Source organism: Rhizobium sp. 32-5/1 (genome assembly GCF_029537235.1).
GTDB lineage: Bacteria > Pseudomonadota > Alphaproteobacteria > Rhizobiales > Rhizobiaceae > Pararhizobium.
On sequence record NZ_CP120638.1, the window covers coordinates 344603 to 458745 of the forward strand.

General features: G+C 59.4%; 101 protein-coding genes and 20 pseudogenes (2 of these 121 running past the window's edge). 40 read left to right on the top strand and 81 right to left on the bottom strand.

All coding sequences use genetic code 11. The annotated features are described in order from the left end of the window. From bamA to P6U16_RS01775, 9 genes and pseudogenes are all read right to left on the bottom strand, one after another. Positions 1 to 813 carry the start of an outer membrane protein assembly factor BamA gene (gene bamA / locus P6U16_RS01730; protein WP_277702383.1) on the bottom strand. The gene continues 1521 nt to the left of window position 1, outside the view, so the window shows 813 of its 2334 coding nt (coding positions 1-813); its start codon is at positions 811 to 813; its stop codon lies off the left edge, out of view. Positions 814 to 1062: 249 nt separating this feature from the next. Continuing rightward, positions 1063 to 2195: pseudogene (rseP, locus tag P6U16_RS01735) on the bottom strand (RIP metalloprotease RseP). 32 nt (positions 2196 to 2227) lie between these two features. Then, positions 2228 to 3060: pseudogene (locus P6U16_RS01740) on the bottom strand (phosphatidate cytidylyltransferase). Next, positions 3060 to 3806, bottom strand: a complete 747-nt coding sequence (locus P6U16_RS01745) for an isoprenyl transferase (RefSeq protein ID WP_277702384.1) — start codon at positions 3804 to 3806, stop codon at positions 3060 to 3062. Before P6U16_RS01745 ends, P6U16_RS01740 begins: the two are co-directional and overlap by 1 nt. Before the next feature lie 34 nt (positions 3807 to 3840). Further along, a complete protein-coding gene (gene frr / locus P6U16_RS01750) occupies positions 3841 to 4401 on the bottom strand; it encodes a ribosome recycling factor (protein WP_277702385.1) in 561 nt (186 codons plus the stop codon). Positions 4402 to 4463: 62 nt separating this feature from the next. Beyond that, positions 4464 to 5185, bottom strand: a pseudogene (gene pyrH / locus P6U16_RS28265) (UMP kinase). 180 nt (positions 5186 to 5365) lie between these two features. After that, positions 5366 to 6292: a translation elongation factor Ts gene (gene tsf, locus P6U16_RS01765; RefSeq protein ID WP_277702386.1), complete on the bottom strand. Its 927-nt coding sequence runs from the start codon at positions 6290 to 6292 to the stop codon at positions 5366 to 5368. A 257-nt stretch (positions 6293 to 6549) separates the two neighbouring features. After that, on the bottom strand, positions 6550 to 7317 hold the full coding sequence (gene rpsB, locus P6U16_RS01770) for a 30S ribosomal protein S2 (protein ID WP_277702387.1): 768 nt from the start codon (positions 7315 to 7317) through the stop codon (positions 6550 to 6552). A 198-nt stretch (positions 7318 to 7515) separates the two neighbouring features. Continuing rightward, on the bottom strand, positions 7516 to 8343 hold the full coding sequence (locus P6U16_RS01775; RefSeq protein WP_277702388.1) for a cell envelope integrity EipB family protein: 828 nt from the start codon (positions 8341 to 8343) through the stop codon (positions 7516 to 7518). A 150-nt stretch (positions 8344 to 8493) separates the two neighbouring features. Here P6U16_RS01775 and P6U16_RS01780 point away from each other — a divergent pair, with 150 nt between their 5' ends. The 4 genes and pseudogenes from P6U16_RS01780 to P6U16_RS01795 all read left to right on the top strand — a co-directional run. Next, positions 8494 to 8961, top strand: a complete 468-nt coding sequence (locus P6U16_RS01780) for a RidA family protein (RefSeq protein ID WP_277702389.1) — start codon at positions 8494 to 8496, stop codon at positions 8959 to 8961. Between the two features lie 16 nt (positions 8962 to 8977). Next, positions 8978 to 9703, top strand: a complete 726-nt coding sequence (locus P6U16_RS01785; RefSeq protein WP_277702390.1) for a glycerophosphodiester phosphodiesterase — start codon at positions 8978 to 8980, stop codon at positions 9701 to 9703. A 28-nt stretch (positions 9704 to 9731) separates the two neighbouring features. Beyond that, positions 9732 to 10906: pseudogene (locus P6U16_RS01790) on the top strand (GNAT family N-acetyltransferase). Between the two features lie 82 nt (positions 10907 to 10988). Beyond that, a pseudogene (locus P6U16_RS01795) lies at positions 10989 to 11378 on the top strand (HIT domain-containing protein); the annotation flags it as partial. A 21-nt stretch (positions 11379 to 11399) separates the two neighbouring features. Here P6U16_RS01795 and P6U16_RS01800 read toward each other — a convergent pair. The 8 genes and pseudogenes from P6U16_RS01800 to P6U16_RS01835 form a co-directional block, all read right to left on the bottom strand. Beyond that, a complete protein-coding gene (locus P6U16_RS01800; RefSeq protein WP_277702392.1) occupies positions 11400 to 11771 on the bottom strand; it encodes an AzlD domain-containing protein in 372 nt (123 codons plus the stop codon). Beyond that, positions 11741 to 12478 (bottom strand): AzlC family ABC transporter permease, encoded by a 738-nt coding sequence (locus P6U16_RS01805; protein ID WP_277702393.1) that lies wholly within the window; start codon positions 12476 to 12478, stop codon positions 11741 to 11743. Before P6U16_RS01805 ends, P6U16_RS01800 begins: the two co-directional genes overlap by 31 nt. Positions 12479 to 12559: 81 nt before the next feature. Next, a pseudogene (gene clpA / locus P6U16_RS01810) lies at positions 12560 to 15099 on the bottom strand (ATP-dependent Clp protease ATP-binding subunit ClpA). Between the two features lie 10 nt (positions 15100 to 15109). Further along, positions 15110 to 15463, bottom strand: coding sequence for an ATP-dependent Clp protease adapter ClpS (gene clpS, locus P6U16_RS01815; RefSeq protein ID WP_277702394.1), 354 nt, complete (start codon positions 15461 to 15463; stop codon positions 15110 to 15112). A 250-nt stretch (positions 15464 to 15713) separates the two neighbouring features. Further along, a complete protein-coding gene (locus tag P6U16_RS01820) occupies positions 15714 to 16067 on the bottom strand; it encodes a phasin family protein (RefSeq protein ID WP_277702395.1) in 354 nt (117 codons plus the stop codon). A gap of 230 nt (positions 16068 to 16297) precedes the next feature. Further along, entirely contained in the window at positions 16298 to 16501 is a 204-nt protein-coding gene (locus P6U16_RS01825; RefSeq protein ID WP_277702396.1) for a DUF3126 family protein, read from the bottom strand. A 94-nt stretch (positions 16502 to 16595) separates the two neighbouring features. Continuing rightward, complete coding sequence (gene cysE, locus P6U16_RS01830; RefSeq protein WP_277702397.1) at positions 16596 to 17426, bottom strand: serine O-acetyltransferase; 831 nt, start codon at positions 17424 to 17426, stop codon at positions 16596 to 16598. Between the two features lie 145 nt (positions 17427 to 17571). After that, positions 17572 to 18356, bottom strand: a pseudogene (locus P6U16_RS01835) (alpha/beta hydrolase). A 178-nt stretch (positions 18357 to 18534) separates the two neighbouring features. Here P6U16_RS01835 and P6U16_RS01840 point away from each other — a divergent pair. Both P6U16_RS01840 and P6U16_RS01845 read left to right on the top strand, forming a co-directional pair. After that, a complete protein-coding gene (locus tag P6U16_RS01840) occupies positions 18535 to 18780 on the top strand; it encodes a zinc-finger domain-containing protein (RefSeq protein WP_277702398.1) in 246 nt (81 codons plus the stop codon). Between the two features lie 30 nt (positions 18781 to 18810). Further along, on the top strand, positions 18811 to 19980 hold the full coding sequence (locus P6U16_RS01845; protein WP_277702399.1) for an FAD-dependent oxidoreductase: 1170 nt from the start codon (positions 18811 to 18813) through the stop codon (positions 19978 to 19980). Positions 19981 to 19986: 6 nt separating this feature from the next. Here P6U16_RS01845 and P6U16_RS01850 read toward each other — a convergent pair whose 3' ends face one another. After that, positions 19987 to 21159 carry a cystathionine beta-lyase gene (locus tag P6U16_RS01850; protein WP_277703974.1) on the bottom strand — a complete coding sequence of 391 codons (1173 nt, stop codon included), beginning with the start codon at positions 21157 to 21159 and terminating at the stop codon, positions 19987 to 19989. Between the two features lie 362 nt (positions 21160 to 21521). Here P6U16_RS01850 and P6U16_RS01855 point away from each other — a divergent pair, with 362 nt between their 5' ends. The 4 genes and pseudogenes from P6U16_RS01855 to P6U16_RS01870 all read left to right on the top strand — a co-directional run bounded on the left by P6U16_RS01855 (position 21522) and on the right by P6U16_RS01870 (position 25796). Continuing rightward, on the top strand, positions 21522 to 22547 hold the full coding sequence (locus tag P6U16_RS01855; RefSeq protein ID WP_277702400.1) for an amino acid ABC transporter substrate-binding protein: 1026 nt from the start codon (positions 21522 to 21524) through the stop codon (positions 22545 to 22547). 151 nt (positions 22548 to 22698) lie between these two features. Next, positions 22699 to 23841 (top strand): amino acid ABC transporter permease, encoded by a 1143-nt coding sequence (locus tag P6U16_RS01860; RefSeq protein ID WP_277703975.1) that lies wholly within the window; start codon positions 22699 to 22701, stop codon positions 23839 to 23841. A gap of 4 nt (positions 23842 to 23845) precedes the next feature. Further along, complete coding sequence (locus P6U16_RS01865) at positions 23846 to 25003, top strand: amino acid ABC transporter permease (protein ID WP_277702401.1); 1158 nt, start codon at positions 23846 to 23848, stop codon at positions 25001 to 25003. A gap of 18 nt (positions 25004 to 25021) precedes the next feature. Further along, positions 25022 to 25796: pseudogene (locus tag P6U16_RS01870) on the top strand (amino acid ABC transporter ATP-binding protein). A gap of 90 nt (positions 25797 to 25886) precedes the next feature. Here P6U16_RS01870 and P6U16_RS01875 read toward each other — a convergent pair. The 7 genes from P6U16_RS01875 to P6U16_RS01905 form a co-directional block, all read right to left on the bottom strand. Further along, positions 25887 to 27446 carry a caspase family protein gene (locus P6U16_RS01875; RefSeq protein WP_277702402.1) on the bottom strand — a complete coding sequence of 520 codons (1560 nt, stop codon included), beginning with the start codon at positions 27444 to 27446 and terminating at the stop codon, positions 25887 to 25889. Continuing rightward, on the bottom strand, positions 27443 to 28378 hold the full coding sequence (locus P6U16_RS01880) for a hypothetical protein (RefSeq protein ID WP_277702404.1): 936 nt from the start codon (positions 28376 to 28378) through the stop codon (positions 27443 to 27445). Before P6U16_RS01880 ends, P6U16_RS01875 begins: the two co-directional genes overlap by 4 nt. 25 nt (positions 28379 to 28403) lie before the next feature. Continuing rightward, positions 28404 to 29066: a caspase family protein gene (locus tag P6U16_RS01885; protein WP_277702405.1), complete on the bottom strand. Its 663-nt coding sequence runs from the start codon at positions 29064 to 29066 to the stop codon at positions 28404 to 28406. Between the two features lie 3 nt (positions 29067 to 29069). Continuing rightward, positions 29070 to 29546: an OmpA family protein gene (locus tag P6U16_RS01890; RefSeq protein WP_277702407.1), complete on the bottom strand. Its 477-nt coding sequence runs from the start codon at positions 29544 to 29546 to the stop codon at positions 29070 to 29072. Positions 29547 to 29557: 11 nt separating this feature from the next. Then, entirely contained in the window at positions 29558 to 29968 is a 411-nt protein-coding gene (locus tag P6U16_RS01895; protein ID WP_277702408.1) for a hypothetical protein, read from the bottom strand. Between the two features lie 77 nt (positions 29969 to 30045). After that, positions 30046 to 33420 (bottom strand): c-type cytochrome, encoded by a 3375-nt coding sequence (locus tag P6U16_RS01900; protein ID WP_277702410.1) that lies wholly within the window; start codon positions 33418 to 33420, stop codon positions 30046 to 30048. Positions 33421 to 33481: 61 nt separating this feature from the next. Continuing rightward, positions 33482 to 34534 (bottom strand): ferredoxin reductase family protein, encoded by a 1053-nt coding sequence (locus tag P6U16_RS01905; protein WP_277702411.1) that lies wholly within the window; start codon positions 34532 to 34534, stop codon positions 33482 to 33484. Here P6U16_RS01905 and P6U16_RS01910 point away from each other — a divergent pair. Beyond that, positions 34529 to 34669 (top strand): hypothetical protein, encoded by a 141-nt coding sequence (locus P6U16_RS01910; protein WP_277702412.1) that lies wholly within the window; start codon positions 34529 to 34531, stop codon positions 34667 to 34669. The genes P6U16_RS01905 and P6U16_RS01910 overlap by 6 nt on opposite strands. 804 nt (positions 34670 to 35473) lie before the next feature. After that, positions 35474 to 36094, top strand: a complete 621-nt coding sequence (locus P6U16_RS01915) for a GntR family transcriptional regulator (protein WP_277702413.1) — start codon at positions 35474 to 35476, stop codon at positions 36092 to 36094. A gap of 80 nt (positions 36095 to 36174) precedes the next feature. On the opposite strand, the gene P6U16_RS01920 is transcribed toward P6U16_RS01915, so the two are convergent. The 5 genes and pseudogenes from P6U16_RS01920 to cysG form a co-directional block, all read right to left on the bottom strand. Beyond that, positions 36175 to 36990, bottom strand: a complete 816-nt coding sequence (locus tag P6U16_RS01920; protein ID WP_277702414.1) for a ferredoxin--NADP reductase — start codon at positions 36988 to 36990, stop codon at positions 36175 to 36177. Positions 36991 to 37131: 141 nt separating this feature from the next. Further along, a complete protein-coding gene (locus P6U16_RS01925; RefSeq protein ID WP_277702415.1) occupies positions 37132 to 37632 on the bottom strand; it encodes a DUF934 domain-containing protein in 501 nt (166 codons plus the stop codon). 10 nt (positions 37633 to 37642) lie between these two features. Further along, on the bottom strand, positions 37643 to 39313 hold the full coding sequence (locus tag P6U16_RS01930) for a nitrite/sulfite reductase (protein WP_277702416.1): 1671 nt from the start codon (positions 39311 to 39313) through the stop codon (positions 37643 to 37645). Positions 39314 to 39327: 14 nt separating this feature from the next. Next, the gene (locus tag P6U16_RS01935) at positions 39328 to 39642 is read right to left on the bottom strand and encodes a DUF2849 domain-containing protein (protein ID WP_277702417.1); all 315 of its coding nucleotides are present in this window, start codon (positions 39640 to 39642) and stop codon (positions 39328 to 39330) included. A 9-nt stretch (positions 39643 to 39651) separates the two neighbouring features. Further along, positions 39652 to 41105 (bottom strand): annotated as a pseudogene (cysG, locus tag P6U16_RS01940) (siroheme synthase CysG). On the opposite strand from cysG, the gene P6U16_RS01945 reads away from it, so the two are divergent. The 3 genes from P6U16_RS01945 (at position 41104) to mazG (ending at position 42775) form a co-directional block, all read left to right on the top strand. Next, positions 41104 to 41232 (top strand): hypothetical protein, encoded by a 129-nt coding sequence (locus P6U16_RS01945; RefSeq protein ID WP_277702418.1) that lies wholly within the window; start codon positions 41104 to 41106, stop codon positions 41230 to 41232. The pseudogene cysG and the gene P6U16_RS01945 overlap by 2 nt on opposite strands. Positions 41233 to 41348: 116 nt before the next feature. Continuing rightward, positions 41349 to 41936, top strand: coding sequence for a nucleoside deaminase (locus P6U16_RS01950; protein ID WP_277702419.1), 588 nt, complete (start codon positions 41349 to 41351; stop codon positions 41934 to 41936). Between the two features lie 5 nt (positions 41937 to 41941). Continuing rightward, complete coding sequence (mazG, locus tag P6U16_RS01955; RefSeq protein ID WP_277702420.1) at positions 41942 to 42775, top strand: nucleoside triphosphate pyrophosphohydrolase; 834 nt, start codon at positions 41942 to 41944, stop codon at positions 42773 to 42775. Between the two features lie 65 nt (positions 42776 to 42840). Here mazG and P6U16_RS01960 read toward each other — a convergent pair whose 3' ends face one another. Together P6U16_RS01960 and hflX are read right to left on the bottom strand one after the other, a co-directional pair. After that, positions 42841 to 43392, bottom strand: a complete 552-nt coding sequence (locus tag P6U16_RS01960; protein ID WP_277702421.1) for a hypothetical protein — start codon at positions 43390 to 43392, stop codon at positions 42841 to 42843. A gap of 530 nt (positions 43393 to 43922) precedes the next feature. Further along, the gene (gene hflX, locus P6U16_RS01965) at positions 43923 to 45221 is read right to left on the bottom strand and encodes a GTPase HflX (RefSeq protein WP_277703976.1); all 1299 of its coding nucleotides are present in this window, start codon (positions 45219 to 45221) and stop codon (positions 43923 to 43925) included. Between hflX and P6U16_RS01970 the strand changes: the two genes are divergently transcribed. After that, complete coding sequence (locus P6U16_RS01970; protein ID WP_277704029.1) at positions 45102 to 45404, top strand: hypothetical protein; 303 nt, start codon at positions 45102 to 45104, stop codon at positions 45402 to 45404. The two genes, hflX and P6U16_RS01970, sit on opposite strands and share 120 nt — an antisense overlap. On the opposite strand, the gene hfq is transcribed toward P6U16_RS01970, so the two are convergent. The 7 genes and pseudogenes from hfq to dusB all read right to left on the bottom strand — a co-directional run bounded on the left by hfq (position 45329) and on the right by dusB (position 54052). Then, positions 45329 to 45571, bottom strand: a complete 243-nt coding sequence (hfq, locus tag P6U16_RS01975; RefSeq protein ID WP_018325164.1) for an RNA chaperone Hfq — start codon at positions 45569 to 45571, stop codon at positions 45329 to 45331. The genes P6U16_RS01970 and hfq overlap by 76 nt on opposite strands. Positions 45572 to 45681: 110 nt before the next feature. Then, the gene (locus P6U16_RS01980; protein WP_277702422.1) at positions 45682 to 46545 is read right to left on the bottom strand and encodes a D-amino-acid transaminase; all 864 of its coding nucleotides are present in this window, start codon (positions 46543 to 46545) and stop codon (positions 45682 to 45684) included. A gap of 24 nt (positions 46546 to 46569) precedes the next feature. Continuing rightward, positions 46570 to 47934 (bottom strand): sigma-54 dependent transcriptional regulator, encoded by a 1365-nt coding sequence (locus P6U16_RS01985; RefSeq protein ID WP_277702423.1) that lies wholly within the window; start codon positions 47932 to 47934, stop codon positions 46570 to 46572. Continuing rightward, complete coding sequence (locus P6U16_RS01990; protein WP_277702424.1) at positions 47924 to 50197, bottom strand: PAS domain-containing sensor histidine kinase; 2274 nt, start codon at positions 50195 to 50197, stop codon at positions 47924 to 47926. The genes P6U16_RS01985 and P6U16_RS01990 overlap by 11 nt, the downstream gene beginning before the upstream one ends. Positions 50198 to 50413: 216 nt before the next feature. Beyond that, a pseudogene (gene ntrC / locus P6U16_RS01995) lies at positions 50414 to 51867 on the bottom strand (nitrogen regulation protein NR(I)). Beyond that, entirely contained in the window at positions 51867 to 52967 is a 1101-nt protein-coding gene (locus P6U16_RS02000; protein ID WP_277703977.1) for a nitrogen regulation protein NR(II), read from the bottom strand. The pseudogene ntrC and the gene P6U16_RS02000 overlap by 1 nt, the downstream one beginning before the upstream one ends. A gap of 59 nt (positions 52968 to 53026) precedes the next feature. Further along, complete coding sequence (gene dusB / locus P6U16_RS02005; RefSeq protein ID WP_277702425.1) at positions 53027 to 54052, bottom strand: tRNA dihydrouridine synthase DusB; 1026 nt, start codon at positions 54050 to 54052, stop codon at positions 53027 to 53029. Positions 54053 to 54236: 184 nt separating this feature from the next. On the opposite strand from dusB, the gene P6U16_RS02010 reads away from it, so the two are divergent. Continuing rightward, positions 54237 to 55448, top strand: a complete 1212-nt coding sequence (locus P6U16_RS02010) for a bifunctional 2-C-methyl-D-erythritol 4-phosphate cytidylyltransferase/2-C-methyl-D-erythritol 2,4-cyclodiphosphate synthase (RefSeq protein ID WP_277702426.1) — start codon at positions 54237 to 54239, stop codon at positions 55446 to 55448. Next, positions 55445 to 55948, top strand: coding sequence for a CinA family protein (locus tag P6U16_RS02015; RefSeq protein ID WP_277702427.1), 504 nt, complete (start codon positions 55445 to 55447; stop codon positions 55946 to 55948). Before P6U16_RS02010 ends, P6U16_RS02015 begins: the two co-directional genes overlap by 4 nt. Here the strand turns inward: P6U16_RS02015 and P6U16_RS02020 are convergent, their stop codons facing one another. The 19 genes and pseudogenes from P6U16_RS02020 to P6U16_RS02110 form a co-directional block, all read right to left on the bottom strand. Beyond that, positions 55949 to 56554: a hypothetical protein gene (locus tag P6U16_RS02020; protein ID WP_277702428.1), complete on the bottom strand. Its 606-nt coding sequence runs from the start codon at positions 56552 to 56554 to the stop codon at positions 55949 to 55951. It abuts the gene before it with no gap. Further along, the gene (locus tag P6U16_RS02025) at positions 56527 to 56781 is read right to left on the bottom strand and encodes a hypothetical protein (RefSeq protein ID WP_277702429.1); all 255 of its coding nucleotides are present in this window, start codon (positions 56779 to 56781) and stop codon (positions 56527 to 56529) included. The genes P6U16_RS02020 and P6U16_RS02025 overlap by 28 nt, the downstream gene beginning before the upstream one ends. A 64-nt stretch (positions 56782 to 56845) precedes the next feature. After that, positions 56846 to 57298 carry a type II toxin-antitoxin system RatA family toxin gene (locus tag P6U16_RS02030; RefSeq protein ID WP_277702430.1) on the bottom strand — a complete coding sequence of 151 codons (453 nt, stop codon included), beginning with the start codon at positions 57296 to 57298 and terminating at the stop codon, positions 56846 to 56848. A gap of 6 nt (positions 57299 to 57304) precedes the next feature. Beyond that, entirely contained in the window at positions 57305 to 57601 is a 297-nt protein-coding gene (locus tag P6U16_RS02035; RefSeq protein WP_277702431.1) for a HigA family addiction module antitoxin, read from the bottom strand. Positions 57602 to 57610: 9 nt separating this feature from the next. Then, positions 57611 to 57892 (bottom strand): type II toxin-antitoxin system RelE/ParE family toxin, encoded by a 282-nt coding sequence (locus P6U16_RS02040; protein ID WP_277702432.1) that lies wholly within the window; start codon positions 57890 to 57892, stop codon positions 57611 to 57613. Positions 57893 to 57928: 36 nt separating this feature from the next. Then, the gene (gene lipA, locus P6U16_RS02045; protein ID WP_277702433.1) at positions 57929 to 58906 is read right to left on the bottom strand and encodes a lipoyl synthase; all 978 of its coding nucleotides are present in this window, start codon (positions 58904 to 58906) and stop codon (positions 57929 to 57931) included. An 83-nt stretch (positions 58907 to 58989) separates the two neighbouring features. Next, positions 58990 to 60434 (bottom strand): annotated as a pseudogene (gene lpdA, locus P6U16_RS02050) (dihydrolipoyl dehydrogenase). Beyond that, complete coding sequence (locus tag P6U16_RS02055; RefSeq protein WP_277702434.1) at positions 60427 to 61035, bottom strand: GNAT family N-acetyltransferase; 609 nt, start codon at positions 61033 to 61035, stop codon at positions 60427 to 60429. Before P6U16_RS02055 ends, lpdA begins: the two are co-directional and overlap by 8 nt. 1 nt (position 61036) lies before the next feature. Then, positions 61037 to 61678 (bottom strand): SGNH/GDSL hydrolase family protein, encoded by a 642-nt coding sequence (locus P6U16_RS02060; protein WP_277702435.1) that lies wholly within the window; start codon positions 61676 to 61678, stop codon positions 61037 to 61039. Positions 61679 to 61682: 4 nt separating this feature from the next. Next, the gene (locus tag P6U16_RS02065; RefSeq protein WP_277702436.1) at positions 61683 to 62198 is read right to left on the bottom strand and encodes a hypothetical protein; all 516 of its coding nucleotides are present in this window, start codon (positions 62196 to 62198) and stop codon (positions 61683 to 61685) included. An 83-nt stretch (positions 62199 to 62281) separates the two neighbouring features. Further along, positions 62282 to 63613, bottom strand: a complete 1332-nt coding sequence (locus P6U16_RS02070) for a pyruvate dehydrogenase complex dihydrolipoamide acetyltransferase (protein WP_277702437.1) — start codon at positions 63611 to 63613, stop codon at positions 62282 to 62284. Positions 63614 to 63628: 15 nt separating this feature from the next. Next, on the bottom strand, positions 63629 to 65050 hold the full coding sequence (locus tag P6U16_RS02075; RefSeq protein ID WP_277702438.1) for a pyruvate dehydrogenase complex E1 component subunit beta: 1422 nt from the start codon (positions 65048 to 65050) through the stop codon (positions 63629 to 63631). A gap of 21 nt (positions 65051 to 65071) precedes the next feature. Next, a complete protein-coding gene (gene pdhA, locus P6U16_RS02080; RefSeq protein WP_277702439.1) occupies positions 65072 to 66118 on the bottom strand; it encodes a pyruvate dehydrogenase (acetyl-transferring) E1 component subunit alpha in 1047 nt (348 codons plus the stop codon). A 148-nt stretch (positions 66119 to 66266) separates the two neighbouring features. Continuing rightward, complete coding sequence (locus P6U16_RS02085) at positions 66267 to 66575, bottom strand: septum formation initiator family protein (protein ID WP_277702440.1); 309 nt, start codon at positions 66573 to 66575, stop codon at positions 66267 to 66269. 260 nt (positions 66576 to 66835) lie between these two features. After that, positions 66836 to 68111 (bottom strand): annotated as a pseudogene (gene eno, locus P6U16_RS02090) (phosphopyruvate hydratase). Positions 68112 to 68233: 122 nt separating this feature from the next. Further along, positions 68234 to 69078, bottom strand: a pseudogene (gene kdsA / locus P6U16_RS02095) (3-deoxy-8-phosphooctulonate synthase). A 2-nt stretch (positions 69079 to 69080) separates the two neighbouring features. Beyond that, positions 69081 to 69969 (bottom strand): annotated as a pseudogene (locus P6U16_RS02100) (VOC family protein). A 141-nt stretch (positions 69970 to 70110) separates the two neighbouring features. Further along, positions 70111 to 70851: an SDR family oxidoreductase gene (locus tag P6U16_RS02105; protein WP_277702441.1), complete on the bottom strand. Its 741-nt coding sequence runs from the start codon at positions 70849 to 70851 to the stop codon at positions 70111 to 70113. A gap of 46 nt (positions 70852 to 70897) precedes the next feature. Continuing rightward, entirely contained in the window at positions 70898 to 71662 is a 765-nt protein-coding gene (locus tag P6U16_RS02110) for an SDR family oxidoreductase (RefSeq protein WP_277702442.1), read from the bottom strand. 138 nt (positions 71663 to 71800) lie between these two features. On the opposite strand from P6U16_RS02110, the gene P6U16_RS02115 reads away from it, so the two are divergent. Further along, positions 71801 to 72712 (top strand): LysR family transcriptional regulator, encoded by a 912-nt coding sequence (locus tag P6U16_RS02115; protein WP_277702443.1) that lies wholly within the window; start codon positions 71801 to 71803, stop codon positions 72710 to 72712. A 26-nt stretch (positions 72713 to 72738) separates the two neighbouring features. On the opposite strand, the gene P6U16_RS02120 is transcribed toward P6U16_RS02115, so the two are convergent. The 4 genes from P6U16_RS02120 to tpiA form a co-directional block, all read right to left on the bottom strand. Then, complete coding sequence (locus P6U16_RS02120) at positions 72739 to 73311, bottom strand: transglycosylase SLT domain-containing protein (protein WP_277702444.1); 573 nt, start codon at positions 73309 to 73311, stop codon at positions 72739 to 72741. 167 nt (positions 73312 to 73478) lie between these two features. Beyond that, positions 73479 to 75116 carry a CTP synthase gene (locus P6U16_RS02125; RefSeq protein WP_277703978.1) on the bottom strand — a complete coding sequence of 546 codons (1638 nt, stop codon included), beginning with the start codon at positions 75114 to 75116 and terminating at the stop codon, positions 73479 to 73481. A 142-nt stretch (positions 75117 to 75258) separates the two neighbouring features. After that, positions 75259 to 75750 (bottom strand): preprotein translocase subunit SecG, encoded by a 492-nt coding sequence (gene secG / locus P6U16_RS02130; RefSeq protein WP_277702445.1) that lies wholly within the window; start codon positions 75748 to 75750, stop codon positions 75259 to 75261. 146 nt (positions 75751 to 75896) lie between these two features. Beyond that, the gene (gene tpiA, locus P6U16_RS02135; protein ID WP_277702446.1) at positions 75897 to 76667 is read right to left on the bottom strand and encodes a triose-phosphate isomerase; all 771 of its coding nucleotides are present in this window, start codon (positions 76665 to 76667) and stop codon (positions 75897 to 75899) included. A 386-nt stretch (positions 76668 to 77053) separates the two neighbouring features. On the opposite strand from tpiA, the gene P6U16_RS02140 reads away from it, so the two are divergent. From P6U16_RS02140 to P6U16_RS02150, 3 genes are all read left to right on the top strand, one after another. Further along, the gene (locus P6U16_RS02140; protein ID WP_277702447.1) at positions 77054 to 77533 is read left to right on the top strand and encodes an OmpA family protein; all 480 of its coding nucleotides are present in this window, start codon (positions 77054 to 77056) and stop codon (positions 77531 to 77533) included. A gap of 163 nt (positions 77534 to 77696) precedes the next feature. Continuing rightward, on the top strand, positions 77697 to 79223 hold the full coding sequence (locus P6U16_RS02145; RefSeq protein WP_277702448.1) for a caspase family protein: 1527 nt from the start codon (positions 77697 to 77699) through the stop codon (positions 79221 to 79223). 14 nt (positions 79224 to 79237) lie between these two features. Continuing rightward, entirely contained in the window at positions 79238 to 79843 is a 606-nt protein-coding gene (locus P6U16_RS02150; protein ID WP_277702449.1) for a hypothetical protein, read from the top strand. A 58-nt stretch (positions 79844 to 79901) separates the two neighbouring features. On the opposite strand, the gene P6U16_RS02155 is transcribed toward P6U16_RS02150, so the two are convergent. The 6 genes and pseudogenes from P6U16_RS02155 to P6U16_RS02180 form a co-directional block, all read right to left on the bottom strand. Then, positions 79902 to 81368 (bottom strand): aspartate aminotransferase family protein, encoded by a 1467-nt coding sequence (locus P6U16_RS02155; protein WP_277702450.1) that lies wholly within the window; start codon positions 81366 to 81368, stop codon positions 79902 to 79904. Positions 81369 to 81385: 17 nt separating this feature from the next. Continuing rightward, positions 81386 to 82395, bottom strand: a pseudogene (locus P6U16_RS02160) (NAD(P)-dependent oxidoreductase). Next, on the bottom strand, positions 82392 to 82829 hold the full coding sequence (locus P6U16_RS02165; protein WP_277702451.1) for an EamA family transporter: 438 nt from the start codon (positions 82827 to 82829) through the stop codon (positions 82392 to 82394). The pseudogene P6U16_RS02160 and the gene P6U16_RS02165 overlap by 4 nt, the downstream one beginning before the upstream one ends. Positions 82830 to 82917: 88 nt before the next feature. After that, positions 82918 to 84245: pseudogene (locus P6U16_RS02170) on the bottom strand (FAD-binding oxidoreductase). Beyond that, positions 84242 to 85255, bottom strand: a complete 1014-nt coding sequence (locus P6U16_RS02175; RefSeq protein ID WP_349017669.1) for a UbiA family prenyltransferase — start codon at positions 85253 to 85255, stop codon at positions 84242 to 84244. Before P6U16_RS02175 ends, P6U16_RS02170 begins: the two are co-directional and overlap by 4 nt. A gap of 545 nt (positions 85256 to 85800) precedes the next feature. Beyond that, positions 85801 to 86709 (bottom strand): alpha/beta hydrolase, encoded by a 909-nt coding sequence (locus P6U16_RS02180; protein ID WP_277702452.1) that lies wholly within the window; start codon positions 86707 to 86709, stop codon positions 85801 to 85803. A 152-nt stretch (positions 86710 to 86861) separates the two neighbouring features. Here P6U16_RS02180 and parE point away from each other — a divergent pair, with 152 nt between their 5' ends. Further along, the gene (gene parE, locus P6U16_RS02185) at positions 86862 to 88940 is read left to right on the top strand and encodes a DNA topoisomerase IV subunit B (protein ID WP_277702453.1); all 2079 of its coding nucleotides are present in this window, start codon (positions 86862 to 86864) and stop codon (positions 88938 to 88940) included. A gap of 271 nt (positions 88941 to 89211) precedes the next feature. Beyond that, a complete protein-coding gene (locus tag P6U16_RS02190; protein ID WP_277702454.1) occupies positions 89212 to 89652 on the top strand; it encodes a hypothetical protein in 441 nt (146 codons plus the stop codon). Between the two features lie 9 nt (positions 89653 to 89661). Here the strand turns inward: P6U16_RS02190 and P6U16_RS02195 are convergent, their stop codons facing one another. Both P6U16_RS02195 and P6U16_RS02200 read right to left on the bottom strand, forming a co-directional pair. Continuing rightward, positions 89662 to 90504 (bottom strand): NAD-dependent epimerase/dehydratase family protein, encoded by an 843-nt coding sequence (locus P6U16_RS02195; RefSeq protein WP_277702455.1) that lies wholly within the window; start codon positions 90502 to 90504, stop codon positions 89662 to 89664. Next, positions 90501 to 90689 carry an NAD-dependent epimerase/dehydratase family protein gene (locus tag P6U16_RS02200; protein ID WP_277702456.1) on the bottom strand — a complete coding sequence of 63 codons (189 nt, stop codon included), beginning with the start codon at positions 90687 to 90689 and terminating at the stop codon, positions 90501 to 90503. The genes P6U16_RS02195 and P6U16_RS02200 overlap by 4 nt, the downstream gene beginning before the upstream one ends. An 81-nt stretch (positions 90690 to 90770) precedes the next feature. On the opposite strand from P6U16_RS02200, the gene P6U16_RS02205 reads away from it, so the two are divergent. Continuing rightward, positions 90771 to 91346: a TetR/AcrR family transcriptional regulator gene (locus P6U16_RS02205; RefSeq protein ID WP_277702457.1), complete on the top strand. Its 576-nt coding sequence runs from the start codon at positions 90771 to 90773 to the stop codon at positions 91344 to 91346. 10 nt (positions 91347 to 91356) lie between these two features. Here the strand turns inward: P6U16_RS02205 and P6U16_RS02210 are convergent, their stop codons facing one another. After that, complete coding sequence (locus P6U16_RS02210; RefSeq protein WP_277702458.1) at positions 91357 to 92496, bottom strand: DUF2336 domain-containing protein; 1140 nt, start codon at positions 92494 to 92496, stop codon at positions 91357 to 91359. A gap of 76 nt (positions 92497 to 92572) precedes the next feature. Between P6U16_RS02210 and P6U16_RS02215 the strand changes: the two genes are divergently transcribed. Then, entirely contained in the window at positions 92573 to 93142 is a 570-nt protein-coding gene (locus P6U16_RS02215; protein ID WP_277702459.1) for a hypothetical protein, read from the top strand. Next, on the top strand, positions 93136 to 93309 hold the full coding sequence (locus tag P6U16_RS02220; protein ID WP_277702460.1) for a hypothetical protein: 174 nt from the start codon (positions 93136 to 93138) through the stop codon (positions 93307 to 93309). The genes P6U16_RS02215 and P6U16_RS02220 overlap by 7 nt, the downstream gene beginning before the upstream one ends. Here the strand turns inward: P6U16_RS02220 and P6U16_RS02225 are convergent. Both P6U16_RS02225 and P6U16_RS02230 read right to left on the bottom strand, forming a co-directional pair. Beyond that, positions 93306 to 93908 (bottom strand): flavin reductase family protein, encoded by a 603-nt coding sequence (locus tag P6U16_RS02225; protein ID WP_277702461.1) that lies wholly within the window; start codon positions 93906 to 93908, stop codon positions 93306 to 93308. The two genes, P6U16_RS02220 and P6U16_RS02225, sit on opposite strands and share 4 nt — an antisense overlap. 12 nt (positions 93909 to 93920) lie before the next feature. Beyond that, a complete protein-coding gene (locus tag P6U16_RS02230) occupies positions 93921 to 94505 on the bottom strand; it encodes a nitroreductase (RefSeq protein ID WP_277703979.1) in 585 nt (194 codons plus the stop codon). Positions 94506 to 94605: 100 nt separating this feature from the next. Between P6U16_RS02230 and P6U16_RS02235 the strand changes: the two are divergent. Further along, positions 94606 to 95608: pseudogene (locus P6U16_RS02235) on the top strand (hypothetical protein). A 135-nt stretch (positions 95609 to 95743) separates the two neighbouring features. Here P6U16_RS02235 and P6U16_RS02240 read toward each other — a convergent pair. Beyond that, complete coding sequence (locus P6U16_RS02240) at positions 95744 to 96400, bottom strand: Crp/Fnr family transcriptional regulator (RefSeq protein WP_277703980.1); 657 nt, start codon at positions 96398 to 96400, stop codon at positions 95744 to 95746. 214 nt (positions 96401 to 96614) lie between these two features. Between P6U16_RS02240 and P6U16_RS02245 the strand changes: the two genes are divergently transcribed. Continuing rightward, complete coding sequence (locus P6U16_RS02245) at positions 96615 to 96851, top strand: hypothetical protein (protein WP_277702462.1); 237 nt, start codon at positions 96615 to 96617, stop codon at positions 96849 to 96851. A gap of 2 nt (positions 96852 to 96853) precedes the next feature. On the opposite strand, the gene P6U16_RS02250 is transcribed toward P6U16_RS02245, so the two are convergent. Then, positions 96854 to 97693 carry a lysophospholipid acyltransferase family protein gene (locus tag P6U16_RS02250; RefSeq protein ID WP_277702463.1) on the bottom strand — a complete coding sequence of 280 codons (840 nt, stop codon included), beginning with the start codon at positions 97691 to 97693 and terminating at the stop codon, positions 96854 to 96856. Between the two features lie 100 nt (positions 97694 to 97793). After that, positions 97794 to 99780 (bottom strand): annotated as a pseudogene (thrS, locus tag P6U16_RS02255) (threonine--tRNA ligase). 406 nt (positions 99781 to 100186) lie between these two features. Between thrS and P6U16_RS02260 the strand changes: the two are divergent. The 4 genes from P6U16_RS02260 to P6U16_RS02275 all read left to right on the top strand — a co-directional run bounded on the left by P6U16_RS02260 (position 100187) and on the right by P6U16_RS02275 (position 103379). After that, on the top strand, positions 100187 to 100588 hold the full coding sequence (locus P6U16_RS02260; RefSeq protein WP_277702464.1) for a hypothetical protein: 402 nt from the start codon (positions 100187 to 100189) through the stop codon (positions 100586 to 100588). A 420-nt stretch (positions 100589 to 101008) separates the two neighbouring features. Then, on the top strand, positions 101009 to 101932 hold the full coding sequence (locus tag P6U16_RS02265) for a hypothetical protein (protein ID WP_277702465.1): 924 nt from the start codon (positions 101009 to 101011) through the stop codon (positions 101930 to 101932). Then, positions 101929 to 102462 carry a hypothetical protein gene (locus P6U16_RS02270; protein WP_277702466.1) on the top strand — a complete coding sequence of 178 codons (534 nt, stop codon included), beginning with the start codon at positions 101929 to 101931 and terminating at the stop codon, positions 102460 to 102462. The genes P6U16_RS02265 and P6U16_RS02270 overlap by 4 nt, the downstream gene beginning before the upstream one ends. Positions 102463 to 102584: 122 nt before the next feature. Beyond that, complete coding sequence (locus tag P6U16_RS02275; RefSeq protein ID WP_277702467.1) at positions 102585 to 103379, top strand: hypothetical protein; 795 nt, start codon at positions 102585 to 102587, stop codon at positions 103377 to 103379. A gap of 945 nt (positions 103380 to 104324) precedes the next feature. Here the strand turns inward: P6U16_RS02275 and P6U16_RS02280 are convergent. Genes P6U16_RS02280 through P6U16_RS02290 form a run of 3 tightly spaced genes read right to left on the bottom strand, consistent with a single transcriptional unit; the run spans position 104325 to position 105750 of the window. Next, on the bottom strand, positions 104325 to 104888 hold the full coding sequence (locus tag P6U16_RS02280) for a DUF1697 domain-containing protein (RefSeq protein ID WP_277702468.1): 564 nt from the start codon (positions 104886 to 104888) through the stop codon (positions 104325 to 104327). Positions 104889 to 104892: 4 nt separating this feature from the next. Continuing rightward, positions 104893 to 105264, bottom strand: a complete 372-nt coding sequence (yidD, locus tag P6U16_RS02285; RefSeq protein WP_277702469.1) for a membrane protein insertion efficiency factor YidD — start codon at positions 105262 to 105264, stop codon at positions 104893 to 104895. Positions 105265 to 105303: 39 nt separating this feature from the next. Beyond that, positions 105304 to 105750 carry an iron-sulfur cluster assembly scaffold protein gene (locus P6U16_RS02290; protein WP_277702470.1) on the bottom strand — a complete coding sequence of 149 codons (447 nt, stop codon included), beginning with the start codon at positions 105748 to 105750 and terminating at the stop codon, positions 105304 to 105306. 272 nt (positions 105751 to 106022) lie between these two features. Here P6U16_RS02290 and folE point away from each other — a divergent pair. From folE to P6U16_RS02305, 3 genes and pseudogenes are all read left to right on the top strand, one after another. Further along, positions 106023 to 106696 (top strand): annotated as a pseudogene (folE, locus tag P6U16_RS02295) (GTP cyclohydrolase I FolE). 27 nt (positions 106697 to 106723) lie between these two features. Continuing rightward, positions 106724 to 107176, top strand: coding sequence for a phosphoribosyl-AMP cyclohydrolase (gene hisI, locus P6U16_RS02300; protein WP_277702471.1), 453 nt, complete (start codon positions 106724 to 106726; stop codon positions 107174 to 107176). 209 nt (positions 107177 to 107385) lie between these two features. Then, positions 107386 to 108353 (top strand): annotated as a pseudogene (locus P6U16_RS02305) (patatin-like phospholipase family protein). A 47-nt stretch (positions 108354 to 108400) separates the two neighbouring features. Here P6U16_RS02305 and P6U16_RS02310 read toward each other — a convergent pair. Both P6U16_RS02310 and P6U16_RS02315 read right to left on the bottom strand, forming a co-directional pair. Further along, on the bottom strand, positions 108401 to 108829 hold the full coding sequence (locus tag P6U16_RS02310; RefSeq protein ID WP_277702472.1) for a CBS domain-containing protein: 429 nt from the start codon (positions 108827 to 108829) through the stop codon (positions 108401 to 108403). Between the two features lie 248 nt (positions 108830 to 109077). Beyond that, positions 109078 to 109839: a rhomboid family intramembrane serine protease gene (locus tag P6U16_RS02315; RefSeq protein ID WP_277702473.1), complete on the bottom strand. Its 762-nt coding sequence runs from the start codon at positions 109837 to 109839 to the stop codon at positions 109078 to 109080. A 503-nt stretch (positions 109840 to 110342) separates the two neighbouring features. Here P6U16_RS02315 and P6U16_RS02320 point away from each other — a divergent pair. The 4 genes from P6U16_RS02320 to P6U16_RS02335 form a co-directional block, all read left to right on the top strand. Further along, the gene (locus P6U16_RS02320) at positions 110343 to 110972 is read left to right on the top strand and encodes a PAS domain-containing protein (RefSeq protein ID WP_277702474.1); all 630 of its coding nucleotides are present in this window, start codon (positions 110343 to 110345) and stop codon (positions 110970 to 110972) included. A gap of 76 nt (positions 110973 to 111048) precedes the next feature. Beyond that, a complete protein-coding gene (locus P6U16_RS02325; protein ID WP_277702475.1) occupies positions 111049 to 111657 on the top strand; it encodes a PilZ domain-containing protein in 609 nt (202 codons plus the stop codon). A gap of 643 nt (positions 111658 to 112300) precedes the next feature. Then, positions 112301 to 112912, top strand: a complete 612-nt coding sequence (locus tag P6U16_RS02330; RefSeq protein WP_277702476.1) for a transglutaminase-like cysteine peptidase — start codon at positions 112301 to 112303, stop codon at positions 112910 to 112912. A gap of 627 nt (positions 112913 to 113539) precedes the next feature. After that, positions 113540 to 114143: the 5' portion of a hypothetical protein gene (locus tag P6U16_RS02335; RefSeq protein WP_277702477.1), read on the top strand. The gene runs 131 nt beyond the window's last position; 604 of the gene's 735 nt are visible here — the first part of the coding sequence; it begins with the start codon at positions 113540 to 113542; its stop codon lies beyond the right edge, outside the window.

Below are 114143 nucleotides of genomic sequence, written 5' to 3' on the forward strand. Positions count from 1 at the left end.
GGTGATCGTTACCGTGTATTCGTTGGTCGATTCATCCAGGACTGCATCCGAAGAAACGACGCGGAAATCGGCATATCCGCGATTATAGTAGAACTGGCGCAGCAACTCTTCATCGGCACGCAGCTTGTCTTCGTTGTAGACATCCTTGCGGCTCAGGAAAGAAAACAGGCCCGACTGCTTGGTCGCAATCACCGCCTGCAACCGACCGTCGCCATAGGCGTTGTTGCCGACAAAATTGATCTGGCTGATCTTCGTCCGCGATCCCTCGTTGATGACGAAGGCGAGATTGACACGACCTTCGGCAATCGGAACCACCTGGGTCGTCACCGTGACATCCTCGCGACCGATCCCGGCATAGGCCTGCCGGATTGCCTGGATGTCGGACTCAACGGTTGCTTCGCTGTAAGGACCCAGCGGCTGCGTGCGAACCACCTCCTGAAGCTTGCTGTCCTTGAGCTTCCGGTTGCCGTTGAAGACAACCTGGTTGACCAACTGGTTCTCGCCGACGGACACAACGAGCGTGCCACCGGAGACATTGATGCTGACGTCGGAGAAATAGCCGGTCGCGTAAAGGCGCTTAACCGAGGAATCGATGTCGGAATTGCTAAAGCTTTTGCCGGGCGTGATTGTAATGTTGGCACGAACCGTTTCTGGGCTGACACGCGTCGCACCGCGAACCTCGACACGACTGATAACGGCAGCCTCTGCGACAGATGCACTAGCAAGCGTTACGATGCCTGTACCCGTTGCGACAATTCCAGCAGACAGCGCAACCGCCGATACCGCGTTCAAAAACTTTGAACCAGCTTTCATAAATCTTACCTTTTTCCCAACGTCTCGTGACGAACCCGTACCGACTCCGGCCACGTTTGCCGTTTTAACTGCTTTTCCCATACAAGCAAGGTCGCTCGTTAATTTCTGTTTACTTCAATTCAAACCGTGTCCTAACGGCCACTACAGAATTGATTTATCGTAAACAATTCCTTTCAACCCAAACCATTGAAAACCAATGAGACTGACGTGTGCCCAAGCAAGTCAACTCCCGGCATCAAGGCCTGCGACCTAGCCGATCAGCATACTGATATCGTTCCAGGTGGCAAACACCATCAGCATCAGAACCATCGCAAATCCGATACGGAAAGCGATGTCCTGGGCTCCCGGCCCTACCGGTTTTCCTCGCACGGCCTCAACCGCATAAAACATCAAGTGCCCGCCATCAAGTACCGGGACCGGCATTAAATTGAGAAGTCCAATGGAAACCGACAACACGGCTGCCAGTTGCAGAACAGCGGCAACGCCGAGCGTGGCCATCTGCCCGGAGGCTTGCGCCACGCGGATCGGTCCGCCCAGCTGATCGGCCTTCATTCGGCCGGTGACGAGATTGGCGAGATAGTTGAACGTTCCGGTGACGATGTGCCAGCTCTCGACAGCACCCTGCCCGACAGCCTCCAGAGGACCATAGGTTTGGAGCCGGAAATTCCCGGTTTCCTGATTGGTCACGATCCCGATAATGCCGAGTTCCATCTTGTTTCCGAACTGGTCGGTAATTTCGGTGCGTTGCGGCACCATCGGCAATTCGAGGAACTCGCCCTTGCGCTCGATGCGGATGGTGATCGGTGTCTCAGGGCGAATGCTGACATAACGGCGCACATCGTCGAATGTCTTCACGGCATTGCCATCGATCGAGAGAAGCAAATCCCCCGCAAGGACACCAGCCTTCTGCGCGGCACTGTCGGTCTTCACTTCGGCGACGATCGGATCGGCGACGGACTTGCCGTAAATTGAAAAAGAACTGCAAAGATCGCGATTGCCAGGATGAAATTTGCAATCGGCCCGGCAGCGACGGTCGCGGCTCTTTTCCAGAGTTTGGCGCCGAGAAACGTGCGGTCGCGCTCTTCCGGGGAAAAATTTTCGAGACGGGTATAGTCCGGAATACTTGCGGCGTCCTCGTCCCCAAAGAATTTGACATAACCGCCAAGGGGAATGGAGCAGAGTTTCCAGCGCGTGCCGTGACGATCGGTAAAGCCGACAATTTCCGGACCGAAGCCGACAGCGAAAACGAGAACGCGAATTCCAGACCATCGACCCACGAGATAGTGACCCATTTCGTGCACGAAAACGAGCAATGTCAGCACCAAAAGGAATGGCACGATATAGCCCAGAACGAATTGCACCGCATCGGCCAGGAAAGTCATTCGAATACCCCGTTCATGTCGTCAGTCGGCCGTTAAAGGCCCAGCAGGATTGCCCCTGTCGATGCTGTCTGCGCACCGGCGAACAGCACCTGCATCAAAGCAAGCAGAAGTGCTGCAAAACAGGCAAAAACAAGGCCGTCAACCCGATCCATGACGCCGCCATGGCCAGGAATGAGTTTGCTTGAGTCCTTGGCGCCGAATCTGCGCTTTACATAGGATTCGAAGAGATCGCCGACCTGGCTTGCAACTGACAACAAGAGGGCGAGCACCGGTAGGCGGAAATCGTCCAGAGAAAACTGGCTCAGCACAAGCGCGACCCCTGCAACAACCCCAAAAAGGCTCCGCCAACGGCGCCAGACCAGGTTTTCCCGGGCGAAATTAGCGGCGCAAGCTTTGGTCCGCCAATGGCGCGGCCAGTGAAATAGGCCAGGATATCGGTTGCCCATACCACGGCGAAGATGAACAGCATCGCGATCAGGCCGACCGAATCGTCACCGCGGATGGAAGACAGCGAAATGCCGGTGAGCCCGGCATAGACAATGCCACCCGGCTGCCAGAAGCCGCCCTTTCGAACCAGAACCCAAAGCACCGATATGATTGTGAAACCCGCCAGAACCGGAATGGTCAGACCGACATCTCCGAAGAGAATGAGGCCCGCCACAACAAGTTGCGAGAGCCATCCAAAGGCGTTTGCTTGAAAATCACTCTCAGCAAGACGCGTCATGGTCGACCACTCATAATAGACGAGCAGGGCGATAGCGACCGACAGGAGCTGGAACACCAGCCCGCCAGCCCATGTCGCAAACAGGACGACGCCGGCCATCACGATGCCAGACAGAATGCGTAGTTTGAGCTCCTTTTGCATCAGGAGCCAACCGCAAGCGTCTGAGGTTGGGAGAGGCCCCCGAAGCGGCGCTCCCTGCGCCCATATTTTTCCAGTGCAGCCAAGAATACCTCCCGGGTAAAATCCGGCCAGAGCTCAGACACGAAAATCAACTCCGCATAGGCAGCCTGCCACAGGAGAAAATTGGACAGCCGTTCTTCGCCGCTCGTGCGAAGTATCAGGTCGGGGTCCGGAATGCCCGCCGTATCCATCCTGCTCGAGATTGTTTCCGAGGTAATCTGCTCGGGAGCAAGTCGTCCCTGTGCCACATCGAGCGCCAAGGACTGCATGGCCCGAGTCATCTCATCTCGGGAGCCGTAATTGAAGGCAATGACCAGTGTTACCCCCGTATTGCCGCGCGTCGTGTCTTCCGCCTCGAGCAGAAGCGGCAGGACATCGCCTCTTAGATTCTTCCTGTCGCCGATCACCCGGACACGAACGTTCTGGGTATGAAGTTCTGCAAGATCACGTCGGATAAAGGCTTTCAGTAAGCCCATCAAATCGGAAACTTCCGCCTCAGGACGCCTCCAGTTCTCTGATGAAAACGCAAAAAGCGTCAGGTAACGAATTCCGATCTCGCCTGCCGTTCGCACGGCCTCGCGCACAGCCTCGACACCCTTTCGATGACCCATGGTTCGCGGCAGCCCCCGCGAATTGGCCCAGCGACCGTTGCCATCCATGATGATGGCAACATGCTCGGGGACGTTTGCTGCAGTGAATTTTGACATCGGTGACCCGAAAAACAGAGATTCGATAGGCGGACTAGACCTGCATGATTTCCTTTTCCTTGTCGGCGAGCAAGCGGTCGATGTCGGAAATCATATCGTCGGTGATTTTCTGAACCTTTTCGGACTGGCTACGGCTGACATCCTGACCGATGACGCCATCCTTTTCAGCCTTCTTCAAGCCGTCCATGCCGTCGCGGCGAACGTTGCGAATGGCGATCTTTGCTTTTTCGCTATAGTCATGCGCCACCTTGACGAGCGACTTGCGGCGCTCCTCGTTGAGTTCTGGCAATGGAATGCGAAGGTTCTGGCCATCGACGATCGGGTTGAGGCCGAGGTTCGATTCACGGATGGCCCGATCCACGGCATTCACCATCGACTTGTCCCAGATGGAAACACCCAGCATGCGCGACTCAGGCACCGTGATGTTGGCGACCTGATTGAGAGGAACGCGCGAACCATAGGCTTCCACCATCACAGGATCGAGCACGTTCGCAGAGGCGCGACCGGTACGCAGGGATGCGATATCGCTCTTGAACGCGTTAATTGCGCCATCCATGCGGCGCTTCAGGTCATTCAGGTCAATACCTTCACTCATGGATCAAACTCCCGTTTTCTCTGTCAACGCGAACGGTCCCGTCAGAACCGTCCGTCAGGCTTTCAATTGTCGGTTACGATGGTGCCGCGACCGCCGCCGGTCAAGATTTCCGCGAATCCACCCTTCTCATGGATGGAGAAGACGATGATCGGAATGCTGTTTTCGCGCGCCAGCGCCACGGCGGCGACGTCCATGACGGCCAGCCCCTTGTTTAGCACTTCGCTATGCGTGAGGCGGTCGAAGCGGGTGGCAGCCGGATCCTTCTTCGGATCGGCGGAGTAGATGCCATCAACCTGCGTGCCTTTGAAGATTGCCTCAGCGCCCATTTCTGCTGCTCGCAAGGCGGCTGCCGAATCGGTCGTGAAAAACGGATTGCCCGTGCCGCCGGCAAAGATAACAACGCGGCCGAGCGACAGATGGTAGAGCGTCGCGCGCTGGGAAAACTCTCGCAGATTTCCGGCATGGCGATGGCGGACAGAACGACCGTGTCGATATTCTGTTTGCGGAGCGAAGTGGCGAGCGCAAGCGCGTTGATCACGGTTGCCAGCATGCCCATATGGTCGCCGGTAACCCGATCGCCGCCCTTGGACGCGACGGCCACGCCGCGAAAGATGTTGCCGCCTCCGACTACCACGCCGACTTCCACGCCCATCGCACGAGCTTCTGCGATATCGGAAGCAATGCGATCGGCGACCGCAACGTCGATCCCAAATCCCTGGCTTCCCATCAGGGCTTCGCCCGAGGCTTTCAGCAGCACGCGTTTGTAGAGAGGTTTGGCCGACATCGTCACTCCTGAAAAGAAGGCTACATGCGCGCGGCATGCGAAAAATGAATACGATTGACAGGGCTCATGCCGGCCGCATGGCAATCCACGGGCGACGGAGACCAATGATGAAGCCGGATACACGAAGGGCACCGCGTTGTCACGCGATGCCCTTTTGTTTTCCCAATCAGGATGAAGAAATCAGCCCTTGGCGACAGCAGCCACTTCAGCGGCGAAATCGCTTTCTTCCTTTTCGACACCTTCGCCGAGGAGAAGACGGGCCATGCCGGTCACTTCGATCGGCGCGCCGACCGTCTTTTCAGCTTCCTTGATCGCCGCTTCGACTGTCAGCTCAGGGTTCATGACGAAAGCCTGCGAGAGAAGAGCGACTTCTTCGAAGAACTTGCGCATGCGACCATCAACCATCTTTTCGATGATGTTGTCCGGCTTGCCGGAAGCGCGCGACTGCTCGATGAAGATGTTGCGCTCGCGCTCGGCGACAGCCGGGTCGACTTCGCTCGAACGGATAGCCAGCGGGTTGGTCGCCGCGACATGCATGGCAACCTGGCGGCCGATTGTGTTCAGGGCATCCTTGTCACCGGTCGACTTCAGGGCGATGAGAACGCCGAGCTTGCCAAGACCGTCAGCAACAGCATTGTGGACATAGGTGGCAACAACGCCGTCTTCAACGGATAGCAGAGCAGCGCGACGCAGAGCCATGTTCTCGCCGATCGTTGCGATCGCATCGGTGATGCTTTCGCCGACAGACTTGCCGGTGGCCGGGTAGTTGGCGGCGCTGATCGTTTCGACAGTACCGTCGGTTTCAATGGCAACCTTGGCGATGCCACGGACGAGATCCTGGAAGGCATCGTTACGGGCGACGAAGTCGGTCTCGGAGTTCAGTTCGATGACAACGGCCTTGGTGCCGCTGGAGGCGATACCGATCAAGCCTTCGGCAGCCGCACGGCCAGACTTCTTGTCGGCCTTGGCAATGCCCTTGGCGCGCAGCCAGTCGATCGCGGCTTCCATGTCGCCGTTGGTTTCGCCGAGTGCCTTCTTGCAATCCATCATGCCTGCGCCGGTCTTTTCGCGCAGTTCCTTCACCATTGCTGCAGTAATAGTACTCATCTTTTTTGCCTCTTCGTTTGTTCGTCTGGTGTGCTGCCAGAAGACCGGCGCACCACCAGGAGGATGTGGCAGGGCATGACCCCTGAATGTGACATCGTGATGAAGTGATCATCACGACGGATGCACTGGAAACCGCCGGATATCGCCGGCAAACCCAGATACCAAAAAGAACAAGGCCGTTCACTTCCTCAGTCGCAAACGGCCTCGTCCTGATTTTATGGTAAGCGCCGGCGGAGCGGGTCCGCCGGCTGGCCTGATCAGGCTTCGGCTGCTTCTTCGAGTGCCGGTTCGACCGGCAGTTCGGCGGAAGCGCCGAGATCGCGACCGGAAGCGCCCTGCTGACGGGCAATGCCGTCAAGCGCTGCACGCGAGATCAGATCGCAATAGAGCGAAATGGCGCGCGAAGCGTCGTCGTTGCCGGGGATCGGGTAATCGATGCGGTCCGGGTCGCAGTTCGAATCGATGATCGCGACGACCGGGATGCCGAGACGCTTTGCTTCGTCGATGGCGATCGATTCCTTGTTGGTGTCGATGATGAACATCAGGTCCGGAACGCCGCCCATGTCGCGGATACCGCCGAGTGCGCGGTTGAGCTTTTCACGCTCGCGCTCCAGGTTCAGGCGTTCCTTCTTGGTGAAGCCCGAAGCTTCCGAGTTCAGGATTTCGTCGAGCTTGCGCAGGCGCTGGATCGAGTTCGAAATCGTCTTCCAGTTGGTCATCATGCCGCCGAGCCAGCGCGCATTGACGTAATACTGGGCCGAACGCTTGGCAGCGTCAGCAATGATTTCGGATGCCTGGCGCTTGGTGCCGACGAACAGAACGCGGCCGCCCTTGGCTACCGTGTCGCTGACCATCTGCAGCGCGCGCGACAGCATCGGAACCGTCTGAGCGAGGTCGATGATGTGAACGTTGGAACGATCGCCGAAGATGTACGGCTTCATTTTCGGGTTCCAGCGATGAGTCTGGTGGCCGAAGTGAACGCCAGCTTCCAGAAGCTGACGCATGCTAAAATCAGGCAATGCCATGCCTTTTTCTCCTTTTCCGGTTGAACCTCCGCAAGGCAAACAGCACTCTCTTCGAAAGTGCCACCGGGTGGAACTGACCGGATTTCTCCCGGACGGCCCCAAACCTTACGTGTGGAATGGGCTGGCCATACAAGCTGTCGGCCGATAAATCAAGTCTGGATGCGGGAAATGTGACGCCTGCCTAAAAGTGGCGCCCGTCTACTTGCATTCCTCGGTCTTGAACATTTCGAGGTCGGCCAGTTTGCCACTCAGGACAAAATCGCCGTAGTCCATGGTCAGATCCCGGGTGATGCCGTTGTCGTATAGCTTGAACTGCATGCGGTAGATCGGCAGGGCGTCGCCGCTCGCCTCATCGTTGAAATAGGCGATGTTGACAGGCCAATAGGACTTGGCCGCCATGGCGCCTGCTTTTCCAACATCCGCGTCATCCGGCTTGGGCTGTTGCGCCTTGCCGACCATGGTGGTGGTGATCAGCGTCTTGTCGCCGGCATCCGATCCGTCGAAGATCCGCGATTCGAACAATGTTTCGCCCTTCTTCGCGCGGTCGATGACTTCCATCATATGTTCTGTCGGAAAAAGGCTTTGGGCAAGATCCACCTGTCGCTTGTCCGGCGCCGTCAGGTCGACTGTCACACCCTTGTCGGCTTCATGCGCGGAGCCGCGAACTTCCTTGTCGAGTTTCTCGTCGGTGAAGGAGCGCGTCAGAAAACGAAAGTTGCCACTCTTGATGTCTTCATAGGTAGTCGTCTGCTGATCGGTCAACTTGACCTCGTCGCCGGTATCGACCTGCGTCACGAAGCGGAAACTAACTGTATAGCCTTCGCAGGCGGATCCGTTGAATTCATAGACCATACGCCCATACATGCCGGCAATGCCGGAGCGATCGGAGGCATCCTTCAGTTCCAGGTCATAGACGGCACGATGCGGCACGAGGATGCTGGCCGAAGCCGCACCGGCGCCGCCGGATGTCATGACAAAGAAACAAGCCCCTGCCACACTGGCTGAGACAAAGTCTGAACGAAACATCCGTTTCCTCCTGTTGGACTCGCCAGCGATGTTATAAGAACGCATTCGGCGAAAGCGAGGCATGCCCCGTGAAGGGTACATTATCACTTCATGGATTTTGCTTTGCATGCAGCATTTGAAAACAAAAGACAACAATCACCGGAGTTATCCATGTCCGTAGAGATCGAAGCACGCATCAGAGACTTAGGGATCACCCTGCCGCAGGCCGCCGCACCGGCTGCCAACTACGTGCCCTACGTGATCAGCGGATCGCATCTTTATATCTCTGGGCAGCTGCCAATGGACAACGGCAAGATCGGCGTGACGGGTCACCTCGGCAAGGATGTGGACGTGGCTTCGGGCCAGCGCGCAGCCGAACTTTGCGCGATCAACATTCTGGCCCAGGCAAAGGCGGCGCTCGGCGGCGACCTCGGTCGTATCGGCCGGATCGTCAAGATCAACGGTTTTGTTGCCTCCGCACCTGATTTCATCGAGCAGCATCTGGTGATCAACGGTGCATCCAACCTTCTGGTGAAGATCCTCGGCGATGCCGGCATCCATGCCCGCGCCGCCGTGGGCATGGCCTCCCTGCCCTTCAACGCCGCCGTCGAGATCGACGCCATCATCGAAATCGCCTGATCAGGATCGCATCCCCATGAAAGACCTGTCCTGGCTGACAGCACAGCCGGTCGCCCATCGCGGCTACCACGACATGAACAAGACCATCTGGGAGAACACGCTCCCGGCCTTTTCCCGCGCCGTCGAAGCCGGTTTCGCCATCGAATGCGACCTGCAATACACCGCCGACAGCGTTCCGGTCGTCTTTCACGACGACGACATGCAGCGGCTGTGCGGCATCAAGGGCGATATTCGCGCCAGGACGGCCGGAGAACTCGGACTAACCGCCATCGGCGGAACGACCGACAAGGTACCGACGCTTGGTGCCCTGCTGCGGCTGGTCAAGGGCCGGGTGCCGATCATTCTCGAACTGAAAGGCCGCAAGGGCGACGACGAGGGCTTTGCCGCCGCCGTCCTCGAAGCACTGGAAGACTATTCCGGTCCCGTCGCGCTGATGAGCTTCGATCACTGGCTGTTGAAGGACCTGAAGGCGCTCGACCCCGCGGTTCCGATCGGACTGACGGCGGAAGGCGCCAAACCCGACACATTTGTCGTTCACGAAGAAGCGATGCAGCTCGGGCTTGATTTCATTTCCTATTTTTACGGGCATCTGCCAAATTCCTTCATCACGAAGCAAAGGTCGATGCGCATGCCTGTTATCACTTGGACGGTCCGTGACGACGCAGGGGTCGAACGCACCTTCGCGGAGGCCGACCAGATGACGTTCGAAGGCTTCGATCCAAGAGAAAAGGTCATCGCGTAAGGCATGGCAGGCGACGTCAGGATCTCGCATCGAAACGTCCTTCAAGGATATTTCCCCGGAGAGCTGGAACACGCTGTCCGGGGCCTCGAAAGGTCAATCCGGGGCCGCTTACAATCCCTTCGTCTCGCATGCCTATCTCTCGTCGCTGGAAGAGTCCGGCTCGGCCACCGCCGTAACCGGATGGCTCGGCCAGCACCTGCTGCTCGAAAATGACGCGGATACGCTTGATGGCGCGCTCATCTGCTACATGAAAAACCACAGCCAGGGCGAATACGTCTTCGATCACGCCTGGGCCGACGCTTTCGAGCGGGCCGGCGGGCGCTATTACCCCAAGCTGCAGTGCTCGGTGCCCTTCACACCGGCCACCGGCCCTCGCCTGCTGCATGCCGCTGGAAGCGACCAAAGCGCGGTGCAGGCAGGTCTCGCTGCCGGCCTCAAGGAACTCGCGCGGCGACATTCGATCTCCTCGGCGCATGTCACCTTCCTGCCGGCTGACGAGGTTTCAGCGCTTGAGGATTCCGGCTTCCTGCATCGCACCGACCAGCAATTCCATTTTGCCAATGCCGGCTACGGTTGCCATGACGACTTCCTGGAGACGCTTGCGTCGCGCAAGCGTAAGGCCTTGAAGAAGGAGCGTCGCGCAGCACTGGAAAATGGCATCAGCATCGACTGGTTGACGGGCAAGGACCTGACGGAAGAGATCTGGGATCAGTTTTTCGCCTTCTATTCCGACACCGGCAGCCGCAAGTGGGGCCGTCCCTATCTGACGCGCAAATTCTACTCGCTGATCGGCGAGCGCATGGCCGACGATATTCTGCTTGTCATGGCCAAGCGAGACGGCCGCTATATCGCCGGCGCCATCAACTTCATCGGTGGCGATGCGCTTTACGGCCGCCACTGGGGGCGATCGAGGATCATCCCTTCCTGCACTTCGAGGTCTGCTATCATCAGGCGATCGATTTCGCGATTGCCAAGGGACTGGCCCGCGTCGAGGCCGGCGCACAAGGCGAACACAAGCTCGCCCGCGGCTACCTGCCGGTCACGACCCATTCGGCCCATTTCATCACGCATCCGGGGCTGTCCCGCGCCGTCGCCGATTATCTCAGGCGTGAGCGCCAGGAGGTCGAGCAGATCGGCGAAATCCTCAGCGACCACAGCCCGTTCCGCAAAGGCGAGCGGCAGGATCCGGATCGCGACGATTGACGGATCTCGATGTATATCAAGATTTCAGGGAGACAGATCGATGACCAGCGCCAGCTATGACACCGGCAATATTTTCGCCAAAATCCTGCGCGGCGAAATTCCCGCGCACAAGGTTTATGAAGACGAGGCAACGCTGGCCTTCATGGATGTCATGCCGCAGGCGGAAGGCCATGTTCTCGTCATCCCGAAGGCCACATCGCGCAACATTCTCGATGCGGAGCCGGCAAACCTTGCCGCTTTGATTGCGGTCGTCCAGAAAGTGGCCGTCGCAGCGCAGGACGCCTTCGACGCCGACGGCATAACGATCATGCAGTTCAACGAGGCGCCGGCCGGACAATCAGTCTTCCACCTGCATTTCCACGTCATTCCGCGCAAGGAAGGCGCCGCGCTGAAGCCGCATTCGGGCAAGATGGAAGATAGCGCAGTGCTTGCAGCCAATGCAGCAAAGATCCGGGCGGCTTTTGCCGGCTGACCAAACCGGTTATCGCCGCGTTCAGAAACCCAGCCAGAGCAGCCCGGTCGCCAGGACGGCAATCGCCGTGGCGATGCCCACGGCGGGCTTCTGGCGTCCGACGAAAAAGGCGATCGTGCCGATGATGACCGCGCCCAAGCGAAGCCAGAGCGGCGACTGCTCAAGCACGCCGGTCGGATAGAGGATGAGCTTGGCGACGACGGCAGCGACCAGTGCCGTCGCCACCGCCCTCACCCAGTTCAGCGCCTCGGAATCCTCCTTCAGCCGGTTGCCGGCCACCACGCCAAGCCATCGCCAGATATCCGTCGCCAGCCAGCCGGCGATTGCGATGAAGAGATAAGCCCACCAGCCGTCGTCCCAGCTCATGCCCGCACCTCCCGGCGCTTGCGCCATGTCCGCTCCAGCGCCCAGGCCAATGTTCCGCCCCCGGCACCGGCAAGGAGAATGTCGAATTCCGGCGCCAGCCAGTAGAACAGCGGCCCGGCGACAAGGCCGATCGCCAGCGCCACATAGATGACCGGATGCCGGGCGGAACTCCAGATAGACGCCAGAAAATAGACCGGCGTCAGGAAGAACAGGCAGCCGGCGACAACAGGCGGAAACTCGGCAACGAAGCGGTAGACAAGCGCCACCAGCGCCATATTGGCCAGAACCAGCGTGATGCCGAAGCCGGCGAAGAAGGTGACACGATGCTGGCGTGGGACGGCTTGAACACGCTCCATGGCAAAAACCCAAGCGGTGATCGCGACAAAATGCGAGAGAACAAGCAGGAGCCAGGTGGGGGTGCGGGTCGTGCGGATTTCCGGGACGAGTGCCGCCACCATCGGCATCAGCCGGATCGAGGAGAGTGTTACGGCAATGAACGCCGTCAACAGGTTTGCTCCGCTCATGATCGAACTGACAAGGATCACCTTGGCCGGCAGCGCCCAGACGGCGCCGATCATGAAAATCACCTGCTCCAGCGGCGCACCGGCCTGAGCGGTGAAGGCGCAGAAGCCGACGAAGGACAGCATCAGGATCATTGCCGGCAGGCTGACGATGCCGCGCATGCCGGCGAGAAACCACGCGCGGCCCGTTCCCTCGTCCCGGCTCTCTTCCATCCGAACTTCCAAATATGCAATCCCCGCAAAAATCAGTGCCGGACGATGACGCCCGGCACTGATCGATCGTTGCGGCTCCGCTTACTTCTTGCGCGGAACCTTGGGCACTGTGCGACCCCTGCGAGGGCTTTCGGGCGTCTCGTCTGCGGGCGGCACTGCCGTTGTTACCTCCGGCTCGGTCACCGCTGCGGCCTTGACCGCCTTTTTCGGCTTTGCCTTGGTCTCAGGCTCGGCGCCGACGGTTTCGACTTCACGGATCTTTGCCGCCTTGGCAGGCTTGCGAACCGGATTGACGACTTCGGCCTTCGGCTTGATCCGAGCGGTTTCCGGAACCGAATCGAGGATCAGGCCCTTGCTGCCATCCGGTTTCGTGCCAACGGTGACCTTGACGACACCGCCCTTCTTGAGCTTGCCGAACAGGATCTCATCGGCCAGCGGCTTCTTGATGCTTTCCTGGATGACACGCGACAGTGGCCGGGCACCCATCTTTTCGTCATAGCCCTTCTCGGCCAGCCAGGCGATCGCTTCTTCCTGCAGGTCGAAGGTGACGTTGCGTTCGGCAAGCTGCGTTTCGAGCTGCATGACGAACTTCTGCACGACTTGATGGATGACCTGCGTCGGCAGCGAGGCAAACGGGATCACCGCATCGAGACGGTTGCGGAATTCAGGCGTGAACAGGCGGTTGAGGGCCTCCACGTCGTCGCCCTCGCGCTTGGCCGAGCCGAAACCGAATGCGGCCTTGGCCATTTCCGATGCGCCCGCATTGGTCGTCATGATCAGGATGACGTTGCGGAAATCGATCTTCTTGCCGTTGTGGTCGGTGAGAGAGCCATGGTCCATGACCTGCAACAGGATGTTGAACAGATCCGGATGCGCTTTCTCGATTTCATCGAGCAGCAGGACGGAATGCGGATGCTGGTCGATACCATCGGTCAGCAAGCCGCCCTGGTCGAAGCCGACATAGCCGGGAGGGGCACCGAGCAGGCGCGAAACCGTGTGCCGCTCCATGTATTCCGACATGTCGAAGCGGATCAGTTCCACGCCGAGTGATGCAGCCAACTGCTTGGCAACTTCCGTCTTGCCGACGCCGGTCGGGCCGGAGAAGACATAGGAGCCGATCGGCTTGTTGGGCTCGCGCAGGCCAGCACGGGCCAGCTTGATCGCCGATGACAGCGCTTCAATGGCGAGATCCTGGCCATAGACCACCGAGCGCAGTTCCTTTTCCAGATTGGCGAGAACAGTCTCGTCGTCCTTGGAAACGGTTTTCGGCGGGATACGGGCCATCGTGGCGATCGTCGCCTCGATTTCCTTCTCGGTGATCAGCTTGCGGCGCTTACCGACAGGCAGCAGCATCTGCGCCGCACCGGTCTCGTCGATCACGTCGATCGCCTTGTCCGGCAGCTTGCGGTCATTGATGTAGCGGGCCGAAAGCTCAACCGCCGACTTGATCGCCTCGTTGGAATATTTCAGCTTGTGATAGTCTTCGAAATACGGCTTCAGCCCCTTCATGATGGCGATTGCATCATCGATGCTCGGCTCCACGACGTCGATCTTCTGGAAGCGACGCACAAGCGCCCGGTCCTTCTCGAAGAACTGACGGTATTCCTTGTAGGTGGTCGAGCCGATGCAGCGGATCGCCCCCGAGGACAAAGCCGGCTTCAAAGGTTGGACGCGTCCATGGCACCGCCGGACGTCGCACCGGCACCAATGACGGTGTGGATCTCGTCGATGAACAGCACGGCGCCCGGATACTCCTCGAGTTCCTTGACCACCTGCTTCAGACGCTCCTCGAAATCGCCGCGATAGCGGGTGCCGGCAAGCAGCGTGCCCATGTCGAGCGAAAAGATCGTCGCATCCTGAAGCGCTTCCGGAACCTTCTTCTCGACGATGCGCTTGGCGAGGCCTTCGGCGATCGCCGTCTTGCCGACGCCCGGATCGCCGACGTAAAGCGGATTGTTCTTCGAGCGACGGCACAGGATCTGGATTGTCCGGTTGACTTCGGAGTGGCGTCCGATCAGCGGATCGATCTTGCCGACCTTGGCCTTCTCATTGAGGTTGACGCAATAGGCCGTCAGGGCGTCCTGCTGCTTCTTGGCGCCCTGTTCGTCCTGGTCACGGGGTGCCTTCTGCTCGGATTCCGGCTCGTCGCCGCCGCGCGGCGGCCGTTGTTCCGAGGCGCCGGGACGCTTGCCTATGCCATGCGAGATGAAGTTGACGGCGTCGTAACGCGTCATCTCCTGCTCCTGCAGGAAATAGGCCGCGTGGCTCTCGCGCTCGGCAAAGATCGCGACCAGCACGTTGGCACCGGTCACCTCTTCGCGCCCGGACGACTGGACGTGAATGACGGCGCGCTGGATGACCCGCTGGAAGCCGGCCGTGGGTTTGGAATCCTCGTCATAGCCCGTGACCAGATTGCCGAGTTCATTGTCGACATAATCGGACACGGTCTTGCGCAAGCTGTCGAGATTGACGTTGCAGGCGCCCATGACGGCTGCTGCATCCGCGTCATCGATCAATGCCAACAGAAGGTGCTCGAGCGTCGCATATTCGTGGTGGCGCTCATTGGCCAAAGTCAGAGCCTGATGCAACGCCTTTTCAAGGCTTGTTGAAAATGTTGGCACGTTCAGTTCCTCATTTCTTTTCCATGACGCATTGCAGCGGGTGCTGATGTTCGCGGGCGAAGTCCATCACCTGCGTCACTTTGGTTTCGGCCACCTCGTAGGTAAAAACGCCGCATTCACCCACGCCGTGATTGTGAACATGGAGCATGATGTGCGTGGCCGCCTCGCGATCCTTCTGGAAGAAACGCTCCAGGATGTGGATCACGAATTCCATCGGCGTGTAGTCGTCGTTCAGAAGCAGGACACGATACAGGCTCGGCTTCTTCGTCTTGGGCTTTGTCCGGGTGATAACGGAGGTGCCACGGTTGGCATTGTCCCCGTCTCCCTCGCTGCTCTTTTGCATCCGGACCGGCATGGCGATCATTCTTCTTCATTCCCTTGAACAGCCGCAAAGCGTGGGAGCGAGTTGCGGCCTGTGCGTGACACTTAATCTAGTGGTTCTTTTTCAGATTTTAAGACTGTTCTTCCGCACTGCAATCACATTTGCATTTGGAGACGCAAGATTGACCACCTTTCCCTAGGGTATCCCCGCTTGATCCATCCTGCAAACAACAAAAAACCGGCTGCAGGTCTCGCAGCCGGTTTAGGTCTAGCAAATCTCGCTGTCGTGCAGCTTACGCCGCAACGGCAGCCTTGGCAGCTGCAGTCGCCTTGGCGACTGGTGCCTCGTACGGCTTGTATGCGCCCTTGGCGAGGTCGGCATACATTTCGCCGATCTTCGTCGCTTCCGAGACGTAGCCTTCATAGGCGGACTTGACGTAACCGGTCTGAAGTTCGAGAGCGGCTTCGACACTCTTCACGCTCGACAGCTTTTCGACATGGGCAATGCTGTCTTCGAAGGACTTCTTGGAATAATCGGCAGCTTCGGTCGCGATTGCCTGAAAAGCCTTCGTCATCGCCGAATAGCTTTTCATCATCGTATCCATGGCTTCTTTGCTTTTCTTGTTCGCGTCTTCGAAATTAAACATCCGGTTGCTCCTTATTGCCGGCGGATCGTGAATACAGCTTAGGTGCATCGCACAATAAAGTCAATATATGCGTGCACCGCAATAAAGCGCAGCGATTGCAACGACTTGATGAAAATCGATGAAATTCTGGCGAAATTCGGCAAATTTTGGAGAAAAAAGTATGATTTTTCATAAAAAATCCGCCCTGACTGCTCAGGACGGATGAAATTTCGAAAAATCCAAGCGGGTGCTTAGAGGTCGATGTCGAGGATCGCCATGGAGAAGCTGTAGGACAGTTCGCCATCTTCCTCGTCGCGAAAGACCACGCCGAGAAACTCGTCCTCAAGATAGACTTCGGCGGATTCATCCTTTTTCGCACGCGCCTTGATGACCATTCCCTGATTGAATGTGCGCTTGAAATAGGCTTCCAGCTTTCTGATTTCTTCGGGCTTCAAGTCTCGTCTCCAGTGCAGTTTGATTTGCGCCGCTTCTCGCATGGAGGCTCAAGCGCTGTAAACCCCTTTGGGCGGAAGATGGATTGGAAGGCGGTCAGATTTCAAAGGTCGTTGCCAGCAACTGATCCATCGATCGCGATGGTTCGGAGCAGCCAGCTTCACCCACCACGCGGGCCGGGACGCCGGCAACCGTGGTTTTGGGCGGCACCGGTTTCAGCACCACGGAACCTGCCGCAACCCGCGAGCAATTGCCGATATGGATATTGCCGAGGATTTTTGCCCCCGCACCAATCAGCACGCCATTGCCGATCTTCGGATGACGGTCGCTGCCCTCCTTGCCGGTTCCGCCCAGCGTTACGCCGTGAAGGATCGAGACATTATCGCCGATCACAGCCGTTTCGCCGACCACAAGCCCGGTGGCGTGATCAAGGAAGATGCCCTTGCCGATCCGCGCTGCGGGATTGATGTCCGTCTGGAAAACCGAGGACGAGCGGCTCTGCAGGTAGAGCGCCAGATCGCGTCGGCCATGCTCCAGCAGCCAATGGGCCAGCCGGTGCGTCTGGATGGCGTGAAATCCCTTGAAATAGAGGATGACTTCCATGAACCGCGTGCAGGCCGGATCGCGATCATAAACCGCCTGGATATCGACGCGCAGGATCGTGCCCCATTCCGGCCAGTCGCTGCGCATTTCGGCAAAAGTCTGCCGCAAAAGGTTGGCCTGTAGGTCTGGATGATCAAGGCGCTCGCAGATGCGGTGGATCACCGCCTCTTCAAGTGAATGCTGGTTGATGATCGTCGAATACAAAAAAGCGGCCAGCAGCGGCTCTTGCTCGGAGGCGGTACGTGCCTCCTGCTGCAGGCTGTCCCATATCGGGTCCATGGCTTTTACGGTCTCGGCATGGCGTAGTTCGGTCGTGGCGACCATCGTCGCTCTCCTTCATAGTCCGTCGTGCATATTCCGTCGCGGGCGTCCGGCACGTCGCCCGAATATAGGGTAAAACACCGGCGACATAAATGGGTATCGGCAATTCACCATCAGTTGGCCCCTCGCCGCCCCTATAGTGGGCCGTTTAGGAGTGCCCGACGGCTGCCAGAAATTCAAGGGCAGCCTTCTTGAACACCCGGTCTCCGACGGCCAACATGTGATCACGGCCGGGGATGTCCAGGGCGGTCGCATGCGGCATCAGTGCGGCAAGTTCCTGCGGCGAACCGGCAATGTCGTCCGTCGTCCCGACGCCGATCAGCGTGGGGACGACGATCCTTGCCAAGTCCTGCGCCGTCAAAAGGTCGCGGGAGGTGGAAATGCAGGCTGCAAGCGCCAAGCGATCACTCTTCGTCTGGTCGGCAAAGGCGCGGAACATCCGTCCGCGCTGATGCGTCACATCCTCAAGCGACGGCGCCTTCAAGGCCTCTGCGATCGGATCCCAGTCGCCGACGCCGGTAACCATGCCAATGCCAAGCCCCCGAAAATCAGCGACCGGACGCGGTCTGGATGGTTGAGTGCCAGAAACGCGGATATGCGCGCACCCATGGAATATCCCATGACATGGGCCTCCTCGATGCCGAGATGGCCGAGCAAGGCTGCGGCATCGCCCGCCATCAAACGCGGATAATAAAGCGCCTGATCATGCGGCTTGCTGCTTGCACCATGGCCGCGATTGTCGAAGGCGATCACTCGGTAGCCGGCGTCGCCTAGTGTTTTCAGCCAGCCGGGAAACACCCAGTTGACGTTGGCGCTCGAAGCAAACCCGTGGATCAGAAGGATCGGATCGCCTGAAGGATCCCCCTCGTCGAAATAGGCAATATCGAGGCCCTGATGGCGGAAATGGGAGAACAGCGGCGGATCGAGCGTCATATCTTTGTCCTGTTGCGCCTGGAACCTAGGATTTTCCGCTGCACGGGAAAAGCCCCATGCGCTTAAAACCAAATCAAAACACACAGGCGCGGCATCTTTACAGCTACACTTTTCGATCAAAGCCCCTATGGTGCGGCCGGATTTGACAGACCTTCAGCAGACTTCAGTGGAGCACGACATGGCCGGGCACGGTATTCCCCATTTCCAGAACGACGGCGGTCACCGGGTGATCGAGATCGGCGTCAAGGAATTCATGTGCACGGGCGCATCGGTGCCCTACGACCACCCGCACATCTATCTCGACATGGGCGACGACAACGAAAAGGTCTGCCCCTACTGCTCGACACTCTATCGCTACAACGGCAAACTGAAGGCCGAACAGACCGTGCCTGACGGCTGCGTGTTTCACGCAAAGGCGGCCTAATACCAAGCCGCGCCGCGGCGAAAGAGCCCCATGCACAAGAGCGAACCGATCGCGATCGTCGGCGCCGGCATCGCCGGACTGACGGCTGCGCTTTGCCTTTCCCAGCGTGGCTTTTCCGTTGATATTATAGAGCAGGCTGGCCAGTTGAGCACGATCGGTGCCGGCCTGCAGCTTTCCTCGAATGCCACGGCCATCCTAACACGGCTGGGTCTCCTACCGGCGCTCGAAGCCGCCTGGACCGAACCCGATTCGATTTGCCTCATCGACGGAAAAACGCTGAAACCGCTGGCCAGAGTTCCGTCTGGCTCCTCCGCAAGAAAACGCTGGAACGCACCTTACGGCGTCCTGCATCGTGCGAGCCTGCAGCGAATTCTGGTTGAATCGGTCCAGCAGCAGCCACTTTGCCAACTGCATCTGGGCCAACGGCTAGACAATACCAGGTCTGAAACAATCGCCGACATCACCGGACACACTGCGGGATTGCTTATCGGAGCCGACGGGGTCTGGTCCTCTGTCCGAACCCGAATGCCGGGCGCGGGTACAGCGCGGTTCTCCGGCAATGTCGCCTTCAGGTTCACCATCGACCGGCGCGATGCGCCGGCGGTTTTCGATCCCTCCCTTGTCATGGCCTTTGTTGGCCCGCGGGCTCATATCGTCGCCTATCCTTTGCGGGAAGCCGATACCGTCAATATTGTCGCAATCGTTCAGGGAAAGGTCGGTGCCATATCCTGGGGCGAAACCGCATCCGCTCACCACCACAGCGAACTGATCTCGGCCTTTGCCGGTTGGCATGCCGATCTGCAGCGCCTGTTCGCTCAAGGCCAGCCGCCAACATTCTGGCCGCTCTACGAGGTGACGGATGGGGCGTGGCAGGATGGAACCGGCACTGTGCTGATTGGCGACGCAGCACACGCCATGATGCCCTTTGCCGCGCAGGGCGCCGCCATGGCTATCGAGGATGCCTGGGAGCTTGCAGCCTTTCTGGACAGCGGGCAGCCGCAAAACGATGCGCTGGCAGCCTTCGTCGCGAACAGAAAGAGCCGCATCAAGAAGGTCCGGGCGCGCGGTGCGTTCAACCGCTTCGCCTATCACGCAACCGGGCCGGTCAGGATAGCGCGCGACTTCGTCCTGTCGAGAAAGCGGCCAGAGGACCTGGCCGCCGATCTGGATTGGCTCTACGGCTATAAAGCCAGCGACTGAGCGCCGTCAGATCGCGGCCGCTGCGGTGAGGCCGGCTTCGATATCCTTGCGCAGATCCGCCACGTCTTCGAGGCCGATCTGCAGCCGCAGCACCGGACCTTCGGTCGGTGCCTTGCAGATCACCCGGTCCGAAAGTCCAACGTGAACCGCAAGGCTTTCATATCCGCCCCAGGAATAGCCGAGACCGAACAGCGATAGAGCATCGAGGAAAGCGTGGGCCTTCGCCTTGAACCGGTCCTGGCTCTCGACCTTGAGCACGATGGAAAAAATACCGCTCGAACCGCAAAAATCGCGCTTCCAGAGATCGTGCCCCGGAAAGCTCGGCAGCGCCGGATGCAGAACCCGGGCCACATCTTCGCGCTCTTCCAGCCAGCGTGCGATGTTCAGCGTGCTTTCCTGGTGGCGCTCCAGCCGGACACCCATGGTGCGCAGGCCGCGCAGGATCTGGTAGGCGTCATCAGGCGCGCCGCAGATACCGAGCGTGATATTCGCCTCCTTCAGCTGCTCCCAGTGTCTGGCATTTGCCGAAACCGTGCCCATCAGGATATCCGAATGGCCGGACGGATATTTCGTCGCGGCATGGATGGAAATATCGACGCCATGGTCGAGCGGCTTGAAATACAGCGGCGTTGCCCAGGTGTTGTCCATGGTCACCACACAGCCATGGCGATGGGCGGCAGCGGAGATCGCTGCGATGTCCTGCATCTCGAAGGTGTTGGAGCCCGGTGCTTCCGTATGCACAAGCTTCGTATTCGGCCGGATCAGCGATTCGATGCCGGCACCGATCATCGGATCGTAGTATTCGACGGTAACGCCGAGGCGTGTCAGCATCGTGTTGCAGAAATGGCGGGTCGGGAAATAGACCGAATCAACGATCAGCGCATGGTCGCCGGCCGACAGGAAGGCGAGGAACGGCACAGTGACCGCAGCCAGCCCTGACGGAACGAGGATGGTTCCCGCCGATCCTTCCAATGCGTCGATCGCTTCGCAAAGCGCGTCCGTGGTCGGCGTTCCGCGCGTGCCATAGGTATATTTCTGCGCCCGCGCTTCCATCGTTCGCGCATCAGGAAACAGCACCGTGGAGGCGTGGACGACGGGCGGGTTGACGAAGCCGTGGTAGTCCGCAGGATTGTTGCCGATATGGCTAAGACGGGTGTTGACGCCGGCTCCGGCGAGGATGGTTTTTTGTCTTTCATGGCAATCCGCTCTTCGATGGTGTCCCGGAGCCTTGTCGGATGACGTGTCGAGCGGGTCAAGACCTATTCAGCAGCAGCCACCGGTCGCCACTCCAAAATTGGCCAATTGTCATTTTTTACGCAAAAAACTGCTCCCCGGAACAAAATTTGCCTAAACAGCGAGCGAAAATAAGGTTTTTGAGGGGAAGGATCAGAAAATCGGCAACGTGTCTTGACCCTGCGGGATTTTGAGCATGTGATAGACGACACTCGCGCCAGGAGGGTGGCGGGGGCCGTATCTTTCGCCTTTGTGAGGCATGCAAGATGCGGGACGGGAACGAAAGACAACAGAAAAAGGTTCTAAAAATGGCAAAGAAGATTCTGGCAGCGCTTGTTGGTGCTGCGGTCATGGGGATTGGCACCCACGGCGCATCGGCGGCGACGCTTGACGACGTCAAGGCGAAGGGTTTCGTTCAGTGCGGCGTCAACACCGGCCTGTCCGGCTTCGCGTCGCCGGACGCATCCGGCAACTGGAGCGGCTTCGACGTCGATTATTGCAAGGCGATCGCAGCCGCAATCTTCGGTGACGCGACCAAGGTCAAGTATTCGCCGACCTCGGCCAAGGAACGCTTCCCGGCCCTGCAGTCGGGCGAAGTCGACGTCCTGGCCCGCAACACGACCTGGACCATCAACCGCGATACAGCGCTTGGCTTCAACTTCCGTGCGGTCAACTACTATGACGGCCAGGGCTTCATGGTCCGCAAAGGCCTCAACGTGAAGTCGGCGCTCGAGCTTTCGGGTGCTGCTGTCTGCGTCCAAACGGGCACGACCACCGAACTCAACCTCGCCGACTACTTCAAGGCCAACAACCTCCAGTACAATCCGGTGGTTTTCGAAAAGCTCGAAGAAGTCAACGCCGCCTATGACGCCGGCCGTTGCGACGTCTACACGACCGACCAGTCGGGTCTGTATTCGCTACGTCTGACGCTGGCCGCTCCGGACGATCACATGATCCTGCCGGAAATCATCTCGAAGGAGCCGCTTGGGCCGGCCGTTCGTCAGGGTGATGACCAGTGGTTCGATATCGTAAGCTGGGTTCACTACGCGCTGATCAATGCCGAAGACTTCGGCATTACCACAGCCAATGTCGAAGAGATGAAGAAGTCTCCGAACCCCGACGTCCAGCGCTTCCTCGGCGTTGAGGCTGACACCAAGATCGGCACCGATCTCGGCCTCGGCAACGAATGGGCGGTCAACGTCATTAAGGCTGTTGGCAATTACGGCGAAATCTTCGATCGCAACATCGGCGCTGGTAGCCCGTTGAAGATCGAACGCGGCCTCAACGCTCTCTGGAGCAAGGGCGGCATCCAGTACGCACCTCCGGTTCGTTGATATCCGTCTAGACAAGAGGGAAAGCGGCACCGTCCGCTTTCCTTCCCAACGATAAAAAGCACCCGAAAACAGGGTGATCAGGGGAAAAGAGGCTATGAATGACCGTTGACGCCATAACTCCGTCCGGCAAAAAAACCAATCGTCCGGTTCGATTATCAACGACCCTAAAGTACGGGGGATTTTCTACCAGGCCATCACATTGATCGCACTGGCTCTGCTGATCTACTGGATCGTGGACAATACCGTCGAGAACCTGAGACGCGCCAACATCGCCTCCGGCTTTGGCTTCCTGAATGGCCGGGCGGGTTTCGACCCCGGCCAGAAGCTCATCCAGTTCACCAGCGATTCGACCTATGGACGGGCACTGCTCGTCGGCTTTACCAACACCATGCTGGTTGCCGTGACCGGCATTTTCACAGCGACGATCCTCGGTTTTATCGTCGGCATCGGCCGGATGTCGAACAACTGGCTGATCTCGCGTCTGTCGCTCGCCTATGTCGAGTTGTTCCGCAACATCCCGCCGCTGCTCGTCATCTTCTTTTGGTATAGCGGCGTTCTCGCTGTGTTGCCGCAGGCACGCGACGCAATCTCCCTGCCCTTCACCATGTATCTCAGCAACCGGGGTCTGGCCTTCCCAAGCCCTGTCTTCGGCGACTGGGCGTTCCTGACATTCGTCGCGTTCATCATCGCCATCGTCGCCTCCGTCGTTCTTGCCCGCTGGTCGAGCAAGCGGCAGATGGCGACGGGACAGACCTTTCCGGTGCTTCGCTCGATTGCTGCTTTGGTCATCGGTCTTCCGCTGCTGGTGTTCCTTGCGACGGGCGCACCCCTGAGCTTCGATTATCCGGTCGCGGGAAAATTCAACCTCACCGGCGGTTCGGTCGTTGGGCCGGAATTCATGTCTCTGTTCCTAGCTCTGTCCTTTTACACCGCCGCGTTCATTGCTGAAATCGTTCGCGCCGGTATTCGCGGCGTCTCCAAGGGTCAGACGGAAGCGGCGCATGCGCTCGGCATCCGCCCAAGCCTGACGACGCGCCTCGTGGTCGTGCCGCAGGCCATGCGGATCATCATTCCACCGCTGACAAGCCAGTATCTCAACCTGACGAAAAACTCGTCGCTGGCCATCGCCGTCGGTTATGCCGACCTCGTGGCGCTCGGCGGAACCATCCTCAACCAGACGGGTCAATCCATCGAGATCGTGACGATCTGGATCATCGTCTACCTGTCACTCAGTCTGCTGACATCCGTCTTCATGAACTGGTTCAACGCCAAGATGGCATTGGTGGAGAGATAAGATCATGAGCCTATCCCAGATAAATTTCGTCAGGCAGGAAATGCTGCCGCAGCAGCCAGCACCGCTCAGTGCGCGAGGTGCCGTCAACTGGATCCGTGCGAACCTCATTGCCACGCCCAAGGATGCGGTGATGACTTTCGTCGCTCTGATCCTTCTGGCCTGGCTGGTTCCACCGGCCCTCGATTGGCTCTTCATCAAAGCGGCCTGGTTCGGCACGGACCGCAGCGTCTGCGCCACCGTGGCCCAGGGCGGCATTCAGCCCGATGGCTGGAGCGGTGCCTGCTGGGCCTTCGTCGGGTCCAAGTTCGAGCAGTTCCTGTTCGGTCGTTATCCGCTGGAAGAACGCTGGCGGCCAATCCTCGTCGGCATCCTGTTCGTCCTGCTTCTGATCCCGATGCTGATGCCGAAATTGCCACACAAGGGCATCAACGCGATCCTCCTGTTCGGCATCCTGCCGGTTGTCTCGTTCATTCTGCTGCCGGGCGGCATGCTTGGGCTGCCTTTCGTCGAAACGGCACTGTGGGGCGGCCTGATGGTCACGCTCATCCTGTCTTTCGTCGGCATTGCCGTCTCGCTGCCCTTCGGCATAGTGCTGGCACTGGGGCGGCGGTCGAAGATGCCCGTGATCAGAATGCTGTGCACGATGTTCATCGAAATCGTCCGCGGCATTCCGCTGATCACCGTGCTCTTCATGGCCAGCGTGATGCTGCCGTTGTTCCTGCCGCAAGGCATGACCTTCGACCGGTTCCTGCGTGCCCTGATCGGCGTCTCGCTGTTTGCGTCCGCCTACATGGCCGAAGTGGTACGCGGCGGATTGCAGGCGATCCCGAAAGGGCAATATGAGGGTGCCGATTCACTCGGACTTAGCTTCTGGCAGAAGATGAACCTGATTGTTCTGCCGCAGGCGCTGAAGCTGGTGATCCCCGGCATCGTCAACACCTTCATCGGTCTTTTCAAGGACACATCGCTGGTGTCGATTATCGGGATGTTCGATCTGCTCGGCATTGTCCGACTGAACTTCTCCGATGCAAACTGGGCCTCAGCCGTAACGCCAATGACCGGCCTCGTCTTCGCGGGCTTCGTCTTCTGGATATTCTGCTTCGGAATGTCACGCTATTCAGGCTTCATGGAACGTATGCTCGACAAGGGCCATAAACGATAAGAATTAAGGGGAAATAACATGGCAAACGAAGCCAATGCAAAGATGACCGTATCCGCGACAGATGTAGCGGTCGAAATCATCGGCATGAACAAGTGGTACGGTGACTTTCACGTTCTGCGCGACATCAACCTGAAGGTCATGCGCGGCGAACAGAATCGTCATCGCCGGGCCGTCCGGTTCCGGAAAATCGACGATGATCCGTTGCATCAACCGTCTGGAAGAACACCAGAAGGGCAATATTTTCGTCGATGGCATCGAACTGACCAACGACCTGAAGAAGATCGATGAGGTGCGCCGTGAAGTCGGCATGGTGTTCCAGCACTTCAACCTCTTCCCGCACCTGACGATTCTCGAAAACTGCACGCTCGCGCCCATCTGGGTTCGCAAGATGCCGAAGAAGCAGGCGGAAGAAGTGGCCATGCACTTCCTCAAGCGCGTCAAGATCCCGGAACAGGCCCACAAATATCCGGGCCAGCTTTCGGGCGGCCAGCAGCAGCGCGTGGCCATTGCCCGCTCGCTCTGCATGAACCCGCGCGTCATGCTGTTCGACGAGCCGACCTCGGCGCTCGATCCGGAAATGATCAAGGAAGTTCTCGACACGATGGTCGGTCTTGCCGAGGAAGGCATGACCATGCTCTGCGTCACCCACGAAATGGGCTTTGCCCGCCAGGTGGCCAACCGCGTGATCTTCATGGACCAGGGCCAGATCGTCGAACAGAACGAGCCGGCTGCGTTCTTCGACAACCCGCAGCACGAGCGCACCAAGCTGTTCCTCAGCCAGATCCTGCACTGATCGAAACTATCGCTCTCAAAAACCAAAGGTCCGCTTCAATCGAGGCGGACCTTTTTTCATGCCATCCAATAGGGCGTGGCCCGGCGGCGTTCAGTCGATCGTGTACTTCATCGTTGCCATCGACCATTTGATGCCGCGGTTTTCGAGATCGCCGGTCCAGGTCTTCTGCAGGCGGGCGACAATATCGCTCAAGGTTTCCCGGGCGTTGAGCTCGACTTTCAGGCCGCGCGAATAGGGCGCTACAGCCTTCAGGTCGATGTCGTCGCTGACCACGATTGCCACCATGATGCTTTCGCCGGAGCCATCCGCCTCGAAGTCGAAGCCGTAATAGTCATCCGGCATGGTCAGGGTCGAACCCGCCTTGAGCGGCGTGATCTTCTGAGCAAATTCGTTCGGGAAGAACTGTGTGGCCACACCTTCCTTGTTGACGTCGAGCAGGATGAGATTGCCGTCATGCTTGCTGGTCACCGAAATCTTGAAGACGTCGCCCTTCTTCATTTTCGGTCCGTGATCAAGCGATATCGTCACATCCCCATTGTCGGCCTTGCCGACGATGTCGCCGACGGCAGAAACCGGGTCGGCATCGACATAGGCAGGTGCTGCGGCCACAACATCGACCTTGACCTCTTCGTACTTGACCTCTTCCTTTTTCTTCTCCGGCGCTGCCTCCACATAGTCGGCTGCGGGCTCGGGCTTGGCGACACTGGCGCCGAGCTTTGCATTCACCGTTTCCAACTGCGGATCGAGATTTTCGCAATTCTTCTGGGACTTGCAGTAGGTGTCCGACTGGGCCTTCACATATTCGAACAATTCGGCATTGCTGACGAGGCCATTGGCGTTGCCATCGGCGACAGGCGGCTTGTAACCGGCGATATAGGCGGATGTGAAGACGCCGTGTCGCTTGTCTTCCGGCAGGCGCACATCATCCCAGGCGACCTGGTAGGGGGCCGCCGCACTCCATGTCGTCACGCCGCTTTCCTTGACGATGGCCGGCTTGTCGACCACGCCCGTGTCGATACGCAGTCCGCGGGTCAGAGCCTTCTGAACCGGTTTGGCGAACGGACGGGGCAGGAAGCGCGCACCGTCGATACCGGCGGCCACATCCACGGAAAGCGAGCGCGAGATCGTGCCGGAATGGCAGGCATCGATCACTAGGGTCACCACCCTGCCCTTCATCTTCTCAAGAAGCGGCTCAATGTCGTCGTCGAGAATGACGTTGCTCCAGTCGGTATCGACGGCTTTGATATTGTATGTTGCCAGCGCTTCGTCCATCCCGTCTTCCTCGTCCTTGCTCAGGTCCTTGACCTGCAGGCCGTGGCCGGAGAAATAGAGATAGATGCGGTCACCGTCCTTGGTGTCCTTGATCAGCCAGTCATTGATCGACGACAGGATTGCATCGCGGGTTGCTTCGGTATCTTTCAGGATACGTATGCTGTCCGGCGCGAAATCGAGATTCTTGGTGAGAAGATCCTGCATTGCCACGACATCGTTCTTTGGCCCGTGCAGGAACATTTCCGGCGGCAGGCTTTCATAGGTGCCGATGCCGATCAGCAGCGCCCTGTCCGCTGCCTGCAGGGGTGATGCGACCGCCGCCAGCAGAAGCGAGGCGGGCAGGATACGTCGCCAAACGATGCCGAGCTTGTCCATCATGGCTTTTCCTGTGTGTAGAGAGGCTGGATCGCGATGCTGCTGTCTGTTGCATCGATCCGGGTCTGAAGAACCTTCAGCAAGGCAGCCGCATCAATTTCAGGATTGGCCAGCACCGCAGCGATCGCATCGACCGGCTCATTGGTTGCGATCACGACGAGATGGTCGGCACCGAACGGCTCGACAACCTCCAGATTCGGCAGCTTGAATTCATCCTCGCTTCCGGCCGACTGCACCTCGATGAGCTGAACTTCACCGGTATTGGCCAGATTGAAGATGATGCGGCTGGTATAGCCCGAGGCCGGGGCTTCGAATGTCAGCCTGTCACCGCTCCGATACAGTTCCTTGACCGGCGTCAGCGAGACGGTTCCAGCCTTCTGGCTGGCCAGTGCCTTCAGGAAGTCGAGCAGGACGAACTTGTCGACCACGCCCTGGACCTTGGTGTCGGTGATGTTCTGGCCGGCGATATCGCCGTTCGGCGTGTAGAAATTGCCGCTCGCCGCATCCCAGCGATAGGGTACGCCCGTGCCGCCGATATTGGTGATCTCGGCGCTCGAGCCGGAAACCGAAAGAGCAAGCTTGTCCGTCCAGCCAAGATCGCGCGCCGATTTCAACGCATTTCCGGGATCGGTATTTGTTTTGGCGCCCATGTCGGCGTCGGTCGCATCATTCACGGGCGCAGCGGCGTTGTCGATGACCACCTCGGCCTGTGTGCCCTGATCGTCGGGGACGGGCTGCACCACGCTGCGTGTTAGGGAAACCACGACCTCGCTTTCGGAGCGCGGCACCTGCGGCGTAAAGTTGGGCACCTGCAATGCCTCGGACTGGTTCTTCACATTGGAAAACACATAGTCTTCCAATTCGAGCCGTGAAATCTTGCCATCGCCGTCGCGGTCGCCGGCGCCTTCAAGCGCGCGCGCGAAACTCCAGCTCAAAGCCCCCTCGGTTCGCCACCGATGATCACTTCCGGCGTGGGCTGGCTTTCCAGGAAGCGGCAAGCACCGTCACGTCGCGGAAATCCCGTTCACGCAGCTTGGCGCCGGAAATGGCCTGCTCGGACGGCGCAGGCAATTTCACCGTCACGGCCGGCGCCAGCCGCGTCTTGCCGGAAAAGGACCGGCTCATGCCACCGGAATGGCAGCTGTCCGACACGAAGAGTACGCGTATGCCCTTGGCTTCCGCTTCGGCAAACCAGGCATTCATTTCGTTATCGACAATGATTTCGTGATCGGTTTCCGCAGCCCGCGCACGGTCGAAACCCGGCAATTGCAGGAATTCATCAAGCCCGTCTTCCTCATCGCCTGCGACCAGTTCCGGCATCTGCGATCCATGTCCGGCATAGGTGAAGATGATCGTATCGTCCTTGACAGCCTTTTCGACAAGCTCCGTCCACGCAGTGCGAATGGCATCCTTGCTGGCGGCTTCGTTGACGAATTTCGCGACATTGGTGATGCCCGCCTTATCAAGGGCGGCCGCGACGTCCTCCGCATCCTTCACCGCGCCGTCAAGATTGCTTTCGAAGGGGTACATATCGACCCCGACCACCAGCGCATAGGTCTCGGCTGCCGCATCCTGCAGGGGCAGCGCGCTCAGCGTGGCAGCCATGAGGATCCGGCGAAACATCAATTATTTCTCCACGTCGATTTCGACGCGACGGTTCAGCTGGTGGAGCGTCGCCTCGTCATAGGCGCTGGCATCATCCGGCTTGAAGGGCTCGTCTTCGCCCAGGCCGACACTCTTCCACTTGCCCTTGTAACCAGCGGAAACAAGATAGTTTCCAAGCGCGTCGGCCCGCTCAAGCGACAGTATACGATTGGCCTCCGGCGATCCAACCGGATCGGTATGACCGATCAGCGTGATCGACGAGGGATTGACCGACTTCAGACATTCGCTCACGTCCTTGGCGGACTGCAGGCCCTCCGGAGTGAATTCCGCGGTCCCGAAGACATAGCGCACCGGTGTCGATTTCTTCTTCAAGGACACGCCGCGATAATTTACCTTGCAGGGGCCGCGCATCGCCAGTTTGATCGGCTTGGCCGCCACAAGCCGCATTTCTCCGGCCAGATGATCAAGCCTGCGGATGTAATCAGCGTCCGGTGCCATCCAGTCTGGTGTCAGCGTTTCGTTTGACGCATCTTCCAGCGCCAGTTGGTAATATTGGGCCGCGGATTCGTAGTTCTTTTTTCGCGATTGATGTCCCCCAGCGCATCGAGCACCTGCCAGGGCGCTGCCACCGTTTTCTGCAGCGTCTCCAGTTCACCATCAAACTCGACAAGCTTCTTGCCTTGGCCAACAGCCCCGACGATGCGGTTGAAAGACGTCAGCGCCGCGACGCGGTCAATGACCGCCATTTCATCGGGTGAGCAACTGTCTGCAACATTCGCAGCCGCAATCGCCTGGGCTCCGGCCTCGTCGCCGGCATTCATCTTGTTGACGACATCGGTCAGCGCCGAGCAGGCGGCCGCTGCCGGAAAAGCGGAAAACGCCGCAAACATGGATGCAAAAACAACCGTTCTCAAAGCCATGGCCTGTCCTCTCCCCTATTCCTCAGTGATCAACGAACAGGGGTCGGCCTTTTCCAGCCGACCCCTGTTCCTGCATGTCACTTGATCTCGAACGTCACCATCTGGACGCCGCTTGCACCATTGTCGTTTTCCGCCTGCTTGGCCAGGTTAATCGCCAATCCACGCGTTGCCGGCTGGTGAGAGGCCTTCACCATTTCACGAGCCTTTTCGGCCGACAGCTTGGCATCCCCCAGCCCGCCAGCGCGGCAATAGGCGATCATCGTTTCGGCCGGCGCCGGCGTATCGAAGGTCAGATTGCCGCTGCCCGGTTGCGGGATCAGGCGTTTTTCACCCGCCTGCAAGGTCGTATTGCCGATCATCGCATCGGGAATGACCTCGACATTGCCGGTCTCTTCCACATAGAGCACCTGAAGTTCACAGGCCTCGTTGGAACTCAACTCGAACGTCAGGTAGTCGCCCACCTTGGCCGTCGTCGAGTTGACGTAGAGTGCCAGCTCAAGCTTCTTGTAGTCCTTCGGCTTCTCCTGGCGGTAGGCCGGTGCAGCCTCGGCGAGGCTGGCCGGTTTCACATAGGCCTCCTCGTTCTTGACTGGCGCGACATAACCTTCTTTGTAGTCGATCTTGTCTGCCGGCTTGGCGTCAGCAGCCGCTTGATAGGCGGGATCAGCCTTGTTTTCAGCCTTGTTCTCGACCTTGCCCGCCTCGCTGCTGCCCTGGATTTCCACCTGCTCCGTCGCCGCGGCCTGATAGACATTGCTGACATCAAGCGGCTCAAGCTGCATCAGCGGGTAGAGCAGCAGCGGATATTGCTGCTCCAGTTCGATGCGCGGGATCGTGCCGCCGGCCTCCAGCGTCGTTACCCAGTCGATACCGAGGCGAAGTGCATCAATATCCGTAACCCGGCGGATCGCCTCGGAAAACTCATCCGGGGTCATGTCGAACTCGGATGCCAGCGCATCGAAATCGAGTTCGTCCTCGTACTTGTCAGCGAAGTAGGTGAAGAGTTCCGTGTTGCCGGGGGCAAGGATGCTCTGTTGCCCGCTATCCGGTGTCGGTTCCGTGACGCCGAGCTTTTCGAGCGCGGCGACAAAACGTTCGCGGTCCTTGTTATAGGCCTCGTCCAGTTCCTCCTGCGGAACATACATGGATAGCAGGACATCCTGCTGATCCTTGCTGAACAGCGTCGACGTCTGGATGTGCTCGCGCAGTTGATCGCGCTTCGAGAGAATGCCGTTTGCATGGCAGTCGAAGCAGGACCGGGCGTTGATGATCTCCACGCCCTTGCCGATCGGCCGTTCGCGGAACGAGACGATGGCGGTTGGCCCGATATCGAGCTGTTTGCCCTCGGCGGTCGACAGGTAGTAGCCCTGCAGCCCGTTCGGCAGCGAGAAGATCATTTCACCACCGTCATGCTCGAACGAGGTCAGATGCTCGTCGAGTGGCTCCAGTTCCTTCGGGCCATGCGGAAAGCGCTTCAAGACCTGCTTGCCGACGTCACCGCCAAAGTCATAGGACTTCCAGTAGTAGCCGCCGAAGGGCATATCATGGCGTTCCAGCATGCGGTTGTGGTCCGACACGCCCGAAGATCCATCGGCAAAGCCCGCGCGGATCACCTTGCGGCGGCGGATATTCTCATCCACATCGATCTTGAAGCGATGCTCCAGATCACGGATCTGCGTCGGCAGTTTCATCAGGTAATTGTAGATGTTCGGTCGTGCGCCAAAGCTCATGAACCAGTCGATGCGCATGATAGGCAGGACCGTATTGGTTTCCTTGCTCAGCGCCCGCAGCGACGCATCGCTGCCCGGATCGACACCGTAGAAATACTGGCTGATCAGGAAGTTGTAGTCCTGGTCAGACCATTCCAGATCGCGTAGATCGACGCGCACCAGCAACCCGTTGGTGTCTTCCACTTCCTCGGGCAGAACCAGTTCTGGACCGTAGGAGAGCGAGTTCAGGAGTTTCTTGAATCCACCGGCGAGAATGTCCATGCGCTTCATGAAGGTATCGTCGTCTTCGCAACCCATCATTCCATTATACTGGTTGCGATAGGAGAAGTAGCGCATATACGGACGGTCGAGCTCGTTGACATTGGAAATGTCTTTGAGTGCCGCTTCGATGAAGTCGTCATAGGACAGCATCGGACGCACACGGTCCGGCTTGCTTGCCGCCGTTTCCGGCAGGTCCTTCTGCGTCAGCGAGTTGATCCAGTCCTCAAGACTCTTGACCTCCTCGGCTGTCGGACGCTTGCCAAGCGGCATGCGCCCGCTGGTAACAGAGGTGAAAAGCCGGGACTTGGACGCATCACCAGGTGTCACGAAGGTTGCGTCGGCAGCAATGGAGGCAAGATCGCCTGCCGGATAGCTGCCTTGCGATCCCTCGCCCGGTCCATGGCAATTGCGGCAATATTTTCCTATGAAGGCATCGGCCGCTCCGGCAAGCGCCGCATTGTCTCCCGAAAGGGCGCTTGCTGGCGTGCTTTCCTTGCAAACAGCCGTGGTCGATTGCTGCACCGGCTCCGGCGCCTTGACCTCCCGGTCCGCCAGATAGGCATACATGGCCGTGCGATCATCTTCGGACAGCGCCGCGAGGCCCTTGGCGATCTCGCGCATGACCGGGTCGTTGAGCGGAGCGCCGGAGAGCTTCTTGCCTTCTTCGATCAGCCCGACGGTGAACACCTCCGGCGATGCCAGAGAGCCCATCTTCGCCTTGGTGATGTCAGGAGCCACTGCACCTGTCAGGCCCTTTTCGCCCTCAAAGGCCCGCTCCATGTCGAGACCGTAAGTCGTGGTGCGCGGCGTGTGGCAATCGCCGCAACCGCCGACATTCTCGACCAGATAGCGGCCGCGCTCCATCTGCGTCTCTTCGCGCGGCTGATAGGCATCGACATTGAAATGGCTACGCTTCCACAGCGTGATCGTCGTCTGCCGGCTGAAGGGGAACGCGATTTCGTGTTCCTTCGACACGGCATCCGCCTGCGGCAGCGTTTCGATGTAGGCCTTGATATCCAGGACGTCTTCCGGCTTCATGCCACCGTAGGACGTATAGGGCATAACCGGATAAAGATTGTTGCCCTCGCCATCAAGGCCGACCATGACAGCATTAAGGAAGCGGGCATTGCCCCAGCCGCCGATACCGTTGGAATGGGGCGAAATGTTCGGCGCGTAGAACTTGCCGATCGCCGTATCCATGGCCATGCCCCCGGAGAGCAGCGTCGTATCCGAGCCGGATCCGTGGCAGGCGCCGCAACCGGCGGCACCGAACAAATACTTGCCGTTATCCACATTCGCCTTGTAGGTCGAATAGGCGTCATCAGCGAAAGCGTCCCTCGCCGAGGCCGTGGACGGACACTGGATCATCGCAACGGCGACCAATGCCAGTATCCACGCCGGCCGCATCAGACGGGACCGCGTATTAAAGAGGCTTTCAGGCAGTTTCCCGAACATGCTCATGGCTTGTTCTCCTTGCTTTCTGAAATGAACAAAACGTCTCTGCGTCTGTCGGAACTGAATATTATCGGAACTGAAACTGTTCGAACTCGACACGCCGCGGCGTCTTGCCCAGCGCTTTCAGTCCTTTTTCAATAGCTGCCCTCAAAGGCGGCGGGCCACAGAACCAGAGGTCTGCCTCGCCGGGGTCGAACGCACTGGCCGCCACTATTTTTTCGGCATCGAGCCGACCATCCTTGGCGGAATCATGCAACACGAAACTGAAATTCTGCAGCTTGCCGGCCTGCGTCTCGAAAGTCTCCAGCCCGATCGCCTCGCTGCGGTCGCGCACGCAATAGACCAGATGAATGTCCTGGCCTTCGTCGCCCTTGAGGCGGCTCGCCATGGCGAGAAACGGCGTGATGCCGATACCGCCCGCCAGCCAGATCTGCTTCTTGCCGCCACGTCGATGATTGAAATGTCCGTAGCCGCCCTCGAGCGTCACCGAATCGCCAACGGCAATGCCCTCGCGCAGTGCCTTTGTATAGTCACCGAGCGCCTTGATCGCGAACCTTACGACGCCGTCGTCATCGATCCCCGCGATCGTGAAAGGGTGCGGTTCCCGCAGGCCTGACTTGTTGACGCGGAAAAAACCGAACTGGCCGGGTTTCGCCTTGAGCGGGCGGCCGGTCGGTCGCGCCGATATGATCGTCGCCCCCTCATGCCGGTTGACGTCGAAGACCTCGTAACTGCGGGTCCGCAGCCACGGCAAGAGCTGGGTATAAATATAGCTGCCGATACCGATCAGCGCAAAGATATTGAGATAGCTGGCCAAAAGAGCCGTGCCGTCATAGGGCCGCTTGATGAACATCTGGTGGAATGCAACCAGGATGAAAAGAACACCGATGAAGCGGTGGGTGATGCGCCAGATGTGATATGGAATTTCGATCTTCGTGCGCGGAATGATCTTGACGAGGCTGAAAATCAGAAGAACGACGAAACCATAAAAAGCGTATTCGCCGAACATGGCGGCGAGCTGATTTAAGCCGCTGGTCAGTGACAACCCCTTGAAGTCCGGCGTAATGAAATAATGCACCAGGATTAGTACAAGAACGGCGATACCGATCTTGCGGTGCACCTGGTATATTCTGTCGAGCCCGCCGAACAGGCGCTCGATGAAGGGGGCCGCGTCGCCAAGAACTGGGCGATCCCCATACCGACAAAAGCCATGGACGATGCGACAAGCGAAAACGTCGTTCCTGCATTGGTGTGACTGACGGCGGGTATGGCAAGCAAGCCCGCAAAACCAATCAATGTCCAGACGATGTATGCACCCGCAGTCAATTTGCGCCCCCACAAATATCACCGAAAGTCGACAGTTCCTCTTGGATCAAGACTGGCAAGGCCCATAAGGTTCGTCAACTGCTATTGTAGCTGTTACGGATTGCTCAGCCGCTTTATTCGCCCCGGCGAAATTTTATGCTTCAGAAAACCCTGGTAAAAATACGAGACAATAATTTTTCAGAATATCAAAGATTCTGCATTGCGACAGCTGCCACAAGATTACATCCAAATAGTTTTCAGCCGCCCTTCAGCGACGACAATGCAGACTAACTGCGTCAGCGCATTGGTCAAGAGCGGAAATATCTGCCAACAGGCATAAACTGTGTGAAATCAAGGATACAAGTTGGTTTCGTCTAATAAAAAGCAATCCCCCGGCTCCTGAGGAACGACGTACTTCCGTTCGTTTTGGGTATTTATAGTCAACGCTTGCAGCGAACAGCAACCCTGCGTAGCACATGCTTTTGCAGGCCCTCCTCAGCAGCGGTTTGCTCTCCGCGACCATCTTCGCTTTTTTGCATGGCCTAATCAAGAAAGCCACGAAGGATCGTGCGATCGACGGTGGTGTTGATCAAAATGCAAGACAACGCGCCATTTCGACCCTCTCGCGCTTGCCTTTAGCGTCAATTTTTGTCGTTAGTGCCCGGGACAGTCAACATGGCCGTGACCAATCATATCTTTAGCGGTTTGATTCTGCTGCTGTAGATATGCGATTTATCACGAAGGACGATCTTTCATGACGAACCCATCTTCCCAGGCGCATCTAGCCTATCTGGCGCTGGAAAGCTTGATCGTTACGCTGAAGCTGGAGCCGGGATCGCTGGTGACGGAAAAACAGCTGATTGATCTGGCCGGCCACGGGCGGACACCGGTGCGAGAAGCGATCCAGAAACTGGCCTGGCAAGGCCTGATCACGGTGCGGGCCCGGGTTGGCCTGCAAATTTCCAAAATCAAGGCCGACGACCATCGCCATGTCATGGAGACGCGCAGCATTTTGGAGCCGCTCGCTGCAGCCCTTGTCGCCGAGCATGCGAGCCCGGATCAACGCGCCGACATGATCGAATGCGCCCAGAAGATGACCGCATGTTCGATCAATGCTGACATGGAGGGCTTCCTCTCGGCGGACAAGGCGTTTGACGAGATCATGGAGGCCGCATGCCCCAACGCCTTCCTGACCGCCGCACTTGCATCTTTGCAGACCCACGCCCGCCGCCTCTGGTTCAGGGCCGCATCGACGGACCATATGGACCGGTCGGTTGACCTGCACGTGAAGGTGATCCGTGCCATTCACCAGGGCAACGCGGACGCAGCCTCCGCGGCCATGGTGCAACTGATGGGTTATCTCGCGGGCCGCTGAACGACGGGCAGAGTGCCGGCAATGCAAAAGGGCGGTCTGCCATCGCAAACCGCCCCTTCCCTATAGCTGTATTCTAACGATCAGCCGACGAAGGCGCGCTCGATGACGAACTCGCCCGGCTTGTTGTTCGCACCTTCTGTCAGGCCGGCTGCCTCGAGAATTTCCTTTGTTTCCTTCAGCATCTCTGTCGAGCCGCAGATCATGGCGCGGTCGATCGCCGGATCGAAGGCTGGCAGGCCAAGATCGGTGAAGAACTTGCCGTCACGCATCAGGTTGGTGATACGGCCTTTGAACGGATAGTCCTCGCGCGTCACCGTTGCGTAATGGCGCAGCTTGTCGCCGACAAGCTCGGCCAGGAATTCATGGTTGCGGATTTCCTCGATCAGGTCGAAGCCGTATTTCAGTTCCGCCACGTCGCGCGTCGTGTGCGTCAGGATGACTTCCTCGAACTTCTCGTAGGTTTCCGGATCGCGGATCAAGCTTGCAAAGGGCGCTATGCCGGTGCCAGTCGAGAACATGTAGAGGCGCTTTCCAGGGGTCAGCGCGTCGAGCACCAGAGTGCCGGTCGGCTTCTTGCGCATCAGCACCTGATCGCCCGGCTTGATACCCTGCAGGTGCGAGGTCAGCGGACCGTCCTGTACCTTGATCGAGAAGAATTCGAGCTCATCGTCCCAGGCCGGGCTTGCGATCGAATAGGCACGGTAGATGGGCTTGCCATCCACCATCAGTCCGATCATCGCGAATTCGCCGGAGCGGAACCGGAATTCGGTCGGACGCGTCATGCGGAAGCTGAACAACCGGTCCGTATAATGCGTCACCTTCGTCACCGTTTCGGCAAAGACGCCGGCGGGGACAGCTGCGGGAACAAATTCTTCGACCTTGGCAGGAGCATTCATCTTGGTCTTAGTCCTGTAATGGTGAGTAGAGCGATCATCTTAGGCGGATAGAGCACTGGAACGGCGAAAGAAAGGAAATCTGTTCCAATTATACGCCTCTTTGCATGAAATGCCTTGCTTCAGACTGTCGCGGGCCAATTTTCAGGAAACCCGACGCCAGCTGTAGGATCTGGCGTCCGTCGAAGGCCGCGCCGTCGGCTGATAGTGGTTGGCGATGCCCGGCAGCCGGCCTTCGGAAAGGCGCCGGATTGCAGTATCATTGGTCACGGCAAAGCTGTCGATGCCGCAACGGAGCATCAGCGGCACCTGGTCGATCAGCACGTCGCCGACAGCCCGGATTTCATTGGCGAAGCCCAGCCGCTGACGCAGCAGCGAGGCGTGACTGAACGCCCGACCATCGTTGAAGGCAGGGAACGCGACCGCAACGATATCGAGGCGAGACAGATAGGGCTCGAGCCGTTTGACGTCGTCGGCCGGCTTGATCAGCACGCCGAGACCGACATCATTGCTGGTCTCCGCCCGTGCGATCAATGCATCGATCTCCAGAAGCGGCTTCTGCTCGCCGCTTGCCGTGACGTCGTCGGTTTCGACGATCCACGGATCGTTCTCTACAAAACCGGTTTCTTTCCAGATCTTCGTCATATCTTTTCCCTTATGCCGCTGCTGCCGTCGAGCCATAGAGCGCATCCTTGAACGGCTGCGGTCCGACACGGCGATAGGCTTCGAGGAAAATTTCCGACGGATCGTTGCGCAGGCCAAGATAGGTCTCAACGATGGTCTCGATCGCGTCAGTCACCTTCTCCGGCTCGAAGCCGCGGCCGATGATTTCACCGATTGAGGTATTCTCGTCACCAGAGCCGCCAAGCGTGATCTGGTAAAGTTCCGCGCCCTTCTTCTCGACACCCAGAAGGCCGATATGGCCGACATGGTGGTGACCGCAGGCATTGATGCAGCCGGAAATCTTGATCTTCAGCTCGCCGATTTCGGCCTGTCGCGCCGGATCGCCGAAGCGGGTGGAGATTTCCTGCGACAGCGGGATCGAGCGTGCATTGGCGAGCGCGCAATAGTCCAGCCCCGGACAGGCGATGATATCCGTGATCAGGCCGGCATTGGCGGTCGCAAGCCCCGAAGACACGAGGCCGCGATAGACGGCTTCGAGATCGGCCAGCGCCACATGCGGCAGGATCAGGTTCTGCTCGTGGCTGACACGGATTTCGTCGAAGGCATATTCTTCGGCGATATCGGCAACAAGATCCATCTGCGCGTCGCTGGCGTCGCCCGGGATGCCGCCGATCGGCTTCAGGGAGATTGTCACCATGCCATAGTCGGGATGGCTGTGCGGCTGAACATTCTGGTCGATCCAGCGGGCGAACCCCTCGTCCGCCTTCTTCCACCGGGCGAGATTGGCCCAACCTTCCGGACGCTCGCTGAGCGCCGGCAGCGCGAAATAGGACGAGATCGCCTGGATATCGGTGTCGGGCAGTTTCAGTTCGGTGTTCTTGAGGTCCGCGAATTCGACATCCACCTGGCGCGCCAGTTCCTCAGCACCGGTTTCGTGCACGAGGATCTTGATGCGCGCCTTGTACTTGTTGTCGCGGCGTCCATGCAGATTGTAAACGCGCATGATCGCTGTGGTGTAGGACAACAAGTCCTCTTCCGGCAGGAAGTCGCGGATCTTCTTGGCGATCATCGGCGTGCGGCCCTGCCCACCACCGACATAGACGGCAAAACCGATCTCGCCCTTGTCGTTCTTTTTCAGATGCAGGCCGATGTCGTGCACCTGAATGGCCGCGCGGTCGCGCTCGGCGCCGGTGACGGCGATCTTGAACTTGCGCGGCAAGAAGGAAAACTCTGGATGCACGGATGACCACTGGCGCAGGATTTCCGCGTAGGGACGCGGGTCGGCGACCTCGTCGGCGGCAGCACCGGCAAAATGATCGGCCGTGACATTGCGGATGCAGTTGCCGGAGGTCTGGATGGCGTGCATCTCGACGGAGGCGAGATCGGCCAGAATGTCAGGCGTATCGGAGAGTTTCGGCCAGTTGTACTGGATGTTCTGGCGCGTGGTGAAGTGGCCATAGCCGCGATCGTACTTGCGCGCGATATGGGCCAGCATGCGCATCTGCTTGGAATTCAGCGTGCCATAGGGAATGGCGACACGCAGCATATAGGCGTGAAGCTGCAGATAGACGCCATTCATCAGCCGGAGCGGCTTGAAGGCATCCTCGGCAAGCTCTCCCGAAAGGCGGCGGGTCACCTGATCGCGGAACTGCTCGACGCGGTCATGGACAAAGGCGTGGTCGAATTCATCGTAACGATACATCGGTCTTCAATTCCTCAGGCAGCATGTACGGGGCCGGTAAGGCCCTTGTATCCGGGGGCATATTCGATCGTCGGGCCTTCGGCACGAACGCGTTCGCGCAGGCGCAGCGGTCGCAGAACGCCATTTACTTCTTCGATGTCGATGACGTTGACGTCAACCACCTTGTTGTCGGCAAAGGCGGTTTTGCCGGTCGCTTCCAGCGCGGCAACCGCCTCGGCATGGCGCGCGACGAAGGCGTCCTGCAGCGATTCCACCCAATTGCCGGCGGCATCCAGCCAGACGGAAATGCCATCGGAAAGGCGGTTGGCTGTCAGCACTTTGTCGACCATGTCAGTCCCTCAATTCGTCTTTTGTGTTTCGCGTCGGACCGCAGCCGGGGCAAGGACCGCCCTGCCCGCCTTTGCCACCAGCGGTTCGGAATGTTCGAAATTGGCGCCTGCGACCGCGTCGCCGATGATCACCATGACCGGTCCGTTCAACTCGTCGCGATGCTCAAGATCGGGCAGATCGCGCAGCGTGCCATGCAGCAGGCGACGATCGGCCCGGCTGGCATTCTCGATCACCGCAACCGTCGTTTCGGCCGGCAATCCGGCCTCCATCAGCCGCCCGGCAACGGACGCGGCCACTGTGCGGCCCATATAGACGGCAATCGTCGCGCCCGATATCGCCAGCCTTGCCCAATCCGGCAAAACATCGCCCGCCAGATCATGGCCGGTGGTGAAGATCAGCGATGAGGCCACACCGCGCAGCGTCAGTGGCAGTTCGAAGTCAGCCGCAGCCGCAAAGGCGGATGTGATGCCGGGAACGATCTCGTAGGTAATCCCGGCCTCGCGCAAAGCGGCCATTTCTTCGCCTGCGCGGCCATAGACCAGCGGATCGCCGGACTTCAACCGTACGACGCGCTTGCCTTCCGAGGCAAGACCCACCAGCAGTTGATTGATCTCTTCCTGTGACTTCGAATGGCAACCCTTGCGCTTGCCGACTGACAGCCGCTCCGCGTCACGGCGGCCCATGTCGACGATTGCCTGGGGTACCAGCGCATCATAGACCAGCACATCGGCCTCCATCATCACGCGCTGGGCGCGCAGCGTCAGAAGGTCTTCGGCGCCAGGCCCTGCTCCAACCAGCCAGACATGGCCGGGAACCTTGTCCATGGCCTTCAGCAGCTTCGTCGCCTCGCGACGGGCGAGCGACACATTGCCGAGCGCGACTTGATCGGCCACCGCGCCGGAGAAGAAGCGGCGCCAGAACACGCGCCGGGCAACGCCACGCGGGACAAGGCGGTCTACAGCATGACGATAGGTCTGCGCGAGCGTTGCCAGAACGCCCAGCGACGGAGACAAGATCTGGTCGACCTGCGCCCTGATCATCTGGGCCAGCACCGGACCCGCCCCTTCCGTTCCGATGGCAACGGCGACCGGCGCGCGATTAACCAGCGCCGGGGTCAGGAAATCGCAGAACTCGGGTTGATCGACTGCGTTGGCCGGGATTTTTGCGCGCGAGCAGCGGCGACAATCAATTGATCCTGCTCAGCATCACCGGTAGCGGCGAAAACGAGCACGGCGCCTTCCACCTGTTCCGGAGAAAAGGCAGCCTTCACGGTCTTGATCTCGTTTAATGTGAGATAGGCTGCAAGGTCGGCTTCCGGCTCATCGGCATAAAGGACGATATCGGCCTGCGTATTGCGCAGCAACCGCACTTTTGCAAAAGCCTCATCGCCATTGCCGAACACCGCCACGCATTTCTGCGCAACGCGGAAGAAGGCCGGAAAGACGGTCAGTTGCTCGGTCATGATCGAGGAGACGGATCCTGTTACAGATAATCCAGAATATCCTCCTTATAGCCAAGAAATTGAAGAAACAGAAATGCCAATGGCTTTGCCGACACGACTTGTTTTGCTCGACATGCCGGGAATTTGAGCAAATCTCTCCCGTTGCGGCGCATCGAAGCCTTTGCTCTCGATGGCGAAACAGGATTGCGCATCACCGGCGTTCCCCGTTAAATGCCCTTGTCTCATCCCTGGAGCGAAATCATCATGACACAATCGGAACTCGCGGAACGTCTGCTGACGGTCATCGAGCACGACATATTGCCGCTCACCGAACGCGGCGTGGCCGCAGGCAACAAGGTGTTCGGCGCTGCCATCCTGCGCAAGTCCGATCTCTCGCTGGTAGTTGCGGAAACGAACAACGAGACCGAAAATCCGCTCTGGCACGGCGAAGTGCACACGTTGAAGCGCTTCTACGAGCAGGCGGAAAAGCCTGATACAAAGGATCTGATTTTCCTGTCGACACACGAGCCCTGCTCCATGTGTCTTTCGGCGATCACCTGGGCGGGGTTCGACAATTTCTACTATTTCTTCAGCCACGAGGATTCGCGCGACGCCTTTGCCATTCCGCACGACCTGAAGATTTTGAAAGAGGTCTTCAAGCTGGAACCCGGCAGCTATGCCAAAAACAACGCCTTCTGGCGGTCCGCAGCTATTTCCGATCTGGTGGCCACGTCAGAGCCGCAGAAGCAAGCCGCCCTGCGCCAGCAGGATGCGCGTATCCGCGCCCGCTATCAGAACCTGTCCGATGCCTATCAGTCCGGCAAGGACGACAACGCCATTCCGCTGAATTGAGCCCCATGCAGCCTTCAAAAGACATCCAGCAATTGCTCGACATCATGGAGGCCCTGCGCCAGCCCGTCACCGGCTGCCCCTGGGACATCGTCCAGACCTTCGAGACCATCAAGCCCTACACGCTGGAAGAGGCTTACGAGGTCGCTGACGCGATCGAACGCAACGACATGGACGATCTCTGCGACGAACTGGGCGACCTCCTGCTGCAGGTCGTCTTTCACGCACGGATAGCACAGGAATCCGGCGATTTTTCCTTCGGCGATGTCGTCGAGGCAATCACCAAAAAGATGATCCGCCGCCATCCGCATGTCTTTGCACGCTCCGAGGCCGACACGCCCGAAGCAGTCAAGCTGCAGTGGAGCGAGATCAAGCAGGTTGAAAAAGCCGAACGCCTTGAACGGCGTGCCCGTCGCGGCCTGCCTGATGACGCAGACAAGGGCCATCTCGGCTCCGTCCAGCGCAGTTTCCCGGCCCTTGTGGAAGCGCTCAAGCTGCAGGAACGCGCCGCCAAGGTCGGCTTCGACTGGTCATCGTCGGAACCGATCCTCGACAAGATCGAGGAAGAAATCGGCGAACTGCGTGAAGCCCTGAAATCCAACGATAGGGCCAAGGTTGCCGATGAACTCGGCGACCTGATCTTCGCCGTCGTCAACATCGGCCGCCATGTCGGCACTGACCCCGAAATGGCGCTGCGCGGCACCAACACCAAATTCCGCCGCCGATTCGGTCATATCGAAACCGAACTGGAGGCATCGGGAGAGAGCCTGCAGGAGGCGACGCTGGAGCGGATGGAAGGATTGTGGCAAGCGGCAAAAGCGATCGAGCGGCGGTTGACGTAATTCATCGCGTAGACTGACGGAACGGCGGCCTTTTCGGTTACGCCGGAGAGTGGGACTGCTCCTGATTATTCATCGTCCAAACCTGTCCATGATGCGGAATTAAAGCTTGATCCGCCTGTCGCACGATCGGGCTGCGGTCCGAACTTACGATGGTAAGCTCTCATCTTATCAAAAAGCTGTCTGCCGGTAGTTCCGACCATGGGCCTTAGGCTTATGGTTTCGCTGCCACCCGCCACCAGATGGAAGACAAGCACTTTGCTCTCTTTCAACTGACCACTCTCATAGAATTTAATTTTTGATACAGAAGCCCAGGACCACGTCTTCGTGACGAAGTCGGAGATCGTGACCCCGCCAGGTTCGACGATAACGATGGGTTTTTCAAAATCCACTCGTGCACGGAGCCTGGAAAATACGAATAGACATCCAGCTGCCATCAAGCACCACGCGACCAGCGCGAAATGATGGTGAACCGACAAAGAGCCCGGCACAATCGCCTCCGCAGCTTTCAGCACCATCGATGGAATAACTACACTCCCGGCAAAAGCAAGCAGCCGGTACGGCAACATGGAACGCTTGAACTCAAGCCTCGAAAAGCTGTCCGGAAGGCCCGCTGTCATTTATGTGCTTATCCTGCGAATTCATTCTCGACCATGATGAGTGCGAACAGATCACATCGGTTTTAAATGATCGTTATCGCCGACCTTGCGCGCGTCATCCTCGGTCTTGAGCCGAGGATCTTCCAGCCCGTCGCCGAGGGGAGAGGCTGATGGATGGTCGGGTCAAGCCCGACCATGACGGAGGAGAGAGTTGCGCATTTGGAAACAAGCTGACGGCGGCAGCCCTACCGGCTTACCAGTCCTGCACAGCCGACCTCAGCGCGCCACACCGCAATATGCCCAAACTACGGATTGCCTGATCCACAAACCTTCGTTCGTTCCACTGGGGCATCGATATAATTGGGCGAATAGTCGTCAGCGCAACGGTCGATTTGATCGCTGGCCTGGATCACTGGAAGGAGCAGGCGTCCGCCTTCATATAAGCACGCCAACGCCAGCAACAGGCCGGTGAATATCACAGCTTTTGTTGCCCGGACTCTCAAACAATGCCTCGTGCATACGTGCCGTCAAATCCAAAGATCCCGGCATAACTACCAGTCCTGCGCAGCCGCCTTCGGACCATTCCCAAGCCGCCGCTCCAGCTCTTCCGACTCACTCGGCGTCATCCGAAGATCGAGGCTGACGGAGCCGTCTTCCATGTCTTCGCGGCCATCCACGACAGTGTGTTCGTAGACCCAGGACAGCAGTTGCAGCTTGTCGGCCGGAAGCACGACGTTGCATTCCATCAGCACGCCGGACAGCCGCTGGCCGATGTCGTCGAGCAGCCGGTCGACGCCCTCGCCGGTCACGGCGGACACCGCGATGGTGTTCGGCGTGTGCTCGGCTTTCTGGAGAATGCCCTCGTGGTCATCCGCATCCAGCCGGTCGATCTTGTTCCAGACTTCGATGATGCGTTCCGAACGTGCCTTCTCGTCTATGCCGAGATCGTCGAGGATGCGCTCGACGTCCTGCGCCTGCACCTGGTTGTCCGGATCGGAGAGATCACGGACGTGCAGGATCAGATCGGCCTCAAGAACCTCTTCCAGCGTCGCGCGGAAGGCGGCAACGAGATGGGTCGGCAGGTCGGAAATGAAGCCGACGGTGTCCGACAGCATGACCATGCGGCCATGCGGCAGCTTCATCCGCCGCAGCGTCGGATCGAGGGTCGCAAACAGCATGTCCTCGGCCAAAACACCAGCGCCGGTGATGCGGTTAAACAGCGTCGATTTGCCGGCATTGGTATAGCCGACCAGCGCCACGATCGGATGCGGCACCTTCTTGCGCTTGGAGCGATGCAGCTGGCGGGTGCGGCGCACCTGCTCAAGCTCCTTCTCCAGCTTGATGATCTTGTCCTGCAGCTGGCGACGGTCGGCCTCGATCTGCGTTTCGCCGGGACCGCCCATGAAGCCTGCACCACCGCGCTGGCGTTCAAGGTGGGTCCAGCTGCGCACCAGCCGGCCCTTCTGATAATTCAGATGCGCCAGATCGACCTGCAGCGTCCCCTCTTTGGTGGAGGCGCGGCGGCCGAAGATTTCCAGAATGAGGCCGGTGCGGTCGATGACCTTGCCGTTCCATTCCTTTTCCAGATTGCGCTGCTGCACCGGTGTCAGCGGATGATCGACGATGACGAGACCGGCATTGTGCTCGTCGAGCAGCTGGCCGATTTCCTCGATCTTGCCGCTGCCAAGCAGCGTACCCGGCTTGGGCTGCGCCACCGGCACGATCATGCCATGCACGATCTCCAGATCGATGGCCCGCGCCAGACCGATGGTCTCCTCCAGCCGGCTCTCATCCGACCGCGTGGTGGTCGCGGCGGCGATTTCAGCATTCTGCCTTCCGGTCTTCTTCAGGACCGGGACGATGACGACGGCGCGAATGTCATCGCGGAGCTTTTCCAGCTCCGGGATGATCGACGACGATTTGGTATCACGTTTGTTGGTAATTGCCTTTTGTCCCGTCAGGAGGCGGATTCTTCGCTCTCGAACATCTGCATCGGCTGGCCGGGCATGATGGTCGAGATGGCGTGCTTGTAAACGAGCTGGGAGTGCCCATCACGCCGCAAAAGGACGCAGAAATTATCAAAGGACGTCACAACACCTGTCAGTTTTACACCATTGATCAGAAAAATCGTCAAAGAAATCTTTTGCTTGCGAACCGTATTGAGAAAGAGATCCTGCAAGTTCTGAGAACGTTCCGCCATCGCGCCGCTTCTTTCTTATTTGCCGGCCCAAACAGCCGGTTGTCCCTATGATTTACTATCCCGAAACGCTGGTTCGAACCTCTCCGCTCAACGCCCCATCGGATTTGGTATCAAATCGCAGTCTTTTCCGCAATGTCGAAAAAAGCTTCACGAATATTCTGTGACACGCTGCCGGGATGGCCGTTTGCAATGGTTTTTCCATCGATGGCGACCACCGGAAAACAGATGCTGGTGGCCGCCGTGATGAACACTTCCCGCGCCGCCATCATCTCGTCGCGCGTAAAGGCCCGCTCCTCGATCACAAGCCCCACATGCTTTGCAACGTCCATCAGCGTCGTGCGGGTGATGCCGCGCAGGATGCCGTGCTCGGCCGGCCGCGTCCGCAGATTGCCGTTTGCATCGACGATCCAGACATTGGTTGCGGCCCCTTCCTTCACCGTCCCGTCGCCATCGATATAGATCGCCTCCTGCGCCCCTTCTTCCTTGGCCTTCTGGCGGGCCATCACGTTTGGAAGCAGGCCGACGCTCTTGATATCGACCCGGTCCCATCGGTTTTCGGCAACCGTGATCGCCTTGATGCCCTGGCTGTTCTTCCGGGCAATCAGGCCGGCATCGGTGCGCTTGGCCGTAACGACAATAGTGGACGGCGTTCCCTCTGCGGGAAACACATGGTCGCGCCGCGCGCTGCCGCGGGTGACCTGCAGATAAAACATGCCGTTTCTGACGCGGTTGCGGCGCAGGACCTGCCGGATCACGACGATGAGCGCCGCACGCGCCATCGGCCAGTTGATCCGCAGTTCGGCGAGCGACCGGTCGAGCCGATCGAGATGGCGCGTGAGATCAACGATCAAGCCATGCCTGATCTCGCAGACCTCGTAGACACCGTCGGCAAACTGGAAGCCGCGATCCTCGATGTGCACGCCCGCCTCTGCATGCTGCACATAGGCGCCGTTGACATAGGCAATTCTCGACATAGGACCCCGAACGGAAAAGAGTGGTTATACGCCCAGCGATTTCAGCTTGCGGTGCAGGGCCGAACGCTCCATGCCGACGAATTCCGCCGTACGCGAAATATTGCCGCCAAACCGGTTGATCTGGGCAATCAGATAATCGCGTTCGAACATTTCGCGCGCCTCGCGCAAAGGCAGCGTCATGATGTGATGATCGCCCTGCGTCGAAATCTTCGGCAGGCTATCGCCGACTTCGGTCGGCAGCATGTCGGCGGAAATCGGCGTGTCAGGACCGTCGCTGCGGGCAAGAATCATCAACCGTTCAATATTGTTGCGCAACTGCCGGATATTGCCGGGCCAACCATGGGCCTGCAGCACGGCCAGCGCGTCCTCGCCGATCTTGCGGGACCGGATACCCGCCTGCTCGCTGATCTGGCGCATGAACATATCGACCAGGAAGGGAATGTCCTCGCGACGCTCGGCAAGCGCCGGAACGCGGACGGGGATGACGGCCAACCGGTGATAGAGATCCTCGCGGAAGGCACCTTCGGCGATCTGGCTTTCGAGGTTATAGGCGGTCGAGGAGATGATCCGCACGTCAACCTTGACGCGCTTGGAGCCGCCGACGCGTTCGAACTGCTGGTCGACCAGGACACGCAGGATCTTGTTCTGGGTCTCCCGCGGCATTTCACCGACTTCGTCGAGATAGAGGATGCCGCTATGCGCCTCTTCGAGCGCACCGGTGCGGCGCGGCTGTCCCGGCGTCGCCTCGGTGCCGAACAGCGCCACCTCCATGCGATCCGGCGTGATCGCCGCCGCGTTCAGCGCCACGAACGGGCCATTGGCGCGCGACGACTTGCGGTGAATCATGCGGGCGACCAGTTCCTTGCCGGAGCCGGACGGCCCCTGGATCATGATCCGGCTGTTGGTCGGCGCGACCTTTTCGATCGTCTGGCGCAGTTGCGAGACCGCGACCGACGTCCCGATCAGTTCAACAGGATCCCCGGACCGCTTCTTCAGTTCGGAGACTTCCTTCTTGAGCTTGGAGTTTTCCAGCGCCCGCTCGGCGATGAGAATCAGGCGGTCGGCCTTGAAGGGCTTTTCGATGAAATCATAGGCACCGCGGCGAATGGCAGAGACCGCCGTCTCGATATTGCCATGGCCGGAAATCATCACCACCGGCAGGTCGGGATGCCGGCTCTTGATCTCGTCCAGCAGCGCCAGCCCGTCCAGCCGGCTGCCCTGCATCCAGATGTCGAGAAACACCAGCCGCGGCAGCCGATCGCCAATCGCCGCCAGCGCACTGTCGCTATCGAACGCGGTGCGGGTTTCGTGTCCTTCGTCAGACAGGATGCCCGAGACGATTTCGCGAATGTCCTCCTCGTCATCCACAACCAGAATATCAGCGGCCATCTGTCCTGTCCTTGTTTTGTCTGTCGTCCGCGCCGGCGGCCTGCCCCGCCGGCGGTAGAATGATGCGGATCATCGCGCCGTGACCGCCGTCGAAATCAGCGGGCGCGTCGTGAAGTTCCAGTTGCCCACCATGATCCTCGATGATCTTCTTGACGATCGCGAGGCCAAGGCCGGTGCCCTTTTCGCGCATCGTCATATAGGGCTCGAGAATGCGATGGCGATTTTCCGTCGGCAGCCCCTTGCCGTTGTCGATGATATCTACGACGAACCGGCCGGTGCTTTCATTAATTTGCGAGCGGACCATGATCTTCTGCTCGGCCCGAACGGCATCCGCCGGCAAAGCTTCGATCGCCTCGACGGCGTTCTTGACGATGTTGCCGAAAGCCTGCCCCAGCATCCGGCTGTCGAACATGCCGTCCAGCGGCTCGTCGCCGAAATCCCGGATGAAGGTGATGTGGGTATTGCCCATCTCCCGCAGGAACACCGCATCCTTGAGGATATGCCGGAGATCGGCCTTTTCCTTCGTCGGCTTCGGCATGCGGGCAAAATCGGAGAATTCATCGACCATACGGCCAATGTCTTCCACCTGGCGCACGATCGTATCGGTGCACTGGTCGAAAACCGCGCGGTCATCCGGGTCGATCTGCTTGCCGTAGCGGCGCTTCAGCCGCTCGGCCGAAAGCTGGATCGGCGTCAGCGGGTTCTTGATTTCATGCGCAATACGCCGCGCCACATCGGCCCAGGCAGTCGAGCGCTGGGCGATGACGAGGTCGGTGATGTCATCGATGGTGATGACGTAGGATTCCTTGGCGTCGCGCGTTTCCTCGCGCGTGACCTGAACGTTCAACGTGCGCTCGGTTCCGCCGCGCATGATGTTGATCTGCTTGCGGTAATCATTGCGGTGGCGGCTTGCCGCCTCGCTCAGCACCTGATCGATTTCAGGGGCCACATCCTGCAGTTTTTCGCCCACCAGATCGAGCATCGACCGCGACAGGAAAACCTCCGAGGAGGCATTGGCGATCGTGATGCGGCGATCGTCCTCGACGCCGATGACGGCCGCAGTCACACCGGAGAGCACGGCCTCGATGAAGCGACGGCGGTCGTCCATCTCGTCCTTCGCCTCAAGGATCTGGTCGCGCTGGGTGCGGATCTCGGCAATCATCTTGTTGAAAGTCCGCGACAGGCTGCCAACGTCGCCATCGACGGCGCGGACCGGAACGATGACGCTGAGATTGCCGGAGGCGACACTGTCTGCCGCGCCGATCAGAAGCCGGATCGGACGGACGATGCGATCGGCCACCGCGATCGCCGTCCAGATCGCCGCCAGAAGCACGATCAGCGCGAAACCGAGATAGAGCACGCCGAAGGCGATCTGAAGCGAAGTTCGCCCGGATTCCAACGTCTTATATTCCGCGGTGTTCTCCTCCATCAGCCGCATCGAGCGCATGACCTTCGCATCGACTGTCCGGACAGTGTAGAGATAGGCGCCGGCAATATTATCGACCGGGATCACCGCACCCACGAGATTGGTTATTCCCGGCGGAATAAGCGTCGGCTGGCCCGAAACGGTGCTTTTCAGAGCGTCCATCGGGATGGCCGGCAGTGGGCGGTCGGTCGGTATATTGGCCTGCAGGATGGCCGTTCCATCGGCGCGAACCAGAAATGCGCCCAGCATTCCACGGCCCAAGGCCTGACGCGTCATCAACTCAACGAAGCCGGTCCGGTCAAGGCTATAGAGTTGCCGGTTACGCTCGAGATCATTCGCCATGGAGACCGTCTGGCCCTGCAGGTAACTGGCATTCTCCAGCACGTAGGCGCGCGCCACGTCGAGCGATGAACTGACGATCGACTGCGTGCGCAGCGAGAACCAGCGATCCAATCCGACATCCAGCGTGATGCTCGCGAAAATCGCCACCAGAATGGCTGGCGTAATTGCAACGATCGAAAACAGCGCGACGATCCGCACGTGCAGCCGCGCAGCGGCCCGTCCACGATTGCGCGCTTTCAGCAATCGGAGGATTTCACGGCCGATCAGGAAAAGCAGACCGAGGACGAACAGCGCATTAACGGAAGCAGAGGCGATGACGATCGGCGTTTCCGGCCGAACGGGTGTAAGCCCGAGCAGAACAACCAGGGAGACGACCGCGCAAACAAGGGCACCCGTTGCGACCATCAGGCCCGGCAAGGCGAACAGCGCACGGCGATCATTACCGATTGCCATGCCTTCTTCTTCCGCCAATGGCAAAGTCTGCCCGTCTGCCATCAGAAATGCATCCCCCATCCGGCGCCCGGCGTTTTTGCGCGAGCGGCGAAGATTTTTGTCTGTTTTTGGTCAAGAGTGATGACCGAACCGGAGCGGGTTAGGACGGCGAAGCTGTCCAGTCACCACGCGGCTGCGCCGGTCCTTCGGAGGTCCCGGAATGCGTATGCTGTCTAAGCAACGCATTGTGGCGAAAATGCAACGGTTATCCCTGCCAAGTCAAGCGCTGCGTGAGCTGCGATAAACGGAGACGCCCAGTTCGCGGATTTTCTTGCGCAGCGTGTTGCGATTGAGGCCCAGCAAGTCAGCGGCCTTGATCTGGTTGCCACGAGTTGCGGTCAGGGCTGCGAGAATCAGCGGATATTCCATTTCCGCCAGGACACGATCGTAAAGCCCTGCTGGCGGCAGCCCTTCGCCGAAGCTCGAGAAATACTGCCGCATATTCTCCTCGACAGCCTGCGAAATCGACATAGAACCGGTACGGGCGGAGGATTTCTCGATCGGGCTGTCCGGGATGTCGGAGCGCAACTCGCTTTCGATGATCTCCCGCGTGATGACATCCTGCGGATAGAGCGCGGTCAATCGACGGACGACATTTTCCAGTTCGCGGACATTGCCTGGCCAGGCATGCGCCTTCATCAGTTCCAGCGCCTCCTGGTCGAAGCGCTTGACATCGAGACCCTCTTTTTCCGCCTGCTGAACAAAATGACGAACGAGATCTGGGATGTCTTCCGCCCGGTCGCGCAGTGGCGGCAGGCGCAGGGGCACGACGTTCAGCCGGTAATAGAGATCTTCGCGAAACATGCCTTGGTTGATCGACTGCTTCAAATCCTTGTTGGTGGCTGCAACGATGCGCACGTCGGAGCGGATCGGTGTGCGCCCCCGACCGTCGTGTATTCCCCCTGCTGCAGCACCCGCAGCAGACGGGTCTGCGCATCCATCGGCATGTCGCCGATTTCGTCCAGGAAAAGCGTGCCGCCTTCAGCCTGCTCGAACCGGCCGGTGGAGCGGTTCTGCGCGCCGGTAAACGCGCCCTTCTCATGGCCGAACAGTTCCGATTCGATCAGGTCGCGCGGGATGGCTGCCATATTGATAGCAACGAAGGGACCGTTGCGGCGCTTGCCGTAGTCATGCAGCGCCTTGGCCACCAGCTCCTTGCCGGTACCCGATTCACCGGTGATCATCAGCGTCAGGTCGGTCTGCATCAGGCGGGCGAGTACCCGGTATATTTCCTGCATGGCGGCGGAGCGACCGACCAGCGGCATGCCATCCTGCGTATCGTCCTCCATCTTCACCGGCTTGCGCTTGGGCTCGGCAAGCGCACGACCGATGATAGCGATCAATTCGGTCAGGTCGAAAGGCTTGGGCAGGTAGTCGTAAGCGCCTTTTTCAGACGCCTTGATCGCCGTCATGAAGGTATTCTGCGCGCTCATGACCAGAACCGGCAGGTCCGGGCGCGCCTTCTTGATGCGCGGTAAAAGGTCGAAGGCGTTTTCATCAGGCATGATCACGTCTGTCACCACCAGATCGCCATCGCCGGCGGCGATCCAGCGCCAGAGCGTCGCGGCATTCGAGGTGATTCGAACATCGTAACCGGCACGGCTCAGCGCCTGGTTGAGTACGGTACGGATGGCAGCGTCGTCGTCCGCGACGAGGATAGTGGCGCCAGTCATCAGGATTGTCCTTTTATCGTCATGGGCTCGGAATCTTCAGCCGATGTCCCCTTCGAGGCCGGCATCAGAACGCGAAACGTGGTGCGGTGGTTCTGGCTGTCGCATTCGACGATGCCGCCATGCCCGCCAATGATCTTGGCGACAAGGGCAAGGCCGAGCCCGGAACCGTTCGTCTTGGTGGTGATGAACGGATCGAAGAGGTGCGGCACGAGATCGGACGGCACACCAGGGCCATTGTCGTGGACGCAAAATTCAAGCGGCAGCGAAATCTTCTCGCGCGTGCCGGCAACGGAAAGCCGGATGCCGGGACGATAGGCAGTCGTCAGCATGATCTCGCCCTCCGGCCTGTCGGCGACGGCTTCCGCCGCATTCTTGATCAGGTTGAGGAACACCTGCACCAACTGGTCCCGATTGGCATAGACCGGCGGCAGCGAGGGGTCGTAGTTCTCGGTGATGCGGATCTTGCGCGCAAAACCAGCCTTGGCGACGGCTTTCACATGATCGAGCACCGAGTGAATATTGACCGGAACGCGGTCCACCGGCCGCTCGTCCGAAAACACCTCCATGCGATCGACCAGCGAGACGATCCTGTCCGTCTCGTCGCAGATCAGCCGCGTCAGCGCCCGGTCCTCATCATTGACGGAGGTTTCGAGCAACTGCGCCGCGCCACGGATGCCCGACAAAGGATTTTTGATCTCGTGCGCCAGCATCGAGGCGAGACCGGTAACGGACCTCGCCGCCGCGCGGTGCGTCAATTGCCGGTCGATCTTGTCGGCCATCGAACGTTCCTGGAAAACCACGACTACGGAGCCCGGCTCGGAAAGCACCGGTGCCACATAAAGATCGACCAGCTTGTCTGCGCCGAGCCGCGGCGAGGAGAGATCGACGCGGTATTCATTGACCGGCGCGCGGCGCTCGCGCACCTGGTCGATCAGGGTCAGAAGCGGGCTGCCGAACGGGATGAAGGCGCTGATGTCGTGCTTGGCGAGATAGTTGGAACTCGCGCCGAAAAACGCCTCCGCCTCCCAGTTGGCGAAGGCGACGAGACCGCTCTCATTAACGAGGATCACCGGATTCTGGATGGCATTCAACACCGCCATCGGCAAGGTGTTGAGGCCCTTCTTCTCGTCTTCCTTCTCGTCTTCGCGCGTTTTTCCGCTCATGCAGCCGCATCCGTTTCTCGAAGAGGAATCGCGGCGGCGAGCGCCGCCATCGTCCGTGCGATCACCGTCTTGGGGTCCATGGACGTCATGATCGCCGCCTTGTCTGCCGACGAAAGGAAGGGGGCAAATCGCTCGAGATACCAACCGAGATGCTTACGGGCGTGGCGTATGCCCGACTCGGGACCATAGAAGTCCAGCATCATTGCGTAATGCTCCTCGACGATCGCGGCAATCTCGGCGGCATCGGGATGGGCGACAGCGCCAGCCAGAACACCGGCGTGCCATGGCCGTCCCTGCGAAGATCGTCCGATCATCACGGCGTCCGCTCCGGAGCGCCGCAGAATTTCTTGCGCGTCGGCGGCGGTCGCGACATCGCCATTGGCCACCAGCGGAATGGAAATCACGTCCCGCACCGCAGCGATCGCATCCCAGTCGGCCTTGCCGTTGTAGAACTGCATGCGCGTGCGGCCATGGATGGTGATCATCTGCACACCGGCATCCTGTGCACGCCGTGCAATCAAAGGCGCGTTGATGGACTGGTCGTCCCAGCCGAGACGCATCTTGAGCGTTACCGGAACATCGACGGCCTTGACCGTTGCCTCGATCAGCGACAGGGCATGGTCCGGATCGCGCATCAGGGCCGATCCGGAATAGCCGCCCGTCACCTTCTTGGCAGGACATCCCATGTTGATATCGACGACGGCAGCGCCATGGCCGGCAACGATCTTTGCCGCTTCAGCCATCCAGTGCGCCTCGCGCCCGGCAAGCTGCACGACATGCGGATCGATGCCGGAACTCTGCAGGCGTGACCATGATTCCGCAGCATTGCCGACGAGTTCGCGACTGGCGACCATCTCGGTGACGACCAACCCTGCCCCGAACCGCCAGGCAAGCTGCCGGAACGGCAGATCGGTCACGCCGGACATGGGCGCGAGCACGACGCGGTTGCGGAACGTCAGCCCGCCGACCTCGAACTGCGATGATAAAGCCGGTTTTTGCAAATGCTCATCTTTCGGGCACATACTTATACTGCACTATTTTTAGACATTGTTGATGGGCTTGCCAAGCGTTTTCGGCGGTCTTCGACAATTTTCCCTGAACAACTGGTAAAGCCGGATTCTTCGGGGTAAATCACCGCTGACATGGACCGTCATCATTGAAACCTGATGACATCAGTGGCGCATCGGACGGGACCTCATACAGAATATGACGGCAAAAGAACAGATTTCCTGCGGGGTCGTCATCGTGGCTGCAGGACGGGGCGAAAGGGCCGGCTCCCCAACGGGCGGCCCCAAGCAATATCGCCCTATTGGCGGTCGCCCGGTCATTTGCCAGACCCTCGATGTCTTCACGACCTGGGCAAGGGCAACACACATCGTCGTCGTCACTCACCCCGACGATGACCTGCTGCTCAAAAACGCGCTGAGCCTCAGCATTCCGAACACCGCAATCGCGGCCGTGCACGGCGGCGCTACCCGACAGCAATCGGTGCTTGCGGGCTTGCGAAAACTGGAAGGGACCGGCGTCACGCATGTCCTGATTCACGATGCCGTGCGCCCTTTCATCGATCACGTTTTGCTGGATCGCATTGCCGGCGCCTTCGAACTCGGCGCTGAAGCCGTGCTGCCTGCAATAGCGGTGGTCGATACGCTGAAACGCGGCGATACCGCGGGTCACGTTACGGAAACCGTGCCGCGGAGCGGGCTTTACGCCGCGCAAACCCCGCAATCCTTCTGTTTTTCCGCCATCCTTGCTGCCCACATTGCAGTGGAATCGGCTGGACGTGACGACTTCACGGATGATGCCGCGATTGCGGAATGGGCGAGTCTGCGGGTGCGGTTGATTGAAGGCGCGCCGGACAACGTCAAACTGACCACGCAACGGGACATCGCCATGGCCGACGAAAAACTCAACCGCGCCGCTCTGCCTGATGTGCGCACCGGCAACGGCTACGACGTGCATCAGTTGATCGCCGGCGATGGCGTCACGCTCTGCGGCGTCTTCATTCCCCATGACCAGACGCTGCTCGGCCACTCCGATGCCGATGTGGCGCTTCACGCCCTGACGGACGCGCTGCTTGCCACCTGCGGCGCTGGCGATATCGGCGATCACTTTCCACCGTCCGATCCGCAGTGGAAGGGCGCAGCCTCCCGCATCTTCCTCGAACACGCGGCAAAAATCGTCCGGGATCACGGCGGCACGATCATGAATGCCGATATCTCGCTGATCGCCGAAGCGCCGAAAGTCGGTCCGCACCGTCTGGTGATGTGCGAAAACCTGGCGGACATGCTTGGTATTGCGCTCGAACGCTGCTCGGTCAAGGCGACGACCAACGAGAAGATCGGCTTTGTCGGCCGGCGCGAAGGCATCGCCGCCATCGCCACGGCGACAGTCGTCTTCGCAAAGACTCCCGCATGAGCGGCTGGCCGGAGGAGATCGAAGACCGCGCCCGCGCCGTCATCGCAACCTTTGTCGAAACCGGGCAGATGGTGGCGACGGCGGAATCCTGCACGGGCGGGCTGATTGCCGGTGCGCTCACGGAAATCGCCGGCTCCTCTGCGGTCGTCGATCGCGGTTTCGTCACCTATTCCAACAGGGCGAAGGTCGAGATGCTCGGCGTCGATCAGGCGACACTGGACGCCTTCGGTGCTGTGTCGCGGCAGGTGGCGCTGGAAATGGCCAAGGGCGCTCTCGCCCACTCGCAGGCGGATGTGGCGGTCGCGGTCACCGGCATTGCCGGCCCCGGTGGCGGCTCAGCTGAAAAGCCTGTCGGGCTCGTGCATCTGGCAGCCGCCAGCCGTGACGGTAAATCGGAGCATCGCGAAATGCGCTATGGCGAGATCGGCCGCGACAATGTCCGCATGGCAACGGTGCGAACCGCGCTGGACATGCTGACGGAGATCGCCGGGGCCAGTTGATTACTTCGCACCCGGCGGGCATATCTGGTAGACATTCATCGCCTGCTCATCGGGAGCACTGAAAGGCTCCGTTTCCCAGAAGGCCGTGCCCTCGCCCGGAAACGCGTCTGCCATGTACTTGTCAGACCCTTCGCGCTGGCGGCGGGCTTTTTCCAAGTAGTCCGGCGCCTTGCGCTTCTCCTCAAGGCAGCGGGTCAGATCTGGCAGGATATCGATGCGGATCATGTAATCGATATAAAAATCGCCGCTGCTCAACGCCTCGCCGGATGCGATGCTTTCCACGCGTGCCGCAGCGTCGTCCGACAAGTCCATGTCCAGCGTTTCGATGTAGACGCGCTTGCCCCATTGCGCGTCGGGTACCTCAAGGTCGTTGCGCTCGATCGTGTAGAAGTGATTGATGAGATCGATCCCATCCAGCCTGGAGCCAAGCGTCCCGTGGAGGGTGTAGCGGATCATCAGGTCATCGGATCGAAGCATGGCTGCCAAAGGACCGATCGGTGTTGCTTTCCGCGCGATCACCTGCGTCTTGCCGATGCCGACAGAGGATGGCTCAGGGCTGTAGCTATAACGGTGATTGATCATCCGCAGCATCGCGCCTCGGCGCATCGGGAAAAATCCCGGTCTCGGAATTCCGGCTCCGTCGGCAAGGCACCTTCACGCGAATGCACGCTGACCTTCAGCTCCGGTGAAAGCCAATAGCTGCCCGCAACCGGCTTTCCCTCCTTGTCCAGCAGAAGGATATAGCGACCGGCCTTGCGGATCACAGCATCCGCCGCCTGCGCCGAAAGCGGCACAACCGTCATGATAACAAGGAGAAAAAGGCGCGAAATCATGCCCCTATGACGCGCCGGGATCGGCGAACATTCAAGGCGTCTTGAAAAAATAAGCGGAGACGCCTTACGCGGAAGCGTAGATCGTGTCGGCGCGCTTCTCGAAGGCTTCCGAAAACATACGGAAGGCTCGGTCGAACATCGAACCCATGAGGGCGCCGAGGATGCGGCTCTTGAACTCGTAGTCAATGAAGAAGTGGACAGAACAGCCGCCATCCGGCAACGGCTCGAACCGCCAGCGATTGTCGAGATATTTGAACGGCCCATCGATATACTTGACCTCGATCACGCGCTCGGCCTTGTTAAGGAGTACCTGTGTCGTGAAGGTCTCGCGGATCGCCTTGTAGCCGACGGTCATGTCGGCCAAAAGCAATTCCTTGCCGTCCCGCTCCTTGCGCGAACGAACCGTCAGCCCTTCGCAGAGCGGCAGGAATTCCGGGTATTTCTCGACGTCGGCGATCAGATCGAACATCTGGTCGGGCGAATGCTTCACGGGGCGTCGCGTTTCGAACTGAGGCATGCGATGTCACGCGGCCTGCACGGGGACGATGGCGTTCAAATCTCCGGCATTCTTTGCTGCAAGAGCAAGATCATAGGTTCGCTGCAGGTTGAGCCAGAATTCGGGACTGTTTCCGAAATAGCGGGCAAGACGCAATGCTGTGTCAGCAGTGATGCCGTTTTCACCGCGCAGGATGCGCTCAAGGCGCGTTCGCGGCACACCAATGCTTTCAGCGACCCGATAGGCCGTCAACGCATACTCCTTCAGAAACTCCTCCTTCAGAATTTCGCCGGGATGAATCGGGTTTTCCATGACGAATTGCATGTGCGTTTCCTAGTGGTAGTCACAAATTTCAACCTCATGGGCATGGCCGTTGTCCCAGACGAAGCAGATACGCCATTGGTCGTTTATCCGTATCGAATGCTGCCCTTGTCGGTTACCGCTTAACAGTTCCAACCGGTTACTGGGTGGAACCGTCACATCGGCGAGCTTGAAAGCAGCATCCAGAACCAGAAGCTTGCGTCGAGCACGCGGGACGATATCCGGCGGAAAACGACTCCGTCCATTCGACCGGAAAAGGATCTCTGTTTCCTTGTTGCGAAAGCCCTTGATCATCCAGCAACGGTATCTAAAACAGATACTAAAGCAACACTACTCCGCAGCAATCATCAGCTTCTTTTCCCGCGCCGCACGAAGCCTTGCGAAATCGTCGCCGGCATGGTGCGACGAGCGGGTCAGCGGGCTGGAGGCTACCATCAGGAAGCCCTTTGTGTAGGCGACGGTCTCGTAGGACTTGAATTCCTCCGGCGTGACGAAGCTCATCACCTGGTGGTGCTTACGGGTCGGCTGAAGATACTGGCCGATCGTCAGGAAATCGACATCGGCGGTTCTTAGGTCGTCCATCAGTTGCAGCACTTCGTTGCGCTCTTCGCCAAGCCCGACCATGATGCCCGACTTGGTGAACATCGTTGGATCAAGCTCCTTGACCCGCTGCAGAAGCCGGATCGAGTGGAAATAACGCGCGCCCGGCCGGACGGTGAGGTAATTACCCGGCACGGTTTCCATATTGTGGTTGAAGACATCAGGCTTGGCTGCGACCACACGCTCCAGCGCGCCGGGCTTCTTCAAGAAATCCGGCGTCAGGATTTCAATCGTCGTCATAGGCGACGCGGCACGAATGGCCCAGATCACTTTTTCAAAATGCTCGGCGCCGCCATCGGCCAGATCGTCGCGATCGACCGAGGTGATCACGACATGGGACAGGCCCATCTGCTTGACGGCTTTGGCGACGTTTTCCGGCTCGGCCAGATCGAGCGCGTTCGGCTTGCCGGTGGTGACGTTGCAGAAGGCGCAGGCGCGGGTACAGATCTCGCCCATGATCATGAAGGTGGCGTGCTTCTTGTCCCAGCATTCGCCGATATTCGGGCAGCCTGCCTCCTCGCAGACCGTGACGAGCTTGTGCTCCTTCACGATCGACTTGGTCTCGGCATAGCCCTTGGATGTCGGCGCCTTGACACGGATCCATTCCGGCTTGCGCAGCATCTCGGTGTCGGGCTTGTGGGCCTTTTCCGGATGCCGGATGCGCTTGGCGTCCGGGTCGAACGTGGTGCGGTCGAGAATGGTGACCATCGTGACTTCAACTTTCTTCGAGCAATCCGGGCCTTCAGGCAGGAAAACTGCCCGCCTTAAGATGGAGGCGAGCCATACAGCAATCAAGCGTTCAGTGCACGCCCATAGGCGTCGAGCACGCTTTCCTTCAGCGTTTCCGAAATCGTCGGATGCGGGAAGATCGTGTGCATCAGGTCTTCTTCCGTGGTCTCAAGGTTCATCGCGACGACAAAGCCCTGGATGAGTTCTGTCACTTCGGCGCCGACCAGATGCGCGCCGAGCAATTCGCCCGTCTTCTTGTCGAAGATGGTCTTGACCATGCCCTGGTCTTCGCCGAGCGCAATCGCCTTGCCGTTGGCGACGAAGGGAAGCGACCGACGCGGATGTCACGGCCTTGTTCCTTCGCCTTGGCTTCCGTGAGGCCGACAGAGGCAACCTGCGGGTTGCAATAGGTGCAGCCCGGAATCTTCAACTTGTCCATCGGATGAACATTCGGCAGGCCGGCGATCTTTTCGACGCATATGACGGCTTCATGCTCGGCCTTGTGCGCCAGCATCGGCGGGCCGGCGACGTCGCCGATCGCATAGATGCCAGACACGTTGGTCTTGCCATAGCCGTCGATGACGATGCAGCCGCGATCGGTCTTGATGCCGAGCGCTTCCAGTCCGAGGTTTTCGATATTGCCCTGCACCCCAACAGCCGAAATCATCCGGTCTGCGGTGATTTTCTCGACCGAGCCGTCCTTCTTCTCGACATGGGCGGTCACCGAATTGGCGGATTTCTCGACCTTCGTCACCTTGGCTTCGAGGATGATCTTCATGCCCTGCTTGTCGAACTGCTTCTTGGCGAAGGCGGAAATCTCGGCATCCTCGACCGGCATCACCGTCTTCATCACTTCGACGACGGTCACGTCGACGCCCATGGTGCGGTAGAACGAGGCAAACTCGATGCCGATCGCGCCCGAACCCATGACCAGCAGCGATTTCGGCATTTCGTCGGGCTTCATTGCCTCGAAATAGGTCCAGATCAGCTTGCCATCCGGCTCGATGCCCGGCAGTGCGCGCGGTCGTGCGCCGGTGGCGATAATGATGTGCTTGGCGGTATAGGTGCCCTCGCCCTTGGTGTTCTTCGGCAATGGTGCCTGCGGTTGAACGATTGCCTTGGTGGTCTTGGACACGACGATTTCGCCGGGCTTGGTCAGCTTTGCCTCGCCCCAGATGATATCGACCTTGTTTTTCTTCATCAGGAAGCCGACGCCGCCGTTCATGCGCTCAGCAATGCCACGGGAGCGGGCAACGATGGCCTTGAGGTCCGGCGTGATCTTGCCTTCGAGCGTCAGTCCGTAATTCTTGGCGTGTTCGGCCAGGTGCAGCACTTCGGCCGAACGCAACAGCGCCTTGGTCGGGATGCAGCCCCAGTTGGAGCAGATGCCGGCTAGATGCTCGCGCTCGACGATGGCCGTCTTCAGGCCAAGCTGGGCAGCCCGGATGGCGGCGATATAACCGCCGGGACCCGAACCGATAACGATGACGTCGTAAGTCTCAGCCATTTTGTTTCCTGCCTCTTCCTTCAGGCGCGTTCCGGGTCAACAGAACCCAGTCATGCCTTTTGCTATTCTCAAAGAGCGGCACGGCGGCAAGCCTTGCCCGCTCGACAAATCCGTGGGCGCCGTAAAGTCGAAGCGCCGTATCATTGTGGCTTTCGGTAATCAGGCTGACTTGCCTGCCGTTTGCCTTGTCGATCTCATGGGCGAGCAAAACCCGCCCGATACCCTTGCCGCGATGGTGCCGGTAGACACCGAGACTGTCGATGAACCGGCTGCCGATCACCTGCACCTGCAGAACCAGGAGCGGCGCGAGGACGGGATGTGGTGCAGCGATCCCGCGCACGCTTTCATCCAGGTCGTAGCCGATCGAGACACCGGCGATTTCGCCGCCATAGTCCGCGATCGTTGCATCCTGCCACGCCCCCGGCGCGCCGTCCTGCCGCATCATCGTCCGGCCGCGTTCCAGAGCCGTATCGCTGATGCCCGCCTTGACCGCACCGGACCAGAGCCAGCCAGCAAAACCGTGGGAGGCGATATCGACGAGGATGGCAAGCTCGCCTGCGTCGCGCTTTTCCGCCGGACGCAGGAGGATCTCACCCGTCACCTCAAAGCCCCAGCATCATCCGCACCATCGGCTCCAGACCACGCCCGACAGCGCGCGTATTTTCCGCATCGAGATGCACCCCATCGAGCGGCGTGGTTTTCGCAACCGAGCCCGCATCGAAAAATCCGCAGCCCTTCTCGTCCGCCAGATCGGCATAGAGCGAGGCCAGCATGGACGACTGTTCGACGCCGCCCGCAAACATCGATGCGAAGGCCGCATTCGCCGTTTCGCACAGAACCGGCGGCGAAACGACCAGGATTTCCGGCTGTTCGCCGGTGTCGAATGACCAGGCATGATGGCGCACCAGTTCGATCAGTCGCTCCATGCCCTGCACGGCGCCGAAGGCCGTGCCGCAGATCACCGGCTTCATGTCGTTGGCGCCGAGCATGATGATCACCAGATCGATCGGATCATGGCTGTGCAGAATCGTCGGCAGGATGCGCGCGCCGTTGCGGTCGCAATCGGCCAGGTGATCATCATAGGCGGTCGTGCGCCCGTTCAGCCCTTCCGCAATCACATTCACGCTGTCGCCCAGAGCCGCCTGCAGCACGCTCGGCCAGCGATCTGCGAAGTCATGCCGCCCGAGGATCTCGGCGCTATACCCCCAGGTCAGGCTGTCGCCGTAGCAGAGGACTGTTTTCATGGTCTCAATTCCGTCCCAGCAACTGGTCTACCTCGGCTAGGTCGTTGACAACCTGCGGTAGCGGCGCCTGCATGCGCGTCACCCCGGTGAGATCGTATGGGTCGCCATCCCGCGCATCACGGATTCCAGCCTCGATAACGTCAAGGCCGTCACACATTCTCAGATCCTGCGCGATACCGATATCGGAGCCTTTGAACAGCAAGCAGAATGCCCCCTTGTCATCGTTCCCGTTGCTTGCGGTCCATGCGACAGGCACCACCTTGTCGCCCAAGGCCGCCGACCAGACGACACCTGTGCCGTCGGCACGAAGATATTCGAGCTGGGGGATGCGATCCGTGTCATTGCGGAACAAAAGCGTCTTGCCCGTCATCTGCTCGATGCGCTGGGTGACCTGTTCGTTCAGAACCTCCGCCTGCGCCGAGGCAGCGAAGATCATCGGCAGGACGGAAACGACACCTGCAGCAACGAAGCGCTGCAAGGTCAGTCTCAATTCCGTTGCGTTCCAAACCGTAACAGCCATCGCAGCGCCCTCACCTTTCCGCGTTCAATCCACCCCGTCCGCTGTGCGGACATCCTCCTCCCGAAGGAGGAGGAAAAGTGCGGTCAGACCAACATGCCCATCGGGTTTTCGATGTAGCGCTTGAAGGCGCCGAGCAGTTCGGCCCCAAGCGCACCATCGACAGCGCGGTGGTCTGTCGAGAGCGTCACGGTCATGACGTTGGCGACAACCATCTGGCCCTTCTTGACGACGACCCGTTCCTCGCCCGCGCCGATCGCAAGGATCGTTGCATGCGGCGGATTGACCACCGCGGCGAAGTTCTTGACGCCCATCATGCCCATGTTGGACACGGCGGTCGTGCCGCCCTGATATTCCTCGGGCTTCAGTTTGCGGCCCTTGGCGCGGGCGCCGAGGTCCTTCATCTCGTTGGAGATGGTCGACAGGCTCTTGGTCTCGGCCGAGCGGATGATCGGTGTGATCAGGCCGCCCGGGATCGACACGGCCACGCCGACATCGGCATGCTTGTGCTTGACCATGTTGGTGTCCGTCCAGGACACGTTGGCATCCGGAACGTCGCGCAGGGCCAAGGCGAGCGCCTTGATGACCATGTCGTTGACCGAGATTTTGAAGACCGGCTTGCCGTCCTTCTCCGGTGCAGACGCGTTGATCTGGGCACGCAGGGCCAGAAGCGCATCCAGTTCGCAATCGACCGAGACGTAAAAATGCGGAATGGTCTGCTTGCTTTCCTGCAGGCGCTTGGCGATCGTCTTGCGCATGCCGTCATGCGGCACGAGATCGTAGGAGCCCTCGGCGAAGTTCTTGAGAACCGCTTCCTCGGATGCACCCTTCGGCAGGGCCGGAGCCGGCGCTGCAGCTGTGGTCGAAGCAGCGGCCGCTGCCGGAGCAGTCTTGGCGCCACCACCGGCAACAGCCGTTTCGACGTCCTTCTTCACAACGCGGCCATGCGGGCCGGTGCCGGAAACAGCGGCAATATCGATGCCGGCTTCCTTGGCCAGACGCCGTGCCAGCGGCGAGGAGAAGGTGCGGGCGCCGGTCGATGCCGATGCGGCAGCCGGTGCTGGAGCAGCAGCAGGCGCTGCCTCCGCCTTTGCCGGAGCAGCTTCGGTCTTTGCAGCCTCAGCCTTCGCGGCTGGAGCAGCCCCGCCGCCGGAGGCGGCAGCCGATACGTCTTCGCCCTCGGCAGCAAGGATTGCGATGACAGCATTGACCTTGACGCCTTCGGTGCCGGCCGGAACGACGAGCTTGGCAACGGTGCCCTCGTCAACCGATTCGACTTCCATCGTCGCCTTGTCGGTCTCGATCTCGCAGAGAACGTCGCCGGAGGAGACCTTGTCGCCCTCCTTGACCAGCCATTTGGAAAGGTTGCCCTCTTCCATGGTCGGCGAAAGGGCGGGCATTGTGATGTTGATAGGCATCTCTTCAACCCTCCCTTATTTGTAGCAGACGGTCTTCACCGCCTGGACGACGTCGCCGACATTCGGCAGGGCCAGCTTTTCAAGGTTGGCGGCGTAAGGCATGGGAACGTCCTTGCCGGCGATCGTCAGGATCGGCGCATCGAGATAATCGAAGGCCTGCTGCATGACGCGGGCGGCAATTTCGGTGCCGACGGATGACTGCGGATAGCCTTCCTCGACGGTCACCAGACGACCGGTCTTCTTCACCGATTCCAGCACTGTCGGCAGGTCCATCGGGCGGATGGTGCGCAGATCGATGATCTCGACGTCGATGCCTTCCTTTTCAAGCAGGGCCGCCGCCTTGACTGCATAGGTCATGCCGATGCCGAAGGAGACGATCGTCGCGTCCTTTCCGACCCGGTGAACACGCGCCTTGCCGATCGGCAGGACAAAATCGTCCATCTTCGGCACATCGAAGGACTGCCCGTAGAGGATTTCGTTTTCAAGGAAGATCACCGGGTTCGGATCGCGGATCGCCGCCTTCAAAAGACCCTTCGCGTCGGCTGCCGTGTAGGGCATGACGACCTTGAGGCCCGGAATGTGGCTGTACCAGGCGGCGTAGCACTGGGAGTGCTGGGCGCCGACACGGGCAGCAGCGCCCGACGGTCCGCGGAAGACGATCGGCGCGCCCATCTGGCCACCCGACATATAGAGCGTCTTGGCAGCCGAGTTGATGATGTGGTCGATTGCCTGCATGGCGAAGTTGAAGGTCATGAACTCTACGATGGGCCTGAGGCCCGTCATTGCCGCACCGACGCCGACGCCGGCAAAGCCGTGCTCGGTGATCGGCGTATCGACGACGCGGCGGGGACCGAATTCCTGCAAGAGCCCTTGGGTGATCTTGTAGGCGCCCTGATATTCGGCGACTTCCTCGCCCATGACGAAGACGTCTTCCGAGCGGCGCATTTCCTCGGCCATCGCATCGCGAAGCGCTTCGCGTACGGTGGTCGAGACCATTTCAGTACCGGCCGGAATATCCGGATCGGACGGGATGTCGGCCCTTGGCGCGGCGGGCACCTTGCTGTCGGCCTTGGCGGTCGGCTCATCGCTCGATTCGCGTGCCTTGCCGCCAGCATCGCCGGATGCGGCGGCCGGGGTTTCGGCATCGGCCTTGGGCGCTGCTGCCTTCGGTTCAGCCGCAGCATCGGCACTTTCGCCGTCCTGCAGCAGAATGGCGATCGCGGAGTTGACCTTGACGCCCTCGGTGCCGGCAGCGATCAGCAGCTTGCCGATCACACCTTCATCGACGGCTTCCACTTCCATGGTCGCCTTGTCGGTTTCGATCTCGGCGATCACATCGCCGGAGACGACCTTGTCGCCCTCGTTTTTCAGCCATTTGCTCAGCGTGCCTTCTTCCATCGTCGGCGACAGAGCGGGCATCAGAATTTCGATCGGCATGATGTTTTCCTCGTCCCGGACTTAAAGCAGAATGTCGGTATAGAGCTCGGATACATCCGGCTCCGGATCGGACTGGGCAAAATCGGCACTGTCGGCGACGATGTCGCGGACGTCCTTGTCGATTGCCTTCAGTTCGTCCTCGCTCGCCCATCCGTTTTCGAGGATGCGCGCCTTTACCTGTTCGATCGGGTCGTGTTCCGACCGCATCTTCTGCACTTCATCCTTGGAGCGATACTTCGCCGGGTCGGACATGGAGTGGCCGCGATAGCGATAGGTCTGCATTTCAAGAATCATCGGGCCATTGCCGGCACGGCAATGCGCCACGGCTTCGTCGCCGGCCGCCTTGACGGCGCGCACATCCATGCCGTCGACCTGAAAGCCTGGAATGCCAAGCGCGACGCCGCGCTGCGAGAAATCGTGACCGGCAGACGCGCGCGACACAGAGGTGCCCATGGCGTAGCGGTTGTTCTCGACGATGTAGATCACCGGCAGCTTCCAGAGTGCCGCCATGTTGAAGCTCTCGTAGACCTGGCCCTGGTTGGCCGCGCCGTCGCCGAAATAGGCGAGCGAAACATTGTCATTGCCGCGGTAGCGATTGGCGAAGGCAAGACCTGTTCCGAGCGAAACCTGCGCACCGACGATGCCGTGGCCGCCGTAGAAATTCTTTTCCTTGGAGAACATGTGCATCGAGCCGCCCTTGCCGCGGGAAAGCCCGCTGCGGCGACCGGTCAGCTCGGCCATGACGCCGCGTGCACTCATACCGCAGGCGAGCATGTGACCATGGTCGCGATAGGCGGTAATGACCTGATCGCCTTCCTTCAGCGCCATCTGCATGCCGACGACGACAGCTTCCTGACCGATATAGAGGTGACAGAAACCGCCGATGAAGCCCATGCCGTAAAGCTGGCCGGCCTTTTCCTCGAAGCGGCGGATGAGGAGCATCTCCCGATAGGCCTTCAGGTCGGCATCGCGATCGAAATCGGCGACGGTGCCGTTGACGAAGTCCTTCTTCGCGGGCTTTGCCGCTGTCTTGCGGCTTGAAACGGACGCGGATTTTCGCGGAGCCATTCATTCCTCCCTATGGTTTGCTTTTGCAGGTACCATAGGCAAAGAATGCCGTGACAGCAATGCTATATTTGCATAGCTAATATTCTTGTTAAGCCATTGAAATAATGAATATATATTAGATTAACGTGTTTTCGGTTAATCCGAAAAATCAATGAAAGATCACGATTTCGTCGGCTCGGGACATATTCAGCGAAAAACGTGCTTTTTCGTCCAGGATGTCGCGCTCCAGCGAACCGTCGCTCATCAGCGCGACCTCCCGCTCGAGCGTCTCGCGCTGGGCGACCAGTTCGGACAGGCGCGCCTGCCGCTCGGTGCGTTGACGATCGAACATCTCGGTTGCCCGCAGCCCGAAATCGCCGTGGATGGAATGATAGCCGAAATAGGAAAGAAACGCGACCGTGATGAGCGGCATGACAAACCGCCCCAGCTTCCGTTTCTTATGATGTTTGGTCCACATCGCTCATGCCCTGATACGCAATACAGGACTGAAGCTAGCAGCCATTGATTAACCGAGCGTTGACCATAAGGCCACGAACGAAAAAACCCGCATCCGTTTCGGGATGCGGGTCTGTATCAACCCCGACGTCATCCTTGGGCTCGTCCCAAGGATCTGATCCAGCTGCGACGCATGCGCAGGCAATTGTTTCTGCGATGCGCCTCAGACTTTGGCAGATGCTCGGGTCAAGCCCGAGCATGACGACACATTGAACGGCGACTTCACCCCTTGATGATCGAGCGGCCTGCATATTTCGCCTGCGGACCGAGCTGCTCCTCGATACGGATCAGCTGGTTGTATTTGGCGGTGCGGTCGGAGCGGGCAAGCGAGCCGGTCTTGATCTGTCCGCAATTGGTGGCGACGGCGAGATCGGCGATGGTCGAGATCCTCGGTTTCGCCCGAGCGGTGCGACATGACGGCCGAATAGCGCGCCTTGTGGGCGGTTTCAACGGCGTCGAGCGTTTCCGAGAGCGAACCGATCTGGTTGACCTTGACGAGGATCGAGTTGGCGACGCCCATCTTGATGCCGTCGCGCAGGCGGGCGGAGTTGGTCACGAACAGGTCGTCGCCGACCAGCTGGGTCGTCGCGCCGATCTTGTCGGTCAGGTACTTCCAGCCGTCCCAGTCGTCTTCGCCCATGCCGTCCTCGATCGAGAAGATCGGATATTTGCCGGCAAGTTCAGCAAGATAGTCGGCCATGGCTTCCGGCTCCAGCACCCGGCCTTCGCCTTCCAGGTGGTACTTGCCGTCCTTGAAGAATTCGGTCGAGGCGCAATCGAGCGCGATGTACATGTCTTCGCCCGGGCGATAGCCGGCCTTCTCGATCGAGCTCATGATGAAATCGAGGGCTGCCGGAGCAGATGCGAGGCCCGGTGCGAAACCGCCTTCGTCGCCGACATTGGTGTTGTGGCCGTCGGCCGACAGCTGCTTCTTCAGCGTGTGGAAGACTTCCGAGCCCATGCGCACGGCATCGCGGATATTATCGGCGCCAACCGGCACGATCATGAATTCCTGGAAATCGATCGGGTTGTCGGCATGGGCGCCGCCATTGATGATGTTCATCATCGGAACCGGCAGCAGGCGGGCATTCGGGCCGCCGAGATAACGGTAGAGCGGCAGACCGGCAGCCGTCGCGGCAGCCTTGGAAACGGCGAGCGAAACGCCGAGGATGGCATTGGCGCCAAGGCGTGCCTTGTTCGGCGTGCCGTCAAGTTCGATCATGGTATCGTCGATCAGGATCTGGTCTTCAGCGTCGAGACCGCCGACGGCTTCGAAGATTTCGCCGTTCACGGCTTCGACCGCCTTTTCGACGCCCTTGCCGAGATAGCGCTTGCCGCCATCGCGCAGTTCGACAGCTTCATGTGCGCCGGTCGAGGCACCCGAAGGTACTGCTGCACGGCCGAACGAGCCATCTTCGAGATAGACGTCAACTTCGACCGTCGGGTTGCCCCGGCTGTCAAGAATTTCGCGGCCGATGATGTCAACGATTGCAGTCATGATCTCTTCCCTGCTTTAAACATGCCCGCTTCAGACATGGTTGTGAACGGATGGCCTGTCATAATTCATGGCCCGGAAATTACAATGGCGGGCGCATGCAACGCCGCGCCGTCAAGAAAAATTCACACGCCTCGCTTGGAGACTGCATCGAAGGCAAGCAATGTCTCGAGCAGCCGCGGCATGTCCTTGAGATGCACCATGTTCGGTCCATCGGACGGCGCATTGTCGGGATCCTCGTGGGTTTCAATGAAGACGCCGGCCACGCCAACGGCAACGGCTGCCCGCGCCAGCGTCTCGACGAATTCGCGCTGACCACCTGACGATGCGCCCTGCCCGCCCGGCTGCTGCACGGAATGGGTCGCGTCAAACACAACAGGCGCACCAAGCCCCGCCATGATCGGCAGCGAACGCATGTCGGACACCAGCGTGTTGTAGCCGAAGGAGGCGCCGCGTTCGCAGAGCAGGACGTTCGGATTGCCGCTTTCGGTGAATTTGGCCAGCACGTTCTTCATGTCCCAGGGGCAAGAAACTGACCCTTCTTGACGTTGATGACGCGGCCGGTCTTTGCAGCGGCGATCAAAAGGTCTGTCTGGCGGCAGAGGAAGGCCGGAATCTGCAGGATATCGACGGTCGGGGCGACGAGGCCGCACTGTTCTTCCGTGTGGATGTCGGTCAGCACCGGAAAGCCGTATTCCGTCTTGAGGTCGGCGAAGATTTCCATTGCCTTTTCAAGGCCGATGCCGCGCTTTCCGGCGATCGACGTGCGGTTGGCCTTGTCGAAGGACGACTTGTAGACGAGGCCGATGCCGAGCGACTTGCACAGCTCTACCATGGTGCCGGCGATCATGAAGGCATGGTCGCGGCTTTCCATCTGGCAGGGGCCGGCAATCAGCGACAGCGTCTGCGCATTGGAGAAGACCACCTGGGCCGCGCCGCTGCCGGCCACCACGTTTGCATTTGTCTGCATGCCTATTCTCCGAATGCGAAAATGACACCCTGCCCCGGCGCTTCCGGAACGATCAGGCGCTTGTCTTTTCTGATAAAATCGACCGAGTTCGCGGTCAGATGCCGCTCCGTCGCCGACAGATCGGCGACCTTCAGGACAATCGCCCGGCCGCGCAAGCCGCGGGCATGCGTGCTGGTCCGACGATCGAAAAAGCCCTGCATGCCAGCCGGATTGAGAACGGAGATCTTCACGTTCGCCGTTTCGATGTCCATGCCGAAGGAATGGGCGCTGACCTCGCGCTCATCCACCACTTCCTGCAGGATGTATTGAAAATCCGTCGGGTTGGGTTCGGACAGAACGACGTCCGACATGCCTATGACGCCATTGGCATGGCTTTCGAGCACCGAGCGGTCCGCCGGCAGCGGCTGGACGCGTTGGCAGGCAAAAAGAAAAATCCGGCGCGCGCAGGTCAGCGGCAAACGCCAGCTTGAAGCTTCCAGTCGCTTGCCGGCCATCCGGAAGCTTCATCGGCCGCGAAAACTCCAGCATGTCGCCGCCCGACAGACCCGCCTTGCGGAAGCGCACGCCATCCGCGCCGGCATCGTTCGAACTGACGACGATGGCGGAAAAACCGTCCTGGCCACGGCGGAAACGATGAGCCTGGTCACGCGCTACGAAGACGTTGCCGGCAATGGCCGCGGCTTCGCAATCCTCGCGACTGCCGATGGCGAGCGGCTCCAGATAGGTCTTGTCGGCAAAGAAGACACAGGCATTTTCGGTCCCGAACGGGTGGCGCGCATCGGCAGCCACCGTAAACCCGAGCGCTTCGAAGCGTTGCCGCGTGACAGCGAGATCGCCGACCGGCAGAACAAGATGATCGAGCAGACGGGGCATGCGGGGAGCTGCGGTCATGGATTTCCCTGAAACTGGCCTATGGCAGGTGCTTTGCCTGCTTTGCACGACATTTTCAAGAAAATGTTCTTCCTGAGTGAAATTGGTCGATGCCTAGGCAAAAAGGTGCGACGCGTTACACTTGCGCCGCACCCGTCCGTGTCAAAGATTGCTCATCCCGCCGTCAATGATCAACTCGCTGCCGACCGAGAAGGCGGCTTCATCCGAGCCCAGGAAGACGACGGCCTTGGCTATCTCGCTTGGATCACCAAATCGTCCAGCGGGGATTTTAGCATCTGCCATGGCCTTGGTATCAGCGGCGGTCATCCCGAGCTTGCCATACAGCGGGGTCGAGATCGGTCCGGGACTGATGGCATTCACTCGTATGCCGCGGCCGATCAACTCTCCCGAAAGCGTTTTGGCAAAAGATAGTAGCGCCGCTTTCGTCAAAGCGTAGACACTTGTGTTCGGCATACCGATATGCGCGTTGATCGAGGTGTTAAGCACGATAGACGCCGGATTGGACAGGATCGGCAAAAGCGCCTGGATAAGAAAGAATGGACCTTTGACGTTGATCGAGACCGAGCGATCAAAAGCGTCCTCGTCGACCTGCTCGATGGGCCGGAAATCGGCCGCACCGGCATTGATGAACAGGATGTCGAGATGACCGAAAGCGGCCTCCACGGCTTCGGCAACCGCCCTCTGTCCAGCGATATCGCCGGCGTCAGCCTGGATGAACAGCACATCATCGCCCAGTTCGGCGCGGGCCTTTTCGATACTGGCCGGATTCGTGCCGGTGACCGCGACCCGCGCGCCCTCGGCCAGAAACTGACGGGCCGTCTCAAGGCCGATGCCGCTGGTGCCACCGGTTATCAGGGATGTTTTATTTTGAAGACGTAGCATGATTGGGCTCCTTTTTGAGATATTTGGTATGAACGCTTGATGGTTTTCAGGTCCGGGTGATCGAAGCGCCTCCATCGACGAGCGATGCGATTCCGGTCACGAAAGTGGAATCGTCGGATGCGAGATATAAAACCGAGCGGGCGAGTTCATCGGCTGTAGCAACACGCTTCAAGGCGTGCAGACTGGTAACGAAAGCCTGCTTTCCGTCCGTGTCGTTCATCTCGCGATACATATCGGTATCGACCGCGCCCGGCAGTATTGCATTGACACGAATGGACTGCGGACCGAATTCTGCAGCGAGCGCCTGGGTCAGGCCGATAAGGCCGGATTTGCTCGCGGCATAGGCGGCGACGCCCGGGAAGGCGAAGCTATAGCCAACGAAGGTCGAGGTGAAAATCACCGAACCGCCGCCATGCTTGACCATTTCGGCGATTTGATGCTTGGCGCCAAGGAATGAACCCGTCAGGTTGATTGCGATAGCATCGCTCCAGCCTGCCTCAGAAACTCCCGTGCTAGGCCCTGCCTCGCCCAGCGTGCCGGCATTGTTAAAGGCGATATCGAGACGACCGTAGGTATCGACGGCGAGCGCCACCAGACCCCTGGCATAATCCTCCGAGCGGACGTCCCCGGCCAGTGCCACGGCCTTGCCGCCTGCCTCTTCGATTTCGGCGACGAGTATATCGAGTTCGCTTTGTCGGCGCGCACCGACCACGAGTTTTGCACCTTCTGCTGCAAAAAGTTTTGCGGTTGCGCGACCAATGCCGGCGCTGGCGCCCGTGACGATTGCGACTTTGTTGTTAAGGCGATCCATGATCTTGTCCTCTTGAGCCGAGCGGTCGAGGCGCCGTGCTGGCGTCTCTTCAGGCCGTTGCTTGACGCGAATATGGATTTGTTTGATCGTTCGGATTAGTCTGAAAATATTGGAACTCGCATCCGGAAAAGCCGAACGATGATCAAGCTCGACGGCATCGCCACCTTTGTCGCCATCGCAGAAGGCGGATCGATCAGCGAGGCGGCGCGACGCCTTAGGCTGTCGAAATCCGTGGTCAGCGAGCGGCTCGCCGAGCTGGAGCGCAGTCTCGGCGCAAGCCTCCTGCACCGGACCACGCGCAAGCTGACATTGACAGAAGATGGCGCAGCGTTTCTCGAACGGGCGTCGCGCATCGTCCAGGACGTCGAGGACGCAGCCACCGACATGGCGGAACGGCGGGGGACGCTGGCCGGGTCCCTTAGGATTTCAGCGCCGGTGACTTTTGGCCGCCTGCATCTTGGACCGGCGCTTTACCCGTTCCTGTGCGCCAATCCGAAGCTGGAACTTACGCTCGATCTCGACGATCGCAGGGTCGATGCCGCAGCCGATGGCTATGACGCGGTGCTGCGGCACGGGCCGATCCTCGATTCGCGCCTGATGGCCTGGCGTCTGGCGCCGAGTCGCCGCGTCCTCATCGCTTCACCAGACTATCTGGAGAAGAATGGCCGCCCCTCCTCCATTGCCGAACTGGAAGAACACAGGGGCATTTTCTACACAAATCGCGGCATTGCCGACTGGCGATTTCCGTCACCCGGCGGAACCATCGTCGTCCGCGGCCAATTCGGTCTCGGCCTGAACAATGGCGACATGATCCGCGATGCAGCGATTGCCGGCCTCGGCATTGCGCTGATGCCGATGTTCGCCGTCTGGCAGGCGATCGAGACCGGAGAACTCGTCACCATCGACATCGGCGTGACAGCGGAACTCGAATATATCTACATGGCACACCCCGAGGGCCGGCGTGCGCCGGTGAAATTGCGCGCGCTCGCAGACCATCTGCGAGCGGCCTTCGGCGCCCCGCCCTATTGGGACACGAAGATCACCTCGTGACGCTTCGAGACCGCCTATAACTTGGCTCAATCACAACTGCGCAGTTGCTGCGCGTAGGTTCTGGCCAGATTGGCGGAGCGCTGGGCGGCCTGCTTGATGCGGCCATTCGAGCGCCACTTGCCCTGGCGGTAACCTGCATCGCCGGAGTAATAAGCGAGATAGAGGTTGTAGGCATCGTTGAGTGCGATACCGTTCTTCAGGTGGCTGTTGAAATGATACCAGCCGACGAAATGCACTGCGTCGGCGAATTTCGTGCGACGCGCGCCCCAGCGGCCGGTTTCCTTCTTGTAGCGGCTCCAGGTTCCGTCGAGCGCCTGCGAATAGCCATAGGCTGTCGACAAGCGCTTCCAGGGAATGAAGCCGAAGAGCTTGGTGCGCGCCGGTCTTGCCTTGGCGCGAAAACCGGATTCAGTATAGATCGTCGCCATCAGCACGGAAACCGGAACACCGAATTCCCGCTCCGTCTTTCTGGCGGCACGCTCCCAATTGTCGAAAAGCCCGTCGCGCTGCTCGAAAACGGCACAGGCATCTCTCGTATGGCGCGGCGCGGTCGCGCAGCCGGCCAGCAACATGATGGCGATGATGAACGCAATACGCATCGCAGGTGTCTCTCGGTTTCCAAGAGATTACTAACCCGTAAATCTTAAAAAGACGTTTTTATGCAAATTGGCAGCAAGCGCCGACGCCGGCCAACAGGACTGCTGAGACTCAAAAACCCGGCGTTCACCGGGTTTTCGCAATTCAGACAGCTGTCAAAGTCCGCCCCTCAGACGAGGCGGCTCTGTTCCAGGGCCGCCGAAATGAAGCTCGCAAACAGCGGGTGCGGATCAAGCGGCCGGCTCTTCAGTTCCGGGTGGTACTGGACACCGATGAACCAGGGGTGATCCGGATATTCGACCGTTTCCGGCAACACGCCGTCCGGCGACATGCCGGAAAATTCGAGACCACAGGCTTCGAGCCGGTCCTTGTAATCGACATTCACCTCGTAGCGATGGCGATGGCGCTCGGAAATCTCGGTCGAGCCGTAAATTTCGGCAATCCTGGTGCCTTTCTTCAGGCTGGCCTTGTAGGCGCCGAGACGCATCGTCCCGCCAAGATCGCCTGCAGCGGCGCGCTTCTCAAGCGCATTGCCCTTGACCCATTCGGTCATCAGGCCGACCACCGGCTCGGCGGTAGGCCCGAACTCTGTGGACGACGCCTTTTCGATGCCGGCGAGATTGCGGGCCGCTTCTACGACCGCCATCTGCATGCCGAAGCAGATGCCGAAATAGGGCACCTTGCGTTCGCGGGCAAAACGAACCGCCTGGATCTTGCCCTCCGAGCCGCGTTCGCCGAAACCGCCGGGAACGAGAATGCCGTGGACCTTTTCCAGATAGGGCGACGGGTCTTCCTTTTCGAAGACTTCCGACTCGATCCATTCGAGCTTGACCTTGGTCCGGTTGGCGATACCGCCATGATAGAGCGCCTCGGTCAGGGACTTGTAGGCATCCTTGAGGCCGGTATATTTGCCGACGATGGCAATCGTGACCTCGCCTTCCGGCGTGCGGATGCGGTTTGCGACGTCTTCCCAGTTCTCGATGCGCGGCTTCGGTGCCGGCTCGATGCCGAAGGCGGCCAGGACTTCATTGTCGAGGCCTTCCTTGTGATAGGCGATCGGCACGTCATAGATTGAGGCTACATCCAGCGCCTGGATGACTGCAGACGGACGGACGTTGCAGAACAACGACAGCTTGCGACGTTCGGCTTCCGGAATTTCGCGATCGGCGCGCACCAGAAGGATATCCGGGTGGATGCCAAGCGCCTGCAGTTCCTTGACGGAATGCTGCGTCGGCTTGGTCTTCAGTTCGCCGGCCGCCGCGATATAGGGCATCAGCGTCAGGTGGAGATAGATCGCGGTGCCGCGCGGAAGATCGTTCTTCAGCTGGCGGATCGCTTCCATGAACGGCATGGCCTCGATATCGCCGACCGTGCCGCCGATCTCGCAGATGACGAAGTCGAACTCGTCATTGCCTTCGGTGACGAAATTCTTGATCTCATTGGTAACGTGCGGAATGACCTGAACCGTGGCGCCGAGATAATCGCCGCGGCGTTCCTTGTCGATGATATTCTTGTAGATACGACCCGTGGTGATGTTATCGGTCTTGGTCGCCGAGCGGCCGGTAAAGCGCTCGTAGTGGCCGAGATCGAGATCGGTCTCCGCGCCGTCGTCGGTCACGAACACTTCGCCGTGCTGCGTCGGGCTCATGGTGCCCGGATCGACGTTGAGATAGGGATCGAGTTTACGAAGCCGCACCCGGTAACCCCGGGCCTGCAGCAACGCTCCGAGAGCAGCTGCGGCGATCCCTTTTCCAAGGGAAGAAACCACGCCGCCAGTGATGAATACATATCGCGCCATGGGCTTCACCGGATACCGTTTCAAAATCGATTCCGCCACCGAAAAATTCCTGAATCAGAATTTTTCGGTTGAAATGTTCAAAAGGCGAAATGCAAGCAAAGAAAACCGGCGGAAGTAAAGCTTCCGCCGGTGGGTTCATTGAGACCACACCTTACTGTCCGGTCGGGACGTCCGAACCGGATGTCGCCGGCTTGGTCTCGGTTCCCGTGGTCACGGCACCGGCCGGAGTCTGGGTCGTCGTAGCTGGGGTCTGCGTTGTCGTCGTAGCTGGGGTCTGAGTCGTCGTCGCAGCGCCGGAATCGGTCGGAACCGCATTGTTGCCCTCGGTTGGGGTCGGCGTCGTCGTGCCGCCAAGCGAATCGAGAACGCCATTGCCGTTGTTCGTGGTGCCCGGGATACGGTCGAGAACGTCAGTCGCGCTCGGCTCATAGCGCGACAGGATGCCCATGCCGAGCGCCAGAACGAAGAACAGCGTCGCCAGGATTGCGGTGGTGCGTGTCAGTGCATTGGCCGCACCGCGCGCCGACATGAAGCCGGAGCCGCCGCCGATGCCCAATCCACCGCCCTCGGAGCGCTGGATGAGAACCACGCCGATCAGCGCGAGAACGACCATGAGATAGATGACGAGCAATACGGTCTGCATTTTGTCCAGTCCTGCCTTCGATCACGTAGAAGTTTCATGCGGGCGAAACGCCTCACACTTTTCGCTTGTACGGCTCAATATAAGTGTTGGCGGCTGCATATACCAAGCAACCGCGCATTCCAAGCCCTGCCCGTGATCAAATCCCGTCAGGCCGTCAATTCTTCATACGCGCCGTAAATGGCGAGGAAGTCCTGCGCTTTCAAGCTTGCGCCACCGATCAGAGCGCCATCAACGTTCAACACACCCATCAATTCCCGGGCGTTGGCGGGCTTGACGGAGCCGCCATAGAGAATACGCATCTTGCCGCCAGCTGCGCCGAAACGACCCACCAGTTCGGCGCGCATGAAAGCGTGCGCCTCCTCGACGTCCTCGGTCGTCGGCGTCAGGCCCGTGCCGATCGCCCAGACCGGCTCATAGGCGATGACGGTGTTTTCAGCGGTCGCCTCATCCGGCACGGAGCCCGCAAGCTGAGTCTTCAGCACATCCAGCGTCCTTCCGGCCTTGCGTTCGTCGCCCGTCTCGCCGATGCAGATGATCGCGACCAACTCAGCCGCAAAAGCCGCGGTCGCCTTGGCCCGGACGAGCGCATCGCTCTCGGCATGATCGGTGCGACGCTCGGAGTGACCGACGATCACATGGGTTCCGAAGCAATCGGCGATCATCTCTGCCGAAACGTCGCCGGTATGGGCGCCGGCAGCATCCTGATGGCAATCCTGCGCGCCGATCAGAAGCGGGCTGTCGTCGCAAAGCGCCGTCGCAACATAGAGCAGGGTTGCCGGCGGGCAGATCAGGGTCTCCACCTTTTCCGACAGTGGGCCCTTGACGCCTTCCGCCATGGCTTTGACCTGGTCCAGCGAACCGCGCAGACCATTCATCTTCCAGTTTCCGGCAACAAGCGGGCGTATTTCGGGCGTCATGAATTCTCCTCCGAGGCTGCTTTTTCAAGCATTGGCCCTAGCAAATAAGATAATGAAAGAAAAGTGCTTTGCATGCCGATGAAAGCAGTGAGTTGAAACGTTTAGAATTGACGGGAAACAAAGCTTAACATAGTCTTTCGGCATTCGGAAAATTAGGGTTTTCCACGATGCGCGAAGCCAAGGGAGCATGCCGATGCAAGGCAGGGTTGGCGTTTCACTTATAGTATTTCTTTTTCGTTTTATGGTGCGGCAAATGCACAGGATTTGTTGACGACCACGTCGCCCGAAGATCTCGTCCGGTCGCTGACACCGGGGGAGGTTCATCGGGTGGAAGCGGTGCTGAAATCGAGGACGGCACGCGTGGGCTGAAGCCGGCGCACAAAGGGGTGCTTATCCAGGGTGGAGAGGGCACCGAGACGGCTCACGAAAAGCCTGCCGATTCCTATCAGCAACCAGCCGATTCCTACGAAAAACCGGCTGACAACTACGCAGCCGCAACGACAAACAGCTATGGCGACAAGGTGTCCGCCACAGTCAACCTCGCGGTCACGTTTCGGCTCGGTTCCGCCGAATTGACCCCGGATGCCCGCGACCTGCTCGACAGCGTCGGCAAGGCGTTGCAATCCAGTGAATTGTCAAATTACCGCTTCCTGATCGGCGGCCATACCGATGCAATCGGCAGCGACTATTCCAACTTGGAGCTGAGCCGCCGTCGTGCGGAATCGGCGACGAGGTATCTGGTCGAATATTATCATGTCGATCCGCATCGTCTTGTCGTGCGGGCTTTCGGCGAAGATGCGCTGCTTTATCCAGACTATCCGGACGACGGACGAAACCGGCGCGTCGAGATTTCGACCCTACAGTAAACGATACCTTTTTCCGGGCGGTCGCTGAACGCGCAACGACGACGACAATATCCGAAGAGGAAGACGCGATGCGGAATTTCCTACAGCACATCCGCAGTTTGGCCTCTGTTTGAAGGACGATCCATTTTTATCGCAGGCATGAATTTTCAGGGGGCAGACAGCGATGCGGGAAGGTCAGGGGCAGACGAACTGGTTGCGAACCGGTCTTTGTTTGCTATTGCTCACCGCCAGTAGCTTTCTCGCTGTTCCCGCGCTTGCCGCTGAGCGCATCGCTCTTGTTCTTGGCATGGCAAAGTACACGACAATCAGTGCGCTGAAGAACACCACCAATGATGCGAACGCGATCGGAGCGACGCTCTCAAAGCTTGGCTTCGAAACCCAGATCGCCACCGACAAGACCCTTCCCGAGCTTGTTCAAATCGTCAACGACTTCTCTTTCCGTTCCGAAACAGCCGATATTGCGCTGGTTTACTATGCCGGCCATGGCGTCGAGGTAGGCGGAGAAAACTATCTCGTCCCCATCGACATCGACATCAAGGCGCCCAACGAGATCGCCGACAAGGCGCTCAGCCTGAAGCGGCTGCTGGGCGCAGTGGATCGTGCGCGCAAGCTTCGCATCGTGATCCTCGATTCGTGCCGCAACAATCCCTTTTCCAACTGGCCGGTGAAGACGACCGATGTCGCGACGCTCGATCCGGCGGCCACCAAGGTCGTGGATACCGTGCGCGGCGCGGGTCTTGCCGCTCCGACCCCGGACCGTGGCATGATGGTCATGTATGCCGCGAAGGATGGCGAAGTCGCGTTGGACGGGGCGGGAAACAACAGCCCCTTTGCCACGGCGCTGATGCAGTTGCTTCCGGAAAAGAACGTCGAAATCGGGCTGATGTTCAGGCAGGTGCGCGACCGCGTGATGTCCGAGACGCTCAATCGACAGCAGCCGCATTTTTACGGCTCCTTGTCCGGCGTCCCATTTTTTCTGGGTGGCTCGGATGCAGCCACCGATGGCAAGGACAAGGTTGCCGCTTGGCAATCGCTGGCCCCGGATCAGGCCGTGCAGCTGGCCGCGCTCGCGAAAGATGGCAACACGCGCGCCATGATCGGCCTCGGCTATATGTCGCTCAGCCCCGACCAGCAGCGTTATGCACCGGACAAGGCGTTTTCGCTGTTCAAATCCGCAGCCGATGCCGGCGATCCGGAAGCCATGTTCGAACTGGCCAAGCTGCATGAAAAGGGCATCGGCACCGTGCAGAACGTGGCGGAAGCGCTGAGGCTCTACCAGCAATCCGCGAGCCTCGGTTTTGCCGATGCGATCAATGATCTCGGCTTTCTCTATTATCAGGGTGCGGAGGGCCTTCCCCGCGATCCGGCCAAGGCGATCGGGCTGTTCCAGCAGGCGGCCGATCTTCGCCACCCACAGGCGATGTTCAACGTCGCTGCGTTAATCGACGACAAGGTGATCAAGGGCAAGGGTCCTGACGACGCGGCCGGTTATCTCTACCTCGCGCTGCGTTCGGGCGTCGAAGACGTGCTCAACCAACTGAGCACCAAACCGACCATGTTCACGGCGCAGACGCGGAAAGCGCTGCAGGCCAAACTTGCCGAGAACAAGTTCTACGAAGGAACGATCGACGGCGAAATTGGATCAGGAACACAACGCAGCATGCGCATAGCCTTCGGACGCAACGAATAGACAAAGGCAGGACAATGATGCTCCAGAGCACAACCACGACCTGGCGGTCGAAACTGGTGTCGATCCTGCTGGCGTCGGCACTCTCCTTATGGCAACCGATGGGTGCGTTCGGGCAAACCACAGGTCCCAGCTCCCATGACAGGTCGGGGTCGGCGGTGGATACCGTTGCCAGCACGTCCGACACGGCGGCGATCGTTCGCAACATCGATAGTGTGCGGAACGAATGCGGGCGCTATGATCCCGTCTACAGGATCGACTGCCTGCGGCAGGGTCTGAACAATGTGGCGAAGCGCATTCCCGCCGGTGGCGATTATGCGCGCGCCCGCTCGCTGATCCAGCGCGCCTCCGGAAAACTCAACGGCATCGTTCGCCAACATGCAGACAGCAGCGCGCCAAAAATCGAAAGCGAGCCCGGCGCCAACCGCCGGTTCCCTGCAAAGCGACGTTATACGGCCGTGAAGAAGACGGAACTCAAGGTCGCGATGCAGAAAGCCAATGCTGTTATAGATGAACTGCGTACCGAACTCCTGCGGTCGTCGGAGAATTCCGAGAAACGGCTGCAGCATTACCAGCAGGTCGCAACGGCTATCGGATCGACCAAGGTGCTGTTGCGGTCCTGATGACAAACAAAACGGCGGCCCTTGACCGCCGTCCTGCTGGTGTCAGACATGCATCGGATCAGGCGAACTGGCTTCCCACAAAATCCTTGACGATGTGGACGATGCCGCGGCCGAGCAGGCTGTCGAGCGCATCGACGAACTGATCGACATGCTGGCGTTCGCAGACAAGCGGCGGTTCAAGCCGGATGACGTTGCGATTGTACTCGGTGAAGGCAACCAGCGTGTCGTAGTCCTTCAAAAGCAGCGCGCCGATGAAGCCGGACAGCGAGCCCTTCAGCTTGTCGTCGAGAACGCCGATCACCGGGCGAAGCACCATCGGCAGGGTCTGGCTGAAATCCTGGAATTCCAGGCCGACCATCAGTCCCTGCCCCCGAACATCCTTGATGATCTTCGGATATTTGGCCTTCAGAACATTGAGACGCTCGAGCAGGTAGTCGCCCTGCACCGCGGCATTCTCGATCAGGTCCTCGTCATACATGATGTTGAGGCCTTCGATCGCGGTGATGCAGGCCTCGCCGATACCGCCGAAGGTGGCCTGCGCATGGATCATCGCCGTATTCTTGGTGCCATAGGCTTTCATGTAGACGTCGCGCTTGGCGATCATCGCCGCCATCGCCGTCTTGCCGCCGCCGAGCGATTTCGCAAGCGCCGTCACATCAGGCACGACACCGGCATGTTCGAAGGCGAAGAAGCGGCCCGAGCGGCCCATGCCGCACTGGACCTCGTCGGCGACCCAGATGACGCCATGCTTGTCGCAGAGCGCGCGAACCTCCTGCCAGAAGGCTGGTGGAGCCGAGATGATGCCGCCGCCGCCCTGTATCGTTTCGAGGACCAGCACACCGATGGTCGGATCACGCTCGAAGGCACTGCGGATCGCCTCGATGTCGCCGAACGGAACCTTCACATTGTTGTCGAGCAGCTTGAATTCGCCGCGATAGAGCGGACCGTCGGTGATCGACAGAACGCCCTTGGTCTTGCCGTGGAACGAATTCTCGGCATAGACGATGCGCGGGCGCTTCGGCCCGGCAGCGCGCTCGGCCACTTTCAACGCCGCTTCCATGGCTTCTGAGCCGGACGAGCCGAGAAACACCATGTCGAGGTCACCAGGTGCGATTGCCGCGAGGTTTTTCGCCAGCGCCGCTGCATATTGCGACATGAAGGCGATCGCGATTTCGTGGCGGTTCTCGTCCTGGAATTTCTTGCGCGCAGCAATGATCCGGGGATGATTGTGACCGAAGGCGAGCGAGCCGAAACCGCCGAAGAAATCGAGGATTTTCCGGCCGTTCTGGTCGGTGTAATACATGCCCTCGGCGCTCTCGACCTTGATCTTGTTGAAGCCGAGCAGCTTCATGAAGTGCAGCTGGCCGGGGTTCAAGTGATCCTTGAACAGCGTCGTCATGTCGGCGAGGCTCATGGCCTTCGCCTGGTCGACGGTCAGAAGGTCCGGCTTGCGGATGCTGCCGGCGGAAGCGGTGGTATCGAGCGCAGGCGCGTCGACGGCGATACGGGCTGGTTTGTCGAGCATGTTGTTTGTTCCCTCGTTCATTCCGCCGGTACGGCCGATGTGGTTGCATAGGATTGTCCGGCCTTCTTGGCGCGGTATTCGTCATAGGCTGCGATCAGCATGGCGCCATCATTGTATTGCGGCTTCCAGCCCAGCTCTCGCTTGAGCTTGCCTGTCTCGCGAATGCACATCTCGTTGGCGATCAGATACTGTTCCGGATCCATGATCGGCAGGTTGATCGCGTCGAAGGCGGCAAGCGTCGCCTTGACCGCGAAAGCCGGCGTCGGCAGCAGGAACGATTTCGAACCGGCATGCACGATCAGGTCGCCGAGCAGCTTCTTCACCGATGGTGGATTGTCGGAGCCGAGATTGTATTCCGCATTCGGCACGCCGCCCTTCCAGGCGAGACGGGCGGCTTCGGCGCAATCGAAGACCGAGATGAACTGGTACGGGTTCTTGCCCGAGCCGATCATCGGTACCGGAAGGTTTGCGTCGATCAGCTTGAACAGCTTTTCGAGAATCCCGAGGCGACCAGGGCCGATAATCAGGCGCGGGCGAAAAATCGAGATGTTCAGGCCCTGCTTGCGCCATTCGACGGCGAGCTTCTCGGTTGCCCATTTCGACTTGCCGTATTCGCCGAGCGGCTTGGCCGGATGATCCTCCGTCTGCGGCGACTGGACCGTGTGACCGTAAATCATGTCGGTGGTGAACTGCACCATCCGGTTCGCACCGGCCTTCGTCGTCGCTTTCATGATGTTCTCGGCCCCGTAATAATTGACCGGCCAAAAAATTCCCAGCGTTTCGAGCGAATCTGGAGCGGTGACAGCATCTTGGCGGCCATGTTGTAGACCATGTCGTCCGGACCGATTTCGACGGCAAAGACATCCTCGGCTTTCGTCACGTCGCAATGGACGAAACGGGCACGGGCGTAGTGCGGCAGATCGGACTTGGCGATATCGGCGACCAGCACCTCCTCGCCTTCATTGACGAGGCTTTCTGCCAGGTGACGACCGACGAAGCCGTCGCCGCCAAAAATGATATGTTTCATGATGGGCTCCCGATTTTTGCTGTTGCGCCCGCTGTTTCCAGGGCACGGCCTTCATCATGCGAAGACGAGCCGGATTGGGCGATGAGTACGGTTCCGACGCAGATGAAGCCGATGCCGGCGATGCGCCAGGCGTTGATGTCCTCGTGGAAGATGAAGTAGGCGAAGACAGCGACCGCCACATAGGCGAGGCTGAGGAAAGGAAAGGCAAAGGAAAGTTCGACTTTCGACAGCACGTAGAGATGCGATGCCATGGAGATGACGAAGGTCACGAGACCGGCAAAGATCCAGGGGCTGAAGACGATCTGAAAGATGCGAACGATGAATGTGTCGGCGGTGAAGCTGAGCGGCCCAAGATTGAGCATGCCCTGTTTCAGCATAAGCTGCGCTGCCGCATTGGTCAGCACAGTGAAGAGAATGAATACGATATACTTCATTTCAAAGCTCCCTGTTCCGAAGAAACCAACTACACGCAAGAGCAGTATATTTCGTAAAATTCGCGCATTTATTTAGTTCAAATTGTAACTAGTCTCGTTTTGGCAAAGCCAAGGCGGTACGTTTCCAGAAATTGGAGACGATCGCGGGATCGCGGAAAGCCTCCAGTTTTCGCCACTCGGGGAATGATTTTTCAAAGACTTGCGCGCTCATGCGGGCATCCTTGTAAGGATTGATCGCGCCGCCGGCGTCCGTAACGATGGCATCGAGCCGATCGAGCAGCTTAAGGGTCGGTAAACCCTGATTGGCGAAATCCAGGGTCAGGGTAAATCCGGGTCGCGGAAAGGAAAAAGACCGCGCGACTGTGTGCCGCCAAAGCGTTTGAGCACGGTCAGGAACGAGGCATGACCGGCATCCCGCGCCGTCTGCATCAGCAGCGCGGTAATCTCTGGGGCATTTTCCACGGGATAGACGCTCTGGTGCTGATAGAGCCCCTTCGGCCCGTAAAGGCGGTTCCATCGGCCGATGGCATCGAGCGGATAGAAATAGCCGGGCCACTTGACCGTTTCGACCGTCTCCTGCGGCTTTGCCTTGCGGAAGTAGGCCTCGTTAAAGGCCTTCAGCGTCAACCGGTTGAGCAGATTGAAAGGCGGGGCAAACGGCACGGACAGCTTCATGCCCCGCGGCATGTCGGGAAACTCGCAAGACGCGTCAGCATGGTCGCCGGCCAGAAGCAGGCCGCGGCCCATCCGCCTGCCGGTGGCCAGTTGATCGATCCAGGCGACGGCATATTCATGCTCGTCGTCCACCTGCGCCGCGATCTCGAAGTACCGGTCAAGATGATCGAAGCGGATCGTGTGCTGCTGGATATGGGCAGACGGAACCTTCATCATCTGCAGATCGACGGACAGAATGAGCCCCGTCAGCCCCATGCCACCAATCGTGGCGCGGAAAAGCTCAACGTTCTCGCGCATGGAGCATGTCAGGACGTCGCCGCTGGAGCGCAGCAACGTCAGCGAAACGACGTGATTGCCGAAGGTGCCCCTGATATGATGGTTCTTGCCGTGGACATCATTGGCGACGGCACCGGCAATGGTGACGAATGCGGTTCCCGGCGTCACCGGCAGGAAGAAGCGATGCGGAATCGTCCGCGCCAGGATGTCGTGAAGCGTCACACCGGCATCACAGGAGATAATGCCGGTTCCCGGATCGAAGCCGTGGATGCGGCTGCGCCTGCGGCTGTCGATCAGCGTGCCGGCATCGTTATGGCAGCTGTCACCATAGGACCTGCCATTGCCGAACGGCAGCAAGGCCCCCGGCCCTGCCTGCCCGCGCATGTTCTCGTAAATGTCCGGCGAGATGCCTTGCCGCGTGCGGCAATCAATGCGGCCCCAGCTATCGAATGTACCGTCGCTCATTGTGGCCCCAGCGCACCGATCAATACAAGCGACGCGCCGATCGACATGGTCACGAGGCTGCGCCAATCGCGCATGATGAAGACGACGGGATCCTCGTGCAGCATGCGGCGGCGCGCCAGCATCCAGATCCGCAGCAGCATGTAGAGCACCAGCGGGCAAAGCGGCCACAGCACCCAGGGCTGCGCATACATCTCCATCATTTCCTTGCTGTGGATGTACAGCGCCAGAACCATCGCGGCGGCAAAGGCCGAGGATACGCCGGCCTGCCCCACCATCTCGAAATCGACGGATGTATAACCGCGACCAGGCACCTGCTGCCCGTCCCGACCGTCATATTCGTCCAGTTCGACATAGCGTTTCACCAGCGCCAGGCTGAGGAAGAAGAAAATCGAGAATGACAAGAGCCAGAACGACAGTTCAGTATCGGTCGCGGCGGCGCCTGCAACGATACGGACCGTATAGAGGCCTGCCAGGGTAAAGACATCGACCAGCAGCTTGCGCTTCAGCACGAATGTATAGGCCGTCGTCGCCAAGGCATAGAAGCCGAGCGTGGCGGCAAACTCCCACGGCAGCATGGATGTCAGGCCGAGCGACGCGAGAACCAGACAGCCGGCGATAACAAGGCCCATAGGCACCGACATCTGGCCGCTTGCAAGCGGACGATGGCGCTTTTTCGGGTGGCGTCGATCATTGGTCAGATCAGAAAGATCGTTGATGACATAAACGGCGGACGCCAGGAAGCTGAAGGCGAAGAAAGCCATCCCCACTTTGATCAGCGCATCGAGTTGCAGGATGTCATGGTTGAGGACCATCGGCACGCCGATCAGGACGTTCTTGGCCCATTGGTGCACACGGATCGATTTTAGCGTTGCAAGCCGGCTTGTCTTGCCCAGGTCAAGCCGTTCGGCATCATGGTTGCGGCGCCAGCGTTCCGCGGCACCATCCGGCGCCACGACAATGGCCTTGCGGGCAACATCAAAGACCGCAACATCGTCGCGGCTGTTGCCCATGTAGTCAAAGCCCCCTCTCCGAATCGCTCGACAAGCGCTTCGCGCTTGCGCCCGCTGGTCAGGTTCAGCGTTTCTGAGCTGTGGAGCACGGAGGTAAACAGGCCGGTATGGGCCGCGACCTCCAAAGCGACGCATTCTGCAGCACCTGTCACGAGAACAATTGGTCGGCCAGTCTCAGCCTCGCGCTTCAGGCGCTGCAGCACCGCCTCGCGGTATGGCCAATCCGCGGCTTGGCGCCCCGATCGCCTGGCGACCTCAAACTTCAGACGCGCCTTGCTCTTTGCCAGCCAATAGACCATCGCAAACAACAGAAAGGGATTGCGCAGGAGAACAACTGCCGCACCTTCCCACAAGGTATCTGTTGAAAGCAACGTACCATCCAGATCGACACACAACGGAATATGCCGTGTTTCTGTCCGAGCATCCATAATACAAGACCCCAATATAAATTTGGCAGCAACGTCCCACGTCCGGCTTTCAGAAAAGCAAACGTCAGGGTTGTCGGGTCTCTAAATTGATGGGGTGGTTAATGAAACGCGGATATATTAGCTGTGTTGCCGAGCCGCGATCCAGTTCAGGGCATCGCGCCAGTCGGTCATGCGGACGGGTGTCCCGTGCGATCCGGTTTCGAAAAGAACGAGGCGCACCGGATAGCCTGTCTTTTTGAGTTTTCGATAGAACGAGACCTGTGCGGCGGCAGGATAAACGCTATCGGCACTGCCATGGCTGAAGAAAACGGGCAGTTTCGCCTTGTAGGCAGCACTTTTCAAAAACGTCTCGTCCGCTGGCCCGCCCATGATCATCATGCCGTCGAGTGCTGCCACCGCATCCGGTACCCGCGCGATGCCCCAGCAGATGAAACTGCCCATGGAGGCACAGGCCAGCACGACCGGCTTGCCTCCGGAACTGGCCTTGGCATGCGCAATCAAGGCGGCCACATCGGCAACGCCGGCTTCATCGAAGGATCCGACGCTCGGCGCGTAATAGACGCCGCCATTCTCAACCGCGAGGTTCTTCAGCCGGTTGAAATTGCCCCCGAAGGAATAATCATTGGCGCCAAGCCGGCGATCTCCACCACGCCCGTGCACGAAGACCACTGAAAATGCGCCGCCCGTTTCCCGGCCGACACGCATGACATCAATGGCACGACCGGCAACGGAGATGGTCTCGTTGACCTGGCTCTTTTTGACGCCAAGCGACACATAAGCCCGCTTCACCCGCCGCTCCGGGACCTGGTCGCGGCCGTTGATGTCGCGCAGTTCCTGATATTCGACCACTCGGTAGTCACCGTCATCCGCTGTTTCGAGGACGGTCTGGTATGCGAACAGCGCATCCTTGTAGGGCTGCAACATCTCGGCTTTCGCCGGCAGGCTCGACGAAACAAGCAGCGCAAGGCCCATCAGCGCGGCCCAGACGACTGCAGGCGAGACAAAATCAGTTGTGGACAGGCGCATCGGGAATGTTCCTCTTTTGATCCAAGCCTTGCCATTGGCGCTTCCGCAACGCAACAGTGAGGTTATGCAAACGCCAATGACAATTCACGGAATGCGTCGACAGTTCCGGTGCGGAACGACCCATTCATCACGGGAAGACATCTGAAAGCCCCATGGACGACAGCAAAGATCTCTTTTCAGCCCTGCCCACCCCGCCGAAGCCAGTCGCTGCGGCTGCACCTCCGGTGCCGAAGCCTGCCGCAACAGCGCCCGTCGCGCAAGCGGAAGGACGGCTGGGGGCGGCCTCACCTCTGAAAAGCGACAATGGCGACTACAACGCATCGGCGATCGAAGTGCTTGAGGGCCTCGAACCCGTTCGGCGTCGTCCCGGCATGTATATCGGCGGCACTGACGAGAAGGCGCTGCACCACCTGTTTGCCGAAGTCATCGACAACTCGATGGACGAAGCGGTTGCCGGCCACGCCAATTTCATCGAGGTCAATCTCGATGCCGAAGGCTTCCTGACAGTCACCGACAATGGCCGCGGTATCCCGGTCGAGAACCATCCGAAATTTCCGGGCAAGTCGACGCTCGAAGTGATCATGACGATCCTGCATGCCGGCGGCAAGTTCGACAGCAAGGTCTACGAAACATCAGGCGGCCTGCACGGCGTCGGCGTCTCCGTCGTCAACGCCCTGTCCGACGTTCTGGAGGTCGAGGTCGCGCGCAATCGCAAGCTCTACCGCCAGCGGTTTTCGCGCGGCGTGCCGCAGGGCGGGCTCGAAGAACTGGGTGACGTCCAGAACCGGCGCGGCACGCGTGTGCGATTCCATCCGGATCCTGAGATCTTCGGGGCGCATGCGAAGTTCGAACCGGCGCGGCTGTTCCGCATGGCCCGCTCGAAAGCCTATCTCTTCGGCGGTGTCGAAATCCGCTGGTCCTGCGATCCTGCTCTCACAGAGGGAACAGACACACCGGAAAAGGCGGTGTTCCATTTCCCCGGCGGCCTGAAGGATTATCTGCAGGCCACCATGGGCAAGGAATTCACGGTGACCCGCGAAATCTTTGCCGGCAAGACCGAAAAGACCGGCGGCCATGGCGCCATGGAATGGGCCGTGACCTGGTATGGCGGTGATGCCGTGCTGCACTCCTATTGCAACACGATTCCCACACCGGAAGGCGGCACGCACGAGGCAGGCTTCCGCATCGCGCTGACCAAGGGCCTCAAATCCTATGCCGAACTGACGCAGAACAAGCGTGCCGCCATCGTCACCACGGAAGACGTGATGATTTCCGCGGCCGGCATGCTGTCGGTGTTCATCCGCGAGCCGGAATTCGTCGGCCAGACGAAGGATAAGCTGGCGACCGTCGAGGCCCAACGTATTGTCGAGAACGCCATCCGCGATCCTTTCGACCATTTCCTCGCCGACAATCCCCAGGAAGCCGCCAAGCTGCTTGAGTGGGTGATCGAGCGCGCCGACGAGCGCGTGCGCCGGCGCAAGGAAAAGGAAGTCAACCGCAAGTCGGCCGTGCGCAAGCTGCGCCTGCCGGGCAAGCTGGCCGACTGCTCGCAGAACTCGGCCGAGGGCGCCGAACTGTTCATCGTCGAAGGCGATTCGGCCGGCGGCTCGGCCAAGCAGGCGCGCAACCGCTCCAACCAAGCGATCCTGCCGCTGCGCGGCAAGATCCTCAACGTCGCCAGCGCCGGCCGCGACAAGCTGACGGCCAACCAGCAGATCGGCGATCTCATCCAGGCGCTCGGCTGCGGCACGCGCTCGAAGTATCGCGAAGAGGACCTGCGCTACGGCCGGGTCATCGTCATGACCGATGCCGACGTCGATGGCGCCCATATTGCATCCCTGCTGATCACCTTCTTCTACCAGGAAATGCCGGAGCTCATTCGCGGCGGCCATCTCTATCTCGCCGTGCCGCCGCTCTATCGGCTTACGCAAGGCGCAAAGACGCTTTACGCCCGCGACGATGCCCACCGCATGGAACTGATGGAGACGGAGTTCAGCGGGCGCGGCAAGGTCGAGATCGGCCGCTTCAAGGGTCTGGGCGAAATGATGCCGGCGCAGCTCAAGGAAACCACGATGGATCCGGGCAAGCGCACCCTGCTCAAGGTCGCCATCGACGACATCGATTTTGAGGGAACGCGCGAGGCTGTGGACAATCTGATGGGCACCAAGGCCGATGCCCGCTTCCGCTTCATCCAGGAACGCGCCGTCTTCGCCGACAATCTCGACATCTGAGCGTTGCCCTCACAAACCGATTCAACAGGCTGTTGAATTGATTCATGTTTCCGCTCCAAGTGACTGAGCGGAAACAGCTTTCATGGCCCCTTAAAGTATCGATTCAAGTGCGGTTCGCCACCTTGAAGGGCCGATGCCAGATCGTCAGACGCAACATTCCGAAACAATTCGTTTTTGCGGTCGCCGGTTTCGCCTTATTTCCGGAACAAAAGACGATCTATAAGAATACCGACAGATAAAGATCTCGACACAAACGAAAGACTGACGCTTCATGAAAGCTGCCCTGATTGTTATGACCATCCTCGGCTGCGATGACAGCGCGACGCAGTGCCATTACATCTCGACGGTGGAAGGGTCGTGGCAGACCGTTGCCCTTTGCGACAATGAATCGCAAAAGCAGTTGCCGAAATTCTCCAACGATCACAACTACCCTGTCATCGTCGCGGTCTGCGAAACAGCGAGCAATGACATGACGACGATGGCCGATCCTGCGCCCTTGCCACAGTTAAACCCGGCACTGCTCGATCAGCAGCCCGAGCCCGTGCCAACCGCGCCGGAAACCGAGGCGAAACCCAACCTGCCGCGCCGGGCGCTGGCATTTATCACTGGCGCCCTTCCCGATGCGGAACAATTGCGCAATGCCGTGACCAAGCCGGTGCATTATGTCGAGGACGGTTATTCCTGGGTCGCACGCAAGTTCACCAGGGAATAAGGTACAGAATCAGACGCGTCCGGCGTCGATCAGGCTCTGGGCACTGGCGCGGATGGCTTCGTCCTCACTGCGCGGTTGCCAGCCGAGAATACGCCGCGCCTTCTCGTTCGATACCGTCGCATCCCGTCCGAGTTCCTTGAGGATCAGCTTGACACCGGGATCGAATAGCGCCGCCAGTCGCGCCATCCAGTTGGGCAGCACAAATTTCGGCATCTTCTTCGCATACGCCGAATGGGTGGTTTTCAACACGGTGACGATGTCCTTTAAAGACATCGCCTTTCCGGCGGCAATGAAGCGCTCACCGGCCGCGTCCGGCACGATCATCGCCTGAACATGGGCGTCGGCCACGTCGCGTGCATCGACGATGGCCACGCGGAAATCCGGCAAGGCCGGATATTTGCCCTTCATCATGCCGCGGATCAGGCCGACGGACGTGCCTGGATCACCGCCTAAGACGGGTCCGAGAATCATGCCCGGATTGACGACCGCAAGCTCCACCCCCTCCGCCTTGGCAAATTCCCAGGCGGCACGCTCGGCAATCGTCTTGGATTTGTAGTAGGGCGTCGACAACGGACCATTGACATCCGTCCAGTCAGCTTCCGTGAACGGTGCCCTGCCCGCACCGTAATTGATGGCGGCGATCGACGACGTCAGAACGACGCGGCGAACACCAGCGCGTTTGGCGGCCTTCAGCACGCGCAACGCGCCGTCCCGCGCCGGCTTGATCAACTCGTTTTCGTCCTTCGGCACAGAATTGGGAAAAGGCGATGCGACGTGCATGACATAATCCGCGCCCACCATCGCCGCGTCCCAGCCGGCATCGGACAGGAGGTCGGCAGCGACGAACGTCAATTCCCCGTCTCCAGCCCCTTCTGCGCTGCGGATTCCGCTTCGATCTCCGCAGCGTTCTTCAGCGATCGCACGGTACCGCGCACGTCAAAACCCTGTCGCAACAGGCTGGCGGCGACGTGCCGTCCGAGAAATCCGCCAATGCCGGTCACGACCACCAGGTTGCGTGTTTCCATCGTTTCGATCATAGACCACTCCATATTACAAACTGACGTTTTCCGTTCATAATGTCAAATTGACATTTTTCATCCAAACTGTCAATTCAAGCCATGGACGAAAAGAAGCAACAGATTGTCGCCGCTGCCAGCGATGTCTTCATCCGCTACGGCTTCAAGAAGACATCAATGCAAGACATTGCGGATGCAGCGATGATGTCGCGCGGAGCGCTTTATCTGCATTTCCGCAACAAGGAAGATCTGTTCCACTCGTTGATGCAATGGCATCATGCCGGCGCGCTGCAGGAAGCCGAGGACGCCTTCCGCTCGCCCCTGCCCTTTGCCGACCGTATGGAGGCGGCGCTGATGCGCTTCACCCTGGCGTTGATGGCGCCGGTCAAGGCCAGCACTCATGGAGAAGAACTGTTCGAGGCCAATATGCGCCTTGCCCCGGATATTACAGCCGCGACGTCGGCGCGCCTGAAAGCGTTGCTGGAAAGCGATGTCACACTGGCGGCCGAACGGGGTGAATTGTCGCTCGATGCCATAGGGCTTTCCGTTGCCGCCCTTGCCGACCTGCTCTATGCCTGTGCCGATGGGATAAAGAAGGCCGATAGCGGCCTTGGGAAACTGGAAGATCGCGTCAAAGCGCTGATGCGTGTCGTCGCAGTCGCAACACGGCCAGATTGACCCGAAACCGTCAGGCCGCTTCGCGTGCTGCCGTCAGGGCATAGTCCCGCGCCGTCTGGCGCTGTTCTGCAATCGTCAGTTTCTCGACCAGGTCGGCAATGCCGCCGGAAAGATCGCCCGCCGTGCTCGTGGTCTGCAGTTTCTGCAGCAGCATGGCCGAAATCGAGGCGGCGACGATCGCCGACCCGGACCGGTTTTCCTTGCGCCACATCAGCATGGCATCGGCAAACAGATTGCTGACGTCACGGCCGAGACCGGCGCTTTCGAGCAGAGCGCGGATTGCCGGAATACGGCCGTCCGCAAGGATCGCGCGAACCCGCTTTTCCGGCACGCCGGACAGGTTGACGATGGAGGCGGCGAAGAAATCGATCTTGCCGGAGCAGAGCGCGTGCATCAGGAAAGCCGGTGTCAGTCGCGCCGAAGCCCGCAAATGTTCGACCAGCGCCGGCACTTCCTCGGCACTTGCGCTGCCCGCCATGCTGACGGCGGCGCGATCGCAGGCCTCGCGGGTGATACGCTCGACGCGACGATCGCCGATCGCGGCCTGCACCAGGCTGAAACCGGCCAGCGCATTGCCGACCTTCTCGACCAGCGTGTGGCGCGCATCAGCCGGCAGATCGGGCCGGTCGAGCAGGTTGTTTCGGATCGACCAGAGATGCCCCAGGCGTTCGCTGAGACGCTTCAGCGTCCGGCGGGAGAACTGCGCCTGCTCGTTTTCGAGCAGAATCAAAACCTCTTCCTCGCCGCCGATTTCGGCAATGGCGGCAGCAACGGGCCGCGACATACCCTGCCTTGCGGCAATCACAGCGCGGGTTTCGTGGCTGCCTCTGGCTGCAAGGTCAACCAGATCGGCATCGGTGAGTACAGGCGAACAGGAAATGACGGCATAGGCGATTTCGGGCTGATCTTCCGCCAGCGGCAGGATGATGGACCGCGGCACGACGGAACAGGCACCGATCGCTTCCGCAAGCGAAAGGCGGACTTTCGGAGACGGGTCATCGAGCAGGAACGTCATCGCCATTTCGGCGGCGTGGCGGTCCAGCGTGTGCATCTCGTCCTTGACATAGGCCCGTCCAAGAGCGCTGGCTGCGCGGATACGGTCACCCGTCTTTGCGGTTTCCACCCAGCGAAGAAATGCTTGTATGATCACGGACGCCTCACTACACCAACACTGCACATGATGTTGCAGGACACGCTAACGGATAAAAGTTTAAGATTGGTTCACCATGTCCGTTAACCCGCTGGATATCGCCACACCCCTTTTGCTGCTTGCCCCCGCCGACTGGCCAGCGGCGATGCGCGGTGACTACGCGGACATGCCGTTGATCCTTGACCTCCATCCGGACGGCCGTGCAGCGGCATCGCCGGACCCCGTCAAAGCTTTATTGGTGGTTTTGCAAAAACACCGGAAGGCTTCCGAGACCTTTCCGGTTATGGTGCGGATCGGCGGTTTCAAGAACGGAGTTGCGGAAGACGATCTCGCCACGCTCGAAGGCGGGCATCCCGATGCAATCCTTCTTTCCGGATGCCGAAATGCTGCCGACATCCAGAAACTCGACGTGCTGCTCGGCGTCTCCGAAGCAAAGGCAGACCTGCCGGCCGGCAGCACGAAAATTCTGGCCGAATGCGGCGCCGAAGCGGAATTTTTCTCTCGCCCCATAGCCTCGCTGGAAAATCCGCAAGATTGCGCGGCCTGGTTCTCAACGGGCTGGCGTTTGCCGAACGGACAGGGAGCAATCCCGACACCCACCCCCATTCAGCGCCCCTGTCTTTCGCGCGCGCCATCTGCTTGCTGAAGGCAACCGAGGCACAGGTGCGTTGCTACGAAATTCCACCGCTGAAGAGCGGGCCTGTCGATATTCTGACCGCGCAGGCAGAAAGCAAGGCAAATGGCTTCGACAACATCATCGTCCGCAGCAGCGCATATATGGCGGCAGTTTCGAAGCACGTCACCGTGGTCTAGCGTTTCGGCCGCATCATCTCGAAGACATCGCCGGCATCGCAATAATCCATATAACCCATCCGGCCGATGGGCCGCACCAGGCCGGCATCGAAGCGGCCGTCGCGGATTGCTTCCTCGCGGATGTGGATGCCGACCACCTGGCCGATCACCACGTAGTTGTTCGACATCTCGCCATCGAGCCCCTTGGGCCGAAAGCTTTCCGTCACCCGGCATTCGAGCGCCGCGAAGGCCTCGCCGACATAGGGAGCGGCGACAAGCTGCCCAACGACCGGTGTCAAGCCGGCAAGGTCGAACTCGCTTTCGCCATGCGGCACCATCGCGGAGGTGGTGTTCATCGCCTCGCTCAGGGCGCGGCCGACGAAACTTGCGGTGAATTCGCCTGTTTCCTCGATGTTGCGGACTGAATCCTTACGGCCGCCGGACGAGAACATCACCAGCTTCGGCACGTCGCAAATGGCGTTGAAAAATGAATAGGGCGCGAGATTGTGGCTGCCGTCACCGGCCTGCGTCCCGATCCAGCCGATCGGGCGCGGTGAGACGATAGCCTTGAACGGATCATGGCTCAGGCCGTGTGCATTGGTGTCAGTTGAATAGAACATTTTGGCCGATCTCTAATCCTGCCCGCCGACCCAGGTGACGATGTCGGACAGGGCCGGCCGGGGCCGTTCCGTCGGCGGCACCTGCGCCGTACCGATGTGAATGAAGCCGGCGACCTTTTCGCCCGGCGCAATGCCAAGCAGCGCATAGGCCTTTTCGTCGAAGGCATACCATTCGGTCAGCCAGTTGGACGAGAAACCATGCGCGTTCGCTGCCATCACCAGATTGAGGCAGACCGCCCCCGCCGACATGATCTGCTCCCACTCCGGCACCTTGAAATGCGGCGCTGCCGTGCTGACAACCGCGACCACGACCGGCGCCCGCGTCAGTCGCGTGTTTTCGACCTTGATCATCTCGTCCGAAAGATCCGGCTTTGCCGCCAATGCCATTTTGGCAAGCGCCGCACTGATCCGGGCGCGCTCGTCACCGCGATAGACGATGAAGCGCCAGGGTGCCAGCTTGCCGTGATCGGGGACACGCGAGGCGAGTGTCAGCATGGCTTCGACAGTGGACTTATCCGGCCCCGGCTCACCCATCTGGAATGCAGGAATGGAGCGACGCGTCGCCAGATAATCACGCAGATTGATTTCGGTTTTCATCACGAATTATTTCCACTAGTTTGCGACCCAGGCGGCAGCCACGAAATTGCCATACAGGCGCTTCAAGTGGAGCCACATCGTCAGGAAGTCAACCACGCTCATGCGCATCCCCGCCGGACATATTTTCGGATCCATCGTTGTGATTTTCGCCGCGGTTGCCGGGCCGGTTGTCGCGACCGCCCAGGACGCGGCCGATCCCTTCCAGAGCTTTCCTCGATCTCGGCCACCGGCAAGATGCCCAAGCTCAACAGTTTCAATCCGTTGCTCACGCAATCGGAGAACGGCGTAACGGCTAGGGATATCACCCTGCAGGCGCTTTTGACGGAGAAAGGCAAGCCGGTCGAGCAGGGTCTGACATGGCGGGTGTTCAGCCCGATACCGGGCTCGGACGGCAAGCTTCCGCTGCTTGCCACCTCCGAAGGCGGCTCTGCTGCGTTCCAGCTGATCCCCGGTGATTATTTCGTCAATGTCTCGTTCGGTAGAGCCGGTGCCACGCGCAAGATTCGCATACCTGAAAGCGGCACCGCCGAGAACCAGATGCTCGTGCTTGATGCGGGGGCATGATGCTGAATGCGATCTCGGGCAACGACATGCGCATCCCTCCGGATGAACTGAGTTTTTCGATCTATTCCGCCGACGTCAAGGAAGACGGCGAGCGCGCGCTAGTCGTCGCCGACGTCAAGCCCAATACGGTTACTCGCCTGAATACCGGCACCTATCATGTCGTTTCCGACTACGGCACTGTCAATGCCGTCATTCGCGCTGATATACAGGTGGAAGCCGGCAAGCTGACGGAAGCGACGATCCAGCACCGGGCAGCGAAGCTGACGCTGAAGCTGGTTTCCGAGACCGGCGGAGAGGCAATCGCCGATACGGCCTGGTCTATCCTCACGTCGTCGGGCGACGTGGTCAGCGAAAGCGTCGGCGCCTTTCCGACGCTCGTGCTTGCCGAGGGCGGGTATACGGCCATTGCGCGAAACAAGGAAAAAATCTTCCAGCGCGACTTCAAGGTCGTCGCAGGGGTCAATACCGACGTCGAGGTACTCTTGAAGGATGCCGACAAGGCCAGCGTCACGCCGGCATCAACCGACGCGCAGGACTGAGTTGTTTCTGAGCACCTTCATGCCGGAAAATTCGCGCACCTGATTCAGCACCTGCTCGTGCGCGAAACTGCACGCTCGGACCGCTTGATACCATGCCTGGGCGAATGACGTGGTTTCATCGACCGTTTTTCAGCCTCAGCGCGCCTCGACGTTCAGGCTGAGATAGGTGGGATCGAACTGCGCCAGCTCCTGTAGCCGCGTCCAGTCGAGAATGGTGATCACCTGATTGATCCAGGTGAAAAGCTCCTCTTTTCGCAAGACCTGCAATGTCTTGTTCAGGTGTACGACGGAAATTCCAAGAACGTCGGCGAGTTCAAGCTGCGTCAGCGGAAAATGGAAGCGGAATCCCGTCGTTCTGCGCACGACCTGAAGCCGCACATACAGTTCGCAGATGAGATGCGCCAAGTGCGATTTTTTCGAGCGGCGGCCCATGGCGACGATCCACTCGCGATGCACCGCACCATCCACCAGGGTGTCGAGCCACAAAAGCCGGCTGAGGTGCGGCTGGGTCTCGGAGATGTTCTTCAGATCGCTGTGATCGAGGAAGGCGACATGGCATGGCGACATGGCGACGATGCCGTGATCCATGGTTTTCAGGAGGAAGGCGTGAAGATCAACGAAGTCACCGGCGACATGCAGGGCGGTGATCTGCCGCGCGCCGTCAGCCATGAATTTATAGCGTGCTGCAAAACCGTCGACCAGCAGCGTGCTGTAGCTCGGCCGCGAGCCTTCGGCGACGATATCCTCGTCCACGAGAAAGCGCCGTTCGCGCCACACCAGGTTCCCCAGCAGCGCGCGCTCTTTGTCAGTAACGACATCATGACTTTCAAGATTGAGAAGAAGCGATCTCGATCAATGTTCACAGGTCCATGGATAAGCTTGCCCTCGCCTACCGCATGAAAAAATCCGCACATTTAACATTGACACGTCCGACGTGAAATTTCGCGCGTTTCTGGAACAATTCCATGGCTGGACGGTTCCGTTTCCTGACACAGGAAATCATGAAATGCGGCGCTATTTTTTCGATCTTCACAATGGCGACGGGCCAATCCGGGACGACACCGGCATCCAGCTCTCATCGAGGCAAAGCGTTGCCATGGAGGTGAGCCGAATTCTCCTTGAAGTCGCCAGCGACGAGATCCCCTACCAGGCACGCGCCATCGTCTCGATTACCGTGCGCGACGATACGGGACGGGCAATCTCGGTGGCTAGCCTGACATTCAACAATGAGTGGCTCGAATAGGACTACGCGGCCCGCTTGAGGAACCGCTTCTTGGGCGGCGCCATCGCAAAGACCGCATCATAGAGATAGGTCAGGATATCCTTGCGATCCGGCAGCGCGCTGAGTTCGTCCCAGGCAATCAGCCGGCCGATGCGCGACGAGATCGTCTTGCCCGACAGGCGACGGAATTCGCGGATCAGCAGCGAGATGCGCAGCGTCAGCGAGACCTTGCTGGCGAGATGAAACAGCCGCCCGTTCTGGCCCTCGAAATAGATCGGGATCACGCTTGCCTTGGCGGACTGGATAAGCTTTGCCGGAAACATCTTCCACGGCAGGTCTTCGGCGCGGCCAAACCCTTTTCGCGCGGTGGCGACGCCACCGGCCGGAAAGACGATGACGGTTACGCCTTCCTTGAGCAGCCGCAGCGCCTCATGGCGGGTCGCCATGTTCAGCGCCAACGCCTCCTTGGTTTCCTCGAAGGAAATCGGCAGAGAATACGGCGCCATTTCCGGCACCTTCATTAGTTCGTTGTTGATCAGCACCCGGAAGGGGCGGCCGAGCTGTTCGGCAAGCGCCAGAACGGCAATCCCGTCGCCGATGCCGAAGGGATGGTTGGCGACGATGACGACGGGCGTATCCGGCAGGTTACGCGGCGGCCACTCGCCCTGAACGCGCATGCGCACGTCGATGAGGTCGAGCATCTGCCCGAAGATCCGCTCGTTCTTGCCGACGATATCGTGGCGCCAGCGATGATAGAGCTTGGCGTAGCGGTCGCGCCCGGCAAGGCCCTCCATGGAGCGGATGAACCAGCGCTTCAGGCGCCGGTCGTTCTCATTCGCGTAAGACAGCTCTTTGAACTGCACGACATTCCCCGTTTCGAGAGACCTCGGACCACTCCGGCCAAACACCCGGAATAGTCCGCTACCATGACAGTTTTCTGACAGTCACTGTGCACGCCTGCAATCAGCCCCTTGCCTTCTTCCGTTCCGCCTTGCGAACCAGATCCGGCGGCGTTGCCTCCAGCGTCAGGGTCGCGATCGCCTCATCCAGCGACATCGGCGTCTGCGCCTGGCTACCGAGCCTGCGGATATTGACCGTCCGCTCCTCGGCCTCGCGCATGCCGCAGACGATGATCACAGGCACCTTGGTCACCGAATGCTCGCGCACCTTGTAGTTGATCTTCTCGTTGCGGAAGTCGGTCTCCACTTCGAGGCCGGCATCACGCAGCAGTTCGGCAACCTCGCGGCCGTAGTCGTCGGCCTCCGAGGTGATCGTCGCGACGACGACCTGCAGCGGCGAGATCCACAGCGGCAGATGGCCGGCAAAGTTCTCGATCAGGATGCCGAGGAAACGCTCCATCGAACCGCAGATGGCGCGGTGGATCATCACAGGCTGCTGCTTTTCCGAGGCCTGGTTGATGTAGAAGGCGCCAAAGCGCTCCGGCAAGTTGAAGTCGACCTGCGTCGTGCCGCACTGCCATTCGCGGCCGATGGCGTCCTTCAGCGTATATTCGAATTTCGGCCCGTAGAACGCGCCCTCGCCCGGCAGAATCCCGGTCTTGATGCGCCCGCCGGCCTGCTCCTCGATCGTCTTCAACACGTCGGACATCACGCTTTCGGCGCGATCCCAAAGCTTGTCGTCGCCGACCCGCTTTTCCGGCCGCGTCGAGAGCTTGACGGTGATTTCCTGGAAGCCGAAATCCTCGTAGACCGAGAGGATCAGGTCGTTGATGCGAAGGCATTCCGCCGCCATCTGGTCGTCGGTGCAGAACACATGGGCATCGTCCTGCGTGAAGCCGCGCACGCGCATCAGCCCGTGCAGCGCGCCCGATGGCTCATAACGGTGGACATTGCCGAATTCGGCAAGCCGTATCGGCAGTTCGCGGTAGCTCTTCAGGCCATGCTTGAAGATCTGCACGTGGCCGGGGCAGTTCATGGGTTTCAGCGCAAAGACGCGCTCGTCGTCCGTCTCGTCGCCGGCAACCGTCACCTTGAACATGTTGTCGCGGTACCAGCCCCAGTGTCCCGAGGTTTCCCACAAGCCCTTGTCGAGCACCTGCGGCGCATTCACTTCCTGATAGGTGCCGGCCAGCCTCCGGCGCATATAGGCGACCAGCGTCTGGAAGACGCGCCAGCCCTTGCCGTGCCAGAAGACGACGCCCGGGCCCTCCTCCTGGAAATGGAACAGGTCCATTTCGCGGCCGAGCTTGCGGTGATCGCGCTTTTCGGCTTCGGCCAGAATGTGCAGATAGGCGTCGAGATCGGCCTGCTCGGCAAAGGCCGTGCCATAGATGCGCGTCAGCATCGGATTGTTACTGTCGCCACGCCAATAGGCGCCGGCCACCTTCATCAGCTTGAAGGCCGTGCCGATCTGGCCGGTGGAGGCCATATGCGGGCCGCGGCAGAGGTCGAACCAGTCGCCCTGATAATAGATCTTCAGGTCCTGATCTTCCGGGATCGCATCGACCAGCTCGACCTTGTAGGCCTCGCCCTTGTCCGCAAAAACCTGACGCGCCTTGTTGCGCGGCCAGATTTCCTTGGTGAACGGCTTGTTGCGCTGGATGATTTCCTTCATCCGCTTCTCGATCTTCGGCAGATCGTCGGGCGTGAACGGCTCGGCCTTGGCGAAGTCGTAGTAAAACCCGTTCTCGATGACAGGCCCGATCGTCACCTGCGTGCCCGGCCAAAGCTCCTGCACTGCTTCCGCCATCACATGCGCGGCATCGTGGCGGATGAGCTCCAGCGCGCGTGCATCACTGCGCGTCACGATCTCGAGCTTGCCGCTCACCACCGGATCCGACAGGTCGCGCAGTTCGCCGTCGAGCGTTATGGCCACGGCCTTCTTCGCCAGCGACTTCGAAATCGATCTCGGCCACATCACGACCCGTCGTGCCCGCGGCATACTCGCGAACCGAACCATCGGGAAATGTGAGGGAAACAGGTGCAGACATAAAAAATCTCCTATCCAGTCCCGCCAACGAATGCGGGTGGTGTGGGTACGGAAGACCGCAAGGCGGCCATGTGCGGTGCGCGGTATACTGGGAAATGCGGGGGATTGGAAGGGGTGGGGAAATGGTTGGTCGGTTTCGCCTTTTGTGCTCATCGAAGGCGGTTTTACTGAAAGACCTGTTTTACAATGGTAATGCCAACGAGCTTAAAGCTGAAGGCCATATTAGTGGTGCAAAAATCCGCTATTAATGGGGAATCGGAACGGCTGCTCTTGCGCCAATCCACTAAGACAAACACCGGTCGCTCGCTCGGGTAAAACGTCCATTCTTTTTGCTTTGGTCAAGGCACTTTGTAAGGTTATGTATTGGCGGTGAAGCGATCGGGGTCAAGATGGCATATGGATATGACATGGCTGGTTCAGCGAGGCGGCATCTCAAGGCTGCGCTCAAGCTCTATGCTGAAGAGCAGCCGGGGGAACAGCCAGGTTGTCGGGCGGTCTCCGGCTACCTATTCGGACTAGCGGGAGAGCTTGCTCTGAAGCATATGATGTCATGTAGCGGTATGAAGCCGAACCCGAACGATAAACGGAACGACCCGTTCTACGCTCATTTTCCCAGCCTACGTACTATGGTCGCGGATGTGGCCCATGGTCGTTTACAGGGAGCGCTGAAACGGATTTCGGACTCCGGGGTCTTCGAGAACTGGAGTACAGAAATGCGATATGCACCGACAACCCAAATTCAGGCTGCATGGGTCGATAAATGGAAAGCGCAGGCGACTGACCTGGTCAACAAGTTAGGCGATTTATGAGAGCATACCCTTTTTTCGATGAAGCGCTTCTGATAATCGCCGAGCAGATATCGGCTCACTGGGGACCGGCTGCTCTAACAAGCGGGGTTATCGTCCGGGATAGCGTTGGCCACCTGAAGTTTGTGGCTGCGAATGATGCAGAATCCGCAGAGGACCCACAGACGCTTATCAAGACATTGCAACAGGTTCTTGGTCCTTATGCTCGCGCCGATGGCGTTTTAGTGTTCGCCGACGAGCCGGGGGCTGCTCGATTGCTTGCAGCTAAAGACCGGCTCTTCGTCGACGAAGGCGGACATAAATTCTGGATGATCGACAGGCGCATCGTTGGCGCCGGTTGGTTATCAGAGCCGGTCTCGACCGTTGCTGTGCCGCCCAGAGTGGTCTTTGCGAGTTTGAAGGGGGGTTGGCCGTTCAACTGCATTGACCGTCACCGCCGCCGATCTCGCCGCCCGAGGGAACAACGTTCTGGTCGTTGATCTCGACTTAGAGGCTCCCGGTCTGGGGGACCTTCTGCTGTCTGACGATCGGGCTCCAGAGTTTGGAGTTGTGGACTACTTGGTTGAAAACGGAATCGGCGGTGCTCCAACAAAAGCACTTAACCGATTCATAGGGACGAGTACTCTCACCTTATCGGGCGGTGGGCGCGTCGACGTAGTGCCTGCATTGGGGAGTAGTTCTGTCAAGTATCCTGCCAACGTGTTGGCTAAATTGTCACGTGCCATGACCGATGATGTCGATGAGCACGGAAACGTCGCGACTGTTGGACTACAGATATCCCAAATGATAGACCGAATAACTGCCTTGGAGTCCTACGATGTCGTGCTGATCGACAGTCGGGCCGGAATGGCTGAGCTCGCTGCGCCGGCTGTCCTGAGTTTGGGCGCTTTGGTTTTGTTCTTCGGAACCGCCCAGCAACAAACGATCAGAGGGTATCGCTCACTCTTCGCTGCGTTGCGCCTTTTGGCGCAGCGGTCTGTGCAACTGGGCCTATCCTCGGATTGGCGTCTTATGATTCGGCCGGTTTATGCAAAAGCCAGCATGGTTGGCGAAACTGCAGCTGCCCATGCAGATAACCTGTACGAACTATTCGCAGAGAATCTGTATGACGCTATTGATGAGGAGGGGCAGTCGGTAGAAGCTATCAATTTTACCCCCGATGATCCCGATGCGCCTCACCACCCTATGGTCATTCCGTTTGACGGCCGATTTCTAGACTTTGATCCCGCTCAGCGGGGAGATCAGCTTTTAGGTGCTTTCTTCGAGCAGACTTACAGGCCGTTCCTCGACAAGCTATATGCGGCACTGGAAAACCTGCCTGGCCAAATTAGGACAACATCAACATGACAGCTCGCAACAATAACGAGATGCAGGTTTTGAGGGAGACCATGGCCTCCTTTAGCCCGGCGAGCAAAGTGGAGCCCAATGAAACAGTAGGCCCAGATCGCGTATTCACGCCGGAGAGCCATCGATCTGTTCTGGATCTGGGCCGGCAGTTGGTTGTCGGCAATCGAGGTATGGGGAAGAGCTTGTGGACCCATGCATTGATCGACCCAACGGTTCGTAGTCGAGTTGCAGATGTATATGGGCAGTCACAACTAAAGAAAACCAAGGTCGTAATTGGGTTCAACGGCTCAGAAAAGGCCCATCTTATCGCACCTACCCCGGATAGCATCGAACGTGCCCTCGATGGTAAGAACTCTGCCGAAGATATCTGGCGCGCAGTTATATTCAGGGCCGTGCAAAATGTTCGGTCGGCTGCCGAACCGCTGCAGTTTGACAAGACGCTTGCAAAACTCAAAAGAATCCCGGAGAGTTCGAAGACGCGCTGTCGTCCGTCGACGATCAGCTTGCAAAGGAGGGTACCAACGTATTAATTCTTTTCGATGCATTGGATCGTCTCCCCGGGGATTGGAGTCGCATACGACAGCTTACAACAGCGCTGCTGCGTCGTGCTGTAGGCCTGAAGTCATTCAAGTCGCTCCGCACAAAGATTTTTATGCGGCCCGACCAGTTCGCGGATCGAAGCATTTTCCAGTTTCCGGACGGATCAAAGATCCAGAACGATCACGTCGATCTGAGTTGGCAGCCTCATGAACTCTTCGGATTGCTCTTCTTCGAAATCATGCGGAGCCCTTCGGGAAAGACTGCACTCACTTCCGTAGCGAGAAGGATCAAGGCATCGGACGCGCTAGCACCAATGGCAAAACAACGCAGCGGGTCGCTAGAGGACCAGAGGGATTTGATCAACGAGATCGCAGGACCTTTTATGGGGACCGACGCGAGACGCGGCAGAGTCTATACTTGGGTGCCGCTTCACCTCAGCGATGCCAGAAATGCCTGTTCGCCCCGAACGTTCTTGACCGCTTGGCAGAAGGCATCCGAGCACCAACCTGTTCCGGGCGACAGAGCGGTGGATCATCTGGGCCTAATTGAAGGCGTCCGTAAAGCCTCCAGTACACGGTTGGCGGAATTGCGTGAAGACTATCGGTGGATCGACGAAGCTCTAGCTGCACTCAAGGGTCAATTCGTTCCCATCGAGCGCGGCGAGTTGCTACGCATTTGGGCGGATTCGAAAGTTGTACAGGGAATTTTAAGAGAAGCAAACGCGGGTGGGTGGCTCGCACCCGTACAACTGGCCGATGACAACAACACTGAGGCGCTGCTTGATGCGATGAACAGTATCGCTGTTACAGAAGAGCGGGCAAACGGCAAGATCAATGTGCCGGACATTTTCAGAGTTGAAGCTGGTATTAAGCGAAGGGGCGGTGTGGCCGTTCCAAGACGCACATAGGATGGTAAAAGGTCTGTATGGCCGGGCCGATTGACTATCTGCTGCCAGAGCGAGACCGCCCCACCAAAAATCATCCCCGTTTTCCCCGCCCCCGAAACCTGCCTTATCCTGAACGTCCTTCCGCCGTCGGACGGATCGCGTAACGTGTCGATGCGGGCGGGAGGAGGCGCTTTCGTTTGCTGTCGAAACGTACGGCTGCGGCGAGAGAGACGCGGAACGCTGCGAAGGAGACATCCTTCGTCGTGACAGGCTTCCCCTTCCCCGGGCCGCGGGGTCGGTTTGGGTCCGCCATGCAAGCGGGATGATCGCACCTGTTCCCGAAAGGTACAGGCGCCGGTCAGATCGTGCAGCGAAGCCGTTTTGCGCTTGAAGGAGGCCGGACCGCCTCCGAAGAACGCCTCAAGGGCCGCGCGAAAGCGAAGCCACACAAACCATTCCACCAGAGAGGCAACGCTTTCGCGCGGTTCTCCGGACTGATTTCACAAACCCGATGGGCAACTTCCGGGGTGTTTCGCCCTGCCCGCATTTTCCCCGCCCGCAAGCAGGAAGGAGGCATCCGATGGACGCTTACGAGACCGAACTCTCCGACGATGAACGCCGCCACCGGCGCATGTATCGGCGCTTGCGGCCATATCTGCGCGGCGCAGCAAGCGAGGCCGGGCTGTTTTCCGACTGCCGCCTGCCGCGCTGCCGCCGGGCGAAAGAGTGCCTCGGCCGCTATCCCGATGCGGACATCGGCAGCAGCCATGACAAGAACTCCGCCCTGCGCGCTCACCTATCCGCGCCAACGTGCCCTGTCCGATGCCCTCAAACGGATGGCCGATGCGGGGGACGAGGCGATGCGGGACGAGGGCCGCAGCCCGCAGGAGATCGTGCAGGCCAGCAAGGATTATTACCACGCCATGTGTAACGCCGACGACTGGCCGGAAGACCCGCTGGCCCGCGTCATGTCTCCCCGGAACCGGGGACCGGGTCGGAAACGTCCGAAAACATCGGGCAGAGCCGGTTGACCGTATTGGCGTTGCGCAGCGTGCCGATGCCGAGTTTTTTGGTCGTCAGATGCGACAAAAGCCGGGTTTCGCTGGCCTCGCGGCCAAAATCGATCCAGAGGTCGCCGTCCACCAGCGCCAGCCTGATGCCCGGCTCGGCGATTTGCCGCAGCATCGCCAGCGCATCCTCCGCCAGTGGCTGGCGCATGACGCGCACGCCGACCTGGCTGCCCTTGATATCGGGAAAGGGATTTTGCGCCGCAAGCCGCAGCCATTCGTCTTTCGTCCGCACGAGGATATCGACGTGCTTTTCGAAGCGTTGTTGGAACCCCTCCTCCAGCCGCACCTCGATGGCCGGAACCGCCTCATTGCCGGCCTCAAAAATCAGGTTGCCGGTCGCCGCCAGCGTGCGCGGCGCAGCAAAGCCGAGCCCCTCGGCCATCGCCTTCAGATCGGTCATGACAAGCCGCTTGCCTGCTCCAAGCACGATCGAATGCAGCAGCGCGACATGCGTGGCCATCGTCTCAGCCCCTGTCCGCCGTCGAAACGGACCAGTAGCGCCAGGGCGCCCACCAGCGTTTCGTCTGCCCCAGAACCTCCGGCACCGGATCGAGCCCGCTCGTGCCGCCCGGCCCGCAGCGCATCACGCGAAACAGCGTCATCCAGCCGCCCGGCCAGATTCCGTGCCTTGCAATCGCCTCATAGCCATATTCCGAACAGGTCGGCAGATGCCGGCAGGAATTGCCGATAAAACCGGAGAGCGTCAGCTGATAGAGCCGGATGAACCCCATGCCCAACAGCCGCCCGGGCGTCTTGCGAAACGGCCCATCATAATTGCGGCCGCGATAGGGGCGCGGGGTGGCTTGATGCTTGTGTTCGGGGGCGTGATTACACATCGCTTGCCCGAAGACAGGTCAGTGCTTGCGGCATGCCCCTCACCCCGCCGGCTCCAGCCGCTTCGCCTCGATCTGACCGATCGCATCGACGACGGCATCGAAGGTCAGCATGGTCGAGGCGTGGCGGGCCTTGTAGTCCTTGACGGGCTTGAGGAAGCGCATGTCCTCGAAACGCCCCGCCGGCCCCTCGCCATCCGCCTTCAGCATGGCAAGCATGTCGGCGCGGGCCTGTTTGAGTTCGCCGGCCGTCGCGCCGACGACATGGCGCGCCATGACCGAGGAGGATGCCTGGCCAAGCGCGCAGGCCTTGACCTCATGGGCGAAGTCGCTGACCGTGTCGCCCTCCATCTTCAGCCAGATTTTCACCCGCGATCCACAGAGTTTCGAATGGGCGCTCGCCTCGGCATCGGCATCGTCCAGCCGGCCGGTCAGGGGAATGTTGCCGGCGAATTCGAGAATCCGGCTGTTGTAGATGTCATCGATCATTTGGCGTGATCCGGTTGATATTGCGCGTTCCTGAATGATCCGGGCATGATTTTCTATCGTATCCTGTAAAAAAACACACTGTCTCCCAAAGCGCCTCTTTCGGATGTGTCGCGGCATATTATATGTTATGTCGTGTGGAGGCGAGCGGTTCGCAAGAGCGAATGCCCGCCTGTTGTTTGGGAAACCGTGCCGGACGATTGCGAGCCTTGAACTCGGTCAATCGGAAAGCCCCGGAGCCCGCCGACGGAAACCAGGCCCGGAAGTATGGGTCGATGGCCAGTGGCGAGTTGTCCGATAAAGATAAACGCTGCGTTACGCCAAGAGGCCATCATGGATGCCATAGTCAAGAATTTTCCTGCTCTTTCCTCCCCGACGGCCGCCCGAGCCAGAAGGAAGCCGAGGATGCGGTTCGCGTCCTGCTGCGCTGGGCCGGCGACGATCCGGAACGCGAAGGCCTGCTCGATACGCCGGCCCGCGTCGCCAAGTCCTACAAGGAACTTTTTCCGGCTACGATCTCGCGGCCGAAGACGTTCTCGGTCGCACCTTCGACGAGGTCGGCGGCTATGACGATATCGTGCTCGTCAAGGACATTCCGTTCTTCTCCCATTGCGAACACCATATGGTGCCGATCATCGGCAAGGCGCATGTCGCCTATCTGCCCAATGGCAAGGTTCTCGGCCTGTCGAAGATCGCCCGCGTCGTCGATATTTTCGGCCGTCGCCTGCAGACGCAGGAAACCATGACGGCGCAGATCGCCAGGGCGATCGACGATACGCTGCAGCCGCGCGGCGTCGCGGTGATGATCGAGGCCGAACATATGTGCATGGCGATGCGCGGCGTCCAGAAACAGGGCTCGACAACGCTGACCACGACCTTTACCGGTGCCTTCAAGAGCGAGCCTTCAGAGCAGGCGCGTTTCATGACCATGCTGCGGGGCTTCAAGTAGGCTCCGATACAATCGGAGCTTATCCGCATGTCCATCATCTTCGACACCCCATCCAGCGATAAAAGCGAACTGGAGGCCGGACCGGCCTTCACCCCACGTTTCGATGGCAATGGCCTGATCACTGCGGTGGTGACGGATGCAGGCGATGGCATGCTCTTGATGGTCGCCCACATGAATGCGCAAGCCCTGGCGCTCACCATCGAGACCGGCATCGCCCATTATTACAGCCGCTCTCGCAAGAGCCTGTGGAAGAAGGGCGAAACCTCCGGCAACCTGCAGAGCGTCGTCGAAATCCGCACCGATTGCGACCAGGACGCCATCTGGCTCAAGGTCAGGGTCGCCGGCCACGACGCCACCTGCCACACCGGACGGCGCTCCTGCTTCTATCGCGCCGTTGAAAGTTACGATGGAAAGCCGGCCCTTACCATTGTTGATCACGACAAACATTTCCATCCCGACGAAATCTACGGCAAAAATTAAGCATCTGATGCTTTTTGGTTCAATTTTCCGCACCATTCACCAATTCGCAACCAGACTGGGCGTGTAATCTGATTAAGCGGGCGGTTCCGCTGGAAACAGCCGACCGCGCCGCGAAAGCGCAGACTACGCAACTATCGCATGGCTTACGCGTTATCCGCAGCAGCATGTGCACGGTCCTGACGGTATGTTCTGCGGCATGGAGGTGCCGGATGTTGAACTGGACATTTAATCGCAGCGGAACGACCGCAGATGCCTCGGCCCCGGGTGGGCCATCCCTGACATTGACCCCTCCTCCCCCATTGAATCCAGACAGGCCAAGGCCAAGATCGCCCTTGCGCTTGGCGGCGGTGCGGCCCGCGGCTGGGCCCATATCGGCGTGCTGCGCGCCTTCGACGAGGAAGGCATCGATGTCGGCATGATTGCCGGAACCTCGATCGGCGCTTTGGTCGGCGGCTGCTATCTTGCCGGAAAGCTCGATGAACTCGAAACATTTGCCCGCTCGCTCACCATGCGGCGTATCGCCGGCCTGCTCGATTTCGCCATCGGCGGCGGCGGGTTGTTCGGCGGCCTGCGCCTGACGCGGCGTATGCAGGAACATCTGCAGGACATGACGATCGAAGGCCTCGACAGACCCTTCGTCGCGGTGGCAACCGAAGTCAACAGCGGCCACGAGGTCTGGATCGGCCAGGGCTCGTTGATCACCGCCATCCGCGCATCCTATGCCCTGCCCGGCATTTTCGAACCGATCAAGTGCAACAACCGCACGCTGGTGGACGGCGCGCTTGTCAATCCGGTGCCGGTATCGGTGTGCCGCGCCTATGAACAACCGCTCGTCGTCGCCGTCAACCTTCACTACGACCTCTACGGCCGCTCGGCGGTGATCAAGCACAATGCCAGCGTCCTTCCGATGGAAACCTCGAAGAAGGCGGATCCGGAAACCAGCACCTCACGGCTCGGCATGACCGGCGTGATGGTGCAGGCGTTCAATATCATCCAGGACCGCATTTCCCGCGCGCGCCTTGCCGGCGACCCACCGGATCTGGCACTTCATCCCAAGCTGAGCGATATAGGGCTTTCGGAATTCCATAGGGCCGGCGAAGCGATCGATCGCGGCTACCAGGAAACCAAGGCAAAGCTCAGCGAGTTGAAACGCTTGCAGGATGTGATGATCAGATAGGCTGCGCCTCCGTCTGGATGCGCAGCGCTTCGATCGCACGAAAACCGTCAACCGGCGATATAGGCCTTGATGTGCTCGGACTCGCGTTCAATGGCTCGGATGTGCATTTTCACCGCATCCCCAATCGAAACAATACCGACAAGCTGACCATTCTTCTCGACTGGCAAATGGCGCGCACGCCGTTTGTTCATCATTTCCATCAGCGCGTCGACACTGGTTTCCTCGGTACAGCAATACACATTCGACCACATCACATCCGAGACCGGCTTTTCGAGACAGTCGGCGCCGTATTTCGCGACCGAGGCCACAACGTCGCGCTCCGTCAGAATTCCGGAAATCCCGCCCTGGCTGTCGACAATAATGACCGCACCAATATGATTGTCATGCAGAAACGTCGCAGCCTCCCGCACGGTCATTTGCGGACCGACGGTAATGACGTTGCGCCCTTTTTCATTGAGAATATGCCGTACAGACATTCGAAATCTCCCATTGTGACAGCATCATGCGTCTCGCCGGCTGAACCTGCCTGCAAGCCGCGACGGTGAAATCCCTGGGGGATCACACGATCGGCGACCGACAATGTCTGCGCGCTTCTCCTCGGCGCGCAACGTTCCGTACCCGGCATCCAGAGGCTCTGCGTTCCCACAGCCCTGCCTCCGGAAGCACGATGGTGCGCCACCCGGAACCGGAAATCAAGCGCCGTCGCAGAGCGATGGATGCGCAGCTATTTTCGCGGATCAAAGAAGCCAAAGAGCAGGAAACCGAAGAGAAAGCCACCAATATGCGCTTCCCAGGCAACCGCACCTTCTCCGCCAACGGCGAACAGGCCGAGACCGATCAGGACATTGATCAGGAACCAGATTCCGGAAAACATCAGCACCGAGCGGTTGGAAAGCGCCTCGCCGATCGACAGGCGGCGGTTGAGATGGGCAAACTGGCGGCTGATCCGGCCGCTGGGTGAGAATACGAAGCGCGCCGCCGCCCCCATCAGGCCGGCCACGACACCCGATGCGCCCACAACAACCGTCATCTCGCCCCAATGGAACGCGACGTGCAACGCGACGGCTGCGGCGGCTGAAAGACACCAGAAGAGCGCCAGTCGCGGCAGGCCGATACGGCGCACGACGGGCGCACCAAAGGCAACCATCCAGAAACCGTTGAAGACCACATGCTCCCAACTGCCGTGCAGCAGCGAATAGGTGACCGGGCTCCACAACCAGGCCAAACTCTGCTCGGCCAGCGGATGATCATAGCGCGCGGGCAGAAAGGCGAAATTGAAGATGACTTCTTCATCCAGTGCCACGGGAAGGATATACGTCCGAAGGGCATGGATGGCCACGAGGACGAAAAGGATCACAACCAGTCCGCCGGGCAGATTGAAGGCCGGTTCGCGCACCGGCGGCGTGACCGCCACTTCGGCAGGACCCACGCTTGAGACCAAGGGCGGAGCTTCAGGCGGCAGGGCGTCACCCTTTTGATCGGTCATCTCTCACACGGTTTCTTCGCAGGTTGGCACCCGGTTTCCGGGCCAGCCACCGAGATTGTCTCTTGCGACCGCAAGGGTCGATCCATTCGATGGATGGAAAACAGAACATCCTAAACAGCTATTGCGCGCAGATTTAGGCGGGACGATAGGAAACGTCCAGCACGCGGGACGTTCTTTAGAATCACCTTAATAAAATATGACCTGCGCTCGACAGCGACGGTTGCGTGTTCTGCAATGCCTCGGAACCGATCCACAAAAAAGAGGCCGTCCAGTCAGACTGAACGGCCGGTGAGCCCCATTACCCCGAGCCCGAATTTTGTGCTGAAGGACAATCCTTCGAAGTGATGGCTGTTGATGCCACGGCGCGATGAACCAGGCAATCTAAACCATTCATTAACCTTAATTTTCGGCTGGCACGGAAATCGCGTGGTGGAAGTCAAACGCCCTTCATCGGGCGCCACCTGTGCCATGAAGGTACAGACGCTTGAAAAATGGAACACCGAATGCGCAGCAAGACGACCATGCACCTCTATCAATACTGGGACACATTGCGCGGGCATCTCGACGTGCCGGGGCGCGGCCAGATCGAGCCGGCGGACATTCGTCATATCCTTCCAGACCTTTTCATCCTGGAGCGCACAGCGGGGACAACCATCAGATTTCGCCTGGCCGGAACACATATCTGCGCGCTATTCGCGCGGGAATTACGCGGCACCACGTTTGATGCGCTCTGGCTCGCCGAGCAGACCAGCCGGATGACACGGATTGCAGTCGAGGTAATGACGCGCAAGACCCCGGTCATCCTATCGGCAACAGCGCTTGCCGGATCCGCGGAACGCCTTCCGATGGAGATTGTCCTTCTGCCCATGCGCTCGCCGGATGGAACGATCGACCGGGTCATTGGCGCGCTTGTTCCGCTCTCGCGCCCTCACTGGATGAACTCGACCCCGGTCAACTATCTCGACCTTTCCGGTATCCGCGTGCTCGATACTGCGAAAACCAATGTGTTCCTGCAGAACCGTCCGGAAATTGCCCTACCGCGCGAACCTCTCCGTCACCGTCACGATGGCATCGGCAAAGCCATCCGTCGCGTCCTGCACCTGCGCGTCTTCGAGGGTGGACGACAGGATTGAGCCTACAACCACAAACGTTCTATTAACCCGTATGAGTGTATGGTCCACCTTGGATGACCGTCTCTTCAGAGTGAACATGTATTCGTTTCAGCAAGCACAGAATGCCGACACAAAGCAGCACAACGAAGGTGCGTTTCAACGCGTCTCCGTCAACCTGACGGGCCGACTCATGCTTGCCAATCACGACGAATATGATTGCACTGCCGTCGATATGTCGCCCGGCGACGTCGTCTTCACCTGCGATGCACGCCCACGGGCTGGCGAACGCATCATCGCCTATGTCGATCATGTCGGACGCCTCGAGGGCAACGTCTCTAAACTCGCCGACAATGCCTTCGTCATCCAGATCAACGCGACGGACCGCAAGCGTGAAAAGCTGGCGGCCCAGCTTACCTGGATCGCCAACAAGCACGAACTCGGCCTGCCCGAAGACCGTCGTCACGATCGCCTTGCGCCGCGCAAGGTTCGTACCGAGATCACGCTTGACGACGGCAGCAAATATTCCTGCCGACTGATCGACCTTTCGCTATCCGGCGCTGCCGTCGATATAGAGACACGCCCTGCCCTGGGTGCTGCGATCCTGCTTGGCAGCATGAAGGGGCGCGTTGTCCGACATTTCCAGGAAGGCGTGGCCATCGAATTCCTCGGCATCCAGACGCGCGATAGCCTGCGCGAATTCCTGTAATTTATTCGACCTCTCCAAACTCTCGATAGTGTTTGAACCGCGTCAGGCCAGCCCGACGCGGTTTTGCGTTTTACCACCCGTGAAGCGATAAAGTGCCCTGATTGCTCCAGCGAGCGCTCACCATCGTGACGGCGGAAAGGCGGCCAAGCTCCAAACTGCATCGCAATGGAACAGTTTTGCGCCGGCATCAGCCAGTTTGCGCCCCGAATGCGGGCCGGGAAAATCCAAAATCAATCTTTTTCATGACGGACTAAAATTTTTTCGACTATTTTTCAGGTTATTTTTTGAGAACCCGGCACGATATCTGCCAAACGTCGTGTATACTCGCGCGCTCGGCCTCCCCAACGTCATGCCTATCGACCTCATTAAACGCGCGGCGACTCGATGCCTGGAAAGGCTATCTCTCCATAAAATCCAGTTTTATCAATTGGATAATTCCTCTACAAAAGATAAAACTCCTGCGTCTCCACGCACCAAGGATAAAATTTTAGACAAAATCACATCAAATACAGCTTAGTTTTTATTCAAGTTTTATTTTTATTTTATACTTATTTACGCTGACTTTGTACTTAATTGTACTTACGATTTTCGCGAGCAATAAAAAACTCCGTGTCATTGTCAAACCATAACGGGGAGACAAGAAATGACAGCAAAGACAATCGTGAAGGCCGGCTTGCTCGGCGCACTGCTTTCGGGACTGGCAGCTCAGACGGCCTGGGCCTTTCCTGCCAATATGGTCACGTCGGGATCGACCAATCCGCCCGTCGGACATTACGAATTCTGCAAGACAACGCCGCGGGAATGCCGGTCGAACGCCAGCCATGGCGGACCTGGCGTCCTGACCCGCGAAGGATGGAAAACGCTTCTTCAGGTCAACTACGACGTGAATGAATCGATAACGCCGATGACCGATAAGGATATCTATGGCGTCGAGGAGCGCTGGTCCTATCCCGACAACGTCGGCGATTGCGAAGACTATGTGCTGCTGAAACGCAAGAAGCTGATCGAAGACGGATTTTCGCCCTCCGACCTCTTGATCACCGTCGTGTTGCAGCCCAATGGCGACGGCCATGCCGTGCTGACTGTGCGGACCGATCGCGGCGATTTCGTGCTCGACAATATGCGCAACAAGGTCCTGCTCTGGTCGGATACCGAATACACCTTCCTCAAACGGCAATCGACGGAAGATTCCGGCCGCTGGGTGAAGCTTCAGGATGGCCGGGCGGTCGCAGTGGGTACGGTCCGCACGCAATAAACGCGCCCGCCCGGACAAAGAATTTGCGACCCCGAATTGTCCCCGGGATCGCAGATGAAAGGGCTTCGGTCAGTCCCCAATCCCCGTCCCCCGACCAAGGCCCTGCTGGCCGGTTCCGCTGTCCCCGGAACCGGCCTTTTTAATGCTGGTCGTTCAATCAAGCCGTGAAACGGTTGAAAAATGCGACGCCTTCCAGAACGAGCACGCCATAACACCCCGCCCATCCGCAGGCGATCACCCCGGCAATCGCACAATCGATCGACGGCAGCCGCCCCTCGCGCCGCATCTGCCATAGAGCCGCAACAAAAGCGCAGGTCCTGCGGACAAGGCCAGCAGGACCGGCAATGGTCGGAAATTCTCCCGTCGCTTTTGCATCAGCCGCGGCCAGGCCGGCCCGGCAATCAGGCGGCCGGCGTCCATGACAAGGAAGGAAACGCCGAATCCGGCGGCCAGGATCAGCAGGATTGTCCCGAAATTCACCATAAATTAACCATGTTGCAGCAGCGTGGCAGACATTGACGACTTCATGCAAGAGCCGTGCCGTCCACATATGTTTCATTCCGGAACAGTCCGGCTGCGCATTTGCATTGTATCAACCCTCTTGAAATGCAGGGCAGCAATCCGCCGATGACCGTTCCTTCCATAGCCTCCGATGACCACAGCCCGCTGATTTCGCCACGTTTCCTGTATCGCGTGACGGCTGTGGCAGTCAGCCTTGCTGTCTTGACAGTCGGCATCAGCATGGCTGGTCGCTGGTATGGAGAAAGCCTTGCGCAGGCCGGCCATACCGCCAGCACCCAGGTTACGGATATTTTCATTGGCCAGGATCATCTGCGCCTGCCGGCAAACGTCATCCGCTTCGAAACCCAGCGTGAGACCGGCATTGCAGAGCGTGCCGACCTCTATGTCACCTGGCCGACTCTCGAAGGCTATACCGATCAGAACCGCCACCTCTTCAATGATGTCGATCATCCGGAAAACCTGATTTTCCTGCAGATTTCACAAAGCACCATGTCGCGCGACATGTCCGGAAGACTTGAGCCAATCTACAAGCACCTGTTTGAGGGAAGCCCCACGCCGGGACCGGCCGGCCTGTCGCGCCATGCCATGAGAAAAAATTCCGGCTATGGCGACGAAGTCGTCTTCACCGCGGAAATGGCCGGCAAAGCCCACTATGCGGTCCGCTGCATCCTGCCGCAGTCTCCGGCCCTTTCCACCAACGCCGATTGCC

Bases quoted from the DNA above. Each gene is read 5' to 3' on its own strand.
- P6U16_RS01775 (WP_277702388.1), bottom strand. From the start codon at position 8,343: ATGTTTCGTTCAGACTTTGTCTCAGCCAGTGTGGCAGGGGCTTGTTTC.
- P6U16_RS02310 (WP_277702472.1), bottom strand. From the start codon at position 108,829: ATGTCTGTACGGCATATTCTCAATGAAAAAGGGCGCAACGTCATTACC.
- P6U16_RS01820 (WP_277702395.1), bottom strand. From the start codon at position 16,067: ATGTTTAATTTCGAAGACGCGAACAAGAAAAGCAAAGAAGCCATGGAT.
- P6U16_RS02060 (WP_277702435.1), bottom strand. From the start codon at position 61,678: ATGAAAACAGTCCTCTGCTACGGCGACAGCCTGACCTGGGGGTATAGC.
- P6U16_RS02230 (WP_277703979.1), bottom strand. From the start codon at position 94,505: ATGAAAACCGAAATCAATCTGCGTGATTATCTGGCGACGCGTCGCTCC.
- P6U16_RS02085 (WP_277702440.1), bottom strand. From the start codon at position 66,575: ATGTGGACCAAACATCATAAGAAACGGAAGCTGGGGCGGTTTGTCATG.
- P6U16_RS02075 (WP_277702438.1), bottom strand. From the start codon at position 65,050: ATGCCGATCGAAATTCTGATGCCCGCTCTGTCGCCGACGATGGAAGAA.
- P6U16_RS02000 (WP_277703977.1), bottom strand. From the start codon at position 52,967: ATGGCGGTGTTGAATGCCATCCAGAATCCGGTGATCCTCGTTAATGAG.
- P6U16_RS02120 (WP_277702444.1), bottom strand. From the start codon at position 73,311: ATGCGTATTGCGTTCATCATCGCCATCATGTTGCTGGCCGGCTGCGCG.
- P6U16_RS02270 (WP_277702466.1), top strand. From the start codon at position 101,929: ATGACAGCTCGCAACAATAACGAGATGCAGGTTTTGAGGGAGACCATG.
- P6U16_RS01800 (WP_277702392.1), bottom strand. From the start codon at position 11,771: ATGGCGCAAGCGCCGGGAGGTGCGGGCATGAGCTGGGACGACGGCTGG.
- P6U16_RS01970 (WP_277704029.1), top strand. From the start codon at position 45,102: ATGCACGATCTCCAGATCGATGGCCCGCGCCAGACCGATGGTCTCCTC.
- hfq (WP_018325164.1), bottom strand. From the start codon at position 45,571: ATGGCGGAACGTTCTCAGAACTTGCAGGATCTCTTTCTCAATACGGTT.
- P6U16_RS02015 (WP_277702427.1), top strand. From the start codon at position 55,445: ATGAGCGGCTGGCCGGAGGAGATCGAAGACCGCGCCCGCGCCGTCATC.
- P6U16_RS02025 (WP_277702429.1), bottom strand. From the start codon at position 56,781: ATGATTTCGCGCCTTTTTCTCCTTGTTATCATGACGGTTGTGCCGCTT.
- P6U16_RS01780 (WP_277702389.1), top strand. From the start codon at position 8,494: ATGTCCGTAGAGATCGAAGCACGCATCAGAGACTTAGGGATCACCCTG.
- P6U16_RS02180 (WP_277702452.1), bottom strand. From the start codon at position 86,709: ATGCGCCTGTCCACAACTGATTTTGTCTCGCCTGCAGTCGTCTGGGCC.
- P6U16_RS02020 (WP_277702428.1), bottom strand. From the start codon at position 56,554: ATGCGCCGAGGCGCGATGCTGCGGATGATCAATCACCGTTATAGCTAC.
- P6U16_RS02145 (WP_277702448.1), top strand. From the start codon at position 77,697: ATGCGGGAAGGTCAGGGGCAGACGAACTGGTTGCGAACCGGTCTTTGT.
- rpsB (WP_277702387.1), bottom strand. From the start codon at position 7,317: ATGGCATTGCCTGATTTTAGCATGCGTCAGCTTCTGGAAGCTGGCGTT.
- frr (WP_277702385.1), bottom strand. From the start codon at position 4,401: ATGAGTGAAGGTATTGACCTGAATGACCTGAAGCGCCGCATGGATGGC.
- P6U16_RS02035 (WP_277702431.1), bottom strand. From the start codon at position 57,601: ATGCAATTCGTCATGGAAAACCCGATTCATCCCGGCGAAATTCTGAAG.
- parE (WP_277702453.1), top strand. From the start codon at position 86,862: ATGGACGACAGCAAAGATCTCTTTTCAGCCCTGCCCACCCCGCCGAAG.
- P6U16_RS02205 (WP_277702457.1), top strand. From the start codon at position 90,771: ATGGACGAAAAGAAGCAACAGATTGTCGCCGCTGCCAGCGATGTCTTC.
- P6U16_RS02260 (WP_277702464.1), top strand. From the start codon at position 100,187: ATGGCTGGTTCAGCGAGGCGGCATCTCAAGGCTGCGCTCAAGCTCTAT.
- P6U16_RS02110 (WP_277702442.1), bottom strand. From the start codon at position 71,662: ATGGATCGCCTTAACAACAAAGTCGCAATCGTCACGGGCGCCAGCGCC.
- P6U16_RS02155 (WP_277702450.1), bottom strand. From the start codon at position 81,368: ATGCTCGACAAACCAGCCCGTATCGCCGTCGACGCGCCTGCGCTCGAT.
- P6U16_RS02200 (WP_277702456.1), bottom strand. From the start codon at position 90,689: ATGATCGAAACGATGGAAACACGCAACCTGGTGGTCGTGACCGGCATT.
- P6U16_RS02070 (WP_277702437.1), bottom strand. From the start codon at position 63,613: ATGCCTATCAACATCACAATGCCCGCCCTTTCGCCGACCATGGAAGAG.
- P6U16_RS01990 (WP_277702424.1), bottom strand. From the start codon at position 50,197: ATGGCAGACGGGCAGACTTTGCCATTGGCGGAAGAAGAAGGCATGGCA.
- P6U16_RS01855 (WP_277702400.1), top strand. From the start codon at position 21,522: ATGGCAAAGAAGATTCTGGCAGCGCTTGTTGGTGCTGCGGTCATGGGG.
- P6U16_RS01935 (WP_277702417.1), bottom strand. From the start codon at position 39,642: ATGGTCGACAAAGTGCTGACAGCCAACCGCCTTTCCGATGGCATTTCC.
- P6U16_RS02315 (WP_277702473.1), bottom strand. From the start codon at position 109,839: ATGACCGATCAAAAGGGTGACGCCCTGCCGCCTGAAGCTCCGCCCTTG.
- P6U16_RS01925 (WP_277702415.1), bottom strand. From the start codon at position 37,632: ATGACGAAGATCTGGAAAGAAACCGGTTTTGTAGAGAACGATCCGTGG.
- P6U16_RS01890 (WP_277702407.1), bottom strand. From the start codon at position 29,546: ATGGCACCGGACGCTGATTACATCCGCAGGCTTGATCATCTGGCCGGA.
- P6U16_RS01980 (WP_277702422.1), bottom strand. From the start codon at position 46,545: ATGTCGAGAATTGCCTATGTCAACGGCGCCTATGTGCAGCATGCAGAG.
- P6U16_RS02275 (WP_277702467.1), top strand. From the start codon at position 102,585: ATGCGGCCCGACCAGTTCGCGGATCGAAGCATTTTCCAGTTTCCGGAC.
- P6U16_RS02030 (WP_277702430.1), bottom strand. From the start codon at position 57,298: ATGCCTCAGTTCGAAACGCGACGCCCCGTGAAGCATTCGCCCGACCAG.
- P6U16_RS02330 (WP_277702476.1), top strand. From the start codon at position 112,301: ATGACAGCAAAGACAATCGTGAAGGCCGGCTTGCTCGGCGCACTGCTT.
- P6U16_RS02105 (WP_277702441.1), bottom strand. From the start codon at position 70,851: ATGCTACGTCTTCAAAATAAAACATCCCTGATAACCGGTGGCACCAGC.
- tpiA (WP_277702446.1), bottom strand. From the start codon at position 76,667: ATGACGCCCGAAATACGCCCGCTTGTTGCCGGAAACTGGAAGATGAAT.
- P6U16_RS01915 (WP_277702413.1), top strand. From the start codon at position 35,474: ATGACGAACCCATCTTCCCAGGCGCATCTAGCCTATCTGGCGCTGGAA.
- P6U16_RS02225 (WP_277702461.1), bottom strand. From the start codon at position 93,908: ATGTTCTATTCAACTGACACCAATGCACACGGCCTGAGCCATGATCCG.
- hisI (WP_277702471.1), top strand. From the start codon at position 106,724: ATGTCCATCATCTTCGACACCCCATCCAGCGATAAAAGCGAACTGGAG.
- lipA (WP_277702433.1), bottom strand. From the start codon at position 58,906: ATGGTCACCATTCTCGACCGCACCACGTTCGACCCGGACGCCAAGCGC.
- P6U16_RS01920 (WP_277702414.1), bottom strand. From the start codon at position 36,990: ATGAATGCTCCTGCCAAGGTCGAAGAATTTGTTCCCGCAGCTGTCCCC.
- P6U16_RS01785 (WP_277702390.1), top strand. From the start codon at position 8,978: ATGAAAGACCTGTCCTGGCTGACAGCACAGCCGGTCGCCCATCGCGGC.
- P6U16_RS02040 (WP_277702432.1), bottom strand. From the start codon at position 57,892: ATGATCAAGGGCTTTCGCAACAAGGAAACAGAGATCCTTTTCCGGTCG.
- P6U16_RS01950 (WP_277702419.1), top strand. From the start codon at position 41,349: ATGACACAATCGGAACTCGCGGAACGTCTGCTGACGGTCATCGAGCAC.
- P6U16_RS01930 (WP_277702416.1), bottom strand. From the start codon at position 39,313: ATGTATCGTTACGATGAATTCGACCACGCCTTTGTCCATGACCGCGTC.
- P6U16_RS02190 (WP_277702454.1), top strand. From the start codon at position 89,212: ATGAAAGCTGCCCTGATTGTTATGACCATCCTCGGCTGCGATGACAGC.
- pdhA (WP_277702439.1), bottom strand. From the start codon at position 66,118: ATGGCTCCGCGAAAATCCGCGTCCGTTTCAAGCCGCAAGACAGCGGCA.
- secG (WP_277702445.1), bottom strand. From the start codon at position 75,750: ATGCAGACCGTATTGCTCGTCATCTATCTCATGGTCGTTCTCGCGCTG.
- cysE (WP_277702397.1), bottom strand. From the start codon at position 17,426: ATGGTCGCCACGACCGAACTACGCCATGCCGAGACCGTAAAAGCCATG.
- P6U16_RS02215 (WP_277702459.1), top strand. From the start codon at position 92,573: ATGTCCGTTAACCCGCTGGATATCGCCACACCCCTTTTGCTGCTTGCC.
- P6U16_RS01900 (WP_277702410.1), bottom strand. From the start codon at position 33,420: ATGAGCATGTTCGGGAAACTGCCTGAAAGCCTCTTTAATACGCGGTCC.
- P6U16_RS02010 (WP_277702426.1), top strand. From the start codon at position 54,237: ATGACGGCAAAAGAACAGATTTCCTGCGGGGTCGTCATCGTGGCTGCA.
- P6U16_RS01805 (WP_277702393.1), bottom strand. From the start codon at position 12,478: ATGGAAGAGAGCCGGGACGAGGGAACGGGCCGCGCGTGGTTTCTCGCC.
- P6U16_RS02280 (WP_277702468.1), bottom strand. From the start codon at position 104,888: ATGGCCACGCATGTCGCGCTGCTGCATTCGATCGTGCTTGGAGCAGGC.
- P6U16_RS02320 (WP_277702474.1), top strand. From the start codon at position 110,343: ATGCGCAGCAAGACGACCATGCACCTCTATCAATACTGGGACACATTG.
- P6U16_RS02065 (WP_277702436.1), bottom strand. From the start codon at position 62,198: ATGGCTGTTACGGTTTGGAACGCAACGGAATTGAGACTGACCTTGCAG.
- P6U16_RS01865 (WP_277702401.1), top strand. From the start codon at position 23,846: ATGAGCCTATCCCAGATAAATTTCGTCAGGCAGGAAATGCTGCCGCAG.
- P6U16_RS01885 (WP_277702405.1), bottom strand. From the start codon at position 29,066: ATGTTTCGCCGGATCCTCATGGCTGCCACGCTGAGCGCGCTGCCCCTG.
- P6U16_RS02290 (WP_277702470.1), bottom strand. From the start codon at position 105,750: ATGATCGATGACATCTACAACAGCCGGATTCTCGAATTCGCCGGCAAC.
- P6U16_RS01840 (WP_277702398.1), top strand. From the start codon at position 18,535: ATGGCCGGGCACGGTATTCCCCATTTCCAGAACGACGGCGGTCACCGG.
- P6U16_RS01895 (WP_277702408.1), bottom strand. From the start codon at position 29,968: ATGGCTTTGAGAACGGTTGTTTTTGCATCCATGTTTGCGGCGTTTTCC.
- P6U16_RS02325 (WP_277702475.1), top strand. From the start codon at position 111,049: ATGTATTCGTTTCAGCAAGCACAGAATGCCGACACAAAGCAGCACAAC.
- P6U16_RS01945 (WP_277702418.1), top strand. From the start codon at position 41,104: ATGATCGAGGAGACGGATCCTGTTACAGATAATCCAGAATATCCTCCT.
- P6U16_RS02115 (WP_277702443.1), top strand. From the start codon at position 71,801: ATGATCAAGCTCGACGGCATCGCCACCTTTGTCGCCATCGCAGAAGGC.
- mazG (WP_277702420.1), top strand. From the start codon at position 41,942: ATGCAGCCTTCAAAAGACATCCAGCAATTGCTCGACATCATGGAGGCC.
- P6U16_RS02175 (WP_349017669.1), bottom strand. From the start codon at position 85,255: ATGGGCAACAGCCGCGACGATGTTGCGGTCTTTGATGTTGCCCGCAAG.
- tsf (WP_277702386.1), bottom strand. From the start codon at position 6,292: ATGAGTACTATTACTGCAGCAATGGTGAAGGAACTGCGCGAAAAGACC.
- P6U16_RS01985 (WP_277702423.1), bottom strand. From the start codon at position 47,934: ATGGCCGCTGATATTCTGGTTGTGGATGACGAGGAGGACATTCGCGAA.
- P6U16_RS01875 (WP_277702402.1), bottom strand. From the start codon at position 27,446: ATGATGGACAAGCTCGGCATCGTTTGGCGACGTATCCTGCCCGCCTCG.
- P6U16_RS01960 (WP_277702421.1), bottom strand. From the start codon at position 43,392: ATGACAGCGGGCCTTCCGGACAGCTTTTCGAGGCTTGAGTTCAAGCGT.
- P6U16_RS01845 (WP_277702399.1), top strand. From the start codon at position 18,811: ATGCACAAGAGCGAACCGATCGCGATCGTCGGCGCCGGCATCGCCGGA.
- P6U16_RS02150 (WP_277702449.1), top strand. From the start codon at position 79,238: ATGATGCTCCAGAGCACAACCACGACCTGGCGGTCGAAACTGGTGTCG.
- P6U16_RS02245 (WP_277702462.1), top strand. From the start codon at position 96,615: ATGCGGCGCTATTTTTTCGATCTTCACAATGGCGACGGGCCAATCCGG.
- dusB (WP_277702425.1), bottom strand. From the start codon at position 54,052: ATGTGCCCGAAAGATGAGCATTTGCAAAAACCGGCTTTATCATCGCAG.
- P6U16_RS02165 (WP_277702451.1), bottom strand. From the start codon at position 82,829: ATGAAGTATATCGTATTCATTCTCTTCACTGTGCTGACCAATGCGGCA.
- yidD (WP_277702469.1), bottom strand. From the start codon at position 105,264: ATGTGTAATCACGCCCCCGAACACAAGCATCAAGCCACCCCGCGCCCC.
- clpS (WP_277702394.1), bottom strand. From the start codon at position 15,463: ATGATCGCCATGCCGGTCCGGATGCAAAAGAGCAGCGAGGGAGACGGG.
- P6U16_RS01745 (WP_277702384.1), bottom strand. From the start codon at position 3,806: ATGTCAAAATTCACTGCAGCAAACGTCCCCGAGCATGTTGCCATCATC.